General features: G+C 48.3%; 135 protein-coding genes and 12 pseudogenes (1 of these 147 running past the window's edge). 43 read left to right on the top strand and 104 right to left on the bottom strand.

Annotated features, from left to right (window positions below):
- Window positions 1-108 carry the 3' portion of a helix-turn-helix transcriptional regulator gene (locus P3L44_RS21230; RefSeq protein WP_162762206.1) on the top strand. It extends 567 nt beyond the left edge of the window, so 108 of the gene's 675 nt are visible here — the last part of the coding sequence; its start codon lies beyond the left edge, outside the window; it ends in the stop codon at window positions 106-108.
- A 14-nt stretch (window positions 109-122) separates the two neighbouring features.
- Here P3L44_RS21230 and P3L44_RS21225 read toward each other — a convergent pair whose 3' ends face one another.
- The 28 genes from P3L44_RS21225 to P3L44_RS21090 form a co-directional block, all read right to left on the bottom strand.
- The gene (locus tag P3L44_RS21225) at window positions 123-791 is read right to left on the bottom strand and encodes a hypothetical protein (protein WP_042847309.1); all 669 of its coding nucleotides are present in this window, start codon (window positions 789-791) and stop codon (window positions 123-125) included.
- Between the two features lie 44 nt (window positions 792-835).
- On the bottom strand, window positions 836-1,990 hold the full coding sequence (locus tag P3L44_RS21220; protein ID WP_042847312.1) for an acyl-CoA dehydrogenase family protein: 1,155 nt from the start codon (window positions 1,988-1,990) through the stop codon (window positions 836-838).
- 9 nt (window positions 1,991-1,999) lie between these two features.
- Window positions 2,000-3,433, bottom strand: a complete 1,434-nt coding sequence (locus P3L44_RS21215; RefSeq protein ID WP_072035188.1) for an FAD-binding oxidoreductase — start codon at window positions 3,431-3,433, stop codon at window positions 2,000-2,002.
- 30 nt (window positions 3,434-3,463) lie between these two features.
- Entirely contained in the window at window positions 3,464-4,312 is an 849-nt protein-coding gene (locus P3L44_RS21210; protein WP_166267800.1) for a GNAT family N-acetyltransferase, read from the bottom strand.
- Between the two features lie 182 nt (window positions 4,313-4,494).
- Window positions 4,495-4,773 (bottom strand): hypothetical protein, encoded by a 279-nt coding sequence (locus P3L44_RS21205; RefSeq protein ID WP_226617167.1) that lies wholly within the window; start codon window positions 4,771-4,773, stop codon window positions 4,495-4,497.
- Window positions 4,774-4,844: 71 nt separating this feature from the next.
- Window positions 4,845-5,168: a hypothetical protein gene (locus P3L44_RS21200; protein WP_042847315.1), complete on the bottom strand. Its 324-nt coding sequence runs from the start codon at window positions 5,166-5,168 to the stop codon at window positions 4,845-4,847.
- On the bottom strand, window positions 5,168-5,731 hold the full coding sequence (locus P3L44_RS21195; RefSeq protein WP_042847318.1) for a hypothetical protein: 564 nt from the start codon (window positions 5,729-5,731) through the stop codon (window positions 5,168-5,170). The genes P3L44_RS21200 and P3L44_RS21195 overlap by 1 nt, the downstream gene beginning before the upstream one ends.
- On the bottom strand, window positions 5,728-6,210 hold the full coding sequence (locus P3L44_RS21190) for a hypothetical protein (RefSeq protein WP_166267802.1): 483 nt from the start codon (window positions 6,208-6,210) through the stop codon (window positions 5,728-5,730). Before P3L44_RS21190 ends, P3L44_RS21195 begins: the two co-directional genes overlap by 4 nt.
- Before the next feature lie 32 nt (window positions 6,211-6,242).
- Window positions 6,243-6,662: a hypothetical protein gene (locus P3L44_RS21185; RefSeq protein ID WP_042847321.1), complete on the bottom strand. Its 420-nt coding sequence runs from the start codon at window positions 6,660-6,662 to the stop codon at window positions 6,243-6,245.
- An 8-nt stretch (window positions 6,663-6,670) separates the two neighbouring features.
- Window positions 6,671-7,441 (bottom strand): hypothetical protein, encoded by a 771-nt coding sequence (locus P3L44_RS21180; protein WP_042847323.1) that lies wholly within the window; start codon window positions 7,439-7,441, stop codon window positions 6,671-6,673.
- 25 nt (window positions 7,442-7,466) lie between these two features.
- A complete protein-coding gene (locus P3L44_RS21175) occupies window positions 7,467-7,829 on the bottom strand; it encodes a hypothetical protein (RefSeq protein WP_042847325.1) in 363 nt (120 codons plus the stop codon).
- A 123-nt stretch (window positions 7,830-7,952) separates the two neighbouring features.
- Complete coding sequence (locus tag P3L44_RS21170) at window positions 7,953-8,300, bottom strand: hypothetical protein (RefSeq protein WP_144139272.1); 348 nt, start codon at window positions 8,298-8,300, stop codon at window positions 7,953-7,955.
- A 134-nt stretch (window positions 8,301-8,434) separates the two neighbouring features.
- On the bottom strand, window positions 8,435-9,316 hold the full coding sequence (locus P3L44_RS21165; protein ID WP_042847328.1) for an AbaSI family restriction endonuclease: 882 nt from the start codon (window positions 9,314-9,316) through the stop codon (window positions 8,435-8,437).
- A 50-nt stretch (window positions 9,317-9,366) separates the two neighbouring features.
- A complete protein-coding gene (locus P3L44_RS21160; protein WP_052219395.1) occupies window positions 9,367-11,082 on the bottom strand; it encodes a DUF4942 domain-containing protein in 1,716 nt (571 codons plus the stop codon).
- Window positions 11,083-11,206: 124 nt separating this feature from the next.
- On the bottom strand, window positions 11,207-11,815 hold the full coding sequence (locus P3L44_RS21155; RefSeq protein ID WP_042847330.1) for a hypothetical protein: 609 nt from the start codon (window positions 11,813-11,815) through the stop codon (window positions 11,207-11,209).
- A 72-nt stretch (window positions 11,816-11,887) separates the two neighbouring features.
- Window positions 11,888-12,340, bottom strand: a complete 453-nt coding sequence (locus P3L44_RS21150; protein ID WP_042847331.1) for a hypothetical protein — start codon at window positions 12,338-12,340, stop codon at window positions 11,888-11,890.
- A gap of 12 nt (window positions 12,341-12,352) precedes the next feature.
- Window positions 12,353-12,820 (bottom strand): hypothetical protein, encoded by a 468-nt coding sequence (locus tag P3L44_RS21145; RefSeq protein WP_042847333.1) that lies wholly within the window; start codon window positions 12,818-12,820, stop codon window positions 12,353-12,355.
- An 88-nt stretch (window positions 12,821-12,908) separates the two neighbouring features.
- The gene (locus P3L44_RS21140) at window positions 12,909-13,556 is read right to left on the bottom strand and encodes a DUF2726 domain-containing protein (RefSeq protein WP_052219397.1); all 648 of its coding nucleotides are present in this window, start codon (window positions 13,554-13,556) and stop codon (window positions 12,909-12,911) included.
- A gap of 37 nt (window positions 13,557-13,593) precedes the next feature.
- Window positions 13,594-13,962 carry a hypothetical protein gene (locus tag P3L44_RS21135; protein WP_042847335.1) on the bottom strand — a complete coding sequence of 123 codons (369 nt, stop codon included), beginning with the start codon at window positions 13,960-13,962 and terminating at the stop codon, window positions 13,594-13,596.
- A 26-nt stretch (window positions 13,963-13,988) separates the two neighbouring features.
- The gene (locus P3L44_RS21130) at window positions 13,989-14,279 is read right to left on the bottom strand and encodes a DUF1064 domain-containing protein (protein ID WP_237072387.1); all 291 of its coding nucleotides are present in this window, start codon (window positions 14,277-14,279) and stop codon (window positions 13,989-13,991) included.
- Window positions 14,280-14,521: 242 nt separating this feature from the next.
- Complete coding sequence (gene rdgC, locus P3L44_RS21125) at window positions 14,522-15,517, bottom strand: recombination-associated protein RdgC (RefSeq protein WP_042847513.1); 996 nt, start codon at window positions 15,515-15,517, stop codon at window positions 14,522-14,524.
- A gap of 239 nt (window positions 15,518-15,756) precedes the next feature.
- Window positions 15,757-16,578: a DNA adenine methylase gene (locus tag P3L44_RS21120; RefSeq protein WP_042847337.1), complete on the bottom strand. Its 822-nt coding sequence runs from the start codon at window positions 16,576-16,578 to the stop codon at window positions 15,757-15,759.
- A 54-nt stretch (window positions 16,579-16,632) separates the two neighbouring features.
- A complete protein-coding gene (locus P3L44_RS21115) occupies window positions 16,633-17,274 on the bottom strand; it encodes a nucleoside triphosphate pyrophosphohydrolase family protein (RefSeq protein ID WP_052219399.1) in 642 nt (213 codons plus the stop codon).
- Between the two features lie 226 nt (window positions 17,275-17,500).
- Complete coding sequence (locus tag P3L44_RS21110; RefSeq protein WP_226617165.1) at window positions 17,501-18,769, bottom strand: DNA polymerase III subunit beta; 1,269 nt, start codon at window positions 18,767-18,769, stop codon at window positions 17,501-17,503.
- A gap of 148 nt (window positions 18,770-18,917) precedes the next feature.
- Entirely contained in the window at window positions 18,918-19,250 is a 333-nt protein-coding gene (locus tag P3L44_RS21105) for a hypothetical protein (RefSeq protein WP_166267808.1), read from the bottom strand.
- Window positions 19,247-19,708, bottom strand: a complete 462-nt coding sequence (locus tag P3L44_RS21100; RefSeq protein ID WP_237072354.1) for a hypothetical protein — start codon at window positions 19,706-19,708, stop codon at window positions 19,247-19,249. Before P3L44_RS21100 ends, P3L44_RS21105 begins: the two co-directional genes overlap by 4 nt.
- 54 nt (window positions 19,709-19,762) lie before the next feature.
- On the bottom strand, window positions 19,763-20,284 hold the full coding sequence (locus P3L44_RS21095; RefSeq protein ID WP_042847341.1) for a hypothetical protein: 522 nt from the start codon (window positions 20,282-20,284) through the stop codon (window positions 19,763-19,765).
- A 106-nt stretch (window positions 20,285-20,390) separates the two neighbouring features.
- On the bottom strand, window positions 20,391-20,816 hold the full coding sequence (locus tag P3L44_RS21090; protein ID WP_042847343.1) for a hypothetical protein: 426 nt from the start codon (window positions 20,814-20,816) through the stop codon (window positions 20,391-20,393).
- A 103-nt stretch (window positions 20,817-20,919) separates the two neighbouring features.
- Here P3L44_RS21090 and P3L44_RS21085 point away from each other — a divergent pair, with 103 nt between their 5' ends.
- Window positions 20,920-21,042 (top strand): hypothetical protein, encoded by a 123-nt coding sequence (locus P3L44_RS21085; RefSeq protein ID WP_256372935.1) that lies wholly within the window; start codon window positions 20,920-20,922, stop codon window positions 21,040-21,042.
- Window positions 21,043-21,315: 273 nt separating this feature from the next.
- Here the strand turns inward: P3L44_RS21085 and P3L44_RS21080 are convergent, their stop codons facing one another.
- From P3L44_RS21080 to P3L44_RS20970, 23 genes are all read right to left on the bottom strand, one after another.
- The gene (locus tag P3L44_RS21080; protein ID WP_162762208.1) at window positions 21,316-21,642 is read right to left on the bottom strand and encodes a hypothetical protein; all 327 of its coding nucleotides are present in this window, start codon (window positions 21,640-21,642) and stop codon (window positions 21,316-21,318) included.
- Between the two features lie 30 nt (window positions 21,643-21,672).
- Window positions 21,673-22,155, bottom strand: a complete 483-nt coding sequence (locus P3L44_RS21075; protein WP_162762209.1) for a hypothetical protein — start codon at window positions 22,153-22,155, stop codon at window positions 21,673-21,675.
- 149 nt (window positions 22,156-22,304) lie between these two features.
- Window positions 22,305-22,466: a hypothetical protein gene (locus P3L44_RS21070; RefSeq protein ID WP_161595381.1), complete on the bottom strand. Its 162-nt coding sequence runs from the start codon at window positions 22,464-22,466 to the stop codon at window positions 22,305-22,307.
- 109 nt (window positions 22,467-22,575) lie between these two features.
- The gene (locus tag P3L44_RS21065; protein ID WP_042847355.1) at window positions 22,576-22,926 is read right to left on the bottom strand and encodes a hypothetical protein; all 351 of its coding nucleotides are present in this window, start codon (window positions 22,924-22,926) and stop codon (window positions 22,576-22,578) included.
- Window positions 22,927-22,993: 67 nt separating this feature from the next.
- Window positions 22,994-23,515, bottom strand: a complete 522-nt coding sequence (gene ssb, locus P3L44_RS21060; protein ID WP_052219401.1) for a single-stranded DNA-binding protein — start codon at window positions 23,513-23,515, stop codon at window positions 22,994-22,996.
- A 248-nt stretch (window positions 23,516-23,763) separates the two neighbouring features.
- Window positions 23,764-24,039 (bottom strand): hypothetical protein, encoded by a 276-nt coding sequence (locus tag P3L44_RS21055; protein WP_162762210.1) that lies wholly within the window; start codon window positions 24,037-24,039, stop codon window positions 23,764-23,766.
- Between the two features lie 164 nt (window positions 24,040-24,203).
- The gene (locus P3L44_RS21050) at window positions 24,204-24,488 is read right to left on the bottom strand and encodes a hypothetical protein (RefSeq protein WP_042847360.1); all 285 of its coding nucleotides are present in this window, start codon (window positions 24,486-24,488) and stop codon (window positions 24,204-24,206) included.
- A 110-nt stretch (window positions 24,489-24,598) separates the two neighbouring features.
- Window positions 24,599-25,519 carry an SPFH domain-containing protein gene (locus P3L44_RS21045; RefSeq protein WP_042847363.1) on the bottom strand — a complete coding sequence of 307 codons (921 nt, stop codon included), beginning with the start codon at window positions 25,517-25,519 and terminating at the stop codon, window positions 24,599-24,601.
- A gap of 23 nt (window positions 25,520-25,542) precedes the next feature.
- On the bottom strand, window positions 25,543-25,974 hold the full coding sequence (locus P3L44_RS21040; RefSeq protein ID WP_042847366.1) for an NfeD family protein: 432 nt from the start codon (window positions 25,972-25,974) through the stop codon (window positions 25,543-25,545).
- A gap of 282 nt (window positions 25,975-26,256) precedes the next feature.
- Entirely contained in the window at window positions 26,257-26,418 is a 162-nt protein-coding gene (locus P3L44_RS21035; protein ID WP_162762211.1) for a hypothetical protein, read from the bottom strand.
- Window positions 26,419-26,468: 50 nt separating this feature from the next.
- Window positions 26,469-27,374, bottom strand: a complete 906-nt coding sequence (locus P3L44_RS21030; RefSeq protein ID WP_042847368.1) for a hypothetical protein — start codon at window positions 27,372-27,374, stop codon at window positions 26,469-26,471.
- The gene (locus P3L44_RS21025) at window positions 27,371-27,898 is read right to left on the bottom strand and encodes a hypothetical protein (RefSeq protein WP_042847371.1); all 528 of its coding nucleotides are present in this window, start codon (window positions 27,896-27,898) and stop codon (window positions 27,371-27,373) included. The genes P3L44_RS21030 and P3L44_RS21025 overlap by 4 nt, the downstream gene beginning before the upstream one ends.
- A 1-nt stretch (window position 27,899) precedes the next feature.
- Window positions 27,900-28,538 carry a hypothetical protein gene (locus tag P3L44_RS21020; protein ID WP_113767330.1) on the bottom strand — a complete coding sequence of 213 codons (639 nt, stop codon included), beginning with the start codon at window positions 28,536-28,538 and terminating at the stop codon, window positions 27,900-27,902.
- The gene (locus P3L44_RS21015) at window positions 28,535-29,125 is read right to left on the bottom strand and encodes a hypothetical protein (protein ID WP_042847373.1); all 591 of its coding nucleotides are present in this window, start codon (window positions 29,123-29,125) and stop codon (window positions 28,535-28,537) included. Before P3L44_RS21015 ends, P3L44_RS21020 begins: the two co-directional genes overlap by 4 nt.
- Before the next feature lie 161 nt (window positions 29,126-29,286).
- On the bottom strand, window positions 29,287-29,838 hold the full coding sequence (locus P3L44_RS21010; RefSeq protein WP_162762212.1) for a hypothetical protein: 552 nt from the start codon (window positions 29,836-29,838) through the stop codon (window positions 29,287-29,289).
- A gap of 147 nt (window positions 29,839-29,985) precedes the next feature.
- The gene (locus tag P3L44_RS21005; RefSeq protein ID WP_042847377.1) at window positions 29,986-30,591 is read right to left on the bottom strand and encodes a DUF2913 family protein; all 606 of its coding nucleotides are present in this window, start codon (window positions 30,589-30,591) and stop codon (window positions 29,986-29,988) included.
- A gap of 161 nt (window positions 30,592-30,752) precedes the next feature.
- Window positions 30,753-31,343: a hypothetical protein gene (locus tag P3L44_RS21000; protein ID WP_166268309.1), complete on the bottom strand. Its 591-nt coding sequence runs from the start codon at window positions 31,341-31,343 to the stop codon at window positions 30,753-30,755.
- Window positions 31,344-31,406: 63 nt separating this feature from the next.
- Complete coding sequence (locus tag P3L44_RS20995) at window positions 31,407-31,946, bottom strand: hypothetical protein (RefSeq protein ID WP_042847383.1); 540 nt, start codon at window positions 31,944-31,946, stop codon at window positions 31,407-31,409.
- A 14-nt stretch (window positions 31,947-31,960) separates the two neighbouring features.
- Complete coding sequence (locus P3L44_RS20990) at window positions 31,961-32,665, bottom strand: hypothetical protein (RefSeq protein ID WP_042847384.1); 705 nt, start codon at window positions 32,663-32,665, stop codon at window positions 31,961-31,963.
- A 28-nt stretch (window positions 32,666-32,693) separates the two neighbouring features.
- The gene (locus tag P3L44_RS20985; protein WP_042847385.1) at window positions 32,694-33,083 is read right to left on the bottom strand and encodes a hypothetical protein; all 390 of its coding nucleotides are present in this window, start codon (window positions 33,081-33,083) and stop codon (window positions 32,694-32,696) included.
- Window positions 33,084-33,171: 88 nt separating this feature from the next.
- Window positions 33,172-33,498 (bottom strand): PerC family transcriptional regulator, encoded by a 327-nt coding sequence (locus tag P3L44_RS20980; RefSeq protein WP_042847386.1) that lies wholly within the window; start codon window positions 33,496-33,498, stop codon window positions 33,172-33,174.
- Between the two features lie 278 nt (window positions 33,499-33,776).
- Window positions 33,777-34,124: a hypothetical protein gene (locus tag P3L44_RS20975; RefSeq protein WP_042847387.1), complete on the bottom strand. Its 348-nt coding sequence runs from the start codon at window positions 34,122-34,124 to the stop codon at window positions 33,777-33,779.
- 130 nt (window positions 34,125-34,254) lie between these two features.
- Window positions 34,255-34,818, bottom strand: coding sequence for a recombinase family protein (locus P3L44_RS20970; protein ID WP_042847388.1), 564 nt, complete (start codon window positions 34,816-34,818; stop codon window positions 34,255-34,257).
- A 184-nt stretch (window positions 34,819-35,002) separates the two neighbouring features.
- Between P3L44_RS20970 and P3L44_RS20965 the strand changes: the two genes are divergently transcribed.
- From P3L44_RS20965 to P3L44_RS20955, 3 genes are all read left to right on the top strand, one after another.
- Window positions 35,003-35,353 carry a type II toxin-antitoxin system RelE/ParE family toxin gene (locus P3L44_RS20965; RefSeq protein WP_042847389.1) on the top strand — a complete coding sequence of 117 codons (351 nt, stop codon included), beginning with the start codon at window positions 35,003-35,005 and terminating at the stop codon, window positions 35,351-35,353.
- Between the two features lies 1 nt (window position 35,354).
- A complete protein-coding gene (locus P3L44_RS20960) occupies window positions 35,355-35,654 on the top strand; it encodes a helix-turn-helix domain-containing protein (protein ID WP_042847390.1) in 300 nt (99 codons plus the stop codon).
- A 140-nt stretch (window positions 35,655-35,794) separates the two neighbouring features.
- On the top strand, window positions 35,795-36,811 hold the full coding sequence (locus P3L44_RS20955) for a hypothetical protein (RefSeq protein WP_042847391.1): 1,017 nt from the start codon (window positions 35,795-35,797) through the stop codon (window positions 36,809-36,811).
- 50 nt (window positions 36,812-36,861) lie between these two features.
- On the opposite strand, the gene P3L44_RS20950 is transcribed toward P3L44_RS20955, so the two are convergent.
- The 6 genes from P3L44_RS20950 to P3L44_RS20925 form a co-directional block, all read right to left on the bottom strand.
- Complete coding sequence (locus P3L44_RS20950; RefSeq protein ID WP_042847392.1) at window positions 36,862-37,263, bottom strand: hypothetical protein; 402 nt, start codon at window positions 37,261-37,263, stop codon at window positions 36,862-36,864.
- Between the two features lie 431 nt (window positions 37,264-37,694).
- Complete coding sequence (locus P3L44_RS20945) at window positions 37,695-38,219, bottom strand: hypothetical protein (RefSeq protein WP_052219403.1); 525 nt, start codon at window positions 38,217-38,219, stop codon at window positions 37,695-37,697.
- Window positions 38,220-38,252: 33 nt separating this feature from the next.
- Window positions 38,253-38,471 carry a hypothetical protein gene (locus P3L44_RS20940; RefSeq protein WP_042847394.1) on the bottom strand — a complete coding sequence of 73 codons (219 nt, stop codon included), beginning with the start codon at window positions 38,469-38,471 and terminating at the stop codon, window positions 38,253-38,255.
- A 56-nt stretch (window positions 38,472-38,527) separates the two neighbouring features.
- Entirely contained in the window at window positions 38,528-38,764 is a 237-nt protein-coding gene (locus P3L44_RS20935) for a hypothetical protein (RefSeq protein WP_042847395.1), read from the bottom strand.
- Window positions 38,745-39,059 carry a hypothetical protein gene (locus P3L44_RS20930; protein ID WP_042847396.1) on the bottom strand — a complete coding sequence of 105 codons (315 nt, stop codon included), beginning with the start codon at window positions 39,057-39,059 and terminating at the stop codon, window positions 38,745-38,747. Before P3L44_RS20930 ends, P3L44_RS20935 begins: the two co-directional genes overlap by 20 nt.
- Window positions 39,060-39,135: 76 nt before the next feature.
- Window positions 39,136-39,345 carry a hypothetical protein gene (locus P3L44_RS20925; protein WP_042847397.1) on the bottom strand — a complete coding sequence of 70 codons (210 nt, stop codon included), beginning with the start codon at window positions 39,343-39,345 and terminating at the stop codon, window positions 39,136-39,138.
- 215 nt (window positions 39,346-39,560) lie between these two features.
- On the opposite strand from P3L44_RS20925, the gene P3L44_RS20920 reads away from it, so the two are divergent.
- Window positions 39,561-40,718, top strand: coding sequence for a PAAR domain-containing protein (locus P3L44_RS20920; RefSeq protein WP_094962948.1), 1,158 nt, complete (start codon window positions 39,561-39,563; stop codon window positions 40,716-40,718).
- Complete coding sequence (locus P3L44_RS20915; RefSeq protein WP_042847398.1) at window positions 40,708-40,971, top strand: hypothetical protein; 264 nt, start codon at window positions 40,708-40,710, stop codon at window positions 40,969-40,971. Before P3L44_RS20920 ends, P3L44_RS20915 begins: the two co-directional genes overlap by 11 nt.
- Window positions 40,972-41,005: 34 nt before the next feature.
- Here the strand turns inward: P3L44_RS20915 and P3L44_RS20910 are convergent, their stop codons facing one another.
- The 4 genes from P3L44_RS20910 to P3L44_RS20895 form a co-directional block, all read right to left on the bottom strand.
- The gene (locus P3L44_RS20910; protein WP_226617277.1) at window positions 41,006-41,275 is read right to left on the bottom strand and encodes a hypothetical protein; all 270 of its coding nucleotides are present in this window, start codon (window positions 41,273-41,275) and stop codon (window positions 41,006-41,008) included.
- A gap of 292 nt (window positions 41,276-41,567) precedes the next feature.
- Window positions 41,568-41,810: a hypothetical protein gene (locus P3L44_RS20905; protein ID WP_042847400.1), complete on the bottom strand. Its 243-nt coding sequence runs from the start codon at window positions 41,808-41,810 to the stop codon at window positions 41,568-41,570.
- 185 nt (window positions 41,811-41,995) lie between these two features.
- Window positions 41,996-43,045, bottom strand: a complete 1,050-nt coding sequence (locus P3L44_RS20900; protein ID WP_042847402.1) for a hypothetical protein — start codon at window positions 43,043-43,045, stop codon at window positions 41,996-41,998.
- Window positions 43,038-43,754 carry a hypothetical protein gene (locus tag P3L44_RS20895; protein WP_094962950.1) on the bottom strand — a complete coding sequence of 239 codons (717 nt, stop codon included), beginning with the start codon at window positions 43,752-43,754 and terminating at the stop codon, window positions 43,038-43,040. Before P3L44_RS20895 ends, P3L44_RS20900 begins: the two co-directional genes overlap by 8 nt.
- Before the next feature lie 153 nt (window positions 43,755-43,907).
- Here P3L44_RS20895 and P3L44_RS20890 point away from each other — a divergent pair, with 153 nt between their 5' ends.
- Complete coding sequence (locus P3L44_RS20890; protein WP_042849100.1) at window positions 43,908-44,642, top strand: hypothetical protein; 735 nt, start codon at window positions 43,908-43,910, stop codon at window positions 44,640-44,642.
- Between the two features lie 36 nt (window positions 44,643-44,678).
- On the opposite strand, the gene P3L44_RS20885 is transcribed toward P3L44_RS20890, so the two are convergent.
- Both P3L44_RS20885 and merR (P3L44_RS20880) read right to left on the bottom strand, forming a co-directional pair.
- Window positions 44,679-45,419 (bottom strand): SDR family NAD(P)-dependent oxidoreductase, encoded by a 741-nt coding sequence (locus tag P3L44_RS20885; protein WP_241017482.1) that lies wholly within the window; start codon window positions 45,417-45,419, stop codon window positions 44,679-44,681.
- 44 nt (window positions 45,420-45,463) lie between these two features.
- Window positions 45,464-45,919 carry an Hg(II)-responsive transcriptional regulator gene (gene merR, locus P3L44_RS20880; protein ID WP_001166628.1) on the bottom strand — a complete coding sequence of 152 codons (456 nt, stop codon included), beginning with the start codon at window positions 45,917-45,919 and terminating at the stop codon, window positions 45,464-45,466.
- 71 nt (window positions 45,920-45,990) lie between these two features.
- Between merR (P3L44_RS20880) and merT the strand changes: the two genes are divergently transcribed.
- The 8 genes and pseudogenes from merT to P3L44_RS22175 form a co-directional block, all read left to right on the top strand.
- Entirely contained in the window at window positions 45,991-46,356 is a 366-nt protein-coding gene (gene merT, locus P3L44_RS20875; protein ID WP_001294656.1) for a mercuric ion transporter MerT, read from the top strand.
- 15 nt (window positions 46,357-46,371) lie between these two features.
- On the top strand, window positions 46,372-46,647 hold the full coding sequence (gene merP / locus P3L44_RS20870; protein WP_000732275.1) for a mercury resistance system periplasmic binding protein MerP: 276 nt from the start codon (window positions 46,372-46,374) through the stop codon (window positions 46,645-46,647).
- Window positions 46,648-46,674: 27 nt separating this feature from the next.
- Window positions 46,675-47,100 carry an organomercurial transporter MerC gene (merC, locus tag P3L44_RS20865; RefSeq protein WP_000522996.1) on the top strand — a complete coding sequence of 142 codons (426 nt, stop codon included), beginning with the start codon at window positions 46,675-46,677 and terminating at the stop codon, window positions 47,098-47,100.
- A gap of 38 nt (window positions 47,101-47,138) precedes the next feature.
- Window positions 47,139-48,824 carry a mercury(II) reductase gene (gene merA / locus P3L44_RS20860; protein WP_000209296.1) on the top strand — a complete coding sequence of 562 codons (1,686 nt, stop codon included), beginning with the start codon at window positions 47,139-47,141 and terminating at the stop codon, window positions 48,822-48,824.
- A 17-nt stretch (window positions 48,825-48,841) separates the two neighbouring features.
- A complete protein-coding gene (gene merD / locus P3L44_RS20855) occupies window positions 48,842-49,207 on the top strand; it encodes a mercury resistance co-regulator MerD (RefSeq protein WP_001277466.1) in 366 nt (121 codons plus the stop codon).
- Window positions 49,204-49,440, top strand: a complete 237-nt coding sequence (gene merE, locus P3L44_RS20850) for a broad-spectrum mercury transporter MerE (protein WP_001087807.1) — start codon at window positions 49,204-49,206, stop codon at window positions 49,438-49,440. Before merD (P3L44_RS20855) ends, merE (P3L44_RS20850) begins: the two co-directional genes overlap by 4 nt.
- Window positions 49,441-49,505: 65 nt before the next feature.
- Window positions 49,506-49,718, top strand: a complete 213-nt coding sequence (locus P3L44_RS20845; protein ID WP_000993245.1) for a DUF3330 domain-containing protein — start codon at window positions 49,506-49,508, stop codon at window positions 49,716-49,718.
- Between the two features lie 32 nt (window positions 49,719-49,750).
- Window positions 49,751-49,816, top strand: a pseudogene (locus P3L44_RS22175) (EAL domain-containing protein); the annotation flags it as partial.
- Between the two features lie 139 nt (window positions 49,817-49,955).
- Here P3L44_RS22175 and P3L44_RS20835 read toward each other — a convergent pair.
- Window positions 49,956-50,321, bottom strand: a pseudogene (locus P3L44_RS20835) (DDE-type integrase/transposase/recombinase); the annotation flags it as partial.
- Window positions 50,322-50,419: 98 nt separating this feature from the next.
- Here P3L44_RS20835 and P3L44_RS20830 point away from each other — a divergent pair.
- Window positions 50,420-51,628, top strand: a complete 1,209-nt coding sequence (locus tag P3L44_RS20830; protein WP_001352368.1) for an IS4-like element ISVsa5 family transposase — start codon at window positions 50,420-50,422, stop codon at window positions 51,626-51,628.
- Between the two features lie 15 nt (window positions 51,629-51,643).
- On the opposite strand, the pseudogene P3L44_RS20825 reads toward P3L44_RS20830, so the two are convergent.
- Window positions 51,644-51,763 (bottom strand): annotated as a pseudogene (locus P3L44_RS20825) (LysR family transcriptional regulator); the annotation flags it as partial.
- Window positions 51,764-51,993: 230 nt separating this feature from the next.
- Window positions 51,994-52,701: pseudogene (gene gltS / locus P3L44_RS20820) on the bottom strand (sodium/glutamate symporter); the annotation flags it as partial.
- A gap of 99 nt (window positions 52,702-52,800) precedes the next feature.
- Between gltS and tet(B) the strand changes: the two are divergent.
- Window positions 52,801-54,006, top strand: a complete 1,206-nt coding sequence (gene tet(B) / locus P3L44_RS20815) for a tetracycline efflux MFS transporter Tet(B) (RefSeq protein WP_001089072.1) — start codon at window positions 52,801-52,803, stop codon at window positions 54,004-54,006.
- Window positions 54,007-54,118: 112 nt separating this feature from the next.
- Here the strand turns inward: tet(B) and P3L44_RS20810 are convergent.
- Window positions 54,119-54,436: pseudogene (locus P3L44_RS20810) on the bottom strand (tetracyline resistance-associated transcriptional repressor TetC); the annotation flags it as partial.
- Between the two features lie 42 nt (window positions 54,437-54,478).
- Here P3L44_RS20810 and P3L44_RS20805 point away from each other — a divergent pair.
- A protein-coding gene (locus P3L44_RS20805; protein WP_095033700.1) for an IS1-like element IS1B family transposase occupies window positions 54,479-55,176 on the top strand; the annotation gives its coding sequence in 2 pieces (ribosomal slippage) (window positions 54,479-54,728 and window positions 54,728-55,176; 699 coding nt in all).
- Window positions 55,177-55,282: 106 nt separating this feature from the next.
- Here the strand turns inward: P3L44_RS20805 and merR (P3L44_RS20800) are convergent.
- Window positions 55,283-55,717 (bottom strand): Hg(II)-responsive transcriptional regulator, encoded by a 435-nt coding sequence (merR, locus tag P3L44_RS20800; RefSeq protein WP_000429836.1) that lies wholly within the window; start codon window positions 55,715-55,717, stop codon window positions 55,283-55,285.
- Between the two features lie 71 nt (window positions 55,718-55,788).
- Between merR (P3L44_RS20800) and P3L44_RS20795 the strand changes: the two genes are divergently transcribed.
- From P3L44_RS20795 to P3L44_RS20745, 11 genes and pseudogenes are all read left to right on the top strand, one after another.
- Window positions 55,789-56,139, top strand: a complete 351-nt coding sequence (locus P3L44_RS20795; RefSeq protein WP_001294663.1) for a mercuric transport protein MerT — start codon at window positions 55,789-55,791, stop codon at window positions 56,137-56,139.
- Between the two features lie 13 nt (window positions 56,140-56,152).
- A complete protein-coding gene (gene merP, locus P3L44_RS20790) occupies window positions 56,153-56,428 on the top strand; it encodes a mercury resistance system periplasmic binding protein MerP (RefSeq protein ID WP_000732292.1) in 276 nt (91 codons plus the stop codon).
- Between the two features lie 35 nt (window positions 56,429-56,463).
- On the top strand, window positions 56,464-56,886 hold the full coding sequence (gene merC / locus P3L44_RS20785) for an organomercurial transporter MerC (protein WP_001340589.1): 423 nt from the start codon (window positions 56,464-56,466) through the stop codon (window positions 56,884-56,886).
- 51 nt (window positions 56,887-56,937) lie between these two features.
- Complete coding sequence (merA, locus tag P3L44_RS20780; RefSeq protein ID WP_000105636.1) at window positions 56,938-58,632, top strand: mercury(II) reductase; 1,695 nt, start codon at window positions 56,938-56,940, stop codon at window positions 58,630-58,632.
- Window positions 58,633-58,649: 17 nt separating this feature from the next.
- The gene (merD, locus tag P3L44_RS20775) at window positions 58,650-59,012 is read left to right on the top strand and encodes a mercury resistance co-regulator MerD (protein WP_001277456.1); all 363 of its coding nucleotides are present in this window, start codon (window positions 58,650-58,652) and stop codon (window positions 59,010-59,012) included.
- A complete protein-coding gene (gene merE / locus P3L44_RS20770) occupies window positions 59,009-59,245 on the top strand; it encodes a broad-spectrum mercury transporter MerE (protein WP_000993386.1) in 237 nt (78 codons plus the stop codon). Before merD (P3L44_RS20775) ends, merE (P3L44_RS20770) begins: the two co-directional genes overlap by 4 nt.
- Window positions 59,246-59,280: 35 nt before the next feature.
- The gene (locus tag P3L44_RS20765) at window positions 59,281-59,949 is read left to right on the top strand and encodes an EAL domain-containing protein (protein ID WP_001300294.1); all 669 of its coding nucleotides are present in this window, start codon (window positions 59,281-59,283) and stop codon (window positions 59,947-59,949) included.
- A 74-nt stretch (window positions 59,950-60,023) separates the two neighbouring features.
- A pseudogene (locus P3L44_RS20760) lies at window positions 60,024-61,274 on the top strand (transposase); the annotation flags it as partial.
- Between the two features lie 64 nt (window positions 61,275-61,338).
- Window positions 61,339-62,043 (top strand): IS6-like element IS26 family transposase, encoded by a 705-nt coding sequence (locus P3L44_RS20755; protein ID WP_001067855.1) that lies wholly within the window; start codon window positions 61,339-61,341, stop codon window positions 62,041-62,043.
- A gap of 53 nt (window positions 62,044-62,096) precedes the next feature.
- Window positions 62,097-62,531 (top strand): annotated as a pseudogene (locus tag P3L44_RS20750) (Mu transposase C-terminal domain-containing protein); the annotation flags it as partial.
- Window positions 62,532-62,533: 2 nt separating this feature from the next.
- Window positions 62,534-63,526: a TniB family NTP-binding protein gene (locus P3L44_RS20745; RefSeq protein ID WP_001381192.1), complete on the top strand. Its 993-nt coding sequence runs from the start codon at window positions 62,534-62,536 to the stop codon at window positions 63,524-63,526.
- On the opposite strand, the gene P3L44_RS20740 is transcribed toward P3L44_RS20745, so the two are convergent.
- From P3L44_RS20740 to P3L44_RS20730, 3 genes are all read right to left on the bottom strand, one after another.
- Window positions 63,495-63,995 carry a GNAT family N-acetyltransferase gene (locus P3L44_RS20740; RefSeq protein WP_000376623.1) on the bottom strand — a complete coding sequence of 167 codons (501 nt, stop codon included), beginning with the start codon at window positions 63,993-63,995 and terminating at the stop codon, window positions 63,495-63,497. The two genes, P3L44_RS20745 and P3L44_RS20740, sit on opposite strands and share 32 nt — an antisense overlap.
- A 127-nt stretch (window positions 63,996-64,122) precedes the next feature.
- Complete coding sequence (gene sul1, locus P3L44_RS20735; RefSeq protein ID WP_000259031.1) at window positions 64,123-64,962, bottom strand: sulfonamide-resistant dihydropteroate synthase Sul1; 840 nt, start codon at window positions 64,960-64,962, stop codon at window positions 64,123-64,125.
- Complete coding sequence (locus P3L44_RS20730) at window positions 64,956-65,273, bottom strand: DMT family transporter (protein WP_071211019.1); 318 nt, start codon at window positions 65,271-65,273, stop codon at window positions 64,956-64,958. The genes sul1 (P3L44_RS20735) and P3L44_RS20730 overlap by 7 nt, the downstream gene beginning before the upstream one ends.
- A gap of 2 nt (window positions 65,274-65,275) precedes the next feature.
- Between P3L44_RS20730 and P3L44_RS20725 the strand changes: the two genes are divergently transcribed.
- Both P3L44_RS20725 and P3L44_RS20720 read left to right on the top strand, forming a co-directional pair.
- Entirely contained in the window at window positions 65,276-65,506 is a 231-nt protein-coding gene (locus P3L44_RS20725) for a hypothetical protein (protein WP_032495677.1), read from the top strand.
- A gap of 498 nt (window positions 65,507-66,004) precedes the next feature.
- On the top strand, window positions 66,005-66,334 hold the full coding sequence (locus P3L44_RS20720; protein ID WP_033917513.1) for a hypothetical protein: 330 nt from the start codon (window positions 66,005-66,007) through the stop codon (window positions 66,332-66,334).
- Here P3L44_RS20720 and P3L44_RS20715 read toward each other — a convergent pair.
- On the bottom strand, window positions 66,307-67,008 hold the full coding sequence (locus P3L44_RS20715; protein WP_032495674.1) for a hypothetical protein: 702 nt from the start codon (window positions 67,006-67,008) through the stop codon (window positions 66,307-66,309). The two genes, P3L44_RS20720 and P3L44_RS20715, sit on opposite strands and share 28 nt — an antisense overlap.
- Before the next feature lie 370 nt (window positions 67,009-67,378).
- Here P3L44_RS20715 and P3L44_RS20710 point away from each other — a divergent pair, with 370 nt between their 5' ends.
- Complete coding sequence (locus tag P3L44_RS20710) at window positions 67,379-69,220, top strand: ABC transporter ATP-binding protein (protein ID WP_032495614.1); 1,842 nt, start codon at window positions 67,379-67,381, stop codon at window positions 69,218-69,220.
- A gap of 38 nt (window positions 69,221-69,258) precedes the next feature.
- Here P3L44_RS20710 and P3L44_RS20705 read toward each other — a convergent pair whose 3' ends face one another.
- The 11 genes from P3L44_RS20705 to aadB form a co-directional block, all read right to left on the bottom strand.
- The gene (locus P3L44_RS20705; RefSeq protein ID WP_001176353.1) at window positions 69,259-69,834 is read right to left on the bottom strand and encodes a glutathione S-transferase family protein; all 576 of its coding nucleotides are present in this window, start codon (window positions 69,832-69,834) and stop codon (window positions 69,259-69,261) included.
- A 73-nt stretch (window positions 69,835-69,907) separates the two neighbouring features.
- Window positions 69,908-70,834, bottom strand: a complete 927-nt coding sequence (locus P3L44_RS20700) for an inhibitor-resistant extended-spectrum class A beta-lactamase PER-1 (RefSeq protein WP_001100753.1) — start codon at window positions 70,832-70,834, stop codon at window positions 69,908-69,910.
- A gap of 322 nt (window positions 70,835-71,156) precedes the next feature.
- Complete coding sequence (locus P3L44_RS20695; RefSeq protein WP_000050481.1) at window positions 71,157-72,698, bottom strand: IS91-like element ISCR1 family transposase; 1,542 nt, start codon at window positions 72,696-72,698, stop codon at window positions 71,157-71,159.
- Between the two features lie 404 nt (window positions 72,699-73,102).
- Complete coding sequence (gene sul1, locus P3L44_RS20690; RefSeq protein WP_000259031.1) at window positions 73,103-73,942, bottom strand: sulfonamide-resistant dihydropteroate synthase Sul1; 840 nt, start codon at window positions 73,940-73,942, stop codon at window positions 73,103-73,105.
- Complete coding sequence (locus P3L44_RS20685) at window positions 73,936-74,283, bottom strand: quaternary ammonium compound efflux SMR transporter QacE delta 1 (protein ID WP_000679427.1); 348 nt, start codon at window positions 74,281-74,283, stop codon at window positions 73,936-73,938. The genes sul1 (P3L44_RS20690) and P3L44_RS20685 overlap by 7 nt, the downstream gene beginning before the upstream one ends.
- Before the next feature lie 168 nt (window positions 74,284-74,451).
- Window positions 74,452-75,033 (bottom strand): AAC(6')-Ib family aminoglycoside 6'-N-acetyltransferase, encoded by a 582-nt coding sequence (gene aac(6')-Ib, locus P3L44_RS20680; RefSeq protein WP_137022591.1) that lies wholly within the window; start codon window positions 75,031-75,033, stop codon window positions 74,452-74,454.
- 4 nt (window positions 75,034-75,037) lie between these two features.
- Complete coding sequence (dfrA1, locus tag P3L44_RS20675; RefSeq protein ID WP_000777555.1) at window positions 75,038-75,511, bottom strand: trimethoprim-resistant dihydrofolate reductase DfrA1; 474 nt, start codon at window positions 75,509-75,511, stop codon at window positions 75,038-75,040.
- 34 nt (window positions 75,512-75,545) lie between these two features.
- Window positions 75,546-76,337, bottom strand: coding sequence for an ANT(3'')-Ia family aminoglycoside nucleotidyltransferase AadA1 (gene aadA1, locus P3L44_RS20670; protein ID WP_001206316.1), 792 nt, complete (start codon window positions 76,335-76,337; stop codon window positions 75,546-75,548).
- A 16-nt stretch (window positions 76,338-76,353) separates the two neighbouring features.
- Entirely contained in the window at window positions 76,354-77,154 is an 801-nt protein-coding gene (locus P3L44_RS20665; protein ID WP_000846390.1) for an oxacillin-hydrolyzing class D beta-lactamase OXA-10, read from the bottom strand.
- Window positions 77,155-77,222: 68 nt separating this feature from the next.
- Complete coding sequence (locus P3L44_RS20660; protein ID WP_048608591.1) at window positions 77,223-77,855, bottom strand: type B-3 chloramphenicol O-acetyltransferase CatB8; 633 nt, start codon at window positions 77,853-77,855, stop codon at window positions 77,223-77,225.
- Between the two features lie 80 nt (window positions 77,856-77,935).
- Window positions 77,936-78,469 (bottom strand): aminoglycoside nucleotidyltransferase ANT(2'')-Ia, encoded by a 534-nt coding sequence (gene aadB, locus P3L44_RS20655; protein ID WP_000381802.1) that lies wholly within the window; start codon window positions 78,467-78,469, stop codon window positions 77,936-77,938.
- A gap of 145 nt (window positions 78,470-78,614) precedes the next feature.
- Here aadB and intI1 point away from each other — a divergent pair, with 145 nt between their 5' ends.
- From intI1 to P3L44_RS20640, 3 genes and pseudogenes are all read left to right on the top strand, one after another.
- Entirely contained in the window at window positions 78,615-79,628 is a 1,014-nt protein-coding gene (gene intI1, locus P3L44_RS20650; RefSeq protein WP_000845054.1) for a class 1 integron integrase IntI1, read from the top strand.
- Between the two features lie 305 nt (window positions 79,629-79,933).
- Window positions 79,934-80,491, top strand: coding sequence for a recombinase family protein (locus P3L44_RS20645; protein WP_001162012.1), 558 nt, complete (start codon window positions 79,934-79,936; stop codon window positions 80,489-80,491).
- Between the two features lie 2 nt (window positions 80,492-80,493).
- Window positions 80,494-81,708, top strand: a pseudogene (locus P3L44_RS20640) (DUF4158 domain-containing protein); the annotation flags it as partial.
- 126 nt (window positions 81,709-81,834) lie between these two features.
- Here P3L44_RS20640 and lnu(G) read toward each other — a convergent pair.
- The 4 genes and pseudogenes from lnu(G) to P3L44_RS20620 form a co-directional block, all read right to left on the bottom strand.
- On the bottom strand, window positions 81,835-82,638 hold the full coding sequence (lnu(G), locus tag P3L44_RS20635; protein WP_272662756.1) for a lincosamide nucleotidyltransferase Lnu(G): 804 nt from the start codon (window positions 82,636-82,638) through the stop codon (window positions 81,835-81,837).
- Between the two features lie 318 nt (window positions 82,639-82,956).
- Complete coding sequence (locus P3L44_RS20630) at window positions 82,957-83,334, bottom strand: DUF6262 family protein (protein WP_002333497.1); 378 nt, start codon at window positions 83,332-83,334, stop codon at window positions 82,957-82,959.
- Complete coding sequence (locus tag P3L44_RS20625; protein WP_410480068.1) at window positions 83,335-85,170, bottom strand: tyrosine-type recombinase/integrase; 1,836 nt, start codon at window positions 85,168-85,170, stop codon at window positions 83,335-83,337.
- 61 nt (window positions 85,171-85,231) lie between these two features.
- Window positions 85,232-86,317: pseudogene (locus tag P3L44_RS20620) on the bottom strand (tyrosine-type recombinase/integrase).
- A 135-nt stretch (window positions 86,318-86,452) separates the two neighbouring features.
- On the opposite strand from P3L44_RS20620, the pseudogene P3L44_RS20615 reads away from it, so the two are divergent.
- From P3L44_RS20615 to P3L44_RS20605, 3 pseudogenes are all read left to right on the top strand, one after another.
- Window positions 86,453-88,213: pseudogene (locus tag P3L44_RS20615) on the top strand (Tn3 family transposase); the annotation flags it as partial.
- Window positions 88,214-88,246: 33 nt separating this feature from the next.
- Window positions 88,247-88,537 (top strand): annotated as a pseudogene (locus P3L44_RS20610) (alpha/beta hydrolase); the annotation flags it as partial.
- Window positions 88,538-88,563: 26 nt separating this feature from the next.
- Window positions 88,564-88,877, top strand: a pseudogene (locus P3L44_RS20605) (Tn3 family transposase); the annotation flags it as partial.
- Between the two features lie 17 nt (window positions 88,878-88,894).
- On the opposite strand, the gene P3L44_RS20600 reads toward P3L44_RS20605, so the two are convergent.
- The 4 genes from P3L44_RS20600 to P3L44_RS20585 form a co-directional block, all read right to left on the bottom strand.
- Window positions 88,895-89,161, bottom strand: coding sequence for a hypothetical protein (locus P3L44_RS20600; RefSeq protein ID WP_272579150.1), 267 nt, complete (start codon window positions 89,159-89,161; stop codon window positions 88,895-88,897).
- A gap of 291 nt (window positions 89,162-89,452) precedes the next feature.
- The gene (locus P3L44_RS20595) at window positions 89,453-90,145 is read right to left on the bottom strand and encodes a DUF6710 family protein (RefSeq protein WP_042849105.1); all 693 of its coding nucleotides are present in this window, start codon (window positions 90,143-90,145) and stop codon (window positions 89,453-89,455) included.
- 55 nt (window positions 90,146-90,200) lie between these two features.
- Window positions 90,201-91,082, bottom strand: a complete 882-nt coding sequence (locus P3L44_RS20590; protein WP_042849106.1) for a DNA replication terminus site-binding protein — start codon at window positions 91,080-91,082, stop codon at window positions 90,201-90,203.
- Window positions 91,083-91,286: 204 nt separating this feature from the next.
- A complete protein-coding gene (locus P3L44_RS20585; protein ID WP_237072381.1) occupies window positions 91,287-92,063 on the bottom strand; it encodes a hypothetical protein in 777 nt (258 codons plus the stop codon).
- A gap of 554 nt (window positions 92,064-92,617) precedes the next feature.
- On the opposite strand from P3L44_RS20585, the gene P3L44_RS20580 reads away from it, so the two are divergent.
- A complete protein-coding gene (locus P3L44_RS20580; RefSeq protein ID WP_042849109.1) occupies window positions 92,618-92,965 on the top strand; it encodes a hypothetical protein in 348 nt (115 codons plus the stop codon).
- A gap of 44 nt (window positions 92,966-93,009) precedes the next feature.
- Here the strand turns inward: P3L44_RS20580 and P3L44_RS20575 are convergent, their stop codons facing one another.
- Window positions 93,010-96,036: a Tn3 family transposase gene (locus P3L44_RS20575; RefSeq protein ID WP_237072380.1), complete on the bottom strand. Its 3,027-nt coding sequence runs from the start codon at window positions 96,034-96,036 to the stop codon at window positions 93,010-93,012.
- Between the two features lie 183 nt (window positions 96,037-96,219).
- On the opposite strand from P3L44_RS20575, the gene P3L44_RS20570 reads away from it, so the two are divergent.
- The gene (locus tag P3L44_RS20570) at window positions 96,220-96,849 is read left to right on the top strand and encodes a recombinase family protein (RefSeq protein ID WP_237072386.1); all 630 of its coding nucleotides are present in this window, start codon (window positions 96,220-96,222) and stop codon (window positions 96,847-96,849) included.
- A gap of 183 nt (window positions 96,850-97,032) precedes the next feature.
- Window positions 97,033-99,027, top strand: coding sequence for a BCCT family transporter (locus P3L44_RS20565; RefSeq protein ID WP_042849111.1), 1,995 nt, complete (start codon window positions 97,033-97,035; stop codon window positions 99,025-99,027).
- A gap of 71 nt (window positions 99,028-99,098) precedes the next feature.
- Here P3L44_RS20565 and P3L44_RS20560 read toward each other — a convergent pair whose 3' ends face one another.
- The 7 genes from P3L44_RS20560 to P3L44_RS20530 form a co-directional block, all read right to left on the bottom strand.
- Window positions 99,099-99,956 carry a universal stress protein gene (locus P3L44_RS20560; RefSeq protein ID WP_052219461.1) on the bottom strand — a complete coding sequence of 286 codons (858 nt, stop codon included), beginning with the start codon at window positions 99,954-99,956 and terminating at the stop codon, window positions 99,099-99,101.
- 2 nt (window positions 99,957-99,958) lie between these two features.
- Window positions 99,959-101,437, bottom strand: coding sequence for a SulP family inorganic anion transporter (locus P3L44_RS20555; RefSeq protein ID WP_042849112.1), 1,479 nt, complete (start codon window positions 101,435-101,437; stop codon window positions 99,959-99,961).
- Window positions 101,438-101,720: 283 nt separating this feature from the next.
- On the bottom strand, window positions 101,721-102,146 hold the full coding sequence (arsC, locus tag P3L44_RS20550) for a glutaredoxin-dependent arsenate reductase (RefSeq protein ID WP_042849113.1): 426 nt from the start codon (window positions 102,144-102,146) through the stop codon (window positions 101,721-101,723).
- Window positions 102,147-102,156: 10 nt separating this feature from the next.
- On the bottom strand, window positions 102,157-103,446 hold the full coding sequence (locus P3L44_RS20545; RefSeq protein WP_237072379.1) for an arsenic transporter: 1,290 nt from the start codon (window positions 103,444-103,446) through the stop codon (window positions 102,157-102,159).
- Between the two features lie 55 nt (window positions 103,447-103,501).
- Entirely contained in the window at window positions 103,502-105,253 is a 1,752-nt protein-coding gene (gene arsA, locus P3L44_RS20540) for an arsenical pump-driving ATPase (protein WP_102140129.1), read from the bottom strand.
- A gap of 13 nt (window positions 105,254-105,266) precedes the next feature.
- Window positions 105,267-105,632 carry an arsenite efflux transporter metallochaperone ArsD gene (gene arsD / locus P3L44_RS20535; protein ID WP_042847034.1) on the bottom strand — a complete coding sequence of 122 codons (366 nt, stop codon included), beginning with the start codon at window positions 105,630-105,632 and terminating at the stop codon, window positions 105,267-105,269.
- Between the two features lie 47 nt (window positions 105,633-105,679).
- Entirely contained in the window at window positions 105,680-106,015 is a 336-nt protein-coding gene (locus P3L44_RS20530; protein ID WP_042847035.1) for a metalloregulator ArsR/SmtB family transcription factor, read from the bottom strand.
- Between the two features lie 162 nt (window positions 106,016-106,177).
- Between P3L44_RS20530 and P3L44_RS20525 the strand changes: the two genes are divergently transcribed.
- On the top strand, window positions 106,178-106,837 hold the full coding sequence (locus P3L44_RS20525) for a tetratricopeptide repeat-containing protein (protein WP_206086749.1): 660 nt from the start codon (window positions 106,178-106,180) through the stop codon (window positions 106,835-106,837).
- 162 nt (window positions 106,838-106,999) lie between these two features.
- Here the strand turns inward: P3L44_RS20525 and P3L44_RS20520 are convergent, their stop codons facing one another.
- The 5 genes from P3L44_RS20520 to P3L44_RS20500 form a co-directional block, all read right to left on the bottom strand.
- On the bottom strand, window positions 107,000-107,371 hold the full coding sequence (locus P3L44_RS20520) for a hypothetical protein (RefSeq protein ID WP_042847037.1): 372 nt from the start codon (window positions 107,369-107,371) through the stop codon (window positions 107,000-107,002).
- 58 nt (window positions 107,372-107,429) lie between these two features.
- Complete coding sequence (locus tag P3L44_RS20515; protein WP_042847038.1) at window positions 107,430-107,912, bottom strand: hypothetical protein; 483 nt, start codon at window positions 107,910-107,912, stop codon at window positions 107,430-107,432.
- A 185-nt stretch (window positions 107,913-108,097) separates the two neighbouring features.
- The gene (locus tag P3L44_RS20510) at window positions 108,098-108,529 is read right to left on the bottom strand and encodes a hypothetical protein (RefSeq protein ID WP_144138807.1); all 432 of its coding nucleotides are present in this window, start codon (window positions 108,527-108,529) and stop codon (window positions 108,098-108,100) included.
- 62 nt (window positions 108,530-108,591) lie between these two features.
- Window positions 108,592-109,077 carry a hypothetical protein gene (locus P3L44_RS20505; protein WP_226617273.1) on the bottom strand — a complete coding sequence of 162 codons (486 nt, stop codon included), beginning with the start codon at window positions 109,075-109,077 and terminating at the stop codon, window positions 108,592-108,594.
- Window positions 109,078-109,595: 518 nt separating this feature from the next.
- Window positions 109,596-110,468, bottom strand: coding sequence for a RepB family plasmid replication initiator protein (locus P3L44_RS20500; protein ID WP_052219406.1), 873 nt, complete (start codon window positions 110,466-110,468; stop codon window positions 109,596-109,598).

The raw sequence follows: 110,468 nt of genomic DNA, 5'->3' as shown, positions 1-110,468 counted from the left end.
TCTGAGAACACTATAAAATTTCACGTTAAGAATATCCTAACCAAATTGAATTCTAGCAATATGAGACAAGCCATAACTACGTTAAAAAAGACTTCTGGCTATTTTTAAGTGGAGAAATAGCTTCAGAAAGAGTCACCATACACCCGCTCGGGCAGCGCGCTGAGTTTTTCACAAATCTCGCCCCTAACAAACAAGCAGTAATCCCGCTTACCAACCAAATACACATCGTAATCCACCAGGCAAGCATGTGCATTTGATAACTTCACAAGCAAAGCACTCATAATGTCCGGGAAGCCTGGCGCTTGATTCAACAGGTGAAAATTCACTGTAAATCGCGTAGGTAGAGACTCCAGAATATCTCTTTCATAAAAATCATTTTCATTCTGAACACCCCAGTAAAAACTTATCTTTCGTTCCGAATCTTTATTTGCTTCAGTGAGTAAAATAGAGCGAGCATAAGAATAACCAGAACCAAAGGCCAGAACGATGACAGGCCTACCGCTGTCTGAACGAAGCCAGGCGTTCCCCATAGGCCCGGCAACAACAACGTCATCACCGACCTTTAGTTTTTTGAGAAAACTATCATGCTTCCTTGTGTCGGCGATATGTAACTCGATCACCTCACCTGAGTTTTCGGGAGAAGCTATCGAAAAATACCCAGATCGGCCGCAATTTAGAATAACCTGAACATATTGACCGGGCTGATAATTTAGTTCAGATTCAAGTCGAATCACTACACGATAGATGTAAGAGTTTAGAGCTCTCATGCTTGATACAGTTGCCGTTACCATTTTTGCCTCACGTTAAAGGCTGGGGATGACCCAGCCAATAAACATCAAATGAACAGGTTGTTTGAATGGTTGTTTAGTAGAAATTGTCCACACTGCTGAACAATAGACTCACTGGCAACAGCGTGCTGATTCATGGTGTAACTGTCGCGCAACCATTTATCCATCGGTGTTTCGTTTTTATATATCGAAGCACCGCCCACCAAGTCATAAATGGTTGAGATGATTTGACGGGAAACCTTGAATGCTTGTTGCCTTGCCAGGGCAACTGTAATGCGGTGAGCGTTGCTCAGCGGCTCTTTACCTACAAGGCCATCCCATTGCTCATTCAGTGATGAATAAACGGCACATCGTGCGCTATAGAGCTCAATTTCACACCGTGCAAGAACCGCCTGCACTCGTGGACTTTTTTTCCACGAAACCGACAGTGAGCGGTCGTATTTGTGCTCAGCAAGGCTGATCGCATAGTCCAGAGCAGCACGCGCCATCCCGAGTGGTATTCCTGCCATGTTGCGCAGGATAGCATCAGGAACATCGTGTAAAGGCCCTTTGCGATAAGGCTCATTGAAACTAAAACTGTGCTCGTAGGGAACGAACATGTTATTGGCACCATAATCACGACTTCCACTTCCGGCAAGACCAGTCGTGTGCCAGTTATCGTGTAATTCGTACTCATCAGGTTTTGCCATCATAACCCGCCAAATTGGCGCTCCGTGACGATCAACGACCTGATTACCATCCTGATAAACGAAACACCCTGCGCTGAGTATATCGCAATGACTTAAGCCACTGCCAAACCGCCAGCGGCCGGAAACACGATATCCACCAGGCACTATCTCTGCTTTACCTTGAGGATGTATCCAGCCTGCCGTAATCGAGTCAACGGTGAACATATCACGCGCCACAGGCTCATCTATAAAGCCTGAGTAAATACCTGAGTCACTGCCGATCATTGCACACCAAGCCACAGCAGCATCACCAATAGCCAGTTGCTCGATAACCTGGGTTTGCTGAGGTGAGGTTAATTCCAGCCCTCCCCATCCTAATGGGAAATTCATCCTGAATACGCCAATCTCCCTGAGTTTGTTAACAATATGGGGAGGTAGTCGGCGCTGTTCTTCAAGTACACCACCTTCAGCTGAAACTTCCTTTGCCAGCTTTTTTGCATTAAGTAACAATGATTCGAATGAGATTGCGTGCATTGCGATCACCTATAAATATCTGTCATTACTGATAATGTTATTGGGGTCAATGAATTGCTTTAATTCACGAACAAAGCTTCTTTCACCCACACCAGGAGTAATTGGATCCGCCCACTTGGCATGTTCAACACCTAGCCGGTAAGGGATAAATCCTTGCGCCGTAAATTTTTCATGTAATTTACTTAAAGCGGTCAATGAATCTGCCGACTCTTTTTCGCTTTTCTTAAAAGCGATTGAGACAACCAGGTCTATGACATCACCACTAAGGGCGTTGATCGTAGCCCCGCAAAGAACTCCGGTTTCGTTGTGAACTTCATCAATTAGCTGATAGGCCATTTCCAGCGCATCAGCAGTGAAAGGAATCAACGGAAGGAAAAAGATCCAGCCAGTGCCACCTGTATCAACTTTGTCGTGTCTAGCTCCCAGCGTTTTTCTAAGCAGAGTGTCATTTAGGGATGAATCGCCAACATGGGCAGCTTCAACCAAATTAGCGATCACATCAGGCCCAGGATAATTACCTTCAGTTACCGAATTCGATGTCACATTTGTAAATACCTGCGAAGATTCGCACAATTTTTTAATCAAACCGATTCGTTGCGAGACATCGTCAGATAGACCGTCCACACACAAGTGAACGGTATATAATCCGTCACTACCGCCATAGGTTGAGTTGGCCGTGGTGTCATAGATCTTCAATACGCCGCTACTCAGGCCGTTAGCCACCCATTTCTTCAATGTTTGTATTGCTGGTGAAAGCAACTTTCGGCTGAAGTTAAATCGGACTACATGTGTACTTTCAGGGCGGGTATGTAGTTTTATTACCCCTGCCGTAACAACACCAAAACTAGATTGCGTAAAAAACTGCACTAATGAGGGGCCTACACCATGCGGGTATATAGGCGTTTCAACACTTCCGGGCCACCAGCCAACACGGATGATTTTTCCCGTCGGCAACAGGACTTCAATGCCGACAAGGTCTTCAGTTCGTTGATGACGAAGTCCCACCCCTCTGTCCAAGGCATTGCCGAGGAAGCTGGAGTGAGCGGAAGATGCTGTAATGTTCAACATTTTTTGGGTGCCGATTAACAGCTCAGACAGTTCGCCTTGGGTCACGCCAGGCTCAATAATTGCCCAGCCTTGGTCTGTATCAATTTTCCGTACTGCATTTAATTTTTGTAACTCAACAAGGTAGCTACCGTCCGCAACATCCTCCCTAGAGCCCAGGCCCCAGTTGTACCCAATGCTGACAGGATGCAGCCGGGTGTTAGGAAACTCACTTGCACCTATCACTATTTGCTGGAGGTCTATGAGTGAGTTTGGACGTAAAATGCCTTTAATTTTTCTACGTCGAAAAGCACTGACGTTATCTGGTAGCCGTTTTGCCCTGACAACGCACTCACCATCTACACGCGATGCAATATAGCTAAGGAAATCTTCTTTCATGGTATTCTCTTATGTTGAAAGGTTGGTGTTTCAGAGTTTGGTTTTGACGTAACTTAGTTGGTCACTGAAAGTGCCATCTTGATTAATTAGTCTGTGTTTACTGACTCCTTCATGTACATAGCCTGCCTTGAGCGCGACTTTTTTGGAGGCCACATTTTCGGGTTTAACTCCTAATTCAAGGCGATTAAATCCTCCATCAGTCATCAGCCACTCAGAAAGCAATTTCAGGGCCTGAGATGCATACCCCTTTCCTCTGAACCCTGAAAAAACGCCGTAGCCAACATCACCAACCTTGGGTGGCACTACAGGCCGAAGGCTGATCCGACCAATTAATTCTTGTGTCTCATTTTCGAAAATAGACAGCATCATTTTTTCCCCCAGTAGCCAATATAGGCCTGCCAGACGGCAGTCTTTATCAAACTGAGAGAATGGGATGTCAGGATAGATAGACCAAAAACGAGTGACAGAGTCGTAGTGGTCTTGGAACATACGATGCCCATCGGGTCGGGCTGAAATGCGTAGCGTTACCACGCCATCGGTAAGGCCTTCTTGCGGGAATGGAGTGAAGGATTCGTGACCAGATTTAGCGCTGGAATAATGCAGTTCAACAATATCGATATCAGCGCCCCTGGGATCTTTAAACGCTATCAATCCACTGGGACTGAGTCCGGCATTCAGCGCTGCGGCTACTGCTGGTAGATTGTCTGAGTGAATTAGGCTCAGAACAGTTTTTCCTGCCTGCTCAAGCTCAAGAAATTGAGTCGTGAGTTTTAAAAATGCAGCCTCTGGGTCTGAGCACTCCCCCAGGGAGTGATAGATGACATTGTTAGAAATGGGATGTTCACTGAATAGAGACATTACACCATCGGAATCGCTCATTTGAACAACCCTGTGATGCATGTTTAGTTTATCTAAGACGTGCTGAGTGCTGTTACATAGCGGTGCGGAAGATGCATGATGTAAGAAATTCATCGTTAAACCTGTGAGATGGTTGTTTTGGCTAGGACGCTCAAAGCATATAGCCAATTCTTACAGGTTTAACCTACACAACAGGGTAGTTTTTATGGGGCAGTGGTATTAATGACCTTTGTGGCGACTTCCAGTTCGTCAATGGCAACGTTGCCTAGAAGGAGACCTAATCGGGTTGTAAGATTTAATTGGTTATTTGCATACAGCCAAGCCATTGCTCCCATACAATAGGATTCACGGCCTGAAGACTGATACTGCCCTTCCTCTCTGTCTTCAGCACCGCCCTGGTAGGTTGTCTTGTGGCAGAAAAAAACCTCCTGATCAGAAGAAAGCAATGTGCGCTTAATGTCATCCAGACGGCCCTCTGTCAACGGGATCCCTCCCGTCGTTCTGAACGGACAATTTGCGCAAGGTTTTTTAACGGCAAACAATTTTTTAATGTTCATTTCTGTTCCGTATAAATAATCGATGCACCTTTCCAGCGGCGAGTAGTGTTGAGCATGAAGTTAGGGTCGATACTGCGGACCGCCTCGGCCATCATTCGTGGTAAATCGTGCTCCACACCGACAATGTCGAGAGACATACAAAGGCCGGAAGCGTACTCGTTCAACAGCGTAGCAGCCAGCTCTGGTGTTGATACGCCGCGCTTGACTTCATCTTGCCGGACGGCCAGAACACCACCAAATTGGGCATAGACATCGCGCCGAATAGCATCAAGCAAGTGCGGCCAAAAAGCGCCTTTTGGTAACTCACTTAGGCGATTCATCAAAAAAGCCTCACAAGGAAGTCAGGGGTTGACTGCTTGGTATATAGATTACCATCACATCGTTCGCCATCGAAAGATTCCCAGCCCCATGCGGGGTCAACAGAGGTTCCTTTGAGCACTCTATCAATACGTGGCAGTTGAAGAAGGGCTTCATCGTACAAGGCCTGGTTGGTTTGCTTAAGCATCGGCAAGATCCGATTACCCATTTCCCACAGGTGGAACAGGATACCTTCATTTACGCCGGGCCTTGCTATCTCGTGTAACTCAGGAAGTGTCTTATGAATGCGACTTAACTGATGTTCCCAGTTCACATAGAGATCAACCTCTGCCTTGATTGCAGTGCGGTCAGTAATGATATTTGCGCCGTATATACGGTGCATTAACACGATGACATCCAATTCACATAACCCGTCATTGAGGAAATTGAAGGTCGGCAGGTTGAAGTGCATGAACTGAAGGTAAGCAACAGCCAGATCCACCTGGTGCAAGTTCATCATGGTTTCTATTGCGTAAAAATCATCTTTTCGGGTGGCGTATGTATGGGTAATGCGAAACTTATTCATTGCTGACCGCCTATGTTCCAGTGCCCTGGGATTACATCGCTTAAACGCATGAATGGTGTGTGTTGCTCATCAGAGGGGTAGCGTTCATCCAAAGCGGTAAAGACATCATCGGCATCCAAATCCGTTGCTCGAAAATCGTCCACCAGCCGACGAACTATTTGCCCTTTCCTCTCCAATTCAGTAAGCAACAGGATGACACGACATAGGGCTTGCTTAGCGCTGGCCTGCGCGTATCGAAGTTCACATGCGGCGACATTGGCTTCAGGGCTGATTGGAATATTAAGTTGTAGATAAGCCGTGGCCGCAGCACGGTTGTGTTCAAGGCTTCTCACCAATGCCCTGATCAATACAGGCATCGCACCAATGTGATGTGGTGATATCACGATACTAAGAGCGTCACTCTTAACTATCATTTCATTGGTGATTTTCCATTGATAATCGCGGTTTTTATTGTCCTGAACATACAGTAAACGGACCAAGATCAGGACAGCCGCGATCAGCACATACATCATCATTTAACCCCGTGCTTGATGTCTATTTGTTCAGCACGCGCAATGCTCCCGGCAATCAGTTGCTCGCATTTCTCGCGACGAAAATCTGAACTTGCGCCGATCTCATCGAACTGAGTTTTTAGCTGGCCGGTGTATTTCTCAACGGTTTCCTGCATATAGTCGGTCATTGCCTGCGCCCTTTCATCAGAATCCTGTTCAGCACCTAGCGCTTTAGATAACGCCCGCTGCATTTGTCGGGCAATTTCTTTGCCGCGCGAACTGGGGCTTTCAATGTAGGCTCGGCACTGTGCGATTGCGGCGAGTACAGCGCCATGCGAGCCTGCAATTTCGCCTATGGATTCTTTCGGCAAAGGTGCAGATTGAGCCGGAATAGACCCCAGAGAGAGCACCGCGATGAATATAGCGATAGAACTTTTCATTGTTAACCTCACGGTTTCATTTCGACGGGTAAAGCCAGCACGGCAATGCGATGGATAGCCGCAGTGATTAGCGCAATGGGCACGATCGCAGTGTAAACCAGCCAGTCACTATTAAGTGACGTGTACGACCACAGTGCGAACATGGCAAGGGATAGCATGGAAGTGGCAATCATGATGCTGACATTGCGGAACACGGCCAAGACGACGGCCTTGAAGTTGCTGAACAACGCCCCTTCACAACACACTACAGCCCCCACGAACATGATCATCATTGGCAGGACGAGCAAGGTCGTGAACGTCACCAGACTGTACATGTTGAAGTAGACTGGGAACAATGAAAAGAACCCCTGGGACTGAACGGCTGGAGGGGTTGATAACGGTACTGGTACTTGAGCATTACTTGCGGCAGCGCTGGCTGTCGGCATGTAGAGGCTGAGGCACCAAAGCACAAATACCAGCAAGAGTGTGGCAATAAGGCCAGTAAACAAAGTCACAATCAGGTTCCGAATGTGATTTTTAAATGGCAGTCTTTTGCCCGTGATTTTCTGTTGTGTCAGGGTCATCATCACCAGCGAGGTGATGAAAACAGGTTGGAGGATAAAAAAGCCGATATCGGCCATAGAAAGCCGCTGCATTAGCAAAGAAAGCAATCCTCCGCCGATAAAGGTCGGGACTATCAACATGAGCAAACCGTAAGGGCTCAAAAAGGATTTACACGTTTCGGTGAAAATGGATTTGATCGAACGGGTGCTAACTTTCGCGTGTCGCATTTTGGACATTGGACATCCCTTATTTGAAGGTTGGTTATTGGCCGCAACGCTTTTGAGGCGAAGCGTGGGAAATAACATTGGTGAGGTCACGGCGCTTTCGGCGGGTATTGAGGTCAACAACGTTGGAGTTAGAGGTTGTTGAGAGCAAGGCGGTCCGTTCGGCAGGACGATAGGCCTTAAGAGTAACGCCCTGGAATGTTAACGGGACTCCCTCCCCACCATCTTCATTGCAACGCCCCCCGGCGAGTTCATGCAGTTTCATACGCTGCTTCACATCCGAGGCTTTACGGCGAAACTCGTCCATGCTCTGACGGTCAGCCAGGCACTGGGCCAGATCTTCGTTGCTCAATGTGAAGCGGTATACCACCAGCTTTAACCAATATTTAAAGTTACCCATGACTCTTCCTAAATGGTTTCGAATGGGTTAATTGTCTCATGCAACTACTGCTGACAAAGAATGCAAAGGAGATCGAAATGACCTCCTTTTCTTTCAGAATTTCAACGCAGAATGGAGGATGATTTATTTCGAGGCTGTCATTGATAGGTACTTTTTACACTGCTGGTGGACACGACCGGCAAGAATGATCGAGGCGCTATAGTCGAGAACATCTAACCCAAAATGATAGAGCGTTTCATCGTTAGTCGGCTCAAACCAGCGACGAACGCCACGACGGCCAACTTTCAAGAACCAGGAGATACCTGTGGCTTTGTCATGTTCGATGAAGAGTCTTTCAGCCCCCTGCTCATCGGTGATGATAAACCCTGCCCCTTGCGGGTAGATAAGGCCTGAAGCACCAGGAGGAATGCAAGTTGATTCATTGGCTGAGAAAGCCAGTCGCTTTCCACGCAAATTTACAAACTGAGTCACGCTATTGTCCTGAAGAAAAATGAACAGCAGATAAAAAAAGGCAGGCATTGGAACCCACATGCCTGCCTATGTGTGACGTCATTTTAAGATGAGGTGAACCTGTGACGAAGTAAAATGGGCGACAAAACGCGGTGCTATTTTTGCCCTGAAAAAACCTTCACGCGTGTATCTACCCGCTTGAAAACATTAACGCCTTCAGTTGATTCAGACTCGTCTTGGGTGAAAACCCCCAGAAATCGATATAGCGTTCGATTCAGTTCATCGCGCGAATGAGCCATTACGATGCGGTAACACCATGTTTCCTTATAGTTACGCTCAGGATTAAGGCTTTCTTCCCTTATCAGATCGCCATTAATGGAAAGTGAATTATCCCATTCTCCTGCCTTGTATAAACGTGGAAACCAAACCATCACATCCCCGGTCAACCCTATTGCTTCTACAGCGGCTTTGGGTAATCGCCAGCCTCCTGATTGATGGTGGCCTTTATCTCCATAGCCAAAGCACTGTAAAGCATCACGATGATATCTGAATACAGCGTAAGGTCCCGCCTCCAGGAAACCTGCATCAATATGTTTTTGAGCAGTATAGCGTTCTTCATAGTCCCAGGAGAGGAACAAACCTTGCATTTCCAGCTGGGCTTTTCTATCCCTGACGAACTGGATAAATTCGTCAACGAGTTGATTGATGGCATCCAGGGTTAGGTTATTGGTCGGAATGCGTTTTTCAATAAATCCGGTCGCTTCCAAAATATCTAACCGACGAATACCGTCAGCCTTTTTTGCATCATCGCTGTCATGGTGTGCTTCGTCTATCTCAAGATACAGCTTAAGTTGAGGGAAAAGCAGATCAGCAAGGTAAATCTTTCCAGATTCTCCTTCCTTACGGATGCACTGCTGGCAAACGAACTCAAGCTGCGGATCATCCAACTTGTGAAAGATTCTATTAATGATGTAGTGCTCCCAGCGCTTGTGTGAAATTTTTGATAATGCTCGGAGAACGTAGTCGGTTTTACTCATAGGTTTACCAGTGCGGCCGTTATGGCAAATCCCATTAACGGCCGAGAATATTAATGGAAATCAATAGTAAATAGTCTAACTTGCACTCCAGTTCCTTCAAAGGCATTTTCATATTGGCCGACCTGATGTACATCACACTCACGATCTATCAACGCCTGAATACTTTCGTCAGTAGCGCTTCCAGGTAAGATAACCACAATACGCCCTTCACTCTTAACAAACTGCTGCGCATGCTGTAGGTGCAATTTCCAACGATTGTCGGAGTATGGAGGATTCATTAACACACGCTCAAATAGGCCCAGTTGCGTTACCGTGGTACTGAGGAAATCTTGCTGGTGGGTATCCCAGCGCAAGCGAGAGCACATGGCTGCGACATTGTTTGCCTCGACCCCGATCACCTTAACACCTTCTGGCAAATTGCGAAGTAGCGCACCAAAGCCGATGCTGGGTTCAAGTAAAGTATCACCCTCACGCGGGTCGCATTCGTCCATAGCCGCTTTCTGGAGGTCCCCCGTTGTAGGGTAGAACTGATGTGTTTTTTGGTCGGGCAAGGTACCACTGATTGCGATCGCTTTAAACGCGTCCATCGGCCAGAATTCAAACTCGTAGACTTCAGGCTTTACCTCCACCGCGCCAAGGATACGGAAGATACTATCAAGTTCCTTTTTTACCAAGTCGGTGTATTGGTATGGTCGGGGCATCACGATAGTAAATGGAGCCGCACCATATTGCTTCGCACTGTGTTGGTTGTTTCGGGCCATTTCAGCCAATTCTGTGCAGGTTGGGAACGCAATCCGGTAATCAATTAAATCGCCCGTGTATTGCGTGTTTCGAGGTGCCTTGTTGGTTTTTCCTCTCTCTTTGAATTGAGGGATGAGGCCTGGCATACGGTAAGCCAGTACCGTATTGAGGTCATCGCAAACAGTCTCGGAGACCTGAATATGTACATTGCCGTTAAGGAAGCCTTTACAGGTCAGCGCGCCACCGTCTACCGATATCCATTCTCCCACGTTACTGCTGAGGGATTGCTCCAACGCCCACTTATTCACGATTTCAGCGCCAGGACGGCCTTGCATGAGGCCGATGATTTTACGCAGATCGCTGAGGTAATCCATATTGTCATAACCGCGTTTATAGTCGCGGCATGGCAGGCAATTGGTGATCACCATCTTCGGACTAAAACCTTGAGCCTTGTTAGTTTTGTGAAACACTGACAGTTTTTTGAATACGCCTTCGACCATTTCTGCGAAATAATCTTTTTTCTCAGTGGTCAGGCTTTTTGCAGTGGCGAGCACATTCTCTTCTGTGAAGGCAACAGGCCGTAGGGCGGCAAGTCGATCTGGAGATGCTTTGCGCCACTGCCTAAGCGTGTTGTACCACTCGTCTTTCCGGGCGGTTGGCATAAAATTACGTACACCAGTGAGATCCAATACTTTTTGCCAGAAGGACTCATCCAATGCGCAGGTAGCTCGCTGGAGATCAAACAGACAATCAACGGCCAATGTTGTCCCTATCGAGTTGTTACATCCGTCAGTAAAATAACGAAATGCCTGGCTATGACGTTTACCCATAACGACGAGGTGCAATGAGTCAATTTCGCTACGTGCATCGTGGTATTCTGCGAGTAGTTGCGTAAGTGCGTTGAACAGACGAAACCCTTCGTGTGGGGTTATACCGGCATGATGACCATCTATAGCTTGATACAGAGGAAGTATCGGCTGAAATTCAGTGGCGGGGTTGGGTTCGTAGATGGCTAAACTTGTCATGGGGTACCTCACTGGAAATAGAATTATTATCCGGTGGGACTAACCGCTGACGAAGGGAAAAAGTCAAAAAAAAAGCCTCGTCCTAACGAGGCATCTATTAAAATGAGGTACTACTTATTATCTCTCAACACACGTCGTCTTCAACATCCTCACCGAACTCATCGAAACAAACCCGCGTCGGGAGAGCGACTCCTTTGGGGCGAAACGTATGATGGAGCTGGAGGTTGTTCAAAAACTCTGCTTGTATGAGTATTTTTATACTGTTACGTAGAGTATCTGAGGTCGGGTTTAAGATCCAGCCACATTTTACGCGTATACCACGTTTATTCGTGATCAGCGCGGTGCATTCACTTTCATGATCGGACTCTTGATTGCAGTTCGGGCAAAGGAATACCGGCGTAGAGCCGCCTTCCATGAGGGCCTCGCGAAAGTCTTCAGCGGTCGGCCAGATATAAGCATCGCAAATTTCCGGCAGACGCTGCTCGTTATAGAACTGAGCCGGTGCATCATGACCTCGAATACCCTCCAGTGACTGAAGGATCCGCTCTGGCGAAAGAGATAACACATCGCTGTATTCTTCCAACTTCGCGTAGGTCGTGTTGCGCATTATGGTCACAGTTAACACGTCCGCGCCCGATCGCAAGGCTACATTTTCAAGCGCCTGAATAGCTCCCTCAACCGAGTTCGGTGGTAATTGGGTATGAATGCGTTGCGCTATCAGTGACTGGCTCATTTTCACTTCCTCAGGAATGGTTGTAATGCCGATTTTACTTCGGCTTGTGCCGCTGACTGAATTTTCCAGGTACTACAATTTGCTGCTCATGGTTAGGCCATCACTTGTCGGGATGTCAAAGCACAGGGCATTTCCAGACTGATATTCGTAGTCACCCATCAAATAGCAAAGTTTGAAATTCCCGCGATGGTACTGGCGCAATTCAAGCGGCAGACCCGGATTGGGGAAGATCTGTAGCTGAACAGTAAATTGGCCTTTTGTGGTCTGGAAATCAGTCTTCAAACCAGTGCCCGTTTCATTTGAGGCTCGAACAACAGGCTGCGTGACCGTGCCAACATCCCAGGTGGTGATCAAGGTTGTCGAACGCAAGTAATAAATCACGGAAAGCCCGGCCACAAGCAAGACCAAAAGAAATGCAATCAGGAACTCCCTTGACGTAATTGTGTACGACCAGTGTTTTTGCTTTTTGCGCGTGTTTTTTTTACGGCGCGGAGCTCTTTTAGGAGGCCGCTCAGGAGTAGTCATAAAAACCTCTTTTTAACTTTTCGTGGCAATTTTTAAGCCAGCCAACATGTACATCACTTGAATTTCACTCAAGGTGCTTAGGTTTAATTCTTGTATATATCTACATATCCCTTCCGGGGTTTCAACGATCGGCATGCCAGGCAATACACCTCCACCAGCACGCTTTGCGAGATGCAAACCTGCATAGAGATGTTTGATCTGATGAGAAGAAAGCGCCGATATATCCAGGTGTGTCAGATAATCCCGCTGCCGCTGAATGCTATAGCGTTCGCGGACATCATACTCATCAGGTAGTGCAACAACGCCTTCTATGCTGGTTGCTGTGAATTTATCAAAGGGAGAGGAAATGCCAGCAACAATGAACCGTTGTTCGGCAACATTAACGACCTCACCTTTGGAAAGATGACCGTCCTGGTGCTGAATGAATACCGTGGATCCGGTATACAGGTTACCTGTCCAATATCTATAGGATTGAGACATTCCACGCCCCCTTTAAGTGATCTCACAAATACATGATATCAGTAGTTCAGAATCGACAAAGCCCGAACAAGTCGGGCTTTCATTTGGTTTATTCGAATTGACCGTCGGAGATGGTCTCCGATATATCTATCGCGAGATCGTTATCGCTGATATCTGCCAGGCGCTCGTAGCGGTAGAGCGGGATATTCAGGTGGCTGAGCAGGCCAATCAGAAATGCACTGTTCTCAGATTCGGCCAGTCGCTCTTCAGTCAGCATGACCAGTACAATTTCGCCGCTATGCACATCGCTTAGAACAAAGTTAAAGTTCATTCGCGACATAAACTGCATGGCACTTTTGACGTCCAGACTTTGGCTCTCAAAATCCTTTTCTTCGGCCTGAATAATGTCGGTCACTCTGACGCGTGGTGCAACCGCATATTGGTCGGCAAACATCTCAATCAGGCGAGAGTACAGATTGCTGGCATCGCGCGGGAGAATAAATTTATGGCGTTTGTACCCAACGTAAATGGCCGGAGTCAGTTCGTCATCACTGGATATCACGCCTTCGTGATCTTCCCTTTGATAAATTCGCTCACCCGTTTCGGCATCAATGGGAAACAACTCGTCGAGCGTTGGCTTCCGGCTCCCCTTTTCGCCGCCCGGTTTTTTTTCCGACTTCCCGGTAAAAAACAGTAAGTAGGCCAACCCTAATACACCTGCAATAAATACGGCCAATCCAATCATCTTGAAAGACATGACGCACCCCCGTGCCTGTCTTGGTGAGTAATTCCTGTTATACCGGCCTGTCCGCAATGTCGTTGCGGATCAGGTAGTCAGCCAGGTCCCTAAGTGAAGAAACGCCCAAGTCCCGCAGTACCGCAGGCGGGCGCTCTTTATTAATTTCGGCTTCACGCGCTTTGCGGACATTCTGCAAATATCGATACATCTCTTCCGGCAAAGTCATGGCTTTGGCACTCAACAGCGGGTAATCGCTGCGGGCAAACCACGCTTCATAGGCCGCATCCTTGCGAACGTGATACATGGAGGGATCCATTTGCCCCTCGACGGGCGGTTGCCAAGTATCGTCATTGCGCTTCTTGCGCTCCGTGGATAAGAACCAGGTTTCGAAAAATTGCTTTACCACGCTATCAGTTACGCTCATGGATTTTCCTTGTTGTACCACGGAGATCAGTCTTCAAAATTCCAACCTCCCTCATCTTTGAGCCATTTCACGGCCAGAAAACGGAAGGGATAGTGTTCTGCTGCAAGCTTTATCTTGACTCTCGCGTCCTCTTCCCAATGCCCTTTCACTTCATGCACCTCCAGATCACCCGAGGTCAGCATGACGAAAAAGTCCGCTGTATACGTTGTTTTGTCGGCAAGGCGCAGTTTGATTGATTCGAACTTGAACCAGGCGACTTCACCAGCATGCATACGCCATTTCAGATGTTCGGCGTAGCGTGCTTCTGTTTTATTCATTGTGCCCGTTCGCAACCGCCCCAGCGCTTGGGTCCGTAGCTTTGCTGTCAACTCTGCGGGTGCAGACTCAAGGCTTTGCTGGATGGGCGTTACAGGCTGCACGTCTTTCTTTGGTACCGATTTTGAACTCGCGCTCCGGCCCATTCTCTGTTCGTATTCGCGTTGCTGTTCTTCAGTCCAACGAAGCATTAGACGTTACCTTCGGTTTCGATTACCTAATTCATACCCGGTATGGTTACACGTTATTCGTCGTCATCCAGCTCGCTGTTATCGGCCGCCTCACCACTTTCATCGCCTTCCTCTTTGTCACCCCCGTCAGCTTCAGTTGAGGACTTAGCTTCCCCGCCGAACGCAGCAATTAACTGATCAAGGAGCTCCATAATGACTCCGGTAAACAAAACGAAGTCTGCATCAAACCTCTGCACTTCATCTTCACGATCAATATCATCGTTTTGCTCAATGAGGGCGTCAGCAAAGTTCAGCCTTGAGATGACAAAGCTGTCGTTGATGACGAAATTAAGTTGCTCCATCCAGCTCATCGCCAGCTTAGTGACCAACTTGCCAGCTTCGATGTGGTTAGCAATCTCATCGCAAACCAGATCTTGTCGTTTTGTCGTCACAACGCCACCGTCTTCCAGAATAGCTTCCAGGGTCGCTTCATCGCACAACGCCAGGCCTGGAGGCAGCTCGGAAGAGCGAACCCACTCGGTCAGCTTCAGCTCAACCGGAGTTTCTAACGTGAAAGGTATGATAGGCAGAGTGCCCAGTGTTTTACGCAGGAGCGCTGCCGCGTCTTCAGCGCGTTTAAAGCTGGTGGTATCCACTATGATCAGCCGGGATTTGGGATCAATCCACATGTTCATGTTGGCGTATTTACTCAGTGCTTTGGGTAGCAATTCCCCTAGCACCAGGTCGTTCAGCGCTGAAATTTCTGTGCGTTTCAGACGACGATTTTGCTCTTTTTCCAGCTTGGTCACACGCTGGCGCACGAGCTCTTTTACCGTGGCCGGAGGAATGATTTTGCTCTCGTTACGCTGAGTCAGCAGAATGAGGCCATTCGCCTGGTGAGTAAGCTCTTCGTACTCTTCACCCAGCGGGCTGACCCAACCAGTGCGCGCCATATCCTGCGGGCCGCACGGCTGAAACATGAAGGGTTTCAGTTGTTCTGTGATGTTACTGAAGTCAATCTGGCGGGTGATGCGGTACACCACGACACTTTTGGGACGAAAAAGAGGCATAGCTCCCTCACTATGATTTTTAATCAGAAGGGGCTTGCCCTTTGATTTTTGTTTTGACAGGTACTGGATGCGGTCACGAATAGCCAATTGCACCCAATACACCACATTGTTGTCTTTGATAAATTCAAGGTATTGGCGACTAGCTTCAGCAGGGTCATACCGGTGAATGATGGCAATTTCATCGCAGAATCGCTCAGTTAGAGGATCCTTGAGCGGTGGAATTTCAAACACCGGCACGGTCATGCTGAGGTCTTGCCGGAAGATACAGCCCGACGGATAGCGATAATTTCATTCGCCTTTTTCCCTTCCCCCGTTCCGTTATAAACACTGCGTGGGGCAGAAAACCCTTTAACTGCGAATCCGGCATACATCTCGCGGATGTTCTCGGCATCATGGCTGGAAGCCACCACATGCACCCCTTTCTCCGGCAGAGTATTCAAAATGCCCACCAGCTCGCGTTGTTGGGCTTCAGAGAATCCGCTTGCGTGATAACCTGTAAATTTGCCCGGATTGACATAAGGCGGGTCACAGTAGACCACGTCACCTTCACCGGCCAGTTTCAGCGTTTCTTCATAGCCTGCGCAAAGCAGATCCACATTTGCAAGGCGGTCAGCCATGTAGCGGATTTCTTTCTCTGGCAGATAGGGTTTGCGGTAATCGCCCCAGGGTACGTTAAACTCCCCTTTACGCTTGTTGTACCGGCACAGACCACGATACCCGTGGCGGTTCATGTAGATGAACATCGCGGCCATACGGACTGGCTCAGCTGTACGTTCGTTAAATTCTTTACGGATCGCATCGTAGTGTTCGCGAGTACGGCACGTAGCATAGAGTTCAGACAGTGCAGCAATAACGCTTTCAGCAGCGTTGCGGATGGTGTCGTAAGTGTTGATTACGTCGGCGTTGATGTCAGCCAGTACGTAGTTTGAATACGCGGTATTCATCATCACTGCACCCGAACCACAGAAAGGTTCGATCAGACGGGCACCCTTTGGCAGCGCCAACTTCAGCTGAGCCATGACGCCTTGCTTACCCCCAACCCACTTCAGAACTGTATTCATTATTTCACCATAGAAAGCGGGCAACCCCACGTTGCCCACATGAATGGATAAGGCTTACTTGATGCCGTTTACCAACGCTTTGCGCTCTTCGACGAGATTACGGTTCTCATCGTGTGCCAGGAACGCTTCAAACTTCTCTGGATAACGGACGGCCAGCTTGACGATATTGGTTTCCAGAATACGGCCATAATGGATACCGGAGGCCGATGGGAAAACACCCAGGCTATACCAGTTCAGGTCGCCGAACTCTTCAGACAGGTTAACCAGGTCCAGCGACTGTCCTTCAATCGTGTTCACCAGCGCTTTGCAGATTTCTGCGGATTCAGTAAACACACCCAGAGAGGCATGCAGAATGCGCGAGTCGATTGCACCCAGGGAACCGAGGCCGATATTGTGTGCTTTGCCGTCAAAACCAGTCATCATCATGGTGTTGGTGTCGTCATGCAGCTCATCAGCGGAAATGGACTCCGGCGAAAGCGTGCCGATCAGGTCTTGCAGGTCGGCCAGGCCTTTTTTAAAGCGATTAATGTCAATCGGTTTACGGTAAAAAATACCTTTTTTAAACTGGTCCAGCATTTCACCCAGTGAGTGAGCCGCTGACAACAACAGATACAGGTGAGGCACACTCACGCCGCTGATGTTAGGGATCACCGATTCGGTGCGAAGGGCTTCTTCATGGTATTGCTTCAGTTCCACGTAAAATCCTCAAGTTTCTTTATTGCTGGTGGAGCAAGAGGTAACTTTTGAAAAATAAATGTTACCCATGCGGGAGAAAGTGCTCTCATCATAACCGTTGACGTTTCCCATTCCCTTCGAAAAGGCGGTCAATTTGTCGTTGTTTTTCAGTGGGAAATGCCAGCAGCTTTGCACGATTGACGTGCGATTGCTTTTGGTTAACAAAACAAACAGTTAGTGCGACTTGTTAGAATCTGACTGGCATGATGATGTCGCAGCAGTCATCGCCGAAGCCGATTTCCAACCCTGTTACCGTGTCTTTCAGGGCAACAGTTATTTCTGTTTCTTCGTCTGAATGTGAGATCAAGCTATTCAGTGCGCGAAGCAGGTATTCGCAGTTGATGCCGATTTCAATTTTGTCTTCCTGCTCCCCTGCCACTTTTTCGATATCCAGCACTTCCTTGCACTCGATCAGGTTTTGATTAGGGGACTTAATCATCAGCGCATTACTTTTGAAAACGAATACGCCTGTACTGTTCGCATTCTTACTGACTGCGCCTGCATTGATGAGCGGCAGCGCACGGCTTAATGCGTCACGGAGCACCAAGGCATTTATGCTGAACTTCTCTGTATTGTGCTTAACAACACCTGCAACACGATGCCAATCGGGATAGCTGCCATTAATCAGATTGGAGACCAAGGTGACATCACCCAGGTTAAAGGTCAGGTAACTTTCGCTGTAGTCAATACGGAAATTTCCTTGGTTTGCACCCAGCAACTTCATGAGGATAGGACATACTTCGATCGGCAGGATGACCCCAGAAGAAGTCCCAGACAGAGATGCAGGGGCTACTGGTGTCACGATCTCTTCTTGTGGTTCGTTCGTAAACAGTACGTCTTGAGTCATTACAGACATTCGGTGCCCATCGGTCGCGACGGCGTTGAAGGTATTTTTATCCAGACTCAGGAAAACCCCATTCATGTAATGGCGAACGTCATTCTTACCCGCAGAGTGCATGACACGTTGCAAGGTTCGATGCAGCATATTGGCAGGGAAAGTGATGCTGTACTTGGCTGTCAAATCGGACTCGTCTACAACCGGGATTGTGTCCATACACAGAGGAATGTTGTAAGCATTTTTGCCGGTACGAATGATGAGGCGATTTCGGTCTTGGTCGCATCGTACATTCACGGTTTCTTCACCTTTCATGTTACGGAACAAGGTGCTGATATGGGTTGCAGGTACAGAGGCCACCATATCACCGTTGGCTTTATGGACCACTCCACGGGAGATCACTTGCCCGGTATTGTAATCAACACCGAGCGCGCTCAGGTTGTCCCCTACCAGGGTCAGGGTCAACATTTCCAATACTTTGAACTGAACGTTACCACGCTTAATGATCATGCAAGGCGCATCGATGATACGCAGCATGTCATTTGCAGAGATGTCGAAGCCTGGCAGATCTTTGAAGGTACGCTTCTTTGGTGCCGCTTGCTGATTCAGAGTTGTGGTCATGTCGGATCCCTATAATTTAGTAAGTAGTCATAATTAGACTACCTCGACCCAAACTGGTGACGAATAGCAAAACAGCGAGTTATTTAGGATAAGTGAAGTATTATGGCTTCACAAAATAAATGGGGTCACTTGACCCCATCGCCTTCTGTTAACGCAGACAATCCGCCATAGTAAAATATCCGAGCCGCCGCATCATGTCGTACATCTGGCGGGCTTTACCGTTAGGACCTTCGTGCTTACCCAATTTGTAGATCAGAACGCGCATCCCCATCAACACACTTTCTGTATCGGGTTCACCTTTGAGCAGGGGCTTATCTGTATTCTCCAGCCAGGCTCCGTGCTGTGCAAAATGCAGAATATCCCCGGCCAGTAATTCAGGCTGCTGTAACATAAGATGGCAAGTAGTGAGTGCAAACTGAGTTGCTTCGGCTTCACTGACGTTCAATGTAATTGCCAGATCAGCCGCTGAATTAACGGTCATAGTGCATTCCTTTCCCATGCCTCTGGGTTCCCTCCCAGCGTCAGCACCAACGCCTTGAGTCTTTCCGTTTCCGCATCCGCTTCCAGTCGTTCAGCACGAAGGCGCTCATTTTCAGCTGTCAACTGCTCGTTAGCCCCACGCTCAGGGTTAACTTCATCTTGAAGTCGCTTGAGTTCAGCCGGATTGTCTCTGTCTTGCTTGGCTTTTTCACGGTAGAAAGTCAGTTGCTTGCCGAATGAGACGTTCAGTTGCTGGAGGGCATTAAATTGGCGCAACAAACCTTGATAGTCAGGAGCCGGGGAATAGCTGCCTTTGTAATCACCGGACAGGTTAGCCAGCGTTGAGATCAGCTGTGTGATGAGCTCTGAGGGGGCCGTGACTTTTCGCAGATTGTCAGCACAGACCCCTTTCTCTTTCAGCGTCTCAAGTGTTTGGTTCAAAATCGACTTCATGTTCATGATGAATTACTCCGGTTGCTGATGTTGAAAAAAGTTCACTCACCTACGCGAGCATTATGCTGACCAAGGTTTACCCACCGCATCTAATGCGGCGATAACGGTTTGACGATAGGCGGCAACTGCCCCCGCGACCTGTGCGGTATAGACCCTGTCAGAAGATAAATCGACGGGTTGGTTGATGTGCTCCACCAGACGATCCAGCGCCGCAATTAGGTGCGTGACATTCTCATAGCCAAAATCACTGTCTGCCCGGTCATACAGGGCGATGACGGCATGGTGATGTTCGCCATGCTCTTCGAAGTGCTCGCGAAATTCGTCAGCCAACGCACGCATCGTAGCGATAGCGGAATGCGTTTCGGGTGTCAGCAATTGCGATGCCGGTTGTTTCAGGCGAGCATGGTGGCAGCGGACCCAGGCATTCCATTCCACGTTGAGGTCGATACGTTCAGAGTCATCATCATCATCGACAAAGCCTGCGGCTACTAGCTCAGCGGCCGTGGCGTGGTTGATGTTTAAGCGCGATTGCAGATCCTGTATGAACAACTGCCGCAGGTTCAATAAGCATGGGTCTTTCATGGTGTGTCCTTCTGGATAATTTGAGATAGCATAACGTGGGTGATATGGCTCACGAAATTTTTGCGTAGAAAACCCGCTGGTTTAGCGGGTTGATGATCTGGCTGGGTTACTTGGGGCCACTAAAGGTGTTTTCGATAACTTTCTGACTGCGTTCAACCCAGTCGCTGCTGTTTTCACAGTTAACGTTGGCTTCGAATACCTGGCGTGCGGATGTGTACATGGGGCTGTTGTACCCCCCACGATTGGCAAGCATGACGCGGATGCCGTTGAGGTAGGGATAAATCGGGTCCTGCAAGATAGTCTGATCCACATCACCAGCTTGCTGACAATGCTGGGTGCGCATTTTAATAATGTCCTGAGCAACCTGTAAGCACTCAGGGCAGCTGGCTTTGTAGGATTGGAATTCTGCCATTGATTTTCCGGCAACAGGTCGCCCACTCGCATTGGTAGGAATTTCAGCAAAGGCACTGGTCATACACAATGCGGCAATGGCTCCGGCCAGAAATGGTACGCCACGGATACGTTTAAACATGTTTTTTCACCTTGTTAATGTTCACCCAGACGGGTAGCTCGATCCTACTACGGACATGATTTCCACTCGCCCGAAAAGGCCAACAAAACGAGGACTAAAAACGATGACATGGAGCCAGGCTAAAGATAGCTTATTCATATCGTATATGATTAGGCGTAAACATGGAAAACACCACGCAACACCGGAACTCATCGTTACAACAAGACGTAATGTACGTATTGCTTAAAATTAGGGCGCGTAACAGCAATCCAATTCCTTTCACAGCCATCTTCTCGATCCTTAACAAAGGCCGTTCCCGTGAGGTAGAACGCCCCAATTTGCGCATATCTTGTAGAACGTTGGTGGAGCGAAGGCTGTTGCTCAAGTACCGTGACCCACGCTCACTAAAAGTCGCGTACACATTAAGCGAGATTGGCATTGAATTGGCAGAGACTATCCGCAAAGGGTGCGAGGACGAATGAGGAAAAGAAGACCGGCACAGGGCGTGCCGGTTCAAAGGCTAACCTAAATAACGACGGCTAATGGAAATAACACTGCGACGACGAGCTGGTAATAAAGCTGCTTGCTTATCAATTACACGCTCGGCATTATCGACTTGAAACTTCACGCGGTAGCCCTTCCCTATCAGCGCTCGCCGCATGTGTCTGTCCATTTGGTCACGCGACCAGCCGAAGGCAAATTCACGATCACCACCACTACCAGATTGAGGCCCAGCGATGATATCGCGGACCCGTTGTTTCAGAAACTGACCACGAAGGCCGTATCCGGACAGCTTCCGGCGTAGCTTTTTAGTCGTCATTGAGTGCGTAGACTGTCCGTTTTTCACGTTATTTCTCCACTTGTTACGCCCAAGGGGCTAATTGATACGTTGGCCTGGCATTGGATTCGATCTGTCTCCACGTAGTGAGGCTTTGATAATCCCTATGGATTGCTCAATGCCACGGGTATCTTGCCCTTTATTGGCAAGGATGTGCTTTTGCTCATTCAGCGCCATGATGGCATTTTCAACACCAGCACTAAACACGTCAGTCTTCACCTTTTCAGTGGTGATAACACCATTGGTGACAGCCTCAAATCCATTAACGATTTCGTTAAGTGCCAATGCGCCTTCTGGCTCAAATTGTTGGTAGTTGTGTAAGTCAATGAACGGCAGCAGGTTATCCAGCAGGCCGCGTAGCGCATAGAACATTGTCAGCAGATACAGGTTGTCATTCTCAGTCGAACTGTTATCGGCGATTTTTTTTGACAGTGTTTCTTGGGCTTTCGCGTTATACCGAGTTGCCCAAGCCTCACTCACGCAAGCCAAGAAGCGTTCCCCTTCTTGTTCGGTCGCTTCCAAACTCGGGACGCCAAAAGAACTTGGTAAAGCCTCTCTCCAGGGGATCCGAGATAAAAACCTCCATTAAATGGCTATTTTCAGCCAGGAGGGTATGTTCATGGTGTTGAGCGCCCATCGCGAGTTCATTCAGGGCTTTAGTTGTTTTTGGGTCAATCATGCTGATTTTCCATATCAGCGGGATGCGTATGCACTGGCGCGCGGCCATGTCGCATGTGGTACAGGGTATCGCGGTGCTGTTTGGCATCCATCGTGTTATTGTTTTTGTTTCCCCAAGACAACGATGAAATTAATTTTTTGAAGAACGCTTTCAATTTAGCCTCTCTGATTTACGGCAGAATTTATTTCTTAATCAGTGATATCTGCGAGTGAAAAGTGGTAACACAAGAATGCTACCACCGGTTTAACCGCTGTCGAAACACCTTATCTCGGCAACAATCCACAATCTCCGGCAATGGTTAAAACGTCACCATTGCGGATCACAACACCAATGTTACGGATATGCTCAATCTTGCCTGCCGCACATTCACTGGCCTGCGCCATTTGCGTAACCAGCTGGGAAGATGCTGCGGTAGCCTTATCCAGTGCCGCTTCAGGGGTATTCAGGAAGAATACATAGAATGTAGCAACCGCCCCCAGCATGACCATCATCACACTACGAAACAGCAATGACGCAACAGCAAAGCCTGCCACAGCAATCCCCGCGTAACTGAGTGCCTGGCCGATACTACCGTTGTTGAGAATGGCATTCAGTGATGCCTGTATTTCGTTCATGTCAGACTCCGAGAGATAGAAACAGTAATGCAGCCCGGAAGGCTGCATAACGGAACGATGGTGGATGTTAGAATGGTGGGTCGTCGGTATTTGGCGCACCCCAACCGCCTTGGCTGTGCTGTTGCGAATTTTGTTGCGGAGCACCCCATCCTCCTTGCTGGCCGCCAGGTGCATTATTCGGTTGATTATTTGCCTGGCGGGGGTTTTGCTGGTTCTGTTGCTGCCCGCTGGCAGGGGCTGAACCGAGCATTTGCATAGTGCCACCAGAAGCCGGATTGACTACGATCTCAGTCGTGTAGCGATCCGTGCCGCTTTGGTCTTGCCACTTACGCGTGGAAAGTTGTCCTTCGATATATATTTGCGAGCCTTTGTGCAGGTACTCACCAACAACATCGGCTAATTTTCCAAAGAAAACAACGCGATGCCACTCTGTTTTTTCTCGTTGCTCACCCGTCTGCTTGTCACGCCAGGTTTCAGATGTTGCGATTGAAATATTGGCTACAGAGCCACCATTTTGCATTGCACGGAGTTCGGGATCTTGGCCGAGATTCCCGACAATGATGACTTTGTTAACACCACGTTGTGCCATACGACTATCCTTCTGGTATTGATGGTTGACTGAATTACCATCTTTATTTTACGGATGTGCGTCAGATGACAAACCTTTAAGGGGGACAAAATGGGGTGCTTTTCCAGAAACATTCTTAGGGAAAGGAAAATAAAAAAAGCCCGGAAGCCGGGCATGGTGATCGTTATGTCTAACGAGGTAAAACACTTTTTTTATATTTAATAGTGGTGCTGGCTAACTGTATTGCATTCACTGGTGAGGCGCAATTGCTATAGGAGTTGTGATGCCAATTCCGCAGCATGTTTTTGAGCAATATCAGGAATATCGATGGCAGAGATAAGCGCATGCTTAGCGCCGTCAGCACTGACTCCGTACACCACCCATCGTAGCGTATCGCCAGGCGCTGCAACCAGCTCATCGACATCGCCGCTCGCCGGAAGATCAATGATTTCGTTACCGATACCTTCGGCACCGTAAGCAATGCGGATAAAGCCGTGCCCTGTTCCCAGAGGCAATTCGTTAAGGACAAACTCACGTAGCGACACGAGTTCTTTCTCAGCGGTTTGTGTTGCCAGATAATGAAGGTTTGGGATGCGGCTTAAAATTTCAGCCGCACTGGCGGTGTCGCGGGTCGTGGACATCAAAATATAAGCAGCCCACAGAGCGCCAGCGTTGAATTCATTTGAAGTTAGTGTAGTCATGGGAGTCCTTATCTTTTTTGTCGCTTGAAGCTTTCGCTTCCATATTGTTTGAAATATTCAGTGAAGCCTTTATCGCTTTCACGCGTTGCAGATTCAGCGGCCGCAGTTGCTTTTCGCATGTCACGCTCGGCGACCTCTTTGCTCAGCTGCATATATCGAGTCATGTTGTCAGAACTGGGATCCGTAACCACCTCTTCATAGGCAGATTGGTAGCGTTCATCCAGTGATAACCCAAACGTGGTTGAACATCCTGCCAGAAAAAAAGCCAGAGGTAAAATGATTAATTTATTCATGTGGTTACGCCATTTTCAGAGCCAGAGTCTGTGTTTCGTTTTACAGATTTTGAGAACCAGACTCGGGCTTTCGTTTCTGATAAGGCCACCAAAGTGATGGCCGATTGAGGTTATTTGGACACAGCAGAACCGACAGACATCAGGGAACCTGCATTGATGAGACCACCAACGCTTTGCGCCAAATCAGCGGGCATAGCCACCACTTTCGCGTTAGGGCTGGTTGCCAGCACAGAGAGAGTCTCAATATAGTTGTTCGCTAACTGGAAACTCATTGCTTCGCGCCCCCCCTCAATCGTGAGTGCTTCAGCCAATTTCGACGAAGCTTTGAATTGCCCATTAGCCAGCGTTTCCAGCGCAGTAGCTTCGCGAACAGCCGATTGCTGCTTCGCCTCTGCATCCAGGATCATGGCTTCCTTCTTGCCTTGCGCCTCCATAATGGCAGCATTTTTATTACCGGCCGCGAGCTCTTCGGTCGCTTTGCGTTCACGAACCGCAGCAGCTTGCTTTTCCATTGACTTCAGCATTGAGTCGGAAGGTGTAATATCCTGAATATCCACAGTACGCAGGCTTAGGCCCCAATCAACCATCTGCACGTCCATACTCTGACGTAAACGTGCGGCCAGTTCGTCACGGTTGGTCAGCGTCTCATCGAGCTCCATCCCACCAACGGCGTTGCGGATCGTGGTCATGACCAGATTACGCACGGCGGTGTTGAAGTTATCAACCCCGTAGGCAGCTTTTTTCGGATCTGCGACGCGAATGAAACAAATCGCATTAACCTGCGTCATGGCGTTATCTTTTGTGATGGCTTCAATGCCTTTCACTTCGATCATCTGATCTTTCGCCGACATACGGTAGGCGATGTTATCCAAAAACGGGATCAGGATGTTCAGTCCGGGATTTAACGTCGTATGGTATTTACCCAGGCGCTCGACCACCCATTGGTCCGCCTGAGGCACGATGCGCACACACTGGTACAGCGTGATACCGAGAAACACAACAACAACAGCAAGACTGATAAGTCCAATCATGTTTTTTTCCTATCCAATCAACGTTATTCCGCAGTCACTGCGGCGACTAAAACAACACCACTACCAACACTCACAATTCTGACACGAGCGTCGCGTGGCAGCACCTCTTGTGATTTACACGGCCATTGCTGGTTACCCTGAACCGGCTTTGTCAGCAAAATCACACTTTCCCCACCTTCCGGTAACGCAAATGCCAATTGACCGACCTCGCCGATCAATGGTTCTTCCACGTATCGCTTCGGCTTATTGCGTGAGAACTTCACCCAGAAAAACGCACAACACACCGTTGCAATGCACCAAATGCTAATCTGCCACTGCAAACTCACATCAGGAGCAATCAGCGTGATAGCTGCTGGAATTATCGCGGCCAGCGCCATCCATAGGCCAAAAAAAGTCAATGTGAACAGCTCAATAATGCCAAAAAGTGCGCCCAGTCCCACCCAAATCCAAACCACTGTAACCCCCTTAAAACATCTAACCGATCATAAAAACGTAAGCGGCCAACTTGTAGGCCCCGGTGCCGGATAGCAGAGCAATTAAGCCACAGAGAAATGACCACTCTTTTTCACGCCTGCGCATGACAAGGCCATCTGCCCGACTGCACAAATAAGGCATAAGTGACAGCCCCAAAAATGTCAGGCAGGTAATGCTCAGCAATGCAGCAATGAACGTTAGCAAATGAGCAACCTCTCAGGTGGTCGGATGAAGGATACAAAAATTACGCAGGACGCTCAGCATTAAACGTCCGCAGAATGGGGACGAAAAAAGTACCAGGCGACAATGCCCAAATCAGCAGCAATCCAAGGGATATAAGCCCAGGAATGATAGCTGTCTGGAGAAATGGCAATCCAACTGAGTTGCACCAGTAGTGTGATAATACTGAGCAGCCAAAATGTCATGAGATACCTCAACGATAGTGTTAGTTCGTATGTAGAGAGTTAATCACGAGTCATTCGGGTGACGAAGTTTTCAGGACCTTTTGGGTTACTCCTTCAACGAATTTCCACCGATGGCCGCGACCTTCAAAACCATAGGCTTCACATTCGTAGCCTTGGCGCATCAATGACGTGTTTATGCCGCTGACCGCACTACTCCGGCTCGCCCAGTGATAGCCACCGTTGACGTTTAACCAGTCAACAATCTCAGCAACATGCCTTTGTTTACCATCCCCCATCAACGTTTCAATACGGATCATGGTGCGTTTCCAGTCGGTCATAAATTGTCCCGTGCCTGTGGTGCCCGCAACGGCGATCCGCATATCGTCGTGAAGCTGAGCCCGCAAGATTTTCCCTTGATGACGAGAGCCAGGAACCATGCGAGGTTCAAGCTGAACCCTGAGAGAGTAATGGGCTTCACTGATCTTTTCGGTGACTCCGTCATAACGCAGTTTTCGTGAAGGCGACTTCTCAACTTCCAGCAAACCGATACCCCACTGACGCATGAGTAACAATGGAAAGTCTCGGCGGGCAGACGACTTCTTACAGGCCACATAGATGAGATGGGGAAGGCCTACCTTGTTATTGCGATATGGATAGAACCAGGCCATAGCTTGTTCCAGTACCGGCAAACCGATCGCTTTTTTGCACTCAATGACCTGTACAAAAGGACCTTTCGTGGCAACAAAATCAGGACGCTTTCCGTGGTGTTTTAAATGTACTTCGGGATAGACCTCCCAATGCAGCCACTTCATCCAGGCTTCAACGCACGCGGCAATTTCAGCTTCCGTCATATCGTTGCTGTCAGGCGAAGCGAACTCAGGCTGGTGAGGCAGGTAAGTGGTAAAGCTACATTCCACACCATCATGCGTACCGAAACGTCGGTTGTGTTTAATCATGTGGTCAGCATAGTGACTCATTGGGCATTGACCTCCTGATCTGCCGCAAACATCATTGATAACGCGATAGTGACCTGGGTGACTGTGCGATGGCTAAACGCCATGATATATGCCTGCGCAGCGGCACGAGCGTTCTCGTCTTCCACCTGCGCTATAGTTATGAAAGCTTCGGTATGGCTGGTGGGATATACCCAGCCAGCCCACCAGCTTAACGTGTAATTGAACAGTAGAATAAATGCTGTGAATAGCGTCCAAAGTGTTGCAAACGCAATCAGGCATAACATCATGCACGACAGGAACAACGCGGCCAGTGAATGCCAGCTGTCTACATCAGTGGTGATGACCCGCACAACAAACCCGACGGCACTGGCCCAGAGTGCAACAGACAGTAACCCACGTTTTCGATATTGCTGCTTCGCACCATTTCGCGCCATCATGATTTTGAACCACAACATGAAGAGCGTCAGATAGACTTTTTGTGTGAAAGTGGCGTTAGCCCAGTGAGGACGCACGCTCTTCTCCAGATACTGGTTGGCGTATTTCATCTTAACGTTGGCTCCAGTCGTGCTTCAGTGCAGATATGCTTGGGCGCGGGGCTTTGCCTATCCACTCGCAGCAGGTGAACCAGAATCGGTTAAATTTGTAGGGGATGTGGGTGTAATACCGATCGCCGTCATCTTCTTTGATTTTTTCACCGGCAATGACGGGGTGTTGGTGGCAGAACGGGCATGCCGCTGCACCGTCTGCCATTTCTGGCGCGATCGGGAATTGTGTAGCACCTAACATTTCCGGATCACCCGGCATGCGATGACGCCAGTGGGTGCCTTCTGGCAAGGTGATGAATTCATCGTCCAGTACGTATTCAAAGGTTGGCATCAAGACGTGATGCACACCGTGTTTACGCCAGCGTAACTGCGCCAGAAATTCAACTGTTTCCTCCGGCTTGGATTCCATCGGGACACGGAAGCGATACACGCCGGGAGTGCTTGGTAACCCTTCCCCCTTGGTGCCCACGGGATGCCAACAAACGTTCGCAGTAGGAATTGGATTGTGGTTGGCGTCATCCGCCATTGGTGAAAATGATTGAGAGTCAAACATGATATTCAGCACTCCTTTCGTGCAGATCGCTTTACCGAGTTGAATGAAAACACGCAGGCGCGCGCAGAATGACGAGGGTAGTTTCATCGGCGCACCTGCCCTACAGTGGCAATGCCGTGCAAGATAAACTCTGGAGGGGATCCGTTTTCAATGCGATAGATGGATAAGAAGACAAATAGCGCAACCCAGACAGTCATAAGCGGCGAAAGCATGAACGGCAACACTGTCCAGGTGGTCAATAGGAGCAGGCTCAACGATGCCCCTGCCACAATGAAAATCTGATAAAGCACCAGCTTGTAGTTGGCGACCATACGCAATAGCGCATGTGTCCGAAAGGTTGCATTATGGCGGAAGTTGCGAAACTCAATCCACATCAACCCGATCCAAAAGACATACGGGCTAAGACTGGCAGCGGCGTTAATCAGTAACATATCCCGCAGCGCCATCATCACTGAAGCTCGGTTGGTCTGTGAATATAATTGCCCTTCCGCAAGCAGGTGTACGGCACGAATAAACCCGTTATCCGCAATGTTCAGCAAGAGAACAATGATCGCGAAAACACCGAAGCCAATACGCAGAGCATTGTGTGACATTTCAGAGGTTTTCAAGCCCCAACCGATAGCGGATGTAGCCCCACAAATATAGCCGACACCCAATAGCGTTGACTGTGTCAACGAGGTTTCCTCAAACCCAGCCAGAGAGAACCAGCAAAGGCAGAAAACGCACATCACGCTAAGGCAGCACAAAAGACTACGTCGAGAGATGAGCGGGTAACGCAGTGCGCATGCCGCAATGTGTTGAAGCTCAGCAAACGGAAGAATAAACAAGCTCCGCATCAGCCTGCCCTCCGGCTTTCCAAAGCCAGTCGATTCCGGATCAGTGTGTAACGGTCATGGAAAAGGTGGCTTTCTGCAATTCCACTGGCCTGGCGACTACAGAACCAAGTCACATCATGAACTTGTGCATAAGAGACGTGTTCTTGCTTGTTCAGCAGTACAATGAGTTCACGAATGACGTCTTCTGGCGCACCACTGGCCGCGAACCGAAGCAAAGCTGCATGCGTAAACGGGGTTTCAATCGCGGAGATTTGGTAAAACAGTCCACCAGGATAACGCGCTAATGCGATCATTGAGACCATCACAGCGGAAGCTGCGCCTATCAGTGTCAACAATGGCATTACACCACCCATCGCTATAAAACTGGCCCCAGCGCTCACCATCGTCATTCCCGTGATCAGTGCAGTTGTTCCGGCCAAATTACGCTTCATGGTAACGCGGCGCATGCCCTCTAACGAGATATGACCCGCTCTCGCTTCCTGTTCAAGGAAATGCGAAAGGGACTCGTTGTACTCGGTGCCGGGTGTAATACTGCCTCTAAATTTGGACATAGTGCCCCCTGTGCTTGTATTACTGACAGGTTAACCCTGAGGCACTGACTGACGAAATTAAAAGGGCAGCAGAATGAGGGGGTTTTAAGACAAAAAAAGAGCCTTTTATTGAGGCTCTCTTTTGTGAAAATGGTGCAGCGCTTAGCGCTAATCCGGTAACGCGAGCAGGTGATAAAACGGCTTTTGCGCCAATTCCGTATTGGATAGGCCCCAACAGCAAGAAGCCAGCAGCGACTCCACTTTGTCCACCCTCCCTGTTAACACCACTTCGACTGGGTCGGTTTGTGTGCCGTCGTTATTGAAACCGGAGTCTAATGAGGCTTTTCTGATCCGTAGGTAGTCCGTATTTGCATTTAATCGTGCCGCGTCCATCTTCAGCCATTCCACTTCCGTTAACAGTGAGTACGGCCAGCCCATTTGAGACAGGGTACCCAAGATCGTTGTCAGCCGATACAAGTCGTTTTGAGTGGTCAGCTTGCCAGTCCCGCTGTCGTACAAGTATTGAAGCTTTTCCTTCAGCTTGGCATTGGTGGGGTGATTCTCACCTTGGCTGATAAGCCAGCGCAAGTCAGGGGCAACGTCCTTGTGAAAACGCTTTTGACGCATTGCCTGCTTCAACCATTCGAAGAGAAAAAGGTGCTCTTGTATATTTCCGTTAGCACGGCCATCTCTTTTGGCAATACCCAATGCGGTAAGCGCACACCAGGCAAGGTGCGCGCTCATTTGGTTTAAGGTCGTCTTTGTTTGGTTCATAACGTCAAGTATTGCCTATATTTCTCTTTTGTTTACAGCGCTATTTTACCCGAAATCTCACTGATATTCATGACACAGTTGCCCTGGGGCTGAGTTAAGACGTTAGTCAAATGCGAAGTCTTTAAAAGCACACTGACTACGTTAGCACCTTTTTCGCAATGTTAGTGGTCTGGGTGTTCTAACGAAGGTGTATCCTGAGTCAGACCCGTTTTTGCAATACTGTCAGTCAGCGAATTAATATTTTTTTCCATCTTAAGGCGAGCATCGTGATTGTCTTTTTCTTTTTTTGCCCGGAAAAGCATGGCATCCACGGCTCGGGTATGCACCGCGCTCATCGGCACGCCGGACATGACAACTGCATTGAGATAGTCAATGGCGGGACGCTCGTCCTCTGGCCCATAGCCCAATTTGTCGTAGGCATCCTTAGACACCGTATAAAGCAATTCAATTTCACTGACTGTTAACAGAGCCTTGAACTTAGGCAAAGCCCCATAGAAGAACAGACGAGTTAAGACCAGGATGCTACCACAACCCAGCGCGTAGTACCCCGCCAGATCCATTACACGGTGAAATTCTGAGTCACCGAAACCGACCAGATGGGTACATAAATAAGTAAAGCCATACAAGACCACAAAAAATAACATTGGCGTCAGCACAGCCGACAAGAGGATATTTTCAATAAACACAGTGACCTTCAGCATACGGCTATTACTCTGCCGTTGCAGGTACAGTTGAATGTCTGTCTTATCCATATTCATCATGCTCTCTTTGAGCGCTCAAACCGTTCGTGTTAGACGGTCTGAGCGTTACGATATTTAGGGGCGGCTATACGACCGTTTTGTTTTTTCAATGGCAGATTCGAATGTCTGGCTCAAGGCGTTCAGCTTGGAATCACGTTCATCCGCCTCGACCAATGCGTTAATTTTTCGCCGGTGGCGATAATTCATTGGGATCCCTTCCCTGATCAGAGTGTCGAGGTAATCAATACCCGACTTTTGTATTGACTCTGAACACCCCATTTCTTGGTATACGCTGAACGTTTTGGAACAAAGCGCCTCGATTTCACTTACTTCCAGCAGCGGGCACAGGCGTGGAAACACACACGAATAGTACAAATGCACAAAGGCCAGCAAGCAGACACAGCCCCCGGTAAAGAAGCACAACGGGATGAATAAGAGCTCATCCACAATTTTCGGCATGATGATCAGGTGAGCGATAGAAAACAGCAACGCCATGATAAGGAAGGAGATAAGCGGTGGTGTGAGGATGCAGTCCATCAGACGTGTGAACTTCAACAACCCACAGGAGCTTTGACGTTGTAGGTACAATTTGATGTCAATTTGTTCAGTTTTCATGTTGTCCTCTTCGGTTAACGGTCGTTTGCTTTTTTCTGTACATCTTCACATTTGGGCGAAACCCCGTGCGAGCCCTGCTCTTGCGCACTCAGGATCCACCAGCCATTTTCGACTTTATGCCTTGGGCTCAACCCGTCATCATCCGCCCAACGCATTGCTACCACGAAGTTATAATTGTTAAGCCAGCGGACAGCTGTTTGACAGTACAAGGCATTTTGCAGCATTGCTTTAATGCGATTGCTGATTTTTTTTGCCTCAGCGGGACTGCTCGTTGGGTTGACGTTGAAAATCAGCGCCGGATCTGCCTGCATCATGCTCCAGGTGATAATGTCTGCTTCAGAGACTCGTGCATGGCACTGCAAAAACTCGTTATTTCGGATGGCAATACGCGACACCGCACTTGGCCGAACAGCATTGCTTTCCAAAAGTGTCGGTAATTTATCTCGGTACTGCATCTGGTCAATTTGCTTCGACTGTAATGCCGAATCTGGTTTTTCCAGTGTATGCGACCCGTGACCCGCGATTAAATATCCGGCATGGTGATTGTGCAGCGCCTTGTAAATCCACATCGGGAACCGGTGTTCAGCCGTCATGCTGGTGGCAACAATCAATGCCTGATCGTAATCAGGGAAAAACACTTTTTTATGCGACCCGAATTGAATGGTTTTTGCGCCCATCAATAGTGGTGAGCCTACAGAACGATGATAAGGTGCGGCCAAGGTAGGTCCTCCGATACAACGTTGAAAGTTAGAAGGTACACATCGAGACGTAGCCCGACTTCTCCGATACGTCTTCCGGCTTTTTATCCAACTTGACTTGGCGATCTTCGTCGCGCATTAAATCGTACCGCAACACCTTGGTGCCCAGAGATTTTGACATGTCTCGGCAATGGATAAGGATGTGAACACGATTGGGTGGCAGGTGCGGGAACCGCTGCAAAAGGATTTTTGTGAACACGACAAACGACGTTTCATTGGTGTCAAATCCATATAGGTCTTCCAGGATGAAGTAAGTGTGATTTTTATTTCCCAACTTCCCCGGCTCAGGGCACAGCTTGACGCGAAAATGAATGGCCTCGCAGGACCATTCACGGTGCGGCAGCGCCATGAGTACGAAGTCTTTTAGTAAAGTGGACATAGAACCTCTCTGGTTGTGTTAGTTGCGCCCTTGGGCGATAAAAAAATTTTACGGGCAGTGATCCCGGTGACGAAATAAATCAGATCTGTTACAGGCAAGAGTTGCTTTTCACACAGAGGCGTACATACGCCGCTTCGACTTTCTGATGGATTGACGTAATGTCGTTGTGAATGTTGCTAAGTTCGATCCGCCTGGCATGGTAGGCGTTGGATAGTTCTATGCAGCGAAAACGTTGAGCCGCGATGTACTCGGCATGACTGGGGTTTTCCTGCATCGCAACGCCCCACTGCTTAGCAGCACGTAAGTACAAGTGTTTTGCCTCAAGCTCAAGTGCGATTTTGACTGCATCCACCTCGGGCAAATACTGTTTACCCAGGCGGTCAACGATATTCGATAAAACCTTCCTGCGTGCCATCAGACCAACTCCTACGGATAGTTGAAATATTGTACGGAATTGAGAGGATGGTACGATCGGTTGGGAAGTTGACGAAGAGAAAAGCAGGACAAAACGAGCGCCTTTTATTGCGTCTCGTTTTACGACGTCGCTAGCTTGGATATTAAAAACTTAAGGGGCAATTCAAAAGATTCTTTGTAGAATCTAAATTGTACTAGCACTGACTTGTGCTCGATGCTACGGCAAATCACAAATCAATTTTAAATATTGGCCTGTACTAAATATTCATATAAAGCGTTCTATGCCCCGGATTTATCTAGCACCACAACAGCTGGATTACTCTTTATATTTTTAATAATGATTCTGCCGTTGTTATACACTATAGTACGATGAGTTTTTGTTAGAGAGTCATCCCAATAACAAGGGTCGGAATCAAGATCTTTCCAATCATTTGGATTGTTTTCTTGTGGACGAAAAACCCCCATGCGAGTAGTGAAATCATTTTTAGGAAGACCATAAAAATCTTCAACCTCTGCCATTATACGAACCAGCAGAGAGAGCGCCTCTTTACGATCAGCAACAGGGGGGTGAGCTAGAAGTTTTTCGAAAAACAAATTAAGACGAACAGCTCTTGGGGGAAACGCCATAAAACAACCTCCAAAGTAATTAGTGATAATTGAATACCCATTGGATAAGAATCAAATCCCATATATTACACATTTATAACATGTTTTCATGTGGGGAAAATTATTTTGTGTCATTTAGCTATCTATTTCTCTATGTTATCCCACTCCTTTTCTCATTGATAATTTTGTAAACGGTTGAACGCGCAATCTGCATTTCTTTGGCAATGACAGTACCGCCTAACCCGCTTGCCTTCAGTTCTAAAACTCGTTCACGGTCAACCGACCGTTTGCGTCCAAATTTAACACCTTTGAGTAATGCTTCTTGCCGCCCCTCGTTTGTTCGTTCAAGGATTCGTTGTCTTTCCGCTTCAGCAACTGCTGATAAAATGGTGACCACCATCTTTCCCATTGAACCTTCCGTGCTTATGCCATCATCCAAAAATCGAACAGCGACACCCATTGAGTCAAATTCTTTTATTAGTTGGATCATGTCTGCGGTGTCTCGGCCGAGCCGGTCTAACTTTTTCACTAGGATAATATCACCCATCTCAACTTTAACTTTGAGTAACTGTAATCCTTCGCGATTAATATGGCTTCCCGATTCTTTATCGGTAAATAAACGGTGCTTTGCAACCCCAGCATCAATTAACGCTTTTTTCTGAATGTCAAGCGATTGTTGGCTGGTGGATACCCTAGCGTAACCAAAAAGACGCAAAATGTGTCTCCTAATTCATTATCGGACATATAGTGTCTATTAATTAAAATAATCGACTTAATAGACACTATTTTATTATTAATTTCAAGTGTCCGAAATATTATAACATATCGGACATTAATTAAATTGACAATATACCTTCCAGGTTATATCATTCATTATAACTCGGAGGTTATATATATTTATGTGGGAAATATTAACGAGAGATCTCTTTGATTCTTGGTTCGAAGAGCAAAATGAGGAAACTCAGATTGAAGTGTTGGCAGTGTTAATGATTTTACGTGAGGATGGCCCCAATCTTGGACGCCCTCAAGTTGACACCCTGAAGGGCTCACAGTTTCCCAACATGAAGGAACTGCGAATTCAGGTTGGTGGTCATCCGATTAGAGCGTGTTTCGCATTTGACCCAATTCGTCGTGGCATTGTGTTATGTGCCGGTGATAAGAAAGGAAAAGATGAAACCCGTTTCTACAAGAAATTAATCAAGATGGCCGATGCGGAATATGCAGCGCACTTATTAGAGCAGGAGAAATAACATGTCCACTTTAAATGAACTACTTGCAAAACAATCCCCCGAAACGCTGGCAAAAATTGAAGACCGAGCAGAAGAAATCCGGCGTGAAATCACACTAGCTAAAATTCGTGAGGAACTGAAACTTTCTCAAACTGAGCTAGCTCAATCACTGGGCGTTTCGCAACCTTCTATTGCTAAGCTTGAAAATGTTGATAACGATCCGAAGCTTTCAACTCTGAAGCGCTACATTAAAGCTTTAGGCGGTGAACTTTCTATCGATGTAACGTTACCGAATGGTAAGAGAATTGGATTGCATCTTTGAGCATAAAGCCTCTCAAGTTCATTTATAAATAAAAATATCTTTATTAAGCATGTCAAGGAGGAGTACATAAAAAAAATGGTGGCGCTGTTGCAAATTAAGGTGAAATTATGCATGTCAATTCAATAAGGTGAATTTTAGTGATGCAAAATATTGATGAACAAGAAATATTAGAGTTAATGATTGCGAATTATTCAAACTCTAAGTTTTCTCAAATAACTGAGCTGTTAAGGATGTCTAACAAAGGCAATGACTTATTGATGGAGTTTAGTAAATATGAAAACAGATTAAATTATTACCTATCTTTAACTTCTATTTATCACACCATAATTAACATATCTTCGATTTATGCTAGCCTAGCGCTACTTGACAATGATGGCGGAATTAAAAGCCCATCATCTAACCCAAAGGGTGTTTCAAGAATGAAGCTAGAGCCTTTCGTTGGTTTGTTGATTATCCAATTTCAAAAATTAGCAGAAACACATATAAAATATACAAAAGTAGTCAAAGACGAGAAAACAAGAATTTCTAAAGAAGAGAGTGAGTTGAAGATTTTTGAATTTATAAAACGCATAAAATCAATACGTGAATTTCAAAATTTGCGTGACGGCTCATTTGCACATCCATTCGAATTAAGAAATGAAATTAAAGTTTATAAGAACCAGGATATTGCTGAAACTTTTCAAAAAGCTATAACTGAATTCTGCGCCCCTGATATTCAACTAATAAAAGATAAGCTAGTGAATATGGTAAATAAAGAAACTTGTACAGGGGCTACTTATTTTAATAAATTAATGCTTTCTTTGCCAGAGAGCGAAGTTAATGAAAAGGAAGAATACAAAAAGATTATCAAAAGACAAGAGAATACATTTCGTGAATTTACTTCCTCCGTTAATAAGCCTGATTCTTTCAGTAACTTTAATTTATTGTTTCATGGTTTTTTATCATATTATTTTTGTGGATCTAATTTGGTTATAGAAAAAAATGAATTGAAATATAAAACAACAATGAAGGATTGTGTTTTTATTAAGTCATTATATGATTACTCCGAATATGTTAAAGTGAAATATTTAAGAAATATTGTGATCTATCTTTTGAATGAAGACAAATCATTTAACGAGCTACATCAAAAAGCCAGAACGTTAAAAGACAGTATTTGATATAAGTAACTGTTTTTCTATTCATAAACCGCCCCAAGAGGGGCGTGATGTCACTTTTCTCTATAAAAAATAAAATAACATTTTTGAATGCGCATGCTGTTGTTGATGTAACCGCAAAGACCTTCTCTGCCATTAGCGTCACGGCCGATCCACAATCCAGCCAGGCGCTTGTCTGGCTTTTCGGACAGTACATAGACCTTATTGTTGAATCGCTCTACGCTTGCTTTTGGCGTGCCTTCTGGAATGTTAAACTCACCCAGGTGCGCGTAGCTGTTCAGCCGCAGAACCGTAATACTGCCCTTTTCACCAGGCTCGGCTTGCTGCACTGATTCTTTGGTTGCCTGCCCAGCCTTCCCGGCGTAGACCGTGTTTGGGTCAAACTGTGGCGCAGCAAATGCGCTGCCGGTTAAAATGATTAGCGCCCCCACCAGCGCCAGGATTTTAGATTTCATCGGATACCCTCGTTGGATGCGCCCTATACCGCTTTAGGCGCAGATTATCAGCACAATCTCACACCCCCACGGCATGTGAATGGCCCGTATAAAGAGCTCCATAATTCAGGAGAAAAGGCGTTTTTTCAATACGAGCGGAGGGAAAGCGCTACGAATTGAGGACGAAAAAGGCGATCCCTGCACAGGCAATGCAGGTAGTCATCACCAATACCCCGAAATAGCGATAAAGCGATGAGAGGAATATGAAGATAATCAGCCCAATCAGAGTCGCGAGCCAAACACCCGGCGCTATCCCGAAGGCATACCAGGCATCAGCTGGAACCCAATACCTCGGCCAGTAGATAGAGATGAGCGCCTTGCCAAAAAGAATGCATCCAAACAACAGACTGATCAGCAGAGCATAGTGGAAAAATCGAAAGTAGAGCCCACCACTACGCATTCGGCTTTGGCTCGTAGTCACCTGGTTCAGTGGCAATAACTTCACCCAGTTCGGGGCTGTACCGGAGTAATTCGTTTTTATCCAGGTACTCAACGTGGCGTTTTGTTTTGCTGTTCGAGAAGCCGAGCTCATGCGCCAGCATATTGATAGAAGGACCGATGCCGGTGCGCTTCATCATGCTTTTCACCGCTTTGATAATGGCTTTACGATCTTCTGTCAGGTACACCTTATCAGTCAGTTCATCATAGCCCTGCCCTTTAGCAATACGCATCGTTCTGGCCGTGGTTTTCTCTCCATCTATAATGATACGGCCTTGCTCATGCAGCTGCTTCACACGCCGGGCAACCAGCCCCTTTGAATAACCCAGGGCCTTACCGATATCATCGTAAGTTGGTGGAGCGCCCTCTTCTTTGATGCATTTAACCAGGTAGTTAAATAGCGTCTCCAGATGGGCTGAAGGGACTTTAGCTTTCGTCACCAGTGGCTCAGTTTCGTTTGCAGGTAGTTGGTCTGACATGATCTTTGGTCACCTCAAGCAATATTAGGCTGGTTATGGTAATGGGCGGATCCGGGTCACACTGGCGTTAACCTGGCTTACCGGCGTTTTGCCTTGCAGGAGAGTTCTGGTTTCAGACAGTGAGATTAACGCATCCTCCAGCAATTGAATTTCTGCGTCGGAAGAGGCTTCACTAATGGCTGAATTAATCCTTTCGCCGACTGTATCGAGCTCCTGAATCACACTCGAAATGACACCAGTAAGATGAGACATATACCACCTATTCGTTATGTTTACTCTATTGTAAAACAGCGCTCAAATCCAGATGTTTAACGCGCTTTCTCATGCCTGCTCTGAGAGACAATTTCCAGACCCAGACTTGTGACCTCATAATGACAGCTGCCTTTATGCTTCAGGAGTTGCCGGGCCACCAATGCGTCAAGAATGATCCGGCTCCGGCTCAGTGTCTGAACGGTTAGTGGGCAACCCGGCCACCATTCTCCATCCTGCTGGTTAACGATATCGTGCAGCAACGCGTGCTGAAGTTTACCCAGTGGTGACGACATGGTTTTTCCTTTTCAATGCGGCTCGCCGGGCTTTAATGCGGGCGTGCGCTTCGGCTTGGGGATCGGTGCATAATTGAATCGCAAGTAAGAGCTGGTGGCGCTGCTTCCGTTCATCAGCGGTCATAAAATTGAGAGCAGTAAAACCGACGGGCATGGTGCCGTGGATACGGTAGCTCTCATCGAAGCGCGCTTGCGCTGCTGCGCTGAGCGCATTGAAACGAGCAGTGACTTCATCTCGGCCAATGTCATTGAACAGTGCGATAGCGCTCAGTTCGTCTTGGGGCGTGCTGGTCATAACGATTTGCCTGTTTGATTTGTTTACCCCTTCATTGTCACATCAGACCGTCCGGTGACGAAGGGGTTAGGCGAAGTTATTCAGTCCAGTGCGTGAGCTCGTCATCCACGATGTAATCAGCTTCATCCTGCTCAAACTCTTCGGCATCAGAGATGCTTTCTAAAGACGACTCAGCCCAATCACGGCATTGGGCCTTCCGCTCATCCTCACTACCGAACTCCCAGGATACCGAACGGGACAGCCAGGCGTTGTACAGTAATTCAAGGTTGTTTGCTTTAGTGCTCATAAATCTCTCTGATAATAATTAGATCGGTTATGAATGGTTACCTACACAAGTAAAGCATGAGGTGTACGCTCGGCGAAATTCCTGGCAGGAATGGAAATGGGAAGTTGGTGTATTGTAATGATTAGATTATTTATAGTTAGATCAATGTCTGGTATTAATATATTATTTTCGTTAATTAATTATATATCACTACCATATCACACATTGGAGGTGTTATGTCTGGAGTAAGACCCATCATTATGGGTAAGGCAATGGCTTTAAATGGCGACAAAACAACTACCGGTGCAACATGTATTGCAACCATAGAAACTGTAACGTGCTTTAATAAAAAAGCATTAAGAGTGGGTGACCCGACAACAAAATGCCCGAAATGTGGACAGACAGGCACCGTTGTTTCTGGGCAGCAAGGTTTTCTAAATCATGGGAAACTTCAAGCCGTACATGACTCAATTGTACAATGCGGCTGTCCGGCAGGTTCTAACAAGGTTATTGCTCATAGTGTAGCAGCACAAGCCCAGCCAAGTCGTTTTGCAACTCAAGCCCCAGCACCATCAACACCTTCACAGGGAACCAGCTTTGGCAGTCGGATCAACCCCGTAGCGCCAGCACCTTTAAATGGTGAATGCAGGGTTTCAGATAACTTGCTCTATGATGGCGTTTTTGTGTGGACGGAAACATTTGGTTCAGGCCATTCATTTATAACAATCCACAAAAATAATAAAGTCTCATTATATTCATACGGTCGCTACGGAACGCCAGGACCATTAACTTTAACGGGTGATGGAATACTTTTATATATGACCGGTGAGGATGCTCGAAAATACATCAGAGATGAGTTATATATAACGAATGCAAGGGTTTTTAAAATAACAGATGCGGACACAGACAAAACAGAAACTTATTTTAATAACCTTTGGAAATCAGGCAGCATACCTAACCTACCTGAAAAAGCAGGTGAGTTGACTCGTAGAAACGGAAGGTCTATAGATGTTTATGATGTCTCAGGTAATAATTGCACAACTCATACAGTGAAAGGGTTGAAGCAATCTGGCACACGTATATTTGAAGAGAGTTACACTCCAATACGAACGCAGTATCCGGTCGAGCGAGAAGAGGCGTTCACGGTGCCTGTTTCATTCCAGAGTTATTTGAATGGTAAGAAAAATAACTTTAATAAGCTTGATGTAATTGAAGTAACAAATGTCTTTCATGAACAGTACCCAAATATTGACAATCTTACGCCATCAGATAAAGGGACAATGATTCAAATTTTTGAATTTGCCACATCGTCAGCTCAAATTGGTGGAGAAGCAACAAGCTTTGATGGTGGAGAAATGGGTGGAGGGGTATTAGGTAGCACTTATGATAAATAGAACGTTTTTAAGATGGTTTTTGACCATCCTGTTGGTTTTATTATTTTATTTAGGCTTGGCCGTCTTTGATTTCGGGTTTAGTTCAAGCTTTACATACAACTACATGGTGATGGGAGATAATGAACCTATTACCGTTTGGCGTGCTTTCGTGGAGGATTTACGCGCCTACCACCAAAACACGTTGGCTTATGTATATCTGGGCACCCCAGTTTTGCTGGCGCTGTTATTTGTCATTCATAAAAAAATAAGATAGTAACTGTTATGACGAAGTCGGTGAGGGACTCCCCTCACCGGTACCGTTCACCCGCATTGAATCGTTCGATTAACACCGGCAAAGTATCAGTAAGACCATAATTAGCGACCGCTTTATCGCTGGCAGATTGACGCATAACCCCATTTTCAACGACGACAAAAGCCGTAATTCCGCTAAAGATAGTTTTTTCTCCCTCATAAACTTCGACGAACACACCAGGCTCAATGAGTTGTCGTTTAGGTCTGGAAGAAGGCCCGCCATTCGATGCCCGATCACCTTTCTTTGTCTTTGAGCTACCTGGCATGAACTGACCACCTTTATAGTGTTCACCGTTTACACCAACTTCGCCGCCTTTCTTTGCTTGGCCTTTCATGTCGATTAGTAGTCCTATTAATAGGTGGTATTAAAGAAAAGCCGGGTTAACACCCGGCCAGAAAAGTGAGGCCTTGATAGCTTACCCAGCACTGGGGTAAAGACGGTTTGTCTATACTGACTGGCTCACCGCAGTGGGCGACTGAAGAGCCAAGAAAGCCAGCGCCTAGCGCCAATACTAGCAATACCGAAAAAAGTGCTTTTTTATTCATTTCCGGGCTTGGTTAAATAAAACGATGACCGTTGTTATAGCGTGCGATCAGGTCGTCAATTCTACCTGTCAGTCCGCACATCCCAACGGCCACGTCACTGGCATTAATCTGCATAATGCCTTCTTCATCGACAGCGACCACTGCGCGCACTCGATCGAAGATCGATTCTTTTCCTGACTCCACCAGCTCATACCGACCTGGCTCAATCTGAAGTCGCCGTAAATCTCGGCTTTTGCGTTGAAGTGATTGGGTCATGAGTTGTTCCTGTTAGTTGTGGCTCCCATAGTGTGGCACAGCACATTCAGGGAACGAAATGATGTAAGTTTGCGATGCTGATTCAAACATTCAGGCGCATAATCCCCCTCGCAAAATAACAGTTTTCAAAATGATGTCGTGATTTTTAGGCAAAATGGTCACCAGTCAGCGACCGTATTTCACCATCAGTTCGTGATCACAAAAGTAGGCACCCCTGCCCCTATCGTCACGCGCTGCAAGTACGCTTCTATCGCGGGCTTATCCAAGACCCCGGTATGACGTAATTCAGCAGCCATGTCCGTTAATAACGTGACGTTGTCACGCATGAACTGGTTTATGATAGTGATCTGTTCGGCATGAAGGGTATTAAAGGCGGCGATGTTATGTCGCAGAGATTCGTCTTTACCGTCATCGATCAGTAGCACATTGCCAAAGCCGTTCTGAAGGTAACGGTCCGCTTGCTCACCCCATGAACGCATGTCCTCCTGCGACCCTTCGAATTGCTTGCCATAGACGGCCAATTCCGCAGCGGAGCCTCCGAGTGCCAACAACATTCGCCAATAAAGCTGATCGCGTGATGCTCGGCCATCAAGCGCAACGTTGCTTTCCATATAGCCCAGACGTAGTACAGTTCCGCGTGTTTCACGCGTAATGGCAACCCGCATGAATTCCGGATGAGTATTCTGAAGGGCATAGACCAGGGCATGGCCGCATTCATGGATTGCTGTCAGTTTCAGCGAGGCCTCTGATCGGCGAAGGGGGGCAGAAAAACGCCCATATTCGATATGTTGCGTTTGAATTTTTGAATTGCGTATGCATAACCGGTAAACAAAGGTGACAAGATAAAAACTTACCACTGCACTAATCGCCAATTCCGGGTCACGTAGTGCCCCGTCAATAACGCCATTAATCTCACCTTGGACCTGAGCGAAAAAACGGCAGACCAGCTGAAAAACGATCACCAGCAAAACGATATCGTAGACGAGCTTACCGAAGTAGCCGAGATAATCGAAAGTCGTAGTGCGCATAAAAGTGCTGATCACTAACCAGACCACAGCCAGAGGCATCGCCAGACCTAATAGGTTAACGATTATTTTTGTTGCTCCTGTCGCAGTATCGGGTGCAGGCCATCCCCAGAGGGACCAGAGGAGGAGCCCGGCCAATGCGATGAAGGAAAGGTGCTCACGAACAAAGGCGGTTGCACGAACCCATAGCGGGATCTGAGGCTTAAGCATGATTTTCCTCCCAGAGATGGATGGGGCCATTGGTTTGACGATGCTGTAGCGGTCGGGTCAATACCGCAGGGTTTGTCTCGTTGAAATACCGGCCAATTTCAATATCCGCTTTCACGGCACGAATGATGATACCGGCTAAGTGCAACGCCTCGGGCAGATCATAAACCGTCGGTTCGTCAATGGGGTCACCGCATTGCTCTTGTCCTGCCGTGATGCACAAAGGAATGACCAGGTCGCTTTCTTTCGAGTGAAAATCGCAGCTGAGCATGTGGCTATCATCATGACGGTAAGGCCAAACATGCGCGGTGAGCGCCTGACCTTTGGCCTGTTCACGGACATAGGCCACTATCTTTCCTGCAATGCCATGAAGCCCTGTATCGGTGAAGGTAAACCCAGAGGGAACGAGTTGACTCTTTTTGGGCGATTCCAGCGCGTCACGGGCATCGCTTTCGAGTTGGTATTGATCCAGCATCTCGGCAATGGCTTCGAAATTTAGCACATCGCTTAGTGCCTTGTTCAGATCGCCATTATGGGCTTGACTGGCTTTCAGGTGCTCTTCGGCCACCTTCACAAGCATATCAGCGGCCTGATCAAACAACCTCGCAGCCTGACGCATCAAGGACTCCGTTGCGGTTGACTCGGCTTTTGGCAATAAACCTGCCTGATAAAGGGTGTTTTTGAGATGATTGATTGCGTTTTCGTAGTTCATGGAGCTATGCCTATCGGTGGTATGAAGTTCCTCATGGTAGTGGCCGCACTGGGTATAGCGAATATTTAAGGTCCTCGTTTTGATGCCCTTTTCTGTACTCCGGTTTTCACGTCAATGTTATGGTTTTCAAAATTCATAATGAGGACTGCTTTGATGAAGAAAACAATGCTGGTTTTGCTGGTTGGCTTAGCTAATTCAACGATGGCACAAGCCAGTTTCACGATCCTTGAGGATGCCGACACGCAAGCCTATGAATCACCCAATTATGATGGCGGCCTCTATGGATCCAACGTACAGGATAATCTTCCGAAGCCGCCTGCCACTGAAGAAAAGCCAGAACCGGAACCGATCCACTCTGTTGATGTTGGTCAATTTAGCGTCGCGGGCATCCGCCTGGGAATGGATTTGAATGACGCGCTTGAAGCTGCGAATAAACACGCAGAGCAACGAAACATCAATGGTGTACGAACGCAAAGCCGTGATGGCAAAGTTACGGGAATGGCCTGGGCAAACAGTAATGAAGAGGTCATTGTGCAGCTGATTGATGACACTGAAGCAGCGCCAGATAAAAGCCTTGTAAAGGCTATTCGGTACACCTTCAATAACCCTGACAGTCTGGTCGCTGGCGCGATCGAAAAATACGGTGACCCCAGCACTAAATCTAATGGTAAGTTTATCTGGTGCGCCGCGAAAAGTGATGTGAAGAGTGAGTGCGATATGCGCGCCGCATGGATGCAGATTGATACCTACACGGTCAGCAGCATTGGCATTTTAGATGCAGTGGATCCAACTCTGATAAAACGCCTTAAGCAATTGCCCGTTGAAAAAGATGGCGATACAGCCGCAGAAGAGAAAGACGCTCAAGCATCGGTTTCACCTGGCCTATAAGAAAACAACCAGCCAAACGGCTGGTTGAATAACGTATTAAATACAAGAACCACCGGACGTATCGATGACCTGCCCTGTAATCCAACGACTTCGTTCTGAAGCCAAAAATGACACAACCTCGGCAATGTCGTTAGGTTTACCCACGCGTGAAAATACCGAGAATTCAGACGCCATCTTTTGAGCCTGTGCTTCGTGTAGCCAACCGCTGTTCATGTCAGTATCAACAACACCAGGGGCAACAGCATTCACCGTAATACCACGAGAGCCCAATTCGCGTGCCAGCGATAACGTGAGCGTATTTATCGCACCCTTAGATGCCGCATAAATAGCTCGTTGGGGATCGGCAACTCGGGTTAAAACCGTCGATACGTTGATGATGCGCCCTGCTACATTAATGTGTGGTATCGCTGCTTTTAGTAAGAAAAACGGCGCTTCAACGTTGATAGACATGACTGTATTATAAATAGCAGGCTCAGTTTCAGTAATTGAAGCAGAAGGCGCGACACCGGCACAGTTAACCAGAATATCAATCCCTTGATAACCTTTTTCCTGAATGCGCTGGAAGAATTTCTGCCAAAGCTGGGATGCTTCCTGCCCTGCATGACTTGCAAAGTCCGCAGTAAAGACATCGGCATCGGCACCCAGCTGGTGGACCTCGTGAATGACAGATTTTGCCGCCTCCTGGTCTTTACCGCAATGGATCCCTACGTAGGACACGCCCATTTTAGCTAACGTCAGCACTATCTCACGCCCTATCCCCCTTGAGCCTCCCGTCACTAAAGCTACTTGGGGTCGTCTCAGAATTCGGAAAATAAAGCACGCTAAGGCGTAGTCACCCCGTGACTCCCCCGCGCCGATGCAGCGAGCTTCGTTCCGTCTTGCAGTGACGCAATCAGCGGGCAGGAAACGTTCCCTTTCCGCGCATGGCAGGCGCACACCAGTTCAGACAGCACGGCCTCCATGCGTGCCAAGTCGGCCATCTTCTCGCGCACATCCTTGAGCTTGTGCTCGGCCAGGCCGCTGGCTTCCTCGCAATGGGTGCCATCCTCCAGCCGCAGTAGCTCGGCGATTTCGTCCAGGCTAAAGCCCAGCCGCTGGGCCGATTTCACGAACCGCACTCGTGTTACATCCGCCTCGCCATAGCGGCGAATGCTGCCATAGGGCTTGTCTGGCTCCGGCAGCAGGCCCTTGCGCTGGTAGAACCGGATGGTCTCCACATTGACCCCGGCCGCCTTGGCAAAAACGCCAATGGTCAGATTCTCAAAATTAATTTGCATATCGCTTGACTCCGTACATAACTACGGAAGTAAGCTTAAGCTATCCAAACCAAATTTGAAAGGACAAGCGTATGTCTGAACCACAAAAGTCTGAACCACAAAACGGGCGCGGCGCGCTCTTCGCCGGTGGGCTGGCCGCCATTCTTGCGTCGGCCTGCTGCCTGGGGCCGCTGGTTTTGATCGCCTTGGGGTTCAGCGGGGCATGGATCGGCAACCTGACGGTGCTGGAACCCTATCGCCCGATCTTCATCGGCGCAGCGCTGGTCGCGCTGTTTTTCGCCTGGCGGCGCATCTACCGCCCGGCGCAAGCCTGCAAACCGGGTGAGGTCTGCGCGATTCCCCAAGTGCGAGCTACTTACAAGCTCATTTTCTGGATCGTGGCCGCGCTGGTCCTGGTCTCGCTCGGATTTCCCTACGTCATGCCATTTTTCTATTAATCACAGGAGTTCATCATGAAAAAACTGTTTGCCGCCCTCGCCCTCGCTGCCGTTGTTGCCCCCGTGTGGGCCGCCACCCAGACCGTCACGCTGTCCGTGCCTGGCATGACCTGCGCCTCTTGCCCGATCACTGTCAAGCACGCGCTTTCCAAGGTTGAGGGCGTGAGCAAGACCGACGTAAGTTTCGACAAGCGCCAGGCCGTCGTCACCTTCGACGATGCCAAGACCAACGTCCAGAAGTTGACCAAGGCGACCGAGGACGCGGGCTATCCGTCCAGCCTCAAACGCTGATCCGTTAACCGAACTCGGGAGCGACACATGGGACTCATCACGCGCATCGCTGGCAAAACCGGCGCGCTCGGCAGCGTCGTTTCCGCGATGGGCTGCGCCGCCTGTTTTCCTGCCATCGCCAGCTTTGGCGCGGCCATCGGACTGGGCTTCTTGAGCCAGTACGAGGGGCTATTCATTGGCATCCTGCTGCCGATGTTCGCCGGCATCGCGTTACTCGCCAATGCTATCGCTTGGCTCAATCATCGACAGTGGCGACGCACGGCGCTCGGCACGATAGGCCCGATCTTGGTGCTGGCAGCGGTGTTTTTAATGCGGGCTTACGGCTGGCAGAGCGGTGGACTGCTCTATGTCGGCCTGGCCTTGATGGTTGGGGTGTCGGTCTGGGATTTCATCTCGCCAGCACATCGCCGCTGCGGGCCGGACAGCTGTGAATTGCCAGAACAACGTGGCTGACGGCAACAGCCGTAGCCACCACAGAAAAGGAAAAATACATGACCACCCTGAAAATCACCGGGATGACCTGCGACTCGTGCGCGGCTCACGTCAAGGAAGCCTTGGAGAAAGTACCCGGCGTGCAATCGGCGCTGGTGTCCTATCCGAAGGGCACAGCGCAACTCGCCATTGAGGCGGGCACGTCATCGGATGCGCTGACTACCGCCGTGGCCGGACTGGGCTACGAGGCAACGCTTGCCGATGCGCCACCGACGGACAACCGCGCCGGCCTGCTCGACAAGATGCGCGGCTGGATAGGGGCCGCTGATAAGCCCAGTGGCAACGAACGCCCGTTGCAGGTCGTCGTCATTGGTAGCGGTGGAGCCGCGATGGCGGCAGCACTGAAGGCCGTCGAGCAAGGCGCGCAGGTCACGCTGATTGAGCGCGGCACCATCGGCGGCACCTGCGTCAACGTCGGTTGTGTGCCGTCCAAGATCATGATCCGCGCCGCCCACATCGCCCATCTGCGCCGGGAAAGCCCATTCGACGGCGGCATGCCACCCACACCGCCGACGATCTTGCGCGAGCGGCTGCTGGCCCAGCAGCAGGCCCGTGTCGAAGAACTCCGTCATGCCAAGTACGAAGGCATCCTGGACGGCAATTCAGCCATCACCGTTCTGCACGGTGAAGCGCGTTTCAAGGACGACCAGAGCCTTATCGTTAGTTTGAACGAGGGTGGCGAGCGCGTCGTGATGTTCGACCGCTGCCTGGTCGCCACGGGTGCCAGCCCGGCGGTCCCGCCGATTCCGGGCTTGAAAGAGTCACCCTACTGGACTTCCACCGAGGCCCTGGCGAGCGACACCATTCCCGAACGCCTTGCCGTAATCGGCTCGTCGGTGGTGGCGCTGGAGCTGGCGCAAGCCTTTGCCCGGCTGGGCAGCAAGGTCACGGCCCTGGCGCGCAATACCTTGTTCTTCCGTGAAGACCCGGCCATCGGCGAGGCGGTGACAGCCGCTTTCCGTGCCGAAGGCATCGAGGTGCTGGAGCACACGCAAGCCAGCCAGGTCGCCCATATGGACGGTGAATTCGTGCTGACCACCACGCACGGTGAATTGCGCGCCGACAAGCTGCTGGTCGCCACCGGCCGGACACCGAACACGCGCAGCCTGGCATTGGAAGCGGCGGGGGTAGCCGTCAATGCGCAGGGGGCCATCGTCATCGACAAGGGCATGCGCACCAGTAGCCCGAACATCTACGCGGCCGGCGACTGCACCGACCAGCCGCAGTTCGTCTATGTGGCGGCAGCGGCCGGCACTCGTGCGGCGATCAACATGACTGGCGGCGATGCGGCCCTGGACCTGACCGCAATGCCGGCCGTGGTGTTCACCGACCCGCAGGTCGCCACCGTGGGCTACAGCGAGGCGGAAGCACATCACGACGGGATCGAGACCGACAGTCGCCTGCTAACACTGGATAACGTGCCGCGTGCGCTTGCCAACTTCGACACACGCGGCTTCATCAAGCTGGTCATCGAGGAAGGTAGCGGACGGCTCATCGGCGTGCAAGCGGTGGCCCCGGAAGCGGGTGAACTGATCCAGACGGCGGTGCTCGCCATTCGCAACCGTATGACCGTGCAGGAACTGGCCGACCAATTGTTCCCCTACCTGACCATGGTCGAAGGGCTGAAGCTCGCGGCGCAGACCTTCAGCAAGGACGTGAAGCAGCTTTCGTGCTGCGCCGGATGAGGAAAAGGAGGTGTTCAATGAGCGCCTACACAGTGTCCCGGCTGGCCCTTGATGCCGGGGTGAGCGTGCATATCGTGCGCGACTACCTGCTGCGCGGATTGCTACGGCCGGTCGCGTACACCACGGGCGGCTACGGCTTGTTCGATGACACCGCGTTGCAACGGCTGCGCTTTGTACGGGCTGCCTTCGAAGCGGGTATCGGCCTGGACGCACTGGCGCGGCTGTGCCGGGCGCTGGATGCTGCGGACGGTGACGGTGCGTCTGCGCAGCTTGCCGTGTTGCGGCAACTCGTCGAGCGTCGGCGCGAGGCCCTGGCCAGCCTCGAAATGCAACTGGCCGCCATGCCAACCGAACCGGCACAGCACGCGGAGAGTCTGCCATGAACAGCCCAGAGCACTTGCCGTCTGAGACGCACAAACCGATCACCGGCTACTTGTGGGGCGCGCTGGCCGTGCTCACCTGTCCCTGCCATTTGCCGATTCTCGCCATTGTGCTAGCCGGCACGACGGCCGGCGCGTTCATCGGGGAGCACTGGGGTATTGCAGCCCTCACGCTGACCGGCTTGTTTGTCCTGTCTGTGACGCGGCTGCTGCGGGCCTTCAAGGGAAGATCATGACCGCTTCCCAGCCAGCCGAGAGTGGGCAGCTTTGAGCTTCGCTACCAATCTGGAGGAGTACCACCATGAACGCAAACGCCCCGAACACTGCCAGTTGCACCACCTGCTGCGTATGCTGCAAAGAAATTCCGCTCGATGCCGCCTTCACCCCGGAAGGCGCGGAATACGTCGAACATTTCTGCGGGCTGGATTGCTATGAACGCTTCCAGGCACGCGCCAAGGCCGCGACAGAATCTGACATTGCGCCTGTCCCTGGCGGTTCGCAGCCGTCAGATTGAGGCATACCCTAACTTGATGTCAGATGCCATGTGTCATTTTCAGAAGACGACTGCACCAGTTGATTGGGCGTAATGGCTGTTGTGCAGCCAGCTCCTGACAGTTCAATATCAGAAGTGATCTGCACCAATCTCGACTATGCTCAATACTCGTGTGCACCAAAGCGAGGTGAGCATGGCGACGGAGGCTCTGTTGCAAAGATTGGCGGCAGTCAGAGGTAGGCTGTCGCTCTGCGCCGATCAGGCGGCTGCTGCGAAATGGTGGTTGAGCATGCCCATGGCCTCCGTCAGCGCCGAGGGCCCAATGCCAAAAGCTCTCTCCACAAGGCGCACCTCGCCCCTGATGCCGGGCTGCAGGCACCAGGGGCGAGCCTGTCCTTTGCGCAGGGCTCGCATGACTTCGAATCCCTTGATCGTGGCATAGGCCGTGGGGATCGATTTGAAACCGCGCACCGGCTTGATCAGTATCTTGAGCTTTCCGTGATCGGCCTCGATCACGTTATTGAGATACTTCACCTGCCGGTGGGCCGTCTCCCGGTCCAGCTTTCCTTCGCGCTTCAATTCGGTGATCGCTGCACCATAGCTCGGCGCTTTGTCCTGATGAATCCCCTAATGATTTTTATCAAAATCATTAAGTTAAGGTAGATACACATCTTGTCATATGATCAAATGGTTTCGCCAAAAATCAATAATCAGACAACAAAATGTGCGAACTCGATATTTTACACGACTCTCTTTACCAATTCTGCCCCGAATTACACTTAAAACGACTCAACAGCTTAACGTTGGCTTGCCACGCCTTACTTGACTGTAAAACTCTCACTCTTACCGAACTTGGCCGTAACCTGCCAACCAAAGCGAGAACAAAACATAACATCAAACGAATCGACCGATTGTTAGGTAATCGTCACCTCCACAAAGAGCGACTCGCTGTATACCGTTGGCATGCTAGCTTTATCTGTTCGGGCAATACGATGCCCATTGTACTTGTTGACTGGTCTGATATCCGTGAGCAAAAACGGCTTATGGTATTGCGAGCTTCAGTCGCACTACACGGTCGTTCTGTTACTCTTTATGAGAAAGCGTTCCCGCTTTCAGAGCAATGTTCAAAGAAAGCTCATGACCAATTTCTAGCCGACCTTGCGAGCATTCTACCGAGTAACACCACACCGCTCATTGTCAGTGATGCTGGCTTTAAAGTGCCATGGTATAAATCCGTTGAGAAGCTGGGTTGGTACTGGTTAAGTCGAGTAAGAGGAAAAGTACAATATGCAGACCTAGGAGCGGAAAACTGGAAACCTATCAGCAACTTACATGATATGTCATCTAGTCACTCAAAGACTTTAGGCTATAAGAGGCTGACTAAAAGCAATCCAATCTCATGCCAAATTCTATTGTATAAATCTCGCTCTAAAGGCCGAAAAAATCAGCGCTCGACACGGACTCATTGTCACCACCCGTCACCTAAAATCTACTCAGCGTCGGCAAAGGAGCCATGGATTCTAGCAACTAACTTACCTGTTGAAATTCGAACACCCAAACAACTTGTTAATATCTATTCGAAGCGAATGCAGATTGAAGAAACCTTCCGAGACTTGAAAAGTCCTGCCTACGGACTAGGCCTACGCCATAGCCGAACGAGCAGCTCAGAGCGTTTTGATATCATGCTGCTAATCGCCCTGATGCTTCAACTAACATGTTGGCTTGCGGGCGTTCATGCTCAGAAACAAGGTTGGGACAAGCACTTCCAGGCTAACACAGTCAGAAATCGAAACGTACTCTCAACAGTTCGCTTAGGCATGGAAGTTTTGCGGCATTCTGGCTACACAATAACAAGGGAAGACTCACTCGTGGCTGCAACCCTGCTTACTCAAAATCTATTCACACATGGTTACGTTTTGGGGAAATTATGAGGGGATCTCTCAGTGCTCAGCATGTTTGAGTGCTTTACTCGCCGCGGGTTGAGAAATATGTAAAACTTCAGCCGCACGCGTTAAGGAACCACAAGTCATTACAGCATAAAAGATATCGAGATGTCTTAATTTCATTCCATGTAGCCTACTGATTATTTATTTCTACGGACTATTCTAACGAATAAAGTATAAATAATCAGATATACTCGTCATAATTCAAATTTTGGTTTAGTTGTCACGAGAATTAATTCGTAAACGTGCAAGCTAAATAGATTGACTAGGGGAATATACGGGGTAAGAAAGCGGCTCGGCATACTGCCCTATAATAAATTGTTAGGAGAAGTACGCCGAGTAGTGTGTAGCTATTAGGTAAAGTATGTACCAATTTCAATAAATATTTTAATTAAGATACTGTTTGAAATATCAACAATAAAGGCACCGACCATAGGAACGACAAGGAAAGCTTTATGTGATGGTCCAAATGCTTTTGTGACTGTTTGCATATTCGCAATTGCTGTTGGTGTTGCTCCCATACCAAAGCCACAGTGACCCGCGCTGATCACGACAGCATCATAATCTTTGCCCATCATTTTGAAGGTGACAAAGCAGGCAAATAGCACCATGACAACAGTTTGTACAGCAATGATAATTAATACTGGCCCTGCCATGCTTGCCAATTGACCAAATTTTAATGACATTAACGCCATTGCCAAGAAAAGCGATAAAGCAACGCTACCTAATACATCGACGGTCGGCTCAAACACTTCGTGTTTAAATACATGAGTCAGTGTATTACGGATAATAATACCGACAAATAAACACCAGACAAAAGTAGGCAGTTGCAGAAAAGTATCTTTAAACAATGCACTGATATAGCCACCAACAACAATACAGATAATCAGCATTGAAATGGTTTCAATAACGTTATTTGCATTGATTTTTCTTTTGACGCTTGGTTGCTCAAAAGCTTCAACGATAGTGTCGCGCTCTTGCTCGGTTGTTTTAGGAATAGAGACCTTTTTCAAAAGATGACGGGCAACAGGGCCGCCAACTAAACCACCCAACACTAATCTTTTATCTAATCTAGACATCATTAATTCCTAATTTTTGTTGACACTCTATCATTGATAGAGTTATTTTACCACTCCCTATCAGTGATAGAGAAAAGTGAAATGAATAGTTCGACAAAGATCGCATTGGTAATTACGTTACTCGATGCCATGGGGATTGGCCTTATCATGCCAGTCTTGCCAACGTTATTACGTGAATTTATTGCTTCGGAAGATATCGCTAACCACTTTGGCGTATTGCTTGCACTTTATGCGTTAATGCAGGTTATCTTTGCTCCTTGGCTTGGAAAAATGTCTGACCGATTTGGTCGGCGCCCAGTGCTGTTGTTGTCATTAATAGGCGCATCGCTGGATTACTTATTGCTGGCTTTTTCAAGTGCGCTTTGGATGCTGTATTTAGGCCGTTTGCTTTCAGGGATCACAGGAGCTACTGGGGCTGTCGCGGCATCGGTCATTGCCGATACCACCTCAGCTTCTCAACGCGTGAAGTGGTTCGGTTGGTTAGGGGCAAGTTTTGGGCTTGGTTTAATAGCGGGGCCTATTATTGGTGGTTTTGCAGGAGAGATTTCACCGCATAGTCCCTTTTTTATCGCTGCGTTGCTAAATATTGTCACTTTCCTTGTGGTTATGTTTTGGTTCCGTGAAACCAAAAATACACGTGATAATACAGATACCGAAGTAGGGGTTGAGACGCAATCGAATTCGGTATACATCACTTTATTTAAAACGATGCCCATTTTGTTGATTATTTATTTTTCAGCGCAATTGATAGGCCAAATTCCCGCAACGGTGTGGGTGCTATTTACCGAAAATCGTTTTGGATGGAATAGCATGATGGTTGGCTTTTCATTAGCGGGTCTTGGTCTTTTACACTCAGTATTCCAAGCCTTTGTGGCAGGAAGAATAGCCACTAAATGGGGCGAAAAAACGGCAGTACTGCTCGGATTTATTGCAGATAGTAGTGCATTTGCCTTTTTAGCGTTTATATCTGAAGGTTGGTTAGTTTTCCCTGTTTTAATTTTATTGGCTGGTGGTGGGATCGCTTTACCTGCATTACAGGGAGTGATGTCTATCCAAACAAAGAGTCATCAGCAAGGTGCTTTACAGGGATTATTGGTGAGCCTTACCAATGCAACCGGTGTTATTGGCCCATTACTGTTTGCTGTTATTTATAATCATTCACTACCAATTTGGGATGGCTGGATTTGGATTATTGGTTTAGCGTTTTACTGTATTATTATCCTGCTATCGATGACCTTCATGTTAACCCCTCAAGCTCAGGGGAGTAAACAGGAGACAAGTGCTTAGTTATTTCGTCACCAAATGATGTTATTCCGCGAAATATAATGACCCTCTTGATAACCCAAGAGGGCATTTTTTACGATAAAGAAGATTTAGCTTCAAATAAAACCTATCTATTTTATTTATCTTTCAAGCTCAATAAAAAGCCGCGGTAAATAGCAATAAATTGGCCTTTTTTATCGGCAAGCTCTTTTAGGTTTTTCGCATGTATTGCGATATGCATAAACCAGCCATTGAGTAAGTTTTTAAGCACATCATCATCATAAGCTTTAAGTTGTTTCTCTTGGATCAATTTGCTGACAATGGCGTTTACCTTACCAGTAATGTATTCAAGGCTAATTTTTTCAAGTTCATTCCAACCAATGATAGGCATCACTTCTTGGATAGGGATAAGGTTTTTATTATTATCAATAATATAATCAAGGTGATGCTGCCAACTTACTGATTTAGTGTATGATGGTGTTTTTGAGGTGCTCCAGTGGCTTCTGTTTCTATCAGCTGTCCCTCCTGTTCAGCTACTGACGGGGTGGTGCGTAACGGCAAAAGCACCGCCGGACATCAGCGCTATCTCTGCTCTCACTGCCGTAAAACATGGCAACTGCAGTTCACTTACACCGCTTCTCAACCCGGTACGCACCAGAAAATCATTGATATGGCCATGAATGGCGTTGGATGCCGGGCAACCGCCCGCATTATGGGCGTTGGCCTCAACACGATTTTCCGCCATTTAAAAAACTCAGGCCGCAGTCGGTAACCTCGCGCATACAGCCGGGCAGTGACGTCATCGTCTGCGCGGAAATGGACGAACAGTGGGGATACGTCGGGGCTAAATCGCGCCAGCGCTGGCTGTTTTACGCGTATGACAGGCTCCGGAAGACGGTTGTTGCGCACGTATTCGGTGAACGCACTATGGCGACGCTGGGGCGTCTTATGAGCCTGCTGTCACCCTTTGACGTGGTGATATGGATGACGGATGGCTGGCCGCTGTATGAATCCCGCCTGAAGGGAAAGCTGCACGTAATCAGCAAGCGATATACGCAGCGAATTGAGCGGCATAACCTGAATCTGAGGCAGCACCTGGCACGGCTGGGACGGAAGTCGCTGTCGTTCTCAAAATCGGTGGAGCTGCATGACAAAGTCATCGGGCATTATCTGAACATAAAACACTATCAATAAGTTGGAGTCATTACCCCCCGGACGAGTGGGAATCCATGGTAGGGATTTTTACCGAAATGGAAGAACACTATTAGGGGGCACCTCAGAAAACGGAAAATAAAGCACGCTAAGGCATAGCTGACCTTGCCAGGCCTGCTTCGCCCTGTAGTGACGCGATCAACGGGCAGGAAACATTCCCCTTTCGTGCATGGCAGGCGCACACGAGTTCAGACAGCACGGTTTCCATGCGCGCCAAGTCGGCCATCTTCTCGCGCACGTCCTTGAGCTTGTGTTCGGCCAGGCTGCTGGCCTCCTCGCAGTGGGTGCCATCGTCGAGCCGCAACAGCTCGGCAATCTCGTCCAGACTGAACCCCAGCCGCTGTGCCGATTTCACGAATTTCACCCGAACCACGTCCGCCTCCCCATAGCGGCGGATGCTGCCGTAAGGCTTGTCCGGTTCCCGCAACAGGCCCTTGCGCTGATAGAAGCGGATTGTCTCCACGTTGACCCCGGCCGCCTTGGCAAAAACGCCAATGGTCAGGTTTTCCAAATTATTTTCCATATCGCTTGACTCCGTACATGAGTACGGAAGTAAGGTTACGCTATCCAATCCAAATTCAAAAGGGCCAACGTATGTCTGAACCACAAAACGGGCGCGGTGCGCTCTTCGCCGGCGGGCTGGCCGCCATTCTTGCATCGACCTGCTGCCTGGGGCCGCTAGTACTGGTCGCCCTGGGCTTCTCCGGTGCTTGGATCGGCAACCTGACGGTGCTGGAACCCTATCGACCGTTGTTCATCGGCGCGGCGCTAGTGGCGCTGTTCTTCGCCTGGAAGCGGATTTACCGGCCCGTGCAGGCATGCAAGCCAGGTGAGGTCTGCGCGATTCCGCAGGTGCGCGCCACCTACAAGCTGATTTTCTGGATCGTGGCCGTGCTGGTCCTGGTCGCGCTTGGATTTCCCTATGTCGTTCCATTTTTCTATTAACCAGGAGTTCATCATGAAGAAACTGTTTGCCTCCCTTGCCCTCGCCGCCGCTGTTGCCCCGGTGTGGGCCGCTACCCAGACCGTCACGCTAGCGGTTCCCGGCATGACTTGCGCCGCCTGCCCGATCACAGTCAAGAAAGCGCTCTCCAAGGTCGAAGGCGTGAGCAAGGTCGATGTGGGCTTCGAGAAGCGCGAGGCCGTCGTCACTTTTGACGACACCAAGGCCAGCGTACAGAAGCTGACCAAGGCCACCGCAGACGCCGGCTATCCGTCCAGCGTCAAGCAGTGAGCCAGCAAGCCAACGACAACAGCGAGAGCCGCTTCATGGGACTGATGACACGCATTGCCGATAAAACCGGCGCGCTCGGCAGCGTCGTTTCCGCGATGGGCTGCGCCGCCTGCTTTCCAGCCCTCGCCAGCTTCGGCGCGGCCATCGGGCTGGGCTTCTTGAGCCAGTACGAGGGACTGTTCATCAGCCGCCTGCTGCCGCTGTTTGCCGCGCTGGCCTTCCTGGCGAACGCGCTGGGTTGGTTCAGTCATCGGCAATGGCTGCGCAGTCTGCTCGGCATGATCGGCCCGGCCATCGTGTTTGCGGCCACGGTCTGGCTGCTCGGCAACTGGTGGACGGCGAACCTGATGTACGTCGGCCTGGCCTTGATGATTGGGGTGTCGATCTGGGACTTCGTGTCGCCGGCGCATCGCCGTTGCGGACCGGACGGCTGCGAACTCCCCGCCAAGCGCTTGTGAAAGACGGCTGACCGTGCGACACGGCGGCCCACACGAATAAGGAACGATGGTATGAGCACTCTCAAAATCACCGGCATGACTTGCGACTCGTGCGCAGTGCATGTCAAGGACGCCCTGGAGAAAGTGCCCGGCGTGCAATCAGCGGATGTCTCCTACGCCAAGGGCAGCGCCAAGCTCGCCATTGAGGTCGGCACGTCACCCGACGCGCTGACGGCCGCTGTAGCTGGACTCGGTTATCGGGCCACGCTGGCCGATGCCCCCTCAGTTTCGACGCCGGGCGGATTGCTCGACAAGATGCGCGATCTGCTGGGCAGAAACGACAAGACGGGTAGCAGCGGCGCATTGCATATCGCCGTCATCGGCAGCGGCGGGGCCGCGATGGCAGCGGCGCTGAAGGCCGTCGAGCAAGGCGCACGTGTCACGCTGATCGAGCGCGGCACCATCGGCGGCACCTGCGTCAATGTCGGTTGTGTGCCGTCCAAGATCATGATCCGCGCCGCCCATATCGCCCATCTGCGCCGGGAAAGCCCGTTCGATGGCGGCATCGCCGCTACCACGCCGACCATCCAGCGCACGGCGCTGCTGGCCCAGCAGCAGGCCCGCGTCGATGAACTGCGCCACGCCAAGTACGAAGGCATCTTGGAGGGCAATCCGGCGATCACTGTGCTGCACGGCTCCGCCCGCTTTAAGGACAATCGCAACCTGATCGTGCAACTCAACGACGGCGGCGAGCGCGTGGTGGCATTCGACCGCTGCCTGATCGCCACCGGCGCGAGCCCGGCCGTGCCGCCGATTCCCGGCCTGAAAGACACTCCGTACTGGACTTCCACTGAAGCGCTGGTCAGCGAGACGATTCCTAAGCGCCTGGCCGTGATTGGCTCATCAGTGGTGGCGCTGGAGCTGGCGCAGGCGTTCGCCCGACTCGGAGCGAAGGTGACGATCCTGGCTCGCAGCACGCTGTTCTTCCGCGAAGACCCAGCTATAGGCGAAGCCGTCACGGCCGCATTCCGCATGGAGGGCATCGAGGTGAGGGAACACACCCAGGCCAGCCAGGTCGCGTATATCAATGGTGAAGGGGACGGCGAATTCGTGCTCACCACGGCGCACGGCGAACTGCGCGCCGACAAGCTGCTGGTCGCCACCGGCCGCGCGCCCAACACACGCAAGCTGGCACTGGATGCGACGGGCGTCACGCTCACCCCGCAAGGCGCTATCGTCATCGACCCCGGCATGCGTACAAGCGTGGAACACATCTACGCCGCAGGCGACTGCACCGACCAGCCGCAGTTCGTCTATGTGGCGGCAGCGGCCGGCACTCGCGCCGCGATCAACATGACCGGCGGTGACGCGGCCCTGAACCTGACCGCGATGCCGGCCGTGGTGTTCACCGACCCGCAAGTGGCGACCGTAGGCTACAGCGAGGCGGAAGCGCACCATGACGGCATCAAAACTGATAGTCGCACGCTAACGCTGGACAACGTGCCGCGCGCGCTCGCCAACTTCGACACGCGCGGCTTCATCAAACTGGTGGTTGAAGAAGGCAGCGGACGACTGATCGGCGTGCAGGCAGTGGCCCCGGAAGCGGGCGAACTGATCCAGACGGCCGCACTGGCGATTCGCAACCGGATGACGGTGCAGGAACTGGCCGACCAGTTGTTCCCCTACCTGACGATGGTCGAAGGGTTGAAGCTCGCGGCGCAGACCTTCAACAAGGATGTGAAGCAGCTTTCCTGCTGCGCCGGGTGAGGACAAGGAGGTGTGCGATGAGCGCCTACACGGTATCGCAACTGGCCCATAACGCTGGGGTGAGCGTACATATCGTGCGCGACTACCTGGTGCGCGGCTTGTTACGGCCGGTGGCCTGCACCACGGGCGGCTACGGCGTGTTCGACGATGCGGCCTTGCAACGGCTGTGCTTCGTGCGCGCGGCCTTCGAGGCGGGTATCGGCCTGGATGCCCTGGCGCGGCTGTGCCGTGCGCTCGACGCAGCGGACGGCGCACAAGCCGCAGCGCAGCTTGCCGTGCTGCGCCAGTTGGTCGAGCGGCGGCGCGCGGCGTTGGCCCATCTGGACGCGCAACTGGCCTCCATGCCAGCCGAGCGGGCGCACGAGGAGGCATTGCCGTGAACGCCCCTGACAAACTGCCGCCCGAGACGCGCCAACCCGTTTCCGGCTACCTGTGGGGTGCGCTGGCCGTGTTGACCTGCCCCTGCCATCTGCCGATTCTCGCCGCCGTGCTGGCCGGGACGACCGCCGGTGCCTTCCTTGGCGAGCATTGGGGTGTTGCCGCGCTCGCGCTGACCGGCTTGTTCGTTCTGGCCGTAACGCGGCTGCTGCGCGCCTTCCGGGGCGGATCATGACGAGTTCGCAGCCCGCCGGATGGACGGCGGCCGAGTTGGCGCAGGCGGCGGCGCGCGGACAGCTTGACCTGCATTACCAGCCGCTGGTCGATCTGCGCGATCACCGGATCGCTGGCGCGGAAGCGTTGATGCGCTGGCGGCATCCGAGGCTTGGCCTGTTGCCGCCCGGCCAGTTCCTGCCGCTGGCCGAGTCGTTCGGCCTGATGCCGGAAATAGGCGCGTGGGTGCTGGGCGAGGCCTGTCGCCAGATGCACAAGTGGCAAGGACCGGCATGGCAACCGTTCCGTCTTGCCATCAATGTGTCCGCCAGCCAGGTTGGGCCAACGTTCGACGACGAGGTAAAGCGGGTGCTGGCCGATATGGCCCTGCCCGCCGAGCTTCTGGAGATCGAACTGACCGAATCGGTCGCATTCGGCAATCCAGCCCTGTTCGCCAGTTTCGACGCCTTGCGCGCCATCGGCGTGCGCTTCGCCGCCGACGACTTCGGCACCGGCTATTCCTGCCTGCAACATCTGAAATGCTGCCCCATCACCACATTGAAAATCGACCAATCCTTTGTCGCCAGGCTCCCGGATGATGCCCGTGACCAAACTATCGTGCGGGCGGTGATCCAGCTCGCGCACGGGCTGGGCATGGATGTCATTTTCAGAAGACGACTGCACCAGTTGATTGGGCGTAATGGCTGTTGTGCAGCCAGCTCCTGACAGTTCAATATCAGAAGTGATCTGCACCAATCTCGACTATGCTCAATACTCGTGTGCACCAAAGCGAGGTGAGCATGGCGACGGACACCCCACGGATTCCAGAACAAGGCGTGGCCACTCTGCCTGATGAGGCTTGGGAGCGTGCGCGCCGTCGTGCGGAGATCATCAGTCCGTTGGCGCAGTCGGAGACGGTCGGGCACGAAGCGGCCGATATGGCGGCTCAGGCGCTGGGCTTGTCTCGGCGCCAGGTATACGTTCTGATCCGGCGTGCCCGGCAAGGCAGCGGCCTCGTGACGGATCTGGTGCCCGGCCAGTCCGGTGGAGGTAAAGGTAAGGGGCGCTTGCCGGAACCGGTCGAGCGCGTCATCCACGAGCTACTGCAAAAGCGGTTCCTGACCAAGCAGAAGCGCAGCCTAGCGGCCTTTCACCGCGAAGTCACTCAGGTGTGCAAGGCTCAAAAACTGCGAGTGCCGGCGCGCAATACCGTGGCCTTACGGATCGCTAGCCTTGACCCGCGCAAGGTCATCCGCCGGCGGGAAGGCCAGGATGCCGCTCGTGACCTACAAGGTGTGGGCGGCGAGCCTCCTGCCGTGACCGCGCCGCTGGAGCAGGTGCAGATAGACCATACGGTCATCGACCTGATCGTGGTCGATGACCGCGACCGGCAACCTATTGGCCGCCCGTACCTGACCCTCGCCATCGACGTGTTCACCCGCTGCGTGCTCGGCATGGTCGTCACGCTGGAAGCGCCGTCTGCCGTTTCGGTTGGCCTGTGCCTCGTGCATGTCGCCTGCGACAAGCGCCCTTGGCTGGAAGGACTGAACGTGGAAATGGATTGGCAGATGAGCGGCAAGCCCTTGCTGCTCTACCTAGACAACGCGGCCGAGTTCAAGAGCGAGGCCCTGCGCCGGGGTTGCGAGCAGCATGGCATCCGGCTGGACTATCGCCCGCTGGGACAGCCGCACTATGGCGGCATCGTGGAACGGATCATCGGCACGGCGATGCAGATGATTCACGACGAACTGCCGGGAACGACCTTCTCCAACCCTGACCAGCGCGGCGACTACGATTCCGAAAACAAGGCCGCCCTGACGCTGCGCGAGCTAGAGCGCTGGCTCACATTGGCGGTCGGCACCTACCACGGTTCGGTGCACAACGGCCTGCTCCAACCGCCGGCCGCGCGCTGGGCCGAGGCCGTGGCGCGTGTCGGCGTACCGGCCGTCGTCACACGCGCTACTTCGTTCCTGGTCGATTTTCTGCCGATCCTCCGGCGCACGCTGACCCGCACCGGCTTTGTCATCGACCACATCCACTACTACGCCGATGGGCACTGTTGCAAATAGTCGGTGGTGATAAACTTATCATCCCCTTTTGCTGATGGAGCTGCACATGAACCCATTCAAAGGCCGGCATTTTCAGCGTGACATCATTCTGTGGGCCGTACGCTGGTACTGCAAATACGGCATCAGTTACCGTGAGCTGCAGGAGATGCTGGCTGAACGCGGAGTGAATGTCGATCACTCCACGATTTACCGCTGGGTTCAGCGTTATGCGCCTGAAATGGAAAAACGGCTGCGCTGGTACTGGCGTAACCCTTCCGATCTTTGCCCGTGGCACATGGATGAAACCTACGTGAAGGTCAATGGCCGCTGGGCGTATCTGTACCGGGCCGTCGACAGCCGGGGCCGCACTGTCGATTTTTATCTCTCCTCCCGTCGTAACAGCAAAGCTGCATACCGGTTTCTGGGTAAAATCCTCAACAACGTGAAGAAGTGGCAGATCCCGCGATTCATCAACACGGATAAAGCGCCCGCCTATGGTCGCGCGCTTGCTCTGCTCAAACGCGAAGGCCGGTGCCCGTCTGACGTTGAACACCGACAGATTAAGTACCGGAACAACGTGATTGAATGCGATCATGGCAAACTGAAACGGATAATCGGCGCCACGCTGGGATTTAAATCCATGAAGACGGCTTACGCCACCATCAAAGGTATTGAGGTGATGCGTGCACTACGCAAAGGCCAGGCCTCAGCATTTTATTATGGTGATCCCCTGGGCGAAATGCGCCTGGTAAGCAGAGTTTTTGAAATGTAAGGCCTTTGAATAAGACAAAAGGCTGCCTCATCGCTAACTTTGCAACAGTGCCCGCCGATGCGCTCAAGCCGTGGATTGCGCGGCGTGAACGCTGGCCGTCCTTTCTGATCCGGCGCGATCCGCGCGACATCAGCCGTATCTGGGTCCTGGAACCGGAGGGACAGCATTACCTGGAAATTCCCTACCGTACCTTGTCGCATCCGGCTGTCACCCTCTGGGAACAACGGCAGGCGCTGGCGAAACTGCGGCAGCAAGGGCGCGAACAGGTGGATGAGTCGGCGCTGTTCCGCATGATCGGCCAGATGCGTGAGATTGTGACCAGCGCGCAGAAGGCCACACGCAAGGCGCGGCGTGACGCGGATCGCCGCCAGCACCTCAAGACATCAGCTCGGCCGGACAAGCCCGTTCCGCCGGATACGGATATTGCCGACCCGCAGGCAGACAACTTGCCACCCGCCAAACCGTTCGACCAGATTGAGGAGTGGTAGCCGTGGACGAATATCCCATCATCGACCTGTCCCACCTGCTGCCGGCGGCCCAGGGCTTGGCCCGTCTTCCGGCGGACGAGCGCATCCAGCGCCTTCGCGCCGACCGCTGGATCGGCTATCCGCGCGCAGTCGAGGCGCTGAACCGGCTGGAAGCCCTTTATGCGTGGCCAAACAAGCAACGCATGCCCAACCTGCTGCTGGTTGGCCCGACCAACAATGGCAAGTCGATGATCGTCGAGAAGTTCCGCCGCACCCACCCGGCCAGCTCCGACGCCGACCAGGAGCACATCCCGGTGTTGGTCGTGCAGATGCCGTCCGAGCCGTCCGTGATCCGCTTCTACGTCGCGCTGCTCGCCGCGATGGGCGCGCCGCTGCGCCCACGCCCACGGTTGCCGGAAATGGAGCAACTGGCTCTGGCACTGCTGCGCAAGGTCGGCGTGCGCATGCTGGTGATCGACGAGCTGCACAACGTGCTGGCCGGCAACAGCGTCAACCGCCGGGAATTCCTCAACCTGCTGCGCTTCCTCGGCAACGAACTGCGCATCCCGTTGGTTGGGGTAGGCACGCGCGACGCCTACCTAGCCATCCGCTCCGATGACCAGTTGGAAAATCGCTTCGAGCCGATGATGCTGCCGGTATGGGAGGCCAACGACGATTGCTGCTCACTGCTGGCCAGCTTCGCCGCTTCGCTCCCGCTGCGCCGGCCTTCCCCAATTGCCACGCTGGACATGGCTCGCTACCTGCTCACACGCAGCGAGGGCACCATAGGGGAACTGGCGCACTTGCTGATGGCGGCGGCCATCGTCGCCGTGGAGAGCGGCGAGGAAGCGATCAACCATCGCACACTCAGCATGGCCTGTCGACAACCTCTCGCGCAACCAAGACATCGCGGTCGGACTGCAAGTGATCTTGAAGCCACGGGCCCGTCCCACCCCGACATGGACCTCGATGCCCGAACGGACGTTAGATTTCGAGTTCTAGGCGTTCTGCGATGAAGGTTGGATCCCAGCCGGGATTGAAAGTGTCGACGTGGGTGAATCCGAGCCGCTCGTATAGGCCACGCAGGTTCGGGTGGCAGTCGAGCCGCAGCTTGGCGCACCCCTGCGTTCGCGCGGCATGGCGGCAAGCCTCGATCAGCGCGGAGCTGACACCCCGGCCCGCATGTGTCCGTCGCACCGCGAGCTTGTGCAGATATGCGGCCTCCCCCTTGAGGGCGTCGGGCCAGAACTCGGGATCCTCGGCCGACAAGGTGCAACAGCCGACGATGCCGTCGCTGCAACTCGCGACTAGGAGCTCGGATCTCAGGACGAAGGTCTCCGCGAATGTCCGGTCGATCCGCGCGACGTCCCAGGCGGGCGTTCCCTTGGCGGACATCCACGCCGCAGCGTCGTGCATCAGCCGCACAACCTCGTCGATATCACCCGAGCAGGCGACCCGAACGTTCGGAGGCTCCTCGCTGTCCATTCGCTCCCCTGGCGCGGTATGAACCGCCGCCTCATAGTGCAGTTTGATCCTGACGAGCCCAGCATGTCTGCGCCCACCTTCGCGGAACCTGACCAGGGTCCGCTAGCGGGCGGCCGGAAGGTGAATGCTAGGCATGATCTAACCCTCGGTCTCTGGCGTCGCGACTGCGAAATTTCGCGAGGGTTTCCGAGAAGGTGATTGCGCTTCGCAGATCTCCAGGCGCGTGGGTGCGGACGTAGTCAGCGCCATTGCCGATCGCGTGAAGTTCCGCCGCAAGGCTCGCTGGACCCAGATCCTTTACAGGAAGGCCAACGGTGGCGCCCAAGAAGGATTTCCGCGACACCGAGACCAATAGCGGAAGCCCCAACGCCGACTTCAGCTTTTGAAGGTTCGACAGCACGTGCAGCGATGTTTCCGGTGCGGGGCTCAAGAAAAATCCCATCCCCGGATCGAGGATGAGCCGGTCGGCAGCGACCCCGCTCCGTCGCAAGGCGGAAACCCGCGCCTCGAAGAACCGCACAATCTCGTCGAGCGCGTCTTCGGGTCGAAGGTGACCGGTGCGGGTGGCGATGCCATCCCGCTGCGCTGAGTGCATAACCACCAGCCTGCAGTCCGCCTCAGCAATATCGGGATAGAGCGCAGGGTCAGGAAATCCTTGGATATCGTTCAGGTAGCCCACGCCGCGCTTGAGCGCATAGCGCTGGGTTTCCGGTTGGAAGCTGTCGATTGAAACACGGTGCATCTGATCGGACAGGGCGTCTAAGAGCGGCGCAATACGTCTGATCTCATCGGCCGGCGATACAGGCCTCGCGTCCGGATGGCTGGCGGCCGGTCCGACATCCACGACGTCTGATCCGACTCGCAGCATTTCGATCGCCGCGGTGACAGCGCCGGCGGGGTCTAGCCGCCGGCTCTCATCGAAGAAGGAGTCCTCGGTGAGATTCAGAATGCCGAACACCGTCACCATGGCGTCGGCCTCCGCAGCGACTTCCACGATGGGGATCGGGCGAGCAAAAAGGCAGCAATTATGAGCCCCATACCTACAAAGCCCCACGCATCAAGCTTTTGCCCATGAAGCAACCAGGCAATGGCTGTAATTATGACGACGCCGAGTCCCGACCAGACTGCATAAGCAACACCGACAGGGATGGATTTCAGAACCAGAGAAAGAAAATAAAATGCGATGCCATAACCGATTATGACAACGGCGGAAGGGGCAAGCTTAGTAAAGCCCTCGGTACATTTGTTTTCTGATTTAGTGACAATGGTAAGGAACAGTTATGCAAATCAACTTAAATACTCCGGGCACAGCGGCTACATCAACAATACAAACTGTTGCTCCTGCTGCTCAGGCTAAAACCACCACTACAACAGCACCCTCTACTGCAGACACTGTCACCTTATCTGCTGAAGCAAAGGCGAAGCTGGCTGCAGAGCAGCAAGAATCTAAAGCAATAAATCCAACACTGACTACATTAGGTGGTGGCTGGGGTAATGAACCACCAAAATAAGAGGTAGTTTGTGGGGACATTTATTACGACTCTTGCTGAGTACTTATGGGTGTTGTGCATAGGTTCTCTACTGCTGTCCTTAGTCTGGTCGGCCAGTAAATCTGCACGAATAACCATATTGATACTCACTTTATCGGGATTAGCTCAAGACAGGATTGCTCCTTTGCTGATGGGGATATCTGAAACATCTCCTGAGCTCGCTCGCTTACTTTGGTACCCAAGTTGGGTGATATGTCAAACATTGACGCTTGGTATCATCTGGGTTATTCATAGAAAATTCGTATGGGCGGTTGAACAAATCACTCAATTCATTTGTTTAAGCATCTTGATGCACTCTGTTCTGCAGGTAGCGAGATTCACAGACAGAGTCATATTTGGCACTGATCTATTGGGTGGTATATACAAATATGGAATACCAGCTATAAATATCGCAGCAATTTTAGCGATATTTTTATGGTCCATATCAGGAGCCGTCAAGCACAGAAAGGAACTTCAGGAATGCTGACTTTTGTTATGTCTGCAATTACGTTTGGCTTTTTACTGTTAAGTCTGTTTTTCTACAAGAAGTTGATTGGAATGTCAGATGCATTAAACATTATCGAAAAGCAGGTGGCCGCTGATATGGAGATCCGGGCGCATAGATTATGCCTGCTTGCATACGAAGCGCAACGGTTCGGTAACTCTGTGGATAGACGTGCTTTGGATGAAGAGTTTAAAGATTTTTTGCACCTGTACATTGAAGACTACCAAGCAGAAGTCGCAAAAAAGATCAGAGAACATAAGCTCAGCGAGATTTCTGCCTACGGATTTATTAAATTAGATAAGTAGTCATAACAACAAAGCTGTGGACAAGATCTGTCTTGTCTTATTTTAAATGCCCCCCACTGCTTCTCATAGTGATGCACGCCAGCTTTGGCCACCTTTAGATTTGACTGATGCTGCTTGTTAAGAAAATTCTGAATATCTTGCTGAACCTGATGCACAGCATCCAGTAATTGGGCTAAAGCAAACTCCTCGGCATGAAACACAAAGGTTTTACTGGCAGGTTCAAGCCAGCAAAACATGGCTTCATTATCCATCCAGGTGATCACCTGATTAAAACCGGTTAAATGATGCGCTTGATAACGACGCAGAGCAGTATTATCCCGCACTGAATGATCCAGCTCATCTGCATGACGCCATAACGCCTCATTCCGCAGTGGATGGTTTAGATCAGGCAGGTTGATTTCACTTCGCAGCGCCATGGCTCTATGACACAAATCCAGCCCCAGTTCTCCGCAACACTTGGCGGGCCAGAAAATCCGGGATAATTGATAGCTATGGATCAGAATTAAATGCACGGCATCGTACATATCTTCACAAGCCCGGCGCTGACAATCCCAGTCTTCAGACCAGTCATGTAATTGTTTGATGGCTCTGTCCAGTTGCTGACCAGCCTCAACGACTAACTCAGCTTGCAGTTCTGCCTGCTTCATGTAGACCAATAATTCTTTGGCATCCATTTCAACACTCCTGTAAGACGAGACAACACCCTGATTCGGGTACTCTGTATTTTCAGTGTAGAAAGCAAAAAGTCCTTTGCAAGCTGACAAAACAGAAGCTAAGTTATAGATTTTCCAGTTATTACCTATTAACGGTCCTTCAATAAATCTAAGCTGCTGAGTTCATGTGATATAGCATCTTTTGGATTTTTCAGATTTTTTGTATTTATTTTCAACAATCTGCTGTTCTGTTCAGCAAAAAAGCGAGTCACAAGCTATCGGTTATAAAATAAGATGGCCGTTCTAAACCGGGCTTTCATCAAATAGTTACATCTGTTTTTTAAACTTTGACGTACAATAACTGCCTTTTTCGTTGCTGCAGAGGAATTTTATGCTGGGCTTTTTTGAACGCTTAACCAACCCTTTCCCTGATAAAGAGCCAACTCAGCCACCTCAAGGCCTGTTTGCATTTTGTTTGCATTACAGTCAAGGCATGGTGTTGCCTCTGATCCTGATGTCTATTGCGACAGCCTTACTGGCCGCATTAGAAGTGTCCTTATTTGGCTATATGGGGCAATTAGTCGATTGGTTGGTAACCAAGAATCCGGCTACTTTCTGGCAGGAAGAGCAGGATACCTTGATCACTATGGCCATAGTGATGTTGCTGGTGTTGCCTGGTTTGGTATTTTTTCACTCAGCCCTGATCCACCAAACTATATTGGGTAACTACCCTATGTCGATCCGCTGGCTGGCGCATCGTTATTTACTGAAACAAAGTTTGGGTTTCTACCAGAATGAATTCGCTGGTCGCATCGCCACTAAAGTGATGCAAACGGCTTTGGCAGTGCGCGAAACGGCCACCAAGCTGCTGGATGTGATGGTGTATGTGGTGGTGTATTTTGGCTCTATGTTGTATCTGATCGCCGATGCAGATTGGCGCTTGGTACTGCCGATGATTGCCTGGTTAGTCATATACACCGGCTTGCAGTTTTATTTTGTGCCGAGACTGAAACAAGTTGCAACAGAACAAGCCGATGCCCGTTCAGAAATGACAGGCCGTATTGTCGACAGCTACACCAATATCAGCACTATTAAACTGTTTTCACACACGGCTCGTGAGTCAGAATACGCCCGCGATAGCATGCAGCTGTTTCTGGTGCCTGTGTACAGACAAATGCGACTGGCTACCTGGCTCAATATTTGTGTGCAGGGTCTGAACTATCTGTTGGTGTTCTCTATTGCCACGCTGGCGATATGGCTTTGGTCTGTCAATGCCGTCACTGTGGGCTCTATTGCCATCGCAGTCAGTCTGGCGCTGCGTTTAAATGGTATGTCGCAGTGGATCATGTGGGAAGTCAGTGCACTGTTTGAAAACATAGGTACTGTGGCAGATGGTATTGCGACTTTGTCTCAGCCTCAGCAAATCATCGACAAAGCTGATGCGAAGCCGCTTGAAGTGCCACAAGGTCAGATTGAGTTTAAGCAACTGAACTTTAACTACGGCAAAGCAGCAGGTGAACATGGTCCTGTGATTGATGGTCTGGACTTGTCGATTAAACCCGGTGAAAAAGTAGGTTTAGTCGGCCGTTCTGGTGCTGGTAAATCCACGCTGGTGAACTTACTGCTGCGCTTTTATGATGTCAATTCAGGCCAGATTTTGATAGACGGTCAGGACATCAAAACTGTATCACAGGAAAGTCTTCGCGCTCATATAGCTATGGTGACCCAGGATACCTCCCTGCTACACCGTACTGTAAGGGAAAATATTTTATATGGTCGTCCTGGCGCTACCGAAGCGGAAATGATTGAAGCAGCCCGTTTAGCCGAAGCCGATGCTTTTATTCAGGAGCTTACCGATCCTAAAGGCAACAGTGGCTACGACGCTCAGGTGGGCGAACGTGGAGTCAAGCTTTCTGGTGGTCAACGTCAACGTATTGCAATAGCTCGGGTTTTACTGAAAAACGCCCCTATTCTGATTTTGGATGAAGCCACCTCAGCGCTGGACTCCGAAGTAGAATCAGCTATTCAGCATAGTCTGACTCAGTTGATGATAGGCAAAACGGTTATAGCCATTGCACACCGTTTATCTACCATAGCAGCTATGGACAGGCTGATCGTTCTGGATCAAGGTCGTATTGTGGAACAAGGCAGTCATCAGGAACTGATCGCCAAAGGCGGTATTTACGCTCAATTATGGGCGCATCAAACCGGCGGCTTTATTGGTGTGGAATAAATAATAAAGGTCAGAGTCTTGGCTCTGACCTGTTGTTTTTAGCTTAAACGCGGGTCGGTTTCAGCGACCATCGGCCGGTTTAAATGCGCATTTCTGAACTGTAATAATACAGGGAAGGGTTTTAAGTCGACTAAATCGCGGAACAATATCCAGTCGATTAAAGTGAACAGACTGATACCAGGATAGTCCCAGTCACCGAAATGCCCTGCCCTGATTTGTTGCTCAAGTGCCTCTAGCGTCGCCTGAATTCGCTCATGCTGAAGATTAAAAAACAATTTATCTTCAGTCACGTCAAAACCTGAGCGCTTACAAAGCAGTAATTCAACCAAGGAGTCTGTGCAGGCATTGATGGTCGTCAGACCGTTTTCCTGATCCCAGCTCAATGGTTTGAATTTCAGTTTCGAAGCCAAATAACGATAAATTACGCCTGAATCAAAAATAACCTGCTCTCCATCCACTAACACAGGCACTTTGCGTGCCGGATTATGTTGTACCAACACTGAACGGCCTTCAGACTCAAAAATATTAAGCGCTACAAACTGATAAGGTTGCCCTGCCAGTACTAAACGTAAACGACGAACAAAAGGGGAAGCCACTGAACCTAATAACTGCATAACCTACTCCAATTTCAAACCATAGCTTTAGTGTACAACCAGAGTCAGCGGCTTAGATAGTGCTGATAGTCTGTTAATTTGGGCTTAGGGCAGAAAGCTTTTTCAATTCAAATTGATACGCAGTCTGAGCAACCTGCGCAATGATAGCTTCATTGGTTCGGCTTGACTCGGCTGAGTCTTTCACAAAAACAGCAACCAGCAAGGGCCGTCCATCAGGCAACAGAATGATACCTAAATCATTAGTGGCCGCAGTTTTTCCGGCTTTGATACCCGAAGTACCAGTTTTATGTGCGACCACAGTACCAGCTGGTAACAAACCTTTTAACCGCTCTGGTCCTGTGGTGGTTTCGACCATCCACTTCCATAACAAAGCCTGCGAGGTTTCAGACAGCTGTGTTTTTTGCTCAAACTTTTTCAGGATCTCTGCAGCACCTTTCATCGAGGTCCAGTTTTGATACTGCACCTGATCATCGGCGTGCATCTGCGCTTCATTTGCGACCACAGCGGTCTCCTTTATACCCATAGACTGGATATAGTCATGCAAAGCAGCTGGTCCACCAACCAGTTCAAATAACAAATCACAGGCCACGTTATCGCTGTGCGAGACCGAGTATTGCAGCAGTTGCTGCACTGGAACACTAAACTCGTCTCCCTGATACGCTTTCATTATCGGAGCCCAGGTATTCTGTAAAACCTTAGCCCTGTTTACGATAACGGTCTGATTTAAATCCAACTTTCCCTGATCAACCTGATGCAGTACCAACATAGCTAAATGCAATTTAAATACACTTTGCATTGGGAATTTTTCAAAAGGATTAATCAGTAAAGGTTCCAGATCGTCAGGCCCCCACACTGCAACGCCTACAGTGGCTTTTTTTCCAATGACTATGGATTCAATTTGCTCTTTTAACAGTGGGGATTGCGCTGAGGTTTCGAATGAACTAAAAGATACCATCAGTAGCGTCGAGGCAGTAACTACAGCTTTTATAATGACATTCATCGGATTGTCCTTTTGATAAGTCGATATGAATTATACAAAAGGCAGCCAAAGCTGCCTTTTTAGGGTATAGGAAGTATAAACCACCTTTTTGGGTATAGGAAGTATAAACCACCTTTTTGCTCCTCATCCGAAGTATCTTACCTGAAATTCCCTCACTCGTTTACCGCTCAAGCCCCAATTTTAACTGCCGGTCCAGCCTAAACCGCTCTAATAAGGTTCGATTTGGCGGTAAAATCTCTAGCCTGATAGCTCGAGAGATACAAACTGCCCCACCGCCCCGTTTAAAAGTTGGCAGTGTTGAGCAGTGTTGGATTTGGGGTCGTCAGTCAAAGAGACGACTCTGTGATGGATCGAACAGGCTGGGAGTCAGTGGCGGCGCTCGTTCTGGTGGCAGCTCACGCTGCTTGGCGGCATTCGCCTTGGCTGTTTTCTGTTTCAGATGCTTGAGAATCTGCTCAATGACCTTCGGATCTTCGATGCTGGCAATCACTTTGACGTGACCGCCGCAGTGTTCGCAGACTTCAATATCAATATTGAAGACTCGCTTGAGGCGTTGCATCCAGGTCATGGCGCGGTGGCGCTCTGCAGGACTCTTGTCACGCCAGTTAGTATCGAGACCTTCCGATTTGTCGGGCTTCTTGCCCCGCTTGGCGGGTGTTACTTGAACTCGGTGTTTGCTGTTCGGTGCAAAGACGCCGTGGAAGCGTGTGAGGTTGACTCGCGGCTTAGGTACCAACGCAGCGAGTTTGGCGATGAAGTCCAGCGGCTCGAAGATCACATGGGTGGTGCCATTGCGGTACGGAGTTTTGAGCTCGTAACGCACCTGCCCATTGGCGGTTAATGCCAGACGTTTTTCTGAAACCGCTGGCCGACTAATGTAGCGACACAAGCGCTCAAGCTTATCCCGCTGATGCGCTTCGGCCATCACACCGGCGTGTAGCGAGAAACCAGCATGGTTGGCTACTCGACTGCTTGAGTCGGCTTTATCCTCACGCCCTGGCAAGGTTTGCAGGGTGAAGACTTTGCGCCCTTGCTGGGGGCCGACGGCAATGCGATACGTAACCGAAGCACCATGTAATTGAGTCAGCGTATCGTCTTCGCCCTCTTCCAGTGTCAACCACGTATTCTCGGCATCACGCTCCAAAATCCCACGCTTTTCCATGCAGCGAGCGATGCGATGGCTGAGGGTGTGAGCGAGCGTATTCAGCTCATCGTAAGTGGGTGCCTTGACACGATGGAAGCGTTGCTTGCCATAGTCATCTTCGGCATAGACACCATCGAGAAACAGCATGTGGTAGTGGACATTGAGATTTAGCGCGGAGCCAAAGCGTTGGATAAGAGTCACTGAGCCAGTTTGTGCAGAGGCTTTGGTGTAACCGGCTTTTTTGATCAGATGAGTTGAGAGTGTACGATAGACGATACTCAAGACCTGGCCCATCAGCTGGGGATGGCGAGCCAGCAAAAAGCGTAGCTGGAAAGGAAAGCTGAGCACCCACTGGCGAATGGGCTCCTTGGGGAAGACTTCGTCTATCAGCAGCGCCGCACTCTCGGCCATCCGGCGGGCACCGCAGCTAGGGCAAAAGCCGCGTCGTTTACAGCTGAAGGCGACCAGACGCTCGTGATGACAATCCTCGCAGCGAACCCGCATGAAACCATACTCCAGACGGCCACATTGGAGGAGGTCGTTGAATTCTTGTTGGATGTAGCGAGGCAGGTGTTGACCTTGGGCTTCGAGTGAGGCTTTGAAGGCTGGGTAGTGCTGCTCAACCAGCTGGTAGAGCAGCGTCTGGTCGGGTTGGTGGCGTTCGTAACCGTTTGTTTGAGTGGGCGATTGACTCGCCGTGGCGTTCCTTGCCAGCGACATGGGTATCCTCCGCTGATACTGTGGTTATGTACAGTATCAGCGGCTTGCGTTCAGACGTCCAGTCTGGCCCTAGACATCGCTAAATGCTTAACCCGCAATAGCCCTCACGAGTTGTTATCAGCCACTACCGGTTGAGCGAGAAGGTTTTGGGTTCAGGGTGCTATTGCTCCACCAATCACAATACTGAAGCCCCAACTGTTATCAGTTGGGGCTTTTTCTTGTCTGTTTGCGGCGGTTGCGTTTTATCGGTAGTCGTCGAGCTCTGCACCATCCCACATAAGAGCTTAACGGTGCGATCTTCAACGCCATCACACAAAACTTTCTTTTTCACGCACAGTCAACTTATTGGATGTTTTATTAACAACCCAAAAGGAGATATTTAGCGGGCGGCCGGAAGGTGAATGCTAGGCATGATCTAACCCTCGGTCTCTGGCGTCGCGACTGCGAAATTTCGCGAGGGTTTCCGAGAAGGTGATTGCGCTTCGCAGATCTCCAGGCGCGTGGGTGCGGACGTAGTCAGCGCCATTGCCGATCGCGTGAAGTTCCGCCGCAAGGCTCGCTGGACCCAGATCCTTTACAGGAAGGCCAACGGTGGCGCCCAAGAAGGATTTCCGCGACACCGAGACCAATAGCGGAAGCCCCAACGCCGACTTCAGCTTTTGAAGGTTCGACAGCACGTGCAGCGATGTTTCCGGTGCGGGGCTCAAGAAAAATCCCATCCCCGGATCGAGGATGAGCCGGTCGGCAGCGACCCCGCTCCGTCGCAAGGCGGAAACCCGCGCCTCGAAGAACCGCACAATCTCGTCGAGCGCGTCTTCGGGTCGAAGGTGACCGGTGCGGGTGGCGATGCCATCCCGCTGCGCTGAGTGCATAACCACCAGCCTGCAGTCCGCCTCAGCAATATCGGGATAGAGCGCAGGGTCAGGAAATCCTTGGATATCGTTCAGGTAGCCCACGCCGCGCTTGAGCGCATAGCGCTGGGTTTCCGGTTGGAAGCTGTCGATTGAAACACGGTGCATCTGATCGGACAGGGCGTCTAAGAGCGGCGCAATACGTCTGATCTCATCGGCCGGCGATACAGGCCTCGCGTCCGGATGGCTGGCGGCCGGTCCGACATCCACGACGTCTGATCCGACTCGCAGCATTTCGATCGCCGCGGTGACAGCGCCGGCGGGGTCTAGCCGCCGGCTCTCATCGAAGAAGGAGTCCTCGGTGAGATTCAGAATGCCGAACACCGTCACCATGGCGTCGGCCTCCGCAGCGACTTCCACGATGGGGATCGGGCGAGCAAAAAGGCAGCAATTATGAGCCCCATACCTACAAAGCCCCACGCATCAAGCTTTTGCCCATGAAGCAACCAGGCAATGGCTGTAATTATGACGACGCCGAGTCCCGACCAGACTGCATAAGCAACACCGACAGGGATGGATTTCAGAACCAGAGAAAGAAAATAAAATGCGATGCCATAACCGATTATGACAACGGCGGAAGGGGCAAGCTTAGTAAAGCCCTCGCTAGATTTTAATGCGGATGTTGCGATTACTTCGCCAACTATTGCGATAACAAGAAAAAGCCAGCCTTTCATGATATATCTCCCAATTTGTGTAGGGCTTATTATGCACGCTTAAAAATAATAAAAGCAGACTTGACCTGATAGTTTGGCTGTGAGCAATTATGTGCTTAGTGCATCTAACGTTTGACATGAGGGGCGGCCAAGGGCGCCAGCCCTTGGACGTCCCCCTCGATGGAAGGGTTAGGCATCACTGCGTGTTCGCTCGAATGCCTGGCGTGTTTGAACCATGTACACGGCTGGACCATCTGGGGTGGTTACGGTACCTTGCCTCTCAAACCCCGCTTTCTCGTAGCATCGGATCGCTCGCAAGTTGCTCGGCGACGGGTCCGTTTGGATCTTGGTGACCTCGGGATCATTGAACAGCAACTCAACCAGAGCTCGAACCAGCTTGGTTCCCAAGCCTTTGCCCAGTTGTGATGCATTCGCCAGTAACTGGTCTATTCCGCGTACTCCTGGATCGGTTTCTTCTTCCCACCATCCGTCCCCGCCTCCAAGAGCAACGTACGACTGGGCATACCCAATCGGCTCTCCATTCAGCATTGCAATGTATGGAGTGACGGACTCTTGCGCTAAAACGCTTGGCAAGTACTGTTCCTGTACGTCAGCAAGTGTCGGGCGTGCTTCTTCTCCGCCCCACCACTCGACGATATGAGATCGATTTAGCCACTCATAGAGCATCGCAAGGTCATGCTCAGTCATGAGGCGCAGTGTGACGGAATCGTTGCTGTTGGTCACGATGCTGTACTTTGTGATGCCTAACATTTTATTAACCCTTTTGCCAGATTTGGTAACTATAATTTATGTTAGAGGCGAAGTCTTGGGTAAAAACTGGCCTAAAATTGCTGGGGATTTCAGGAAAGTAAACATCACCTTCCGGCTCGATGTCTATTGTAGATATATGTAGTGTATCTACTTGATCGATCAGGCTTTTGTATATCTCCCCACCACCTGAAACAATGACATGATCCGTTATTTTCTTTAGGTTGGTTAAAGCATCTTTAATTGATGGAAAGATCACTACGTTCTCATTGTCAGATGTAAAACTTGAACGTGTTACGACCGCATACTTTCGGTTGGGTAATGCTCCCATTGATTCAAAAGTCTTGCGTCCAACCAACAGCCATTGGTTATAGGTAATAGCTTTAAACAGGAGCTGTTCACCTTTGGCACTCCATGGAATATCAGGGCCATTCCCGATAACTCCATTCTTCGATATAGCTACCATTAGTGATAGTTTCACAATTCTTCCTCAGAGGTTAACATTTTATTAGACATTATTTGCCGACTACCTTGGTGATCTCGCCTTTCACGTAGTGAACAAATTCTTCCAACTGATCTGCGCGGGAGGCCAAGCGATCTTCTTCTTGTCCAAGATAAGCCTGTCTAGCTTCAAGTATGACGGGCTGATACTGGGCCGGCAGGCGCTCCATTGCCCAGTCGGCAGCGACATCCTTCGGCGCGATTTTGCCGGTTACTGCGCTGTACCAAATGCGGGACAACGTAAGCACTACATTTCGCTCATCGCCAGCCCAGTCGGGCGGCGAGTTCCATAGCGTTAAGGTTTCATTTAGCGCCTCAAATAGATCCTGTTCAGGAACCGGATCAAAGAGTTCCTCCGCCGCTGGACCTACCAAGGCAACGCTATGTTCTCTTGCTTTTGTCAGCAAGATAGCCAGATCAATGTCGATCGTGGCTGGCTCGAAGATACCTGCAAGAATGTCATTGCGCTGCCATTCTCCAAATTGCAGTTCGCGCTTAGCTGGATAACGCCACGGAATGATGTCGTCGTGCACAACAATGGTGACTTCTACAGCGCGGAGAATCTCGCTCTCTCCAGGGGAAGCCGAAGTTTCCAAAAGGTCGTTGATCAAAGCTCGCCGCGTTGTTTCATCAAGCCTTACGGTCACCGTAACCAGCAAATCAATATCACTGTGTGGCTTCAGGCCGCCATCCACTGCGGAGCCGTACAAATGTACGGCCAGCAACGTCGGTTCGAGATGGCGCTCGATGACGCCAACTACCTCTGATAGTTGAGTCGATACTTCGGCGATCACCGCTTCCCTCATGATGTTTAACTTTGTTTTAGCCACCAATGATGCCCTCACTTTCCATGATTTTGGTGGGAATGGATTTTCTTAGCGGCAACTTACTTTCGTTGTCTATATCCATGTTAAAGGCGAAAAAGTAAACCTCTGTCTCCTTCTCAACCCACCCAACCCACCATGCGACACCAGGATTTGACTCAGTTCCCACACCAGAAAAACCAGTTTTTGAATGCACTAGATATTCAGGTGCCGCCTCCGTTACCAAAGCCTCTTTTACTATTAGCTGGTTTTCTTTAGATGCTGACAATTTATTTAAATATAGAGACTCTAGAAACTCCACTTGATTAACTGCGGAAATTCTAAGCTGGCCTTCCAACCAGAATTTGTCAATGCCACCACTGATATTCTGGTTGCCATAGGAAAATTTTTTAAGGTATTTCTGCATTCTTACTTCGCCAACTTCTCTGGCGATTTGTTGAAATACGGGAACAGCTGAAACTTGTATTGCCCCTCTTAAGGTCAAGTCTCTTTCCCATTGCTTCATGGCTCTTGGCTTTCCGTCCCATTTGAAAACCTGATGCTCATTCTTTATGACACCAGTTTCTAGGCCGATAATTGCGTTGGGGATCTTAAATGTTGATGCTGGAAGATATTCCTTTGATGCACGAGCTAAGTCATTGGTAGCGCAGGATTTACTGCTACTTTTACAAAGCACGAAGACACCATTGACGGCTTCGGCAGAGAACTCTTTGTTCCAAGACGTATTTTCTGTAATTGAACCAGCTAATGCCGTACTCGAAAGACACGCGATAATTACATATGCGGCAAATGTTTTCATGGCACCTTCTTGGTGGCTAACGCCAGAATTAAGCCGTGCCGCGAAGCGGCGTCGGCTTGAATGAATTGTTAGACGACAAACTCGCGCCAATACTTATGCAGACCAAAAATATTTGACGAGCACAGCAGAGGCATTGCTGTCTTAATTTTATCCAGTGGCCAGTTCCACCACTCCATCTCCATGAGCAATGAGATTTCCTCATCGGAGAAGCGCTTCTTAATTTGCTTTGCGGGACTTCCTCCGATGATGGCATAAGGCACTACATCTTTTGTCACCAACGAGCGACTACCTATCACGGCACCGTCTCCAATTTTGATTCCGGGCATAATCATTGCCTCCGAGCCTATCCAGACATCATTGCCAATGGCGGTATCACCTGCTCTTTGGAAGGCATCGAGTGCGCTTGAGAAAGCAGGTTCCTCTTGCATATAGAAGAAGGGGAAGGATGATGCCCAGTCATGCCGATGCCCCTGATTGCCAGCCATGATGAAGGAAGCCCCGCTTCCTATAGAACAAAAGCTGCCAATGATCAATTTATCAACGTCATCACGATCTGGATGCAAGTATCGCGCGCATTCATCAAATGAGTGGCCGTGATAGTAGCCAGAGTAATAGCTATAACGGCCTACTTTGATGTTTGGATTTTTCACTTGCTCAGAAAGAAGCTCCCCTTTGAAAGGGCTGTCAAAGTAGTTTTTCATCAGAGTTCGTGGAACCTTTTCTTGCCGTCTAACACCTGAGTTAAGCCGCGCCGCGAAGCGGCGTCGGCTTGGACGAATTGTTAGGCCGCATATCGCGACCTGAAAGCGGCACGCAAGACCTCAACCTTTTCCGCCCCGAGTGAGGTGCATGCGAGCCTGTAGGACTCTATGTGCTTTGTAGGCCAGTCCACTGGTGGTACTTCATCGGCATAGTAAAAGTAATCCCAGATGATCGCCTCCCAGCTGTTACAACGGACTGGCCGCCCGGCGATGACGCCCTCAGCCGCCTCTGGGCACGAGCCCTGCGGAGCCTCCGCGATTTCATACGCTTCGTCTGCCCACCAAGCAGGTTCGCAGTCAAGTAACTCATCCCCGATCTCCGCTAAGAATCCATAGTCCAACTCCTCCATGACGCGCCCGCCGAGCATTTCAACTATTGCCTCGAGCTCGCCGCGCCTCTCGCCGGGAAACGTCAGATCAATATCATCGTGCTTGCGTGTTACACGCCCTAGCCGTGCATCGATCGCCCAGCCCCCACCGATCCAGAGCGGCAGATTTCGCTCATCTGCCGCAGCTAGAATTTTGTGTATCAATGTGACCTGCGTTGTGTCCATGCGGCCTAACTTTGTTTTAGGGCGACTGCCCTGCTGCGTAACATCGTTGCTGCTCCATAACATCAAACATCGACCCACGGCGTAACGCGCTTGCTGCTTGGATGCCCGAGGCATAGACTGTACAAAAAAACAGTCATAACAAGCCATGAAAACCGCCACTGCGCCGTTACCACCGCTGCGTTCGGTCAAGGTTCTGGACCAGTTGCGTGAGCGCATACGCTACTTGCATTACAGTTTACGAACCGAACAGGCTTATGTCAACTGGGTTCGTGCCTTCATCCGTTTCCACGGTGTGCGTCACCCGGCAACCTTGGGCAGCAGCGAAGTCGAGGCATTTCTGTCCTGGCTGGCGAACGAGCGCAAGGTTTCGGTCTCCACGCATCGTCAGGCATTGGCGGCCTTGCTGTTCTTCTACGGCAAGGTGCTGTGCACGGATCTGCCCTGGCTTCAGGAGATCGGAAGACCTCGGCCGTCGCGGCGCTTGCCGGTGGTGCTGACCCCGGATGAAGTGGTTCGCATCCTCGGTTTTCTGGAAGGCGAGCATCGTTTGTTCGCCCAGCTTCTGTATGGAACGGGCATGCGGATCAGTGAGGGTTTGCAACTGCGGGTCAAGGATCTGGATTTCGATCACGGCACGATCATCGTGCGGGAGGGCAAGGGCTCCAAGGATCGGGCCTTGATGTTACCCGAGAGCTTGGCACCCAGCCTGCGCGAGCAGCTGTCGCGTGCACGGGCATGGTGGCTGAAGGACCAGGCCGAGGGCCGCAGCGGCGTTGCGCTTCCCGACGCCCTTGAGCGGAAGTATCCGCGCGCCGGGCATTCCTGGCCGTGGTTCTGGGTTTTTGCGCAGCACACGCATTCGACCGATCCACGGAGCGGTGTCGTGCGTCGCCATCACATGTATGACCAGACCTTTCAGCGCGCCTTCAAACGTGCCGTAGAACAAGCAGGCATCACGAAGCCCGCCACACCGCACACCCTCCGCCACTCGTTCGCGACGGCCTTGCTCCGCAGCGGTTACGACATTCGAACCGTGCAGGATCTGCTCGGCCATTCCGACGTCTCTACGACGATGATTTACACGCATGTGCTGAAAGTTGGCGGTGCCGGAGTGCGCTCACCGCTTGATGCGCTGCCGCCCCTCACTAGTGAGAGGTAGGGCAGCGCAAGTCAATCCTGGCGGATTCACTACCCCTGCGCGAAGGCCATCGGTGCCGCATCGAACGGCCGGTTGCGGAAAGTCCTCCCTGCGTCCGCTGATGGCCGGCAGCAGCCCGTCGTTGCCTGATGGATCCAACCCCTCCGCTGCTATAGTGCAGTCGGCTTCTGACGTTCAGTGCAGCCGTCTTCTGAAAACGACACCATGTGCAAACGATGTCAGAATAGAGTTAAATTTCCTATTGATTGACATATTCCGTCAAAGGTAATAGATTTCATCCTGACACTTTTGCCTTTGGAGGCATCTTGCAAGGTCAACGCATCGGCTATGTCCGCGTCAGCAGCTTCGACCAGAACCCGGAACGGCAATTGGAGGGTGTTCAGGTGGCGCGGGTGTTCACCGACAAGGCTTCTGGCAAGGACACCCAGCGTCCCGAGCTGGAAAGGCTGCTGGCCTTCGTCCGCGAGGGCGACACCGTGGTGGTGCATAGCATGGACAGGCTGGCACGCAACCTTGATGACCTGCGCCGCATCGTCCAAGGGCTGACACAACGGGGCGTGCGCATGGAGTTCGTCAAAGAAGGGCTGAAGTTCACCGGCGAGGACTCACCGATGGCCAATCTGATGCTGTCGGTCATGGGAGCCTTCGCTGAGTTCGAGCGCGCCCTGATCCGCGAACGTCAGCGCGAGGGAATCGTGCTGGCCAAGCAGCGCGGTGCCTACCGGGGACGAAAGAAATCGCTGAACAGCGAACAAATTGCCGAGTTGAAACGGCGAGTTGCGGCAGGCGACCAAAAAACCTTGGTGGCCCGTGACTTCGGCATCAGCCGCGAAACCTTGTACCAGTACCTGCGGGAAGACTGACCATGCCACGCCGCTCAATCCTGTCCGCCACCGAGCGCGAAAGCCTGCTGGCACTGCCAGATGCCAAAGACGAACTGATACGGCACTACACGTTCAACGAAACCGACCTGTCGGTGATCCGTCAGCGTCGCGGCGCCGCGAATCGATTGGGCTTCGCTGTGCAGCTTTGCTACTTGCGATTCCCTGGCACCTTTTTGGGCGTCGATGAGCCTCCGTTTCCGCCCCTGTTGCGCATGGTGGCCGCGCAACTCAAGATGCCAGTGGAAAGTTGGAGCGAGTACGGCCAGCGCGAACAGACACGGCGGGAGCACTTGGTCGAGCTGCAAACGGTTTTTGGGTTCAAGCCCTTCACCATGAGCCACTATCGGCAAGCCGTGCATACATTGACCGAGCTGGCCTTGCAGACCGACAAAGGCATCGTGCTGGCGAGCGCACTTGTCGAGAATCTGCGGCGGCAGAGCATTATCCTGCCCGCCATGAATGCCATCGAGCGCGCAAGCGCCGAGGCCATCACCCGTGCCAACCGACGCATTTACGCGGCGCTGACCGATTCTTTGTTATCACCCCACCGTCAGCGCCTGGACGAACTTCTCAAGCGCAAGGACGGCAGTAAAGTGACGTGGCTGGCATGGCTGCGCCAGTCGCCTGCCAAACCGAACTCTCGCCACATGCTCGAACATATTGAGCGCCTGAAATCCTGGCAAGCACTTGATCTGCCCGCAGGCATCGAGCGGCAGGTTCACCAGAACCGCCTGCTCAAAATCGCTCGTGAAGGTGGCCAGATGACGCCTGCTGATCTGGCAAAGTTCGAGGTGCAACGACGCTATGCCACGCTGGTAGCGCTGGCCATCGAAGGCATGGCCACCGTCACCGATGAAATCATCGACCTTCACGATCGCATCATCGGCAAGCTGTTCAACGCGGCCAAGAACAAGCATCAGCAGCAGTTCCAGGCTTCCGGCAAGGCGATCAACGACAAGGTGCGGATGTATGGGCGCATCGGTCAAGCGTTGATTGAGGCCAAGCAAAGCGGCAGCGATCCGTTCGCCGCCATCGAGGCCGTTATGCCCTGGGACACCTTCGCCGCCAGCGTCACCGAAGCGCAAACATTGGCGCGGCCTGCCGACTTTGATTTCCTGCACCACATCGGTGAAAGCTATGCCACGCTACGCCGCTACGCGCCGCAGTTCCTGGGCGTGCTCAAATTGCGGGCTGCAAATTTATCAAGAGTAAACTATTAAAAATCCATTAAAATCAATACTTTCACTTTGAGAACATGTATTTAAAGTAAATAACAATTAAAGCCTGTATCTTAGTTATCACTTGAGATACAGGCTTTTTATTTATTCGTTCATATAATTAAACAGTTTGCCTAAAAAATCATCGCTAATGGTTAATTGATACTGTTTTTCAACGAGATTTCGAAGTTCCATAACGAGAAGCAAAGAGTTCTTATAGGCTTCATATAGTTCTAATTCATTTAATCGGGCAGTAGTCTTTTTAAACTTTTCATAGTTTTCAGGACTAATTTCTTTTTCAAGATTCTTTGTCATATTAAACCAATTATCGGCATTTTCTTCCGCAATTCGAATGAGTTGTAGTATATTTTTTTGTAATTGAGATAAAAGTTCCAGTGAACGTGCATTTTCCCCTCTTTTAAGAACATTAATCCCCATTAACCATAGGTTGGAAAAATTATTCAATAAAAAATTTACGTTTTCTTCTGTAAGTCTATTTGGTCCCGGACCTTCCAACTCTGATAAATACAATTCTAGTTGTCCTGTTTCATCATAAATAAACATTGCTTTTGTGTCAGGAATGTAGCCTGATTCTTTGAATGAAGGAATAATATTCATTTCGTTTTCGGAAAGGAAATGAAATTCACCACGTGTTAGATTTTCAAAAATTACTACTTCCGTACCGTACTCATTTTGATAGAGTAAAGTGTAGGAAGCGACTTCATTTAGCCATTTTGCTGAATCAAAGGTGGAAATTGTATCATCTTTTAGAAAAACGTAATATTCTATATCAGAGTATTGATCTCCCTCTCCTTTTGTAAAAGAGCCATACATCATACAAGCAGATATTCGTTCATCTGACTGGACAAGTTCCTTAACCCTTGCCATTAGTTCCTTTTGTTTTAACAATTCGATTCCTTCTTTCTTTATTTTGATTCAGGGAGAAATAAAAAATCCTCCCAAATAATGTTGGAAGGATTAGTCATGTCACTTTTTAAGACACTCAAATAAAACTATTTAGCCTTTTTAGCTATTCAGTCTTACATTTATTTAGTATATGGAAAAATGGGCAGACTAATCCTAAGTTTTTAAACTGAAATATACTATTTCATTTGTTAAAAATTAGATTAGTTCTTCATTGTCCACCCATCTCTCCTTTCGATTAATAGTATATTAATTTTAACACTTCAAAGTTCAAAGCACAAGTTGGTGAAACTCATAGATTAACTATTCTCTAATGTACAAATCTCCGTATAATTTTTGGATCTGGTTCCTTAATCTTATATTTTCCTCTTCTAATTCCTTTACTCTTGTTTTTAAGGTTTTAATAAGGACTTCTTCAGAACGGGAGCTTTTCTTGGGTTTTGATATTACATTTTCTGTTTTTTGCTGTTTTCGGAGAGATTCAATCCTTTGCCTAATATCATGTTCCTTATAAAGCCATGATTTAGAAACATTAGCTTCCTTTGCAACTGTGTTAAAATTAATAGTCTTACCTTCAAGCGATAGTTTAGAGATAACCTTGTCTACATTTTCTCTAGTCCGCCTGGACTTTTGCTTTGCCAAACGCACAATTTCCTCTGTATTTCGTACCTGTTTAACCATCTAACTAATCCCCTTCAGGCTGCCAATTATTTGCTCTAGTCGCTCTTTAACACGGTTATTAGTCTCTATTTGCCTTTGCCATTGCTTTTCCTTAGCGACTGCCAATAACTCCTCAGTACGATTTAACTGTTCCTCATGCTGCGATAAAAACTGCTTACTTGTACAAAAATGAGTACAATCTAAACAAGCATTGGCGTGTGGACAAGAACCTGCTATTACTGGTAATCGGCAATAACCATTTGGAAGAACTTGTGCATTAATATTTTTCTTGAACCATTGAAGATCAACATCATCGACTTCATTGTCATTATCTAACTCAATTATATCTCCATTATTAGTTACCAGTTTTTCTTTGAATTTTGTAAATTCAGCTTTAAGGGTTTCATCAAAAATATGAGCATATCTGCTTGTCATTTCAGGACTTTCATGACCCAAAAACTTTTGTACAATATGCTGCGGTACTCCGTTATTAATCATTCTTGTTCCTACTGTATGGCGAAAGGCATGGGCATGGAATCTATAAATCTCGCCTGATTTATCGACTATTTTTTGCTCATAAGCTAATTTGTTTAACTCGTCTCTAAATGTTTCTTGTTTTAATGGCGATCCATCTTTTCTTGGAAAGAGGTATTCACTATCTGGAAACTCCCATGAAACTTTATCTTCCCGAACTTTAATCAATAAAGCTACCTCTTTTGATATTGGAACTATATGCTCCTTTTTCATTTTCCATTGATAATACTTTAAAAAGTAATCTCCATCTTTGTCCTCTAATAGACAACCTTTTTTCAAGGTGCACAATTCGCTTATCCTCATCCCACATTCTTGGACTATCATAGTCATCGTAGCTATATATTCGGGTAATTTATCAAGATGACTGTTCAATTGCTCCAGAACGTATTCATCTATAAAACGAGGTTTTGCTCTCGGTATTTTGGGATAGTCTTCTGGATAGATTAACACCTTGGAAGGAATATCATTCCATTCTAGCCTTAGAAGGGTACTAAATAGTCCTTCCAATATAGAGATCCTCCCAGTTATTGTGCTAGGCTTTATCCCCATCATATTTAATTCGCTTAAATATGCTTCAATTTCCATTCTCGTTAATTGGTTTATTCTCTGAACGTGTTTAAAATTCATGTCCAAGAAATTAAAGAACTCTTTAAGTTTTTGGGCGATATCACATACATAGGAAAAGCTATCCGTATTTAATCTCAATTTACAATATCTTTTTACGAGTTGTTTAAAATACGTATTGCGAACCCCTTTAAAGTTAATTACATATTCATATTGTGTCGGATTAACCTTATCATCTGGCAAAGGTAACTTACGTCTATCCCAAATGTCTTTATCCCACTCCTCCCCATCAAAATAAAAGTCCTCATAAAACTCCATAAATTGTTTTAAATTAGTAACATAGTAAGAATTAGCTTCTACAGCTATTTTTTCTTGATTAGCAGTAATCTTATAATTAGTAGTGGTAATTCTAACACCCTGTTCTGTCAAATATGTCCTATATTCCGTCATTGCTTTTTTAATAGGAACTTCAGTAATTGAAGTAATGTTAGGATACTTTAAATCTAAAAAATCTAACATTCTATTAATTACAGTTCCTTTTCTAATCCATACAGTTTTTGCATTCCATATTCCATTATTTAAATGGTAAAAATAAAAATATTTCAATTCTGTTCTTAACCACAGATTTTTAACACGTTCAAAACGAACCCACCGATTTCTTAAAGTAGGGTTCTTACTTAATTCTATGGCAGAAGGATGCGGACATTTCCTTATATCCCAACTATTATTAGCCCAAAATCCCTGCAATTCTTCATTCATTGCAGCTATTTTCTTACTGATCTCACTCTGACTGATATATTTTTCCTTTTACTAGAATCATTCATTTCTTATGTTCCTTTCTCTCAAGATATTTATTAAACTCATTTTTCATATCTTGATCTGAAAGATGAACATAGGTATTTAACGTTGTTTGAACATGTGCATGGCCCAACCTCTTTTGAACGTGTGCAACATCCCATCCATCCCTAATTAGCTGCGTTGCATGAGTGTGGCGTAGCATATGCGGCGTAAACTCTATTCTAGTTCTTTTAACTATTCTTCTAACTAGATCAAGAACACTTTGGTACTTTAGTGGTTTTCCAAAATAGCCTTCTTTTAAAGAAATAAAAACATAATCATGCTCCAAGTCCTCACCATACTCATATACCAAATAATCTGTATAAAGTGCCATAAGTTCTTTACTCACATGTATTGTTCTTTCCTTCCTTAATTTAATATAGGCCTCATTAACATTAACGTCTCTGGGTGTTAAATGGATTTGATTGTCCCAAGTGGCAATATCCTCAAGCCTTAGCGATAACACTTCACCGATTCTTAAACCACCCTCATACATAAGCATTAAAATTAATTTATCCCTCTTCGTATGACAAGCATCAATAATTTGCTTAACTTCCTCTGATGTTAGTGTTCTTATCTGCTTCTTTTTAACCCTTAACTTTAAGATATTCTTTTGATATTTACCCTTATTAATATGATGTAAAAACCCCTTAAAATTTCTCCCCTTTGCTTGTTTAAATACATCAATTGACTTAAATTCTCCTAATCTACTTAAATATTCCAGATAACTCATAACAGCATTTAAAATTGTATTCACTGTCGTTTCTTCTCTTATGGCTTCTTTTGACTAGAGATCAATTACATTTGCTGCTGTTGGGTATCTCAACCAACCTACAAAATCTGCTAATTTCTCAAAGTTAATATCATTAAGGGTAATCCCCCTCTGTTCCATAAACTCATATAGCAACTTTAAATGATAGCAGTATGCTTTAATGGTATTTGGTGACTTACCAGTATTATCTAGATATTTTATAAACCTCATTACTGGTTCTATTACCTGATATTCTTCATCTAGCAATAAATACAATGGATATGGCTTATTCTCCACTTTTATCCTTTGAACCTTCACATCCTCCCACCTCTCTTTAACCACTTTAACTACTATAAATTATAGACCTTGTTAATTTTTATTTAAAGTAAAAACCTCCCTAATATCCCCCTCCTAAACTACTTTAACTACTATTATTCATTATACTATGGATAAGCGCCCGCCGCCAAGGGTGTGCTCGATGCCATCGACATGCTGCGCGGCATGAACAGCGACAGCGCGCGCAAGGTGCCCGCCGATGCGCCAACCGCATTCATCAAGCCGCGCTGGGCAAAGCTGGTTCTGACCGACGACGGCATCGACCGGCGTTACTACGAGTTATGCGCCCTGTCGGAGCTGAAGAACGCGCTGCGCTCCGGTGATGTCTGGGTGCAGGGTTCTCGCCAGTTCAAGGACTTCGACGAATACCTGGTGCCGGTCGAGAAGTTCGCCACTTTGAAGCTGGCCAGCGAATTGCCGCTGGCAGTGGCCACCGACTGCGACCAATACCTGCATGACCGGTTGGAATTGTTGGAGGCGCAACTCGCCACAGTCAACCGCATGGCTGCGGCCAACGACTTACCGGATGCCATCATCACCACCGCGTCAGGCCTGAAGATCACGCCGCTGGACGCGGCAGTACCAGACGCCGCGCAAGCCATGATCGACCAGACAGCTATGCTGCTGCCGCACCTCAAAATCACCGAGTTGCTGATGGAGGTCGATGAATGGACGGGCTTCACCCGCCACTTCACACACCTGAAGACCAGCGACACGGCCAAGGACAAAACCTTGCTGTTGACGACGATCCTGGCCGACGCGATCAACCTGGGTCTGACCAAAATGGCCGAGTCCTGCCCTGGCACCACCTACGCCAAGCTGTCTTGGCTGCAAGCCTGGCACATCCGCGATGAAACCTATTCGACGGCGCTGGCCGAGCTGGTGAATGCGCAGTTTCGGCAACCCTTCGCCGGCAACTGGGGTGACGGCACCACGTCATCGTCGGACGGCCAGAACTTCAGAACCGGCAGCAAAGCAGAAAGCACTGGTCATATCAACCCGAAGTATGGAAGCAGTCCAGGACGGACTTTCTACACCCATATCTCCGACCAGTACGCGCCCTTCAGTGCCAAGGTGGTCAACGTGGGCATTCGTGATTCAACTTACGTGCTTGATGGCCTGCTGTACCACGAGTCGGACTTGCGCATCGAGGAACACTACACCGACACGGCAGGCTTCACCGATCACGTGTTTGGCTTGATGCATTTGCTGGGATTTCGCTTCGCGCCGCGTATCCGTGACTTGGGCGAAACCAAGCTATTCATCCCCAAGGGCGATGCCGCCTATGACGCGCTCAAGCCGATGATTAGCAGCGACAGGCTGAACATCAAGCAAATACGCGCCCATTGGGATGAAATTCTGCGGCTGGCCACCTCCATCAAGCAAGGCACGGTAACGGCTTCGCTGATGCTGCGCAAACTCGGCAGCTACCCGCGCCAGAACGGCTTGGCCGTGGCGTTGCGCGAGCTGGGGCGCATCGAGCGCACGCTGTTCATTTTGGATTGGCTGCAAAGCGTGGAGCTGCGCCGCCGCGTCCATGCGGGGCTGAATAAGGGCGAGGCGCGCAACGCGCTGGCCAGGGCGGTCTTCTTCTACCGATTGGGTGAAATCCGCGACCGCAGTTTTGAGCAGCAGCGCTACCGGGCCAGCGGCCTCAATCTGGTGACGGCGGCCATCGTGTTGTGGAACACGGTATATCTGGAGCGTGCCACCAGTGCTTTGCGTGGCAACGGCACGGCGCTGGACGACACATTGTTGCAATATCTGTCGCCGCTGGGGTGGGAGCACATCAACCTGACCGGCGATTACCTATGGCGCAGCAGCGCCAAGGTCGGTGCGGGGAAGTTTAGGCCATTGCGACCGCTGCCACCGGCTTAGCGTGCTTTATTTTCCGTTTTCTGAGACGACCCCTATCCCGTTGAGCTGGCCGGGCGGGTATTTACCTTAAAGAAACAGATGCTGGACAATATTCAGGAACACAAAATCGCTCATAAGGTGTTCGCCATGAACAAGCCTCTGCTTATTTTTCATGCGACTGAAGATGATACTGTGTTAATTGAGCAGGCCGAAAAAATATTCAAAGCAGCAAAGCATCCCAAGAGTTTCATTTCGTTGGGTAAGGCGGATCACCTTCTGACTCATACTCAGGATGCTGAATACGTTGCCGATATCATTATATCGTGGAGCGAATGTTACCTATAAACAGAGTAAATGCGTTCAAACTCGTAGCGCAGAGGGCGATTTTCTGCAGAGATCGGACGCTGTTTATGCTGGACTGATTTTGCGATAAAGGCTTAGGCCGATGCATACAGGTGGGGCTGAATAAGGGTGAGGCCCTTGGGCGAGCATCCTTCATGCACCGGCTGAATGAAATCAGGGATCTGGGGGTGAGAGGATCAGCGTTACCACGCCACCGGCGCTGACACTACATACGGCGGCGATAACACTCTGGAATACGGTTTATATAGAAAGAACCATTGAGCCGCTTAAGCAAAAAGGAGTCCCTGTTAATGAACTGCTGGTCTCTCATCCTTCTCCACTGCTGTACAAAATATAGTCTTAGCGTGGGATAATTTCCGTTTTCCAAGCGGACCCCATTTTGTTTACCCCGACATGGTGGGGAGTCAAGCCAGCACGATCTAAGCGGTATTTTACAAAATCCGGCAATTCCTCGGATGGGGGGCAAGTTTCACGCTTGCGGCCGTTTAAAACTTCACGCCGAACCGCTGCAATAGTCCCTGTGATTGTGACTTCCTGCCCTTCTGAAAAATACACGCTTTTTTTAACCTCACCCGGCACGCCAACGGCTTGTGCTGTGCGCGACAAGATGTAGGTATCATTGCCGGTGCCCGGTTGAATGGAAAACGAGTATGGGAGTTTTGCCTTGCACTGTTCCTGAATGAAATAATCCAGATGCTGATGTATCCGGTATAAGTCGTAGGACGAAATCCTTAAGCGAAGCGTACTTTCGAAATAATTCATGCTTTTTCTCACCAAAGGCCTTAGGCTGTATTACCTAAGGTTTGCTTATGGTAATGGGTAGGCGTCAGGTGACGAAATTGGGACTGAAAAAGAAAGAGGCAGATTCAGAAGGTTACGAAGTAAGTATTGCCATATTCATTCTGTTGCTGATGTGAGCATCCTACCAAGCTCAAACAATGCAGCACGGCGATGACATGTTACTTTGTCAAAGACCGTGCCATTCCGGTACCAAAATTTTCCATCGGTCTTTACTTGAGAGAATAATGGTGACATGTCGTAGACAGTATCTGGAATTATCATGCCTTCATTGGCGAGGACACCAGCAGTAATTGAATGGTTTCCACCGAATACAAAAGCTATATTCCAGGGAAGCCAAATCATTACTCGGTGGTTCATTTCATCCTGCTCCCAAGGGTTTCCCGCATGGAACCCTATGGAAGATAATGCGGATACATAACGATTGTAGTTCCAAGGACAAGGTAATATTAATGATGTAGATAGATCAGCAACATAGCTCGTTTCGTGGGTTAAACATGACTGTAGAGCATCATAATCAAGTACATCAAAAATATCTGAGAAAAAGAATTTATATGGGTTAACAAAGTCATCAGAGCGTGCATCCGTACCTTCTTCAGCTACCGCTATCAGTAAGTCACTTTGAATGTTTCTTCCGATGGCATTGATTAGCAACGGTATTGACCTCCCTCCGATTGACTGCCCCACAGCAATAATTCTGTTGAATTTCTCATAATTCATTTCTTGGATTTTACGCTGTTCATCCAAAATATGGTTCTTGATAATATGATTTTTCAGCTTACTTAAAAACATGATGATTATCTCGAATTATTGATTATTTGATTTCTGCTGTTCCAAGCAAAATACCTCACACAAGCAGCACTTCGATGGTTTCGCCATGATAAGTACCTATGACCTCAGTTGCCAGGCGGTCACTGTTACGCTGGATATCGCGCGGTGCATAGTTTTGAAGTGGCTTAATATCCAGACGCTGATCTTGAATGACAATATAGGGCATCAAAGCGGTTACGGTTTTCAATGCGGCAGTCGCTGCACCATCTTCATTACGAAATACGATGTTTGCCACAGGCTGTATTTTGGCTGGCCGACGCAGGCGCAACTTTTCCTGAGGGGTATTTGCAATTTTCTGGGCAAGATTACCGACAGGTAAGCTCACGGCACTATTGTCAATGACATCCGTTTGCATAGATGCCAGCAATTTAGTTTTGTCTGGGATCCGCAGTAGCGATTTGCGTTGCCATGAGAAGCGGACAGATTGAAGGTCGGCATTATGCCAGGCACGGATTTGGCGGTACAGATGTAGAGTCATAACACCAGGACACGCATTATGTAGTGCAGAAAAGCGCGCATTCTGATTACCGAACTCACTGATGATGTGGTCCTGTATAGACTGCTTACTAAAGTTAATGGCCGTGATCAGCGCCATGACTTCAGCTGAGAATTCTGGGTTGTCATCCGCGTACCAAAGTACACCGGCAGTTCGACGCGTCGATTTCTGAGAAAGCCCATCCTTAATATGCAGATCGGTGTAAGCTTTTTGGGCCTGCTCGATGGCTTGAGCGCCATACATTAGAATCGGTTCAATACGGGCAACCGGCAGGTTTTCTTCACCATCGGCCACTGGCGGTATAACGCAAACGCGTGCATATAGCGGAGACTTCTCCGCCAGCACTCGATTGAGCAACGCCAAGTCATCTTCCAGGCGATGGAAGGTTTGTGCGATGTTCATAATAATAAATCCCCGAGAAAGGGTAACGTGCTAACCCCCCACCGTGGTGGGGGCTGTATATATATCCATACTTTATACAATTATCAGGCGGGAATGCAAGAATTCGTTATTTCACATGAAGCCGGGGTTTGAGATTAACCGAGGAACGTAGTGTGTTCGGAAACTAGAACTTTGGCGTGATCAACTATCCATGTATGTGCTTCTTTAACTGTGCCTGGGGCATTCTGGGCTGCATAAGAGCTGGCAAAATTCGGAATGGACTTTCAATCTGGCCGCTAATGTCATTAAACTTGCTACCTGTTCCACGGTGAGGGGTCTGTTGAGAACTATAGCCTGTGCTTTTGCTTGAAGCTTGCTCCGCAGAAACCTAAAAACCAATGCCAGAAGTAGCGTGAACATAATGAATGGAATGCCTTCCGCCAGTGTGTTTTGCGGATTAAGCAGGATAAGGCCGAGCACTCCACTCAGGAGGAAGAAACCAATACTCATCCACTTTAAGACAGGCGTTCCATGTCGATATACAATGAGTTTAATAATCTGGGTATCTGGTAAATCCTTCCCCATCGGTAATGAATATGCTGTTTGTATCGCTTTAGCTAACCCGTCATCGAATTGGCCGAGCGTCAGAGGTTTGTCTTTGTCTTTAACCCAGGCGTCGAACTCTGGTTTCACATCACTCTCTTCTATCAGATCGATATAGAACTGTGTTAGCGGCCATTCTATCTGTTGGTCATAATAGGCTTGTGGTCCACCCGCGTCATCCAGAGCGCGAATTTTAATTGCATACTTAGAGATACCAAACAGCACTACCGCAACAAACAAGATTGCGGAAGCCAGAATCAGTCTGTCTATATCCATGCCGGTAAAGAGCGAGTAAATAAACAGGGCGACACTTACCACTTGCAGCACCGCTGTACCAATAACAAAAAACCAAGCACTCTTGCCCAGAAAGGAAATGCATGCGTCAATATTTAACTTCATCAGATAATTAGCCCGCTTAATAATAGATATTAATAATACCTAAACCACGATCAGCTGCATCAGGAAATGACAGCAAACCGATCTGCTTTTTCCTATGCATGAGAAATTTACCCTGTTGAAATACGCCATGCCATAACCGATATCAGTTCCAACATTACAAATCTAGACCAACATACAATATGATTTAATTAACCCACCGCTGCCACACTGAAGACCTTCTTTACCTACTTTATCGCTGAATTTACCGAATCCCCCGCCTCTTATTTTTTCTCTTTTTTTCTCTCTTTTATCTCTTCTTTTCTCGCGTCGGTCATTCAGGAAGAACTTGCCGATTCCAAATAATGACACCGAACCCAAGCGGGCTTTCATATTATCGCGGAACAATGAGGATAGAGCTCGGGCTGGGTTTTGCCCCAAGCGGAGCGCCGGGGCATGGGGTTATACCCTTTATTGTATGTTGGTCTAGATATTAGGTTATTAAACCTTCTTAATATGACTTTAATTAAAACTGCATTATCATTACTTAAAAATGACAACCTCATCAGGAATAGCAAATGGAACTATTAAAATCAGAAATACCATTCACAATTCATGATAGTGAAATTAGTCAGGGGCCATTTCCAGCAAATGGTTTCCTACCATTATTTGAAACTGATTTTGGCAACGGCGATTACTATGGTTTGTACTGGCCTATCGGTCTTGAAAATGAACGCCCTATAGTTTGCGAACTATTTCACGATGAATGGCGTCTCGCCCCCGTTTTTTCAAATGCGTTAATATTGGCGGAGTGCCTGGAAATGGATAATGACTGTCAGGATGATGATTCAGTGATTGACGATCCCCTGCTTGGGGTTGTGTGCCCATTTCATCGAAAAGTCCAAAGTTTGCTTGTAGCCCTTTGATATCAAGGACTACAGCCGATATATAGTTTAATAATATTAATAGACTATGCCGCTAAGCTTAACGACTCTTCTGAAATAAGAGGATCTAAATTCTCCAGTAATCTTTCCAGTACAATATTATCTTTTTTAAGGCCAAAGGTGTAATTACCGGCCAGCTGTATATGCTGCCATGCGACAGGTGATAACTCAGCTATCATATTCACCGCTTCTTGATTATTTTCACGCGCAAATTTTTCAATCAAACTGGATAATAATGCAGAATTATAATAAATAATGCAGTTAGCAATGATACGAGCACAATCATTCCATTGTTCTATCTGGTAATCATCGCCACCTCTGAATTGATTACCATTAATTGACGCAATTGCACGCCGTAATTGATGGTAAGCCTCACCCCGATTAAGTGCTTGTTGGACAAACTGCCTGAGCATTTTGTCATCAACATAATCGAGAACGTATAAACACTTAATTATTCGGTCATATTCACGAAGAGCCGCTAAGGTGCGATTGTTTTTCTTACTGTTAGAAAGCTTAGTAATCACCGTGCTTTGTGTCGTCGTTTTACGGCTTAATGAACAAATTATCCATTGAATATTTTCCCACTCTTCTTGAATGAGTGATAAGTTGAGCGATTTTTTAAGTTTCAGGGAAAGGATTTCATCATACTCGATCTCAAACAATTCATTAAAAACGTGTTTAAATTTTGCATATCGCGGGGCAAACTGATACCCAAAGAGATCAAGGATAGCAAAGTTTACATTGTTAACGCCATGCGTGTCTGTTGCTAATGTTTTGGGCTGAATATGGCTGGTATTATTATAGAGTAAATCGAATGCGTGGTGAGCCTCATATTCATTGGCTGAAATCACTTTCGTATTTATTGGTACATGATTTGAAACTAATGTGAGTGCTGATACGCCTTTCCCTTTTCGGAAATATTTAGCAGAAAAACGGGCTTTAAATGTATTGATTCGGCAACCATGTTTTTGGCCATCAATACTACCAAATGGGGCACTTTCGTTAATCGTATAATATTTGAAAATGGGGAGTTTTGCTAAAGCATCAGCTATCATATCATTAGCTTCACTCGTTGTTTCAGGCCTAATATACCCATCATTGACGGCTCTAAGCACACCGATGGCTCTATCTGATATTGATGACATATGATGAACACCATAGTTTGAGCCATTTCCAAATATGCAAGCAAGTAAATCGCCCTCTTTGGCCTTAGTGTTTTTCTTTTTTGAGGCGATATTTTTGAATGCATCTAAGTAACCCGTTTTTTGATGAACATAGTCCATAATTTCAATGATCCCCATATGTTGGAGCTGGTTATATATGGGATTATCAATATCATCTTTCCAGCGTTTATTCGCCAGTTTCCATGTTAACTGATTTGAACGCGGTTGAAGTGTCACGAAATCATTGGCTCCATCATGGATATTACGACCAATACGCTCTATTTGATCGCTCAATTTTTGCGTTAATTCCGAAAGCGTTTGTTCTATTGGCGTATTGAGCCGAGTTAACCCTGTTTTTTGAATGATGACATGGCTTTTTTTCCACTCGGCGGCTGAAATCAAATCATCGGCTAAACGCTTGTTATTGGCGCTTTCATTGATATAAATATGGTTACTCTCAATCATCCTAGCTACTTTTTGGTATAAATAGTATTCAAATCGTTGAGTATTAACCTGTTCATCTATCAAGATAAAAGGTTTATCGTTTTTTAACAGTAATCGCTGATCGACGGTAGAAATGTGCTTATCTTTTTGAAGTTCTAATTTTGCTGTTAATAATTGGGAAGACAGCAGGTGTAATCCTGGTTCGCATTCGATATCAATAGCGAGAAAAAGTGATCTCATCGTATTCGCAATTTTTCTGTATTGTGTATCAATGTATAGCCACTCATAATGGGTTTTATCAAAATTATTCTTATTAAGATGTTGACTTATTAACTGAATTTCATCTTTAGAGATCATTGTAAATGCATTTTGGCGAATATCACCAAATTGCGTATTGTCACTGACGGTTTCATCAACAAAGAGGTGTAAAATATTACCCGCATGCATTAACTTTTCACGAATAATTTCCAGTTCTTCTGCAATGCGTAACTTAGCTGAAGCACTCGCAGCTTCCCTTTGCTTTCTCGTCACATACAAAAAAGCTGTTACCAATTTATCATTAGTTTCTTGATAGCGAAAAAATAGATAACAAACCAGATATAACATGCCTTGCCATTCGGGAAATCGACGAATTTTATAAATCGATTGATGTTGAATAATCGATGCATAATAGCTTAAGTTACCTAATGATAATCTCAATTCACCAACAAGACGTTTTACGTCGGGATACACACTTTTTATGGTGTTATGCGTTTCAATTTCACTTGCGAGCTCTGTAGGTGTAAAATCTTTAGCTGCGCCTTGTTGACCAGATAGACTATTTAATACTCCTTTTGTATGCAGTATCTTCTTTAATTTTTTATGTATTATTGGTGGCACGCTATTTGACAGGATCAACTCGGTTCGATGCCTCTCATTAGCTAAAATCGTGGTGACCATATTTTGCAAAGTGGAATAACCCACTAATCCAATTCTGTTTTGACCTAAAAAAGCGAGGCATTCATCAAAAATATATTTGGGATATGTGCAGATTGTTGCGACATCATTTAAGCGCTCTATCAAAGCTTGTTTATCTCGCTTTAATAGCCGCGAAAAACCGAGTATTTCATACATTTTCGCTATCAATGTTGCACGAGTACTTTTAGCAATAAAGGGGTATTTCGGTTTTCTATTTGGAAAATGAGTCGCATAAATGTAGTCAACATCGTGTTTAACCTCTCGTAGCTTAAATTGAGCAACAACAGGCTTAGCGCGAAAATAACCGATCAGAAGAATTAAATATATTTTCGTTTCAATTTTTCCCATTTTAGCGAGGATTTTTTTGATACTCGGATCTAATGAAAAATATTCTTCACGCTCAATTTGATTAAATATTGGACGAGAATAGAGCTCATGAATTTCCTGTTCAGTCAAAATTTGAATACGGCCTGATTTAATCTCTTTCATTGTGGTTATGTTCTATCCTCTATCCTCTAAAAATAAACAACATCATATAATGAATGCGCGCGTAATCGATACAGAAGTGCAATTTAAGTCTACCTTAACTACACTAGGTAAACTCTAGTGTAATAAGTATAAAAAATAGATGTATAATGCACTACTATAACAACACCAATGTATAGTGCACCGATGAAGACAAATATACGAATTTATGGATATCTACGTGCTTCTACGCATGAACAGGATGTGTCAAGAGCAAAAAATGAACTGTTGAAATTTGCTGAAGGAATGGGGCTACAAATTGCCTGCTGGTTTGAAGAAAATGAGTCAGGCGCTCAGCTTCACAGACCTGAACTCTTTCGCTTACTCAATGTGGCCATGCCCGGTGATATTATTTTAGTTGAACAGGTAGATAGAATTAGCCGCTTGAATGCCGATGACTGGGAAAAATTAAAATATCTCATTGGACACAAAGGGTTAAAGGTCGTTTCTTTAGACCTCCCAACCAGTTACCAGTTTATGAGTCGCACCGATGAATTTACAGAACGAATGCTTGCTGCCCTTAACAGTATGATGTTAGACATGCTGGCAGCGGTTGCAAGAAAGGATTACGAAGATAGACGGCGTCGTCAAGCGCAAGGAGTGCAAAAAGCCAAACAAGAAGGGAAGTATAAAGGCCGTCCGATCAACAAAATATTACACCAAAAAATTGAAGGCCTTCTGATGGAGAAAAAAAGCTATAGCCAAATAGAAAACCTGATAGGTTGTTCGCGGCATACTATTTCGAAAGTATCAAAATCGATGAAAATAGCGCAATAAATGTCCCTCTATTCGTTTATCAAGTTTATGTTACTCAACAATGAGTCATACCGCGTGGAATGACATGAGAGAGATATTTAAGTATAAACAAGTGATTGGATACTTTTTAATTAAATAACTTATATTTATCACAATAAACCGAGCTTCATGACAATCATGAGCACGCATTAAAAGGGAGATTGAATGTCATTATCACCACAAAAGTCTCAAACGTGGGGGAAGATAAATCCGCCCGTTTTCTTTGTTTCCGCTTTTATTATTATATGTGTCGTTGCAATAGCCGCTATTTTTCCTCAACGTTCTGAAATTTTGCTCAAAGCTCTACAGGCACAACTTTTTGAGAATGCCAGCTGGTTTTATATTCTGGCTGTTGCCTTAATTTTATTGACTGTCGCCTATTTAGGCCTCTCTCGATTTGGTGAAATTAAATTGGGTCCTGACCATTCCCAGCCCCAATTCAGTTATCTTTCCTGGTTTGCTATGTTGTTTTCTGCTGGAATGGGAATTGGGCTTATGTTTTTTGGGGTCGCAGAACCCGTGATGCATTATCTTGCTCCTCCCATTGGAGACCCACAGACAGTTCAAGCTGCAAGAGAAGCGATGGAAATTACGTTTTTCCATTGGGGACTACATGCTTGGGCGATTTATGCGATTGTCGCCTTAATTCTCGCTTTTTTTAGTTATCGACATGGCTTACCGCTCACCTTACGTTCAGCACTTTACCCGATCATTGGTGAACGGATTTATGGACCTATTGGTCATGCTGTCGATATTTTTGCTGTTGTCGGCACCGTTTTCGGGGTGGCGACATCATTAGGCTTTGGTGTTTTGCAAGTGAATGCAGGATTAGCACACCTCTTTGGTTTTCCCGTTAGTCCAACGATGCAAGTGATTTTGATTGTGGTGATCACGGGATTAGCCACGTTATCGGTGGTCAGTGGTTTAGATAAAGGGATACGAATTCTCTCTGAGATCAATCTCAGTTTAGCCGGATTGTTACTGCTATTGATTGGGATTTTAGGCCCGACCGTATTGTTACTCAAATCTTTTGTCCAAAATACAGGCGCTTATCTTTCAGATATTATCAATAAAACCTTCAATCTTTATGCTTATGAACCGCAATCCAGTGAATGGTTGGGGGGATGGACATTATTGTATTGGGGATGGTGGCTTTCATGGTCGCCTTTTGTCGGGATGTTTATCGCCAGAATTTCTCGAGGGCGTACCATTCGCGAGTTTGTCACTGGCGTTCTGTTTGTCCCTGCCGGGTTTACGCTACTTTGGATGACTTTTTTTGGCAATAGTGCCATCCATCTGATCCGCGATAATGGGGCAGAAATGTTGGCGCAAGTGGTTCAAAAAGACGTTGCTCTCGCTTTATTTGAATTTTTAAATTACTTTCCGTTTTCATCTGCCCTTTCTTTTGTCGCGATGCTGATGGTCATTGTTTTTTTTGTGACATCCGCGGATTCCGGTGCGATGGTTGTCGATACGTTAGCCTCCGGTGGTGAAATTCACACGCCAGTATGGCAACGTATTTTTTGGGCCTTTTTGATGGGGGCCGTTGCAATCACACTTTTACTGGCCGGAGGATTAACGGCATTACAAACCATGACAATTGCTACCGCGCTACCCTTTGCGATTATTTTATTGACTGCTATCGTCGGATTGCTAAAAGCCTTACGTATTGATGTTTACAAAAAAGACAGTCAACAGCTTGCCACTTTAGCACCGAATACAGGACGTGGGGGGTTATCATGGGAGCGTCGATTACGTAAAATAGCCTTCTTCCCTAAACGTAATCAGGTTAAACGTTTCATGACAGAAGTGATTGAGCCCGCTATGCAATCTGTCATCACTGAGTTGGAAAAGCAGAGCACAGAGGCCGCTATCCATAATAAGGACGATAGGGTGACTCTGGAAGTGCAATTTGGTGAGAGTCTCAATTTTCTCTATGAAATACGATTACGGGACTACCTGACGCCGTCTTTTGCATTAGTGGGGATGGATGATGATGAAAATAATGAACCTCAGAAATATTACCGCGCTGAAGTCTATTTAAAGGAAGGTGGGCAGGACTACGATATTATGGGATGGAGTGAAGCGCAGATTATTCATGATATCCTCGATCAATATGAAAAACACATTCACTTTATTCATATTGTGGATAAATCGTAGCCACTTATTATGATAGAGAGGTGACGAAAGTGAGTCACCTCTATTGGTAATAATGACAATAGACGAAAAAACTAACGAATGATGAGTAATGACACGGGCGTTTTATGTATCATCTCTGTCGTATGACTTCCGGTAAAAAATTGCTTCACTCGCGAATGACCAAAAGCCCCCATGATGATCAAATCAATATGGTGTTGTACTGCAAAGTTACACAATTCATCAACGATGCTATCGGCACCCTCAAGTAAATTGGCTTTCACCTTAATGTCGGCTTGATGAAGTCGGTTTTGTGCTTTTTTGAGTTGACTGTCTTGGTTACCGTGCATTACCAGATAGCAATCACTACCGGCTAATAATTTCACTTGTGTTAACCGATGAATGACGCGTTCACCTTCCTCACTTCCATCAAACGCAATCATCATCTTTTTTGGTGGGGTAAAATTTTGCTTACAGATAAGCACTGAGTTTTTTTGAAGACGAATAATGCCTTCGAGTTGACGGCCAATATGCCCCGTTAATTCAGATTGCTCGCCTCGACGACCGAGTACAACAATATGCGTATCATCTTGATTTAGCACTTCGGCTAAAGCTCCTTGCCGCTGAAGTGTATTAACATCAAGAAGACCTAAATCTTGAGTGATTTCTTTTGCACTCATCAATAATTGTCGGCCTTCCTCACGGGTTAAACGCGCCCGCTTTTCCTCAATATCCACGAGTTCATTCAATAAAGTTTCTCGGGTATCAAATCCAATGACCCCACTTAAATCATGGTGTGCTGATGTCGAGATTTTTTCATTCATGTGTAACAGTGTCAGCGGAAGTTTGAGTGTTTGAGCTATCCAAGTACTTGCGTGACAAACGGCAATCGCCGAGGGCGAACGGTCAATACACCCAATTACGCAAGTTTTTTGAATGATATCTGCTGTCATAATTAATGACCTCCCATGAATTTTTCAATTTTTTCCGGGTCGTCATGAATACCAAACTTATCAACCAACGTTGCAGTGGCTTCATTCATCCCCTTAATTTCAATATCAATGCCTTCACGTCGAAACTTAATCACCACTTTATCTAACGCGCTGACGGAAGTGATATCCCAAAAATGAGCATGATTCACATCAATAATCGCTTTATCAATGTCTTCTTTAAAATCAAAGACATTAACAAAGCGTTCCGATGTGGCAAAGAAAATTTGTCCCCGAACTTCATAATGACGTACCTTTCTGTCTAGTCTTGATGTAACTGTCATGTATCTCGCGACTTTATTGGCAAAATTAAGCGCTGCGATGAGCACCCCGACAAGTACCCCGTAAGCCAGATTATGGGTCCAAACGACAACAATGACGGTGGCTATCATAACGATGCTGGTCGATAGCGGATGGACTCGTATATCGGCAAGGGATTGCCAAGAAAAGGTCCCAATTGACACCATAATCATCACAGCAACTAACGCCGCCATAGGGATTTTTGATACCCAATCATTAAGAAAAACCACCATTAGTAATAAAACAACACCCGCAACCAGTGTCGATAATCGACCTCGGCCACCCGATTTTATATTGATAATGGATTGACCGATCATCGCACATCCTGCCATCCCGCCAATAAATGCAGTGGCTATATTGGCAATGCCTTGCCCTTTACATTCTCGATTTTTATCACTGGTTGTATCCGTCAAATCATCCACAATCGTTGCAGTCATCATTGATTCCAATAAGCCAACAACAGCAAGCGCTAATGAGTAGGGTAATATGATAAGTAGCGTTTCAATATTCAAGGGAATATCGGGCAAAAGAAAGATAGGCAAACTGTCAGGCAGAACGCCCATATCACCAACCGTTCGGATATCAAGACCAAGCCATATTGAAATTATCGTTAATACAACAATACACACTAATGGAGACGGAATGGTTTTATTGACTAATGGAAACAGATAGATAATCCCTAAGCCTGCCGCGGTCATCGCATAAACATGCCAACTCACATTGGTTAATTCAGGGAGTTGCGCTAAAAAAATCAAGATAGCCAGCGCATTAACAAATCCCGTTACCACCGAACGTGAAACAAATCGCATTAAATTACCGAGCTTTAAATATCCTGCGATAACTTGAAATATCCCGGTTAATACCGTCGCAGCTAATAGGTACTGAAGGCCATGTTCTTTCACCAGAACGACCATTAAAAGTGCCATTGCACCAGTTGCCGATGAAATCATGCCGGGGCGCCCCCCGATAAAAGCGATAATTACCGCAATAGAAAATGCGGCGTATAACCCAACTTTGGGGTCGACGCCTGCAATAATTGAAAATGCGATGGCTTCAGGAATTAACGCTAAAGCAACAACAATACCGGCTAGGACATCCCCACGGATGTTACCCAGCCAGTCCTGACGAGAGGAGGACAAAAGCATATTAGACTACCTTGTAATCTATCAATCCCAAGATGGGAGAGTATATTTTAAATAAACGAAATTATCCCAAAGAAGGGATGTGGAAATTGGCTGATTTAGTATCAACCTAAAAGGAAGGGGGTATCTCAGGGTGGAGTAAGGCGCATAATATGATCAGCTGTTCCTATGAATAGTATATTTTTTTAAAATACCAATATCAACGACCTTAAGCAAGTACCGGATTAACATGAGCGTACTGATGCCATACATCGGTACGCTCATCATGATAAATATCGTCAGTGATTTACTTTACTCTAATGCCTTGTTTATCAACAATAACCTCACCATCTTCTTTGATAAATTCACGTTGTTGCGGATGAGGTAATATATCCAATACGACTTCTGAAGGTCGGCAAAGTTTAGTTCCTATTGGCGTAACAACAATGGGTCTATTAATCAGTATTGGGTACTGCAACATAAAATCAATCAGTTGGTCATCGGTATAAATATCATTTTCTAAAGCTAATTGTTCATACGGTTCAACATTTTTTCGTAGTAACGCCCTTACCGTAATATTCATATCAGCAATAAGTTGTACTAACATATCTTTAGTCGGCGGTGTTTCTAAATAATAAATAATCGTTGGCTCAACGCCGCTATTGCGGATCATAGCAAGCGTATTGCGTGAAGTGCCACAATTTGGATTGTGATAAATGGTAATTTCATTCATTCGGTTAGCCTTAATTTAACAGTGAAAGTCGAAGCACTAAAGCAACGAGAGTGACGGTAAGTACAGGGAGTGTCATGATGAACCCTGTTTTAAAATAGTATCCCCATGTAATGCTCATGTTCTTTTGTGATAAAACATGCAGCCACAGCAACGTCGCCAAACTCCCTATAGGTGTAATCTTAGGCCCCAAATCGGCACCAATCACATTGGCATAAACCATTGCTTGTTGAATTAGCCCTGACGCTTCACTCCCTTCAATGGATAAAGCACCAATTAATACCGTTGGCATATTATTCATTATTGAGGATAAAAATGCAGTTATAAATCCCGTACCAATTGTTGCTGCCCATAACCCTTTGTCTGCAAGGTAATTGAGCGTTTCAGAAAGATAATCGGTTAACCCTGCATTTCTTAAACCATAAACAACCAAGTACATACCTAAAGAGAAAATGACGATTTGCCACGGTGCGCCACGTAATACTTTTTGGGTATTAATCGTATGGCCTCTGGCTGCAATCACCCAAAGAATTAAGGCGCCAATAGCCGCAATTGCACTCACTGGAAGACCTAATGGTTCTAAGACAAAGAAACCAATAAGTAGCAGTACCAATACCAGCCAACCTGCTTTAAACGTTGTCATGTCCTTAATGGCTAAAGTCGGTTCACTCAGTTTGGTAACATCATATTGTTTAGGAATATCTTTGCGGAAAAACCAATGCAGCATCGCTAATGTTGCAATAATTGCTGCAATATCCACTGGGACCATAATCGATGCATATTCAGTAAATCCAATATTAAAGAAGTCCGCAGAAACGATATTCACGAGGTTCGAAACAATCAGCGGCAAGCTCGCCGTATCTGCAATAAACCCGGCAGCCATGACAAAGGCTAATGTCGTGCCTTTGTTGAAACCAAGTGCCAATAACATCGCAATCACAATGGGCGTTAATATCAATGCTGCGCCATCATTGGCAAATAAGGCCGCAACCGTTGCACCAAGTAACACGATATAACTGAATAACAGTTTTCCTTTACCCCCGCCCCACTTGGCAATATGTAATGCCGCCCATTCAAAGAAACCACTTTCATCTAAAAGTAGGCTAATGATAATTACGGCGACAAATGTCGCCGTGGCATTCCAAACAATGTTCCAAACAATCGGGATGTCTTGAAAACTGATCACACCAAAGATCAGTGCCAATACAGCCCCTGCTGTAGCACTCCAGCCAATACCCAGTCCTTTGGGCTGCCAAATAACAAAGGTGATCGTTAAAATAAAAATGAATGCGGCAATAAACATAACAACCTCATTTAAAAGGTGCTTTTCCGCACCTTTTATTTTTAGAAAATAAAACTTATTCTGCGAGCTGACTTAATGCAGATATCCCCACAGGCTCTGTTTCAAGCAAAGGAACAATAGCAACACGTTTTGCCAATGTTGATGTCACCTTTTCAATCTGAGCGACTTCCTGTTCTGCTCTTGAAAGTAACAATGGTGAGGTTGTTTCCGTGATAGATAGACTGTTATTGATTACCCACGCCCACGGATGTATGTCTGCCCGTATTAAATCATTTTGCAAATTTTCCGCCTCAAGCACAGGCGTTGTTTCAGCGAGTGTCGTAATAATGACTTTGGTGCGTTCAGGATCTTGTAATTGCATCATCGGCGTTAAATAGTGGCCTTTTTCACCCATATTCTTAGCAATTTCTTTATGGTATGCCCCTGTTGCATCCAGAAGTAATAATGTATGCCCAGTCGGCGCAGTATCCATGACGACAAAACGTTTACCCGCGTCTCTAATGATGCGAGAAAAAGCCTGGAATACCGCAATTTCTTCAGTACAAGGAGAGCGCAAATCTTCCTCAAGTAATGCGCGCCCCTCTGCATCTAAATCTTTCCCTTTTGTTTCTAAGACATAATGACGATAACGTTCAGTTTCAGCGATAGGGTCAATTCGGCTAACTTGAAGATTCGGTAAAACACCATCGAGGGTTGATTCAATATGCGCGGCTGGATCGGATGTAGTCAGATGTACATCAAGCCCTTTTTCTGCCAATTTAACCGCGATTGATGCCGCAATCGTTGTTTTCCCTACACCACCTTTGCCCATTAACATAATCAGCCCATGCTGTTGCTGAGATATTTCGCCAACCAGTTCTGACAAGGTGGGTAAAGAAATAGGTTGTTTTGTCGGGGTAATAGTTGGAATTTGTGGCATCTCATTAGATAACAACTGCTTCAGTGCATCGACACCCACCATATTGATATTTTGTAAATAAATAATATCGACAGGTAACGAGCGTAGTGCTTCAGGCATAGATGCTAATGCCGCTTGTTCACGAGAGTAGAGCGCATGGGATAACTTATCATTTTCAGTCACCGCCGTTTCAGGGAAAACACCATTGACAATTAATTGCTGATTTCTGATACCCAGAGATGACAACTCGCTATAGGTTCTCGCAACCTCTCTCAATGCCGCTGATTGAGGTCGTGCAACTAATACTAACCTTGTTAGTGATTTATCACTCAACGCTTCCACCGCCATGCTGTACTGTTCACGTTGTTTATCAAGACCAGACATTGGCCCTAAACATGACGCACCATCAGGATTATCAGTAATAAAATCACTCCATGCACTCGGGAGTTGTAATAAACGGATGGTATGCCCCGTTGGTGCGGTATCAAAAATGATATAGTCAAATTGCTTTGTAATTTCGGTATTGGTTAACAACCCAGTAAATTCATCGAAAGCTGCAATCTCTGTGGTACAGGCACCTGATAGCTGTTCCGTAATACTTTGAATTACCGCTTCAGGTAAACTTTCTTTGATTGGATTAATAATTTTGTTTCGATATTCTTCAGCGGCAGCTTGAGGGTCTATTTCAATAGCAAATAAATTTGGAACCCATGTTATTGGCTTAATATTGTTGCCTATCGATTGAGAGAATACTTGCCCAACGTTAGAAGCTGGATCAGTGCTCACCAGTAAGACTTTTTTCCCTTTTTCAGCCAACTTAATTGCGGTCGCACAAGAAATAGAAGTTTTACCCACACCACCTTTTCCAGTAAAAAATAAATAATTAGGTGTGTTATCTAAAAATTTCATTTTATTGCTCCTGTTAACAACACGTTTTACCATTACCACAACACGATTTAACAATTTCGGCTTTTTCAATATTCGGCCGAATACCAAACCATCTTGCTAGCTCATGTCGTTTTGGGTATCGACCAGTCAGCACAATCTCACCATCAAGAATCAATAGTGGAAGTGACTCGGCGCCTGCGGTTTCCAAAAATGTTTTTGCTTTTGTGTTGTTAACGAACTCCATAGGCTCTTGCGCTAAATTAAAACGCCTTATACTTGCCCCTTGTTTTTTTAACCAATCCACATCTGTTGCGAAGTCTACCAATGCTTGATCGACTTCGGTTCCGCAAACACCAGTGCTACAGCATAATGCGGGATCAAAGACTTCTAATTTTTTCATATCTCAACCTTATATATGTTTTTTCGAATATGTTAACTTAAAAATTTTTATATAGAACAGCTACTCGCAGGTTCTTTTGTCTCTAAGCTTTTGAGTAAATCTGCAACTCTATTTTTCTCTGTGGCATAGGTGACATCAATGATACTTTTCACCCACGGTAGTAATGCTGGAGATAATCGATAATGAACCCATTTACCATGTTTTGAATCGAGCAAAAGACCCGACTCTCTAAGCATTGCTAGATGTCGAGAAGTCTTTGGTTGCGATAAATTCAAGGCCGTATAGATGTCGCAAACACACAGTTCACCAGATGCTTTTAGCAGTAGCACGATATCCAGTCTGGTTTGGTCGGCTAAAATTTTAAACAGCAGTAGTGGTTCCATACTTTCTCCTATATTTAATGTGTGTAAGATATACCAAGGAAATACATTCGTCAAAACATATATATTGGCCTATGAATTATCTAAACGAACGCTATCTTTATTTATTGATAATTCCTTACTGAGGAAATTAGAACCTTTAATTTTTCAATGTAATAGTATCAAGTGTTAATACTGTCGTATAACACACTATCTGTAGCCCTTGATATTACAGGGCTAGGAGCAAACTTTGGACTTTTCGATGAAATGGGCACACAACCCCTGCTTGCCGTTAATTTGTTTAAGCAATCACAGCATTTTCGCGAAAAACAAAAGATCGAGGATGCAATTCATTACGGCCTAATGGCCTGTAATTCATTCACAGAATCCAGCGAATACTGGCTCGCTTTAGCCGGTTTATATCAACAATCGAAAAATAGACTTCTGAGTATCAAAGCCGCCTTAAATTCTTATGTGTCGAACTGGGGATTCGGAGTACCGCATGACAAAGTGCTTTATTTTTTGAAGCAAGGCATGGATTTTTCAGAGCTCAGCTCAGATCCTGTTATTCAAAAAGTCACTAGTGGTGGGCTTGACTTAAATTTCGGCGGCACAAAAACCAATCATAACTACCCGATGATGAAAGAATGCATCGACGCATATTTCTCTCTTAACCAGCCAGTCACTGCCCTAAAGTTATATCAGAATTATGCGTTCTCCATGTACACAGAGACAAGTGCATTTCAAGAACGCTATGATTTTCGAATTGAGGAATGGAAGTCTGACTTTAAAGCTTTATGCCTGAAATATCTGAATGACTCCAGATCTGAAGTTACATTAAAGTGATGTATGGCTAGAAACAAAAATGCCGCATGATTAGTGCGGCATTTTGCTGGTGGCTTAATCTACCCCGCTCTGGGGGAACCCCTCGCGCGGCGCGTCCCCTCAGACACGCTCGCTACTTCAGTTGCCATCAGCATATCACACCGATCGCCGATCGCAGATTTTTTATACCTTTTCTTTCTGCTTCAGCTTTTCGTACAGAGCCATATGCCACTGGTAAGAGTCCGTTCCAACATGCTCGATGATCTCGTGGCATTTCAGTTTATTCATTCTGCCGAACTGGGTCGGTATGCCCATTTCTAACAACACGCATTCTGTCGCATAATGCTTAGCTTGCTTCGTGTCTTCAGTGTTGACAGTTGGCAGCATACAGCAAGTCAAAAAGACCGACAAAGCCAAAAGAAAAACAAAAAACGTCGGGACCAACAAAAAACCCAGCCTATCCCTATTCCAGAAGTAAACAAAAAACACAGCACTGGCAACTGTAATACCCAACGAAATCAAGCTCGGTAATTCTACCGATTCAGCCATAATCATCCGCAAACTCCTTCGGATTTCACGTAGCGCGATCGAAAGTGACCACTTTACGATGCATTCACTCGGTTTCTTCTGGGATCACTGCGAGCGGCAGATCACTGTGAACAACCTGCCAGCATTTAGCGAACTTCAACCGCAGCACTCTCTCTTGACAAACCAAGACGGTGTCTTCGCTGTCACGTAACGCCACCAGTTTTTTACCCGCCTGCATAGGCGTAAACCTGCCCGACACACCCGATAAAACATGTTTACTGCCTGCCAGATGAATAACGGTGTTATTGCCATCAAAGGCACGGATCAGTGAATAGCGATATGGCCCTTCAAAATAAACCGGCTGTACCAGTTGCTGCTGCTCCCCTTCGACCAGAGAATTAACAAAAAACCGGTCCAAATTCATGCGTAATTTTTTTACGCCGGTCGGATCCTGATTTGCCACTGAAGATGGCACCACAAAATTCACCGATTGCATTTCTGCCGAAACAACCTGAGCGGAAACGGCCATTGCCACTACAGATACGATTACCCTGATCATGATTTTCATATGCTCAACTCGTTTGTAAAACCCTTACGGGTGGCGGTCGCCGTGCCGGTTACCCCAACAATGGATAATTATCCTGGTATACCGACTACCTTCAATTTATGGGCTTTTAGGTTTCCTCCCTGTCAGCCCGTGGAAACGTCATCCTGATTATCGTCTGTAAATTTGTGATAATCAGGGCTGTGACTTTACAGCGGTGTTTCTTCATTTTTCGGCACAAACAGCACACATGAACCGTTGCCTGATTGCACCACCTCCGGCGAGCAAGCGTATGTTTCCTTTGTAGAGGCGAAGACAGTGAATGCCCAGCCACCAGGAGGCATGTTGCCTTTTCCAGGACTGAGCCAATCCACCTGCCCTTTCAGTTCGTATCGGCTTCCGTCGTAAATAACGACGGTGTGCAGCGACTGGTCAACGGAAGTCACTTCCTCAACCAGGAATAATTCGACCGGGCCATCATGGACGTGATGTTTGATTTCAGAATACGGCCGAGTTTCCACAGGGCTTGCACCGATCTGATTAATGCGAGAGTCCTGTTGCTGATCGGATGTATCGACTGAGGCATGGAGCTCTGCTGTCAACATGAGCATACCAGCCAGAAGCAGGAATGGCTTTTTCAACACTTACCCCCTTTTATCGCTCCCCCACGGAGCACAAACAGAAAGTTTGCCCCTCAGCAAACTCACTGTTTTTTGATACTGACCGACTGACGCATGATTGCCAACACATCACTGGCTGACATTTTCCAAGCTTCAGCTTGACGTCGCAGTACAAAAGCGCCCAACTCTATTCGCCGAGCATGATCTAACATGAATGTCATTGTATTCCCGGCTTCAGAGATCGTCATGCCGCAACCCACTGACCCATTGTTATTTACCACAAAGCCTTTGTTTTTGTTCGCGCCGTGGAACTTAGCACGCATTTCTTTTTCAAGCCCGAATAAAGCGCCGCAAAATGCGGTCAATTCATACCGGGACAGTTGTATCGTGATTTTCTGATCCCAGAGCACATCGCGCCCTTCCAATGTCATGGGTGCCATCGAGATATTCAGCGTCAGAAAACCTTCTTTTCCTTCGGACTGCACGTATTGAACATCCAATGCCGTCCGCTTTTTTTCATCGCGCTGGCGATCAGAGTACAGCTTCAGCTGTTCACCAAATTGATTCATAATTCCTCCTGATACCATAGTATCCCCAGCCAAGCCCGTGACGAAATTTTCGCCACCAGGTCAAAAGGTGAGATTGAACGGGTAGTTTTATTGTTTTATTGCATTCAGACCATGCCCCGAATCTCACCAAAGTGAGTTTGAGCGGGAAATATATACTTAGTTTCGGTGAGTTTGAACGGGAAATATAGTCTTGTTGATCAAGGCCTGACGAAAAAGGTGTGATTGGATGGGATGGCAAGGGAATAATGTTGATTTTTTACCCTGTTTTATGTCCCTACAGCCCGCTTCTTGTCTAAAACTCCTGAGTTTGTTCTCTTTTTAACCGATCAGTTCCCGCTATAACACACTTTATCGCTAGGTTACCCGCTACGACTCACTTTGGACAGGACGCATACCCACCACAACTCACCTTTCTCAAGCTTACTCCTATCAGAATTACCCGTTCAAACTCACTCTTTCATTCGTTTTGTTTACCAAATAAAAAACCCGCCTTTCGACGGGTTTCCGATATGACTCGCTTAATCCAACGTCGGGTTTCGGTTGTGAACATGCACGACCGAGTCCCGTCCAGCCTTGATGACCTCGTATTGCAAATAGCCAATACTATTCAGTTCGTTGAGAGCGTCGGTGATTTTACGGTTTTGGTCTGCGACCCTACCATTCATCATCAAGCGTTCACGAAGCCTCGACATTTGGATTGGCGCAGGCTGTCGTGGCAACGCTTCGAAATAAGTATACAGCGCCTGGGCTGTCTCATTTCTCGGCAGTGCCATTAGCGGCTTGCGTCGTAACAAACTTAAGTGGTCATTGCTGTAGAGCTCCCAAAGGCGCTCATCTGCTTCCAGTACAACCAGATCATCGACAACATCAAATTCTGCCTTCAACAGCAAGCCTGTTACCAAAAACTTCTTGGTACCTGGCGTTGTGAATGTGATGGTCTTTGCCCTGATTCGAGTTAACGAGTCGGCTATCTCCTTACGCAATTTCGAATCTAGCCGCTTCGATGGATACCCGCAGAACTGCGAGAACTCGCTGAATTTAACCTTGATCTTATTTCCATGCAGAGCATCAGGACATGCGCTAAACGCATGGATAATCCCCAACCAGCAACGAAAATCAATGAAATAGTTAAGCTGTGGACCGGTGATCACCACGTTGGTGTAGCCTTCACTACGGGCATACTCCAGGTAGCTGAGCGATTCGCTCGCGTCCAACGGCTTACCAACCTTTCCTTTCGATCGGATATTCGGTGTAAACACGCCAAGCCGCAATAACGAGACGGGTTGAACACTCGAACTGTTTGTTATTGTGAGTTTCCTGTGTGACGAATTTTCGTCAGCAGGTATCGCATCCTTGAATAACAGGATGTTATTACTACAATTTTGTTGCAT

Origin of the sequence: Providencia sp. PROV175, assembly GCF_032707045.1 — a bacterium.
In the GTDB taxonomy this organism is placed as follows: Bacteria; Pseudomonadota; Gammaproteobacteria; order Enterobacterales; family Enterobacteriaceae; genus Providencia; species Providencia hangzhouensis.
The sequence above is the reverse complement of the archived record's forward strand: the minus strand, read 5'-3'. Positions and strand labels throughout refer to the sequence as shown.

Bases quoted from the DNA above. Each gene is read 5' to 3' on its own strand.
- aadA1 (WP_001206316.1), bottom strand. From the start codon at position 76,337: ATGAGGGAAGCGGTGATCGCCGAAGTATCGACTCAACTATCAGAGGTA.
- P3L44_RS21225 (WP_042847309.1), bottom strand. From the start codon at position 791: ATGGTAACGGCAACTGTATCAAGCATGAGAGCTCTAAACTCTTACATC.
- P3L44_RS21095 (WP_042847341.1), bottom strand. From the start codon at position 20,284: ATGAAAGACCCATGCTTATTGAACCTGCGGCAGTTGTTCATACAGGAT.
- P3L44_RS20915 (WP_042847398.1), top strand. From the start codon at position 40,708: ATGATAAATAGAACGTTTTTAAGATGGTTTTTGACCATCCTGTTGGTT.
- P3L44_RS20975 (WP_042847387.1), bottom strand. From the start codon at position 34,124: ATGGCGTTTCCCCCAAGAGCTGTTCGTCTTAATTTGTTTTTCGAAAAA.
- aadB (WP_000381802.1), bottom strand. From the start codon at position 78,469: ATGGACACAACGCAGGTCACATTGATACACAAAATTCTAGCTGCGGCA.
- P3L44_RS21010 (WP_162762212.1), bottom strand. From the start codon at position 29,838: ATGTCCAAATTTAGAGGCAGTATTACACCCGGCACCGAGTACAACGAG.
- P3L44_RS20895 (WP_094962950.1), bottom strand. From the start codon at position 43,754: ATGAACTACGAAAACGCAATCAATCATCTCAAAAACACCCTTTATCAG.
- P3L44_RS21035 (WP_162762211.1), bottom strand. From the start codon at position 26,418: ATGACATTTTGGCTGCTCAGTATTATCACACTACTGGTGCAACTCAGT.
- intI1 (WP_000845054.1), top strand. From the start codon at position 78,615: ATGAAAACCGCCACTGCGCCGTTACCACCGCTGCGTTCGGTCAAGGTT.
- P3L44_RS20570 (WP_237072386.1), top strand. From the start codon at position 96,220: ATGAAGACAAATATACGAATTTATGGATATCTACGTGCTTCTACGCAT.
- P3L44_RS20700 (WP_001100753.1), bottom strand. From the start codon at position 70,834: ATGAATGTCATTATAAAAGCTGTAGTTACTGCCTCGACGCTACTGATG.
- merR (WP_000429836.1), bottom strand. From the start codon at position 55,717: ATGGAAAATAATTTGGAAAACCTGACCATTGGCGTTTTTGCCAAGGCG.
- arsA (WP_102140129.1), bottom strand. From the start codon at position 105,253: ATGAAATTTTTAGATAACACACCTAATTATTTATTTTTTACTGGAAAA.
- P3L44_RS20665 (WP_000846390.1), bottom strand. From the start codon at position 77,154: ATGAAAACATTTGCCGCATATGTAATTATCGCGTGTCTTTCGAGTACG.
- merR (WP_001166628.1), bottom strand. From the start codon at position 45,919: ATGCAAATTAATTTTGAGAATCTGACCATTGGCGTTTTTGCCAAGGCG.
- P3L44_RS21145 (WP_042847333.1), bottom strand. From the start codon at position 12,820: ATGTCTCAATCCTATAGATATTGGACAGGTAACCTGTATACCGGATCC.
- P3L44_RS20905 (WP_042847400.1), bottom strand. From the start codon at position 41,810: ATGACCCAATCACTTCAACGCAAAAGCCGAGATTTACGGCGACTTCAG.
- P3L44_RS20515 (WP_042847038.1), bottom strand. From the start codon at position 107,912: ATGAAAATCATGATCAGGGTAATCGTATCTGTAGTGGCAATGGCCGTT.
- P3L44_RS21155 (WP_042847330.1), bottom strand. From the start codon at position 11,815: ATGAGCCAGTCACTGATAGCGCAACGCATTCATACCCAATTACCACCG.
- merD (WP_001277466.1), top strand. From the start codon at position 48,842: ATGAGCGCCTACACAGTGTCCCGGCTGGCCCTTGATGCCGGGGTGAGC.
- P3L44_RS20950 (WP_042847392.1), bottom strand. From the start codon at position 37,263: ATGAAATCTAAAATCCTGGCGCTGGTGGGGGCGCTAATCATTTTAACC.
- P3L44_RS21175 (WP_042847325.1), bottom strand. From the start codon at position 7,829: ATGGGTAACTTTAAATATTGGTTAAAGCTGGTGGTATACCGCTTCACA.
- P3L44_RS20985 (WP_042847385.1), bottom strand. From the start codon at position 33,083: ATGTCCACTTTACTAAAAGACTTCGTACTCATGGCGCTGCCGCACCGT.
- ssb (WP_052219401.1), bottom strand. From the start codon at position 23,515: ATGGCACAACGTGGTGTTAACAAAGTCATCATTGTCGGGAATCTCGGC.
- P3L44_RS21180 (WP_042847323.1), bottom strand. From the start codon at position 7,441: ATGTCCAAAATGCGACACGCGAAAGTTAGCACCCGTTCGATCAAATCC.
- P3L44_RS21100 (WP_237072354.1), bottom strand. From the start codon at position 19,708: ATGAACATGAAGTCGATTTTGAACCAAACACTTGAGACGCTGAAAGAG.
- P3L44_RS21020 (WP_113767330.1), bottom strand. From the start codon at position 28,538: ATGAAACTACCCTCGTCATTCTGCGCGCGCCTGCGTGTTTTCATTCAA.
- P3L44_RS21200 (WP_042847315.1), bottom strand. From the start codon at position 5,168: ATGAATCGCCTAAGTGAGTTACCAAAAGGCGCTTTTTGGCCGCACTTG.
- P3L44_RS21045 (WP_042847363.1), bottom strand. From the start codon at position 25,519: ATGATTGGACTTATCAGTCTTGCTGTTGTTGTTGTGTTTCTCGGTATC.
- P3L44_RS20715 (WP_032495674.1), bottom strand. From the start codon at position 67,008: ATGGATGCCAAAGAATTATTGGTCTACATGAAGCAGGCAGAACTGCAA.
- P3L44_RS20910 (WP_226617277.1), bottom strand. From the start codon at position 41,275: ATGCCAGGTAGCTCAAAGACAAAGAAAGGTGATCGGGCATCGAATGGC.
- merC (WP_001340589.1), top strand. From the start codon at position 56,464: ATGGGACTGATGACACGCATTGCCGATAAAACCGGCGCGCTCGGCAGC.
- P3L44_RS20725 (WP_032495677.1), top strand. From the start codon at position 65,276: ATGCAAATCAACTTAAATACTCCGGGCACAGCGGCTACATCAACAATA.
- merP (WP_000732275.1), top strand. From the start codon at position 46,372: ATGAAAAAACTGTTTGCCGCCCTCGCCCTCGCTGCCGTTGTTGCCCCC.
- merA (WP_000209296.1), top strand. From the start codon at position 47,139: ATGACCACCCTGAAAATCACCGGGATGACCTGCGACTCGTGCGCGGCT.
- P3L44_RS20900 (WP_042847402.1), bottom strand. From the start codon at position 43,045: ATGCTTAAGCCTCAGATCCCGCTATGGGTTCGTGCAACCGCCTTTGTT.
- P3L44_RS21160 (WP_052219395.1), bottom strand. From the start codon at position 11,082: ATGACAAGTTTAGCCATCTACGAACCCAACCCCGCCACTGAATTTCAG.
- merP (WP_000732292.1), top strand. From the start codon at position 56,153: ATGAAGAAACTGTTTGCCTCCCTTGCCCTCGCCGCCGCTGTTGCCCCG.
- P3L44_RS21005 (WP_042847377.1), bottom strand. From the start codon at position 30,591: ATGAACCAAACAAAGACGACCTTAAACCAAATGAGCGCGCACCTTGCC.
- P3L44_RS20590 (WP_042849106.1), bottom strand. From the start codon at position 91,082: ATGAACATCGCACAAACCTTCCATCGCCTGGAAGATGACTTGGCGTTG.
- P3L44_RS21210 (WP_166267800.1), bottom strand. From the start codon at position 4,312: ATGAGCGATTCCGATGGTGTAATGTCTCTATTCAGTGAACATCCCATT.
- merE (WP_001087807.1), top strand. From the start codon at position 49,204: ATGAACAGCCCAGAGCACTTGCCGTCTGAGACGCACAAACCGATCACC.
- P3L44_RS20710 (WP_032495614.1), top strand. From the start codon at position 67,379: ATGCTGGGCTTTTTTGAACGCTTAACCAACCCTTTCCCTGATAAAGAG.
- P3L44_RS21120 (WP_042847337.1), bottom strand. From the start codon at position 16,578: ATGAATACAGTTCTGAAGTGGGTTGGGGGTAAGCAAGGCGTCATGGCT.
- P3L44_RS20955 (WP_042847391.1), top strand. From the start codon at position 35,795: ATGCAAAATATTGATGAACAAGAAATATTAGAGTTAATGATTGCGAAT.
- P3L44_RS20960 (WP_042847390.1), top strand. From the start codon at position 35,355: ATGTCCACTTTAAATGAACTACTTGCAAAACAATCCCCCGAAACGCTG.
- rdgC (WP_042847513.1), bottom strand. From the start codon at position 15,517: ATGCCTCTTTTTCGTCCCAAAAGTGTCGTGGTGTACCGCATCACCCGC.
- P3L44_RS20660 (WP_048608591.1), bottom strand. From the start codon at position 77,855: ATGAAAAACTACTTTGACAGCCCTTTCAAAGGGGAGCTTCTTTCTGAG.
- P3L44_RS21135 (WP_042847335.1), bottom strand. From the start codon at position 13,962: ATGAGCGTAACTGATAGCGTGGTAAAGCAATTTTTCGAAACCTGGTTC.
- P3L44_RS20560 (WP_052219461.1), bottom strand. From the start codon at position 99,956: ATGACAGCAGATATCATTCAAAAAACTTGCGTAATTGGGTGTATTGAC.
- P3L44_RS21195 (WP_042847318.1), bottom strand. From the start codon at position 5,731: ATGAATAAGTTTCGCATTACCCATACATACGCCACCCGAAAAGATGAT.
- P3L44_RS20555 (WP_042849112.1), bottom strand. From the start codon at position 101,437: ATGCTTTTGTCCTCCTCTCGTCAGGACTGGCTGGGTAACATCCGTGGG.
- sul1 (WP_000259031.1), bottom strand. From the start codon at position 64,962: ATGGTGACGGTGTTCGGCATTCTGAATCTCACCGAGGACTCCTTCTTC.
- P3L44_RS21050 (WP_042847360.1), bottom strand. From the start codon at position 24,488: ATGAATAAATTAATCATTTTACCTCTGGCTTTTTTTCTGGCAGGATGT.
- P3L44_RS20500 (WP_052219406.1), bottom strand. From the start codon at position 110,468: ATGCAACAAAATTGTAGTAATAACATCCTGTTATTCAAGGATGCGATA.
- P3L44_RS20935 (WP_042847395.1), bottom strand. From the start codon at position 38,764: ATGTCGTCACCACTGGGTAAACTTCAGCACGCGTTGCTGCACGATATC.
- P3L44_RS21000 (WP_166268309.1), bottom strand. From the start codon at position 31,343: ATGGATAAGACAGACATTCAACTGTACCTGCAACGGCAGAGTAATAGC.
- P3L44_RS20630 (WP_002333497.1), bottom strand. From the start codon at position 83,334: ATGGTTAAACAGGTACGAAATACAGAGGAAATTGTGCGTTTGGCAAAG.
- P3L44_RS20965 (WP_042847389.1), top strand. From the start codon at position 35,003: ATGTGGGAAATATTAACGAGAGATCTCTTTGATTCTTGGTTCGAAGAG.
- P3L44_RS21090 (WP_042847343.1), bottom strand. From the start codon at position 20,816: ATGTTTAAACGTATCCGTGGCGTACCATTTCTGGCCGGAGCCATTGCC.
- merA (WP_000105636.1), top strand. From the start codon at position 56,938: ATGAGCACTCTCAAAATCACCGGCATGACTTGCGACTCGTGCGCAGTG.
- P3L44_RS21105 (WP_166267808.1), bottom strand. From the start codon at position 19,250: ATGACCGTTAATTCAGCGGCTGATCTGGCAATTACATTGAACGTCAGT.
- P3L44_RS21140 (WP_052219397.1), bottom strand. From the start codon at position 13,556: ATGTCTTTCAAGATGATTGGATTGGCCGTATTTATTGCAGGTGTATTA.
- P3L44_RS20920 (WP_094962948.1), top strand. From the start codon at position 39,561: ATGTCTGGAGTAAGACCCATCATTATGGGTAAGGCAATGGCTTTAAAT.
- P3L44_RS20830 (WP_001352368.1), top strand. From the start codon at position 50,420: ATGTGCGAACTCGATATTTTACACGACTCTCTTTACCAATTCTGCCCC.
- merD (WP_001277456.1), top strand. From the start codon at position 58,650: ATGAGCGCCTACACGGTATCGCAACTGGCCCATAACGCTGGGGTGAGC.
- P3L44_RS20595 (WP_042849105.1), bottom strand. From the start codon at position 90,145: ATGTTTTTAAGTAAGCTGAAAAATCATATTATCAAGAACCATATTTTG.
- P3L44_RS21130 (WP_237072387.1), bottom strand. From the start codon at position 14,279: ATGAATAAAACAGAAGCACGCTACGCCGAACATCTGAAATGGCGTATG.
- sul1 (WP_000259031.1), bottom strand. From the start codon at position 73,942: ATGGTGACGGTGTTCGGCATTCTGAATCTCACCGAGGACTCCTTCTTC.
- P3L44_RS20795 (WP_001294663.1), top strand. From the start codon at position 55,789: ATGTCTGAACCACAAAACGGGCGCGGTGCGCTCTTCGCCGGCGGGCTG.
- merC (WP_000522996.1), top strand. From the start codon at position 46,675: ATGGGACTCATCACGCGCATCGCTGGCAAAACCGGCGCGCTCGGCAGC.
- P3L44_RS20545 (WP_237072379.1), bottom strand. From the start codon at position 103,446: ATGTTTATTGCCGCATTCATTTTTATTTTAACGATCACCTTTGTTATT.
- P3L44_RS20530 (WP_042847035.1), bottom strand. From the start codon at position 106,015: ATGGAACCACTACTGCTGTTTAAAATTTTAGCCGACCAAACCAGACTG.
- P3L44_RS21185 (WP_042847321.1), bottom strand. From the start codon at position 6,662: ATGAAAAGTTCTATCGCTATATTCATCGCGGTGCTCTCTCTGGGGTCT.
- P3L44_RS20995 (WP_042847383.1), bottom strand. From the start codon at position 31,946: ATGAAAACTGAACAAATTGACATCAAATTGTACCTACAACGTCAAAGC.
- P3L44_RS20505 (WP_226617273.1), bottom strand. From the start codon at position 109,077: ATGAATCAATTTGGTGAACAGCTGAAGCTGTACTCTGATCGCCAGCGC.
- P3L44_RS21065 (WP_042847355.1), bottom strand. From the start codon at position 22,926: ATGAACGAAATACAGGCATCACTGAATGCCATTCTCAACAACGGTAGT.
- P3L44_RS21085 (WP_256372935.1), top strand. From the start codon at position 20,920: ATGACATGGAGCCAGGCTAAAGATAGCTTATTCATATCGTATATGATT.
- P3L44_RS21030 (WP_042847368.1), bottom strand. From the start codon at position 27,374: ATGAGTCACTATGCTGACCACATGATTAAACACAACCGACGTTTCGGT.
- P3L44_RS20695 (WP_000050481.1), bottom strand. From the start codon at position 72,698: ATGTCGCTGGCAAGGAACGCCACGGCGAGTCAATCGCCCACTCAAACA.
- P3L44_RS21110 (WP_226617165.1), bottom strand. From the start codon at position 18,769: ATGACCACAACTCTGAATCAGCAAGCGGCACCAAAGAAGCGTACCTTC.
- P3L44_RS20685 (WP_000679427.1), bottom strand. From the start codon at position 74,283: ATGAAAGGCTGGCTTTTTCTTGTTATCGCAATAGTTGGCGAAGTAATC.
- P3L44_RS21215 (WP_072035188.1), bottom strand. From the start codon at position 3,433: ATGAAAGAAGATTTCCTTAGCTATATTGCATCGCGTGTAGATGGTGAG.
- P3L44_RS20575 (WP_237072380.1), bottom strand. From the start codon at position 96,036: ATGAAAGAGATTAAATCAGGCCGTATTCAAATTTTGACTGAACAGGAA.
- P3L44_RS20520 (WP_042847037.1), bottom strand. From the start codon at position 107,371: ATGATTATGGCTGAATCGGTAGAATTACCGAGCTTGATTTCGTTGGGT.
- P3L44_RS20925 (WP_042847397.1), bottom strand. From the start codon at position 39,345: ATGAGCACTAAAGCAAACAACCTTGAATTACTGTACAACGCCTGGCTG.
- P3L44_RS20940 (WP_042847394.1), bottom strand. From the start codon at position 38,471: ATGTCTCATCTTACTGGTGTCATTTCGAGTGTGATTCAGGAGCTCGAT.
- P3L44_RS20705 (WP_001176353.1), bottom strand. From the start codon at position 69,834: ATGCAGTTATTAGGTTCAGTGGCTTCCCCTTTTGTTCGTCGTTTACGT.
- arsD (WP_042847034.1), bottom strand. From the start codon at position 105,632: ATGAAAAAATTAGAAGTCTTTGATCCCGCATTATGCTGTAGCACTGGT.
- P3L44_RS21165 (WP_042847328.1), bottom strand. From the start codon at position 9,316: ATGAGTAAAACCGACTACGTTCTCCGAGCATTATCAAAAATTTCACAC.
- P3L44_RS20580 (WP_042849109.1), top strand. From the start codon at position 92,618: ATGGAACTATTAAAATCAGAAATACCATTCACAATTCATGATAGTGAA.
- P3L44_RS20755 (WP_001067855.1), top strand. From the start codon at position 61,339: ATGAACCCATTCAAAGGCCGGCATTTTCAGCGTGACATCATTCTGTGG.
- merT (WP_001294656.1), top strand. From the start codon at position 45,991: ATGTCTGAACCACAAAAGTCTGAACCACAAAACGGGCGCGGCGCGCTC.
- P3L44_RS20845 (WP_000993245.1), top strand. From the start codon at position 49,506: ATGAACGCAAACGCCCCGAACACTGCCAGTTGCACCACCTGCTGCGTA.
- P3L44_RS20930 (WP_042847396.1), bottom strand. From the start codon at position 39,059: ATGACCAGCACGCCCCAAGACGAACTGAGCGCTATCGCACTGTTCAAT.
- arsC (WP_042849113.1), bottom strand. From the start codon at position 102,146: ATGAATGAAATTACCATTTATCACAATCCAAATTGTGGCACTTCACGC.
- P3L44_RS20585 (WP_237072381.1), bottom strand. From the start codon at position 92,063: ATGAAGTTAAATATTGACGCATGCATTTCCTTTCTGGGCAAGAGTGCT.
- P3L44_RS21150 (WP_042847331.1), bottom strand. From the start codon at position 12,340: ATGACTACTCCTGAGCGGCCTCCTAAAAGAGCTCCGCGCCGTAAAAAA.
- P3L44_RS21025 (WP_042847371.1), bottom strand. From the start codon at position 27,898: ATGAAATACGCCAACCAGTATCTGGAGAAGAGCGTGCGTCCTCACTGG.
- P3L44_RS20720 (WP_033917513.1), top strand. From the start codon at position 66,005: ATGCTGACTTTTGTTATGTCTGCAATTACGTTTGGCTTTTTACTGTTA.
- P3L44_RS20980 (WP_042847386.1), bottom strand. From the start codon at position 33,498: ATGGCACGCAGGAAGGTTTTATCGAATATCGTTGACCGCCTGGGTAAA.
- P3L44_RS20945 (WP_052219403.1), bottom strand. From the start codon at position 38,219: ATGTCAGACCAACTACCTGCAAACGAAACTGAGCCACTGGTGACGAAA.
- P3L44_RS20740 (WP_000376623.1), bottom strand. From the start codon at position 63,995: ATGGACAGCGAGGAGCCTCCGAACGTTCGGGTCGCCTGCTCGGGTGAT.
- P3L44_RS20890 (WP_042849100.1), top strand. From the start codon at position 43,908: ATGAAGAAAACAATGCTGGTTTTGCTGGTTGGCTTAGCTAATTCAACG.
- P3L44_RS21220 (WP_042847312.1), bottom strand. From the start codon at position 1,990: ATGCACGCAATCTCATTCGAATCATTGTTACTTAATGCAAAAAAGCTG.
- P3L44_RS20565 (WP_042849111.1), top strand. From the start codon at position 97,033: ATGTCATTATCACCACAAAAGTCTCAAACGTGGGGGAAGATAAATCCG.
- P3L44_RS20625 (WP_410480068.1), bottom strand. From the start codon at position 85,170: ATGAATGAAGAATTGCAGGGATTTTGGGCTAATAATAGTTGGGATATA.